We start from the raw sequence: 111,841 nt of genomic DNA on the forward strand, positions 1-111,841 counted from the left end.
CGTGCGCTTGAATATGCGGCAACCCATGATTTGTTGGTGGTATTTCATCCTGATGAGACAAGCCTGTCTGAAGGGGGATGCGCTCATGAAGGTTTGGTGTCAACCATGCATGGCTTGCCAGGTATTCCTGAAGAAGCAGAGACGATTGCGCTGATGCGTGATTTGCTGCTGGTGCAAAAAACCGGTGTGCGTGCGCACTTTGCTCGTTTATCTTGCGCGAAATCGGTCGAGATGATCGCCGATGCCAAAGCGTCAGGTCTTGATGTGACCGCAGACGTCGCCGTGCATAATCTGTTGCTTAATGATCAGGTGTTGAATCGTTTTGATGGCCATTATCATGTTTTGCCGCCATTACGTAGCGATGAAGATCGCTTGACACTGATTGAAGGTATCAAAGCGGGTGTTATTACTGCGATATGTTCTGATCACCAGCCACATGAAAAAATGGCTAAGATCGCACCATTTGCTGCGACAGAGCCTGGTATGGCGAATATTGAAATATTACTGCCATTGGCTATGCAATTGACGGATGAAGGCGACTTAGATTTTCTTACCCTATTAACTTGCCTCACTTCCGGTCCTGCGGCTTGTTTTGGTTTGGAAGCGGGTTCTCTCTCTGTGGGCAGTTTTGCAGACTTTATTTTGTTTGATAGTACGGCACGTTGGACATGGTCTTCTGAGAACCGCAAGACAAAAGGCCACAATTCTCCTTACCTCGGTGAAGAGTTTGTCGGTCGCGTTATGGCGACTTACATCTCGGGCCAACGGGTTTATCAGGTAGTTTGAGTCAATAAGTAAGGCTAAGTAGGGTTTTTCGCTTACTTGGTCTTACTATTCCTTTACTTTTAATATTAGGCCGTTAATCTAGTTTGAATCACGGATTATTTTGGCTTTAGTATTTTATGTCTATCGATTCTTCAAACTCATTGTTCAAGGAACAGCAGACATTACAGTCGCGTGTGGCCTTTCTTGAAAAAGAGCGAGATTTTGTAAAAAAATTATACAGTGACATGCCACAAATGCTGCAGCTACTTGCAAAAGGGGCGCTGTTAAATTCTTTATTGAATTGTTTTAAGCATAAACTGCAATCTCAGTTGCCTAATGCGTATTGTCTTTTTATGGTTTGCGACAAGGACTGTTTACAGTGGCGTTTACAATACAGCGATTCGATCAGTGAGCGTTTGCTGAATTTGAACGGTCAACTGATGAGTATTCCTCAAGCCTTAATTACTTTTGCCGCTAGCCCTTCTTGTCCTAAACGTCATGATGTTGATATTCAAACCGTGTCTGGTTGGAAGCATTGGCAGTCTTTTTTGCATGAGCATGGCTTTACTGATGTGTCTATGGTGAGCGTATCGGACGAACAAGGTTCTATTTATCTCATGTTGGCGTTTCAGCGAGAGAAAAATCGTTTGGAACATGAGCTAATGGTACTGGCGCTAGACGCTTATGAAGCTTGGTTAAGTGCCGTGTTCGAACGAGAAAAAGCCGATCATCTGTTACTGGAGGACAGCCATCAAGATCCCTCTACCGGATTGTTGCGTCGTTATAGTTTCGAAAACAGCTTTGGTATTGTGCTTAAAGACTCTCGTCGCCATTTTCAGCGTGCGGCTTTGTTGTCTATTCTATTGCGCCCTTGCTCTAACGTGAATGAAGCTGAATTAAAAGTCTTAGCGGATGTGATGCGTGATACTGTGCGTGACAATGACCTTATTGCTCACTACGATGAGCATGAACTGGTGATGGGGATCCGTATTCAGCACCTAGAAGACGCAGAAGTGGTGGCGACGAAACTGTTAAAATCGTTAAGTGCTCCTGCTTTTTCAAAAAATCGCCTGATTCGGGGTGGCTTGTCTATTGGTATTGCTTTTTACCCTGAGCATTCGTCATTGGAGTCGCTCTATCAGGCGGCTTCGTTTGCCGCGCATTCATTGAAAAATGTCACCGGATATCGACTCGAGTTCCACGGAGAATGCTATGAGTCCAGCGCAGGTTTTTATACCTTGTAAGACTCAATGACGTCGTCATGTCACTTTTATCTGTCTCTTAAAATAATGATATCATGCTTTCTCTAAGAAGATTTTGACGGTTGTTCAGTGTATTTGGGCTGATGAGTGCAGACAAAAACTGAGCCTATTAAAGGTGAGAGTAAGGAGCATAATCCGATATGTCGATGAAAGTCGAAAGCCCTGAAGTGGCAGACATCAAAGCAAATTTAGCGCAAGTGACAGAGCAAATTGATCAGCTCGTCCAGCAGTCCCGTAGGCCGCAAGGCAGCGTACGCTTATTGGCCGTCAGTAAGACGAAGCCTCTGTCTGCCTTATCGGCGGCTTATGAAGCAGGACAAAGAGCATTTGGTGAAAACTATGTGCAGGAAGCCGTGGAGAAATACCATGCTTTATCGCATTTAACGGATATAGAATGGCACTTTATTGGTCCGATTCAGTCCAATAAATCACGTCTTATTGCTGAAACCATGCATTGGGTGCATTCCATTGACCGTGAGAAAATTGCTCGCCGTTTGAGTGAACAACGCATTGAAGGGTTACCGCCCTTGAATGTGTGTATTCAGGTCAATATTAGTGGCGAAGAAAGCAAAGCTGGCATCGCGTTGTCAGACGTAGATGGTATGGTTGCTTTGATAAAGACTTTGCCAAATTTACGCCTTCGAGGTCTGATGGCCATTCCAGCACCGCAAGAAAGCCATGCGGCGCAATGTGCCGTATACGCGCCATTGGTCGAGGCTTTTGTTGATTTATCAAAATCCGATAGCATGATAGACACCTTGTCGATTGGCATGTCAGGCGACTTAGCCGCAGCGATTGAATCGGGTAGTACCATGGTGCGTGTAGGAACCGCTATTTTTGGTGAGCGCGATTATTCCGCGAAAGCGTAAATGGCACCCGTGTGTATTTTAAATAAACAGGCGATGGTCTGCTTAAATGATGAACAGAGTAGGTATAAAATGACACCAAATATCGCCTTTATCGGCGTGGGAAACATGGCAAGATCGATTTTTAGTGGCATGTTAGCAAGTGGCTATCCTGCCGAAAAAATTATCGGCACTTCTCGAACCGCAGAAAAACGTGATTACTATCACCAGCAGTATGGTATTGCCATGTTGGAAGATAATGATGCGGCTGTGAGTCAAGCGGATGTTGTTGTGTTGTGTGTGAAGCCTGCGCAAATGCAAGATGTGATTGAAGCCTTTTCCGCCTCTGTGCGTGATGATCAATTGTTTGTCTCTGTGGCTGCGGGCATTGAACTCGCGTCATTGGGGCATTGGCTAGGTAAGCCAGTTGCGGTTGTGCGCAGTATGCCAAACACACCGTCACAAATTGGTGCTGGTATGACCGGATTGATTGCGAATGCTCATACAAACGCTGACCAAAAAAATTGGGTGAGTGAGTTGTTTTCCAGCATTGGTCACTCAGTTTGGGTCGAAAACGAAGCGCACATGCACACGGTGACCAGTTTATCGGGCAGTGCTCCAGCGTATTTTTTCCGCTTTATTGAAGCCATGATCAAAAATGCGCAGCAGCAAGGCATGGATGAAAAAACCAGCCGTGAGTTGGCCAGTCGAACCATGTTAGGTGCCGCGCGCATGGTGATAGAACTGGACGAGCCTATTGCTCAGTTACGTCAGAACATCACCTCGCCAAAAGGCACGACAGAGCAGGCCTTGTTATCTTTTGAGGCATCTGATATCGATAAAATTGTGGCCGATGCGATGACAGCTTGCGTTAACCGGTCTAAAGAAATGGCACAAAACTTTTCTGTGAAGAAACCCAATTAAGGACTATAGAAGATGTACTCGGATCCATTTGTTATGCTCGTGAAGGTTATCTGTAACCTTTACTTATTTATTGTATTGTTGCGTTTGGTACTTCAGTTGACCCGTGCGGATTTTTACAATCCGATTAGCCAAGGCATTGTAAAAGCGACGAGCCCAATTGTCCTGCCTTTACGTAAGGTGGTTCCGGCTATTGGGCGTTTGGATACGGCCTCTTTGGTGTTGGCATTAGGCGTGCAGTTGCTGACGGTCTTCTTGGTGGTACTGATTAATGGTGTGGCGATTTCACCAGTCAGTTATGCTATTTTTACCTTAGCGGGCACGTTATACCATTTGTTGGATTTGTATTTTTGGGCCATGCTTATTTCGGTAATTCTCAGTTGGGTAGCACCGACAGCGAATCACCCAGGTGCGTTGCTTGTTGGGCAAATTACGGCGCCTTTATACCGTGCTTGTCAGCGCGTGATTCCGACCTTGGGTGGGTTAGATTTGTCGCCTATTTTTATCTTTTTGGCGATCTCGTTTTTGAAGCAAGTGCTAGCGCCATATAGTATTTAATTTGGTTGGTAGTATTGAGTTTGAGACAATAAAAATACTGGATATTATTCGGTGAATTGAGAACAGGGGCGTATTCCTATATGATGCGACCCCTAAACGGGAATTTGAGCGGACAAAAAAACGTCAGCTGCCCGCTTTCTTCTCCCTTATTAATTTTTTGGATGAAAGCTATGAGTACGATTGCGGTTTATCCGGGGACATTTGACCCTATTACAAACGGCCATACGGATTTGGTTGAACGCGCATCAAAGCTATTTAACAAGGTTATCGTAGCGGTTGCTGCGAGCCCCAAAAAGCGCCCAGCACTGTCCCATGAATTGCGTATTTCATTGGCGAAAAAAGTATTGGGGCATTTGCCTAATGTGGAAGTGGTCGGGTTTGATAACCTACTGACCGAGTTTACGCGTTCCGTAAATGGCAAAGTGGTGATTCGTGGCCTACGTGCTGTGTCAGATTTTGAATATGAATTTCAATTAGCCAATATGAACCGTGCGATTGCCCCGGATGTGGAAAGTATCTTTTTGACACCTTCCGAAAAGCATTCTTATATTTCTTCGACCTTGGTTCGAGAAATTGCGTCTTTAAATGGCGATTTTGGTCAGTTTGTAAATCCAGAAGTAAAACGTGTTCTGCAAGAACACTACCAAACGATTTAACGTCTGTTTTATTTAGTTCTGCTGCTTAGCGCCTGTGCCATTATCGCAGCGGTTTTAGGAGAGAAGAATGTCTCTTATCATTACCGATGAATGCATCAACTGTGATGTGTGTGAACCTGAGTGCCCGAACGAAGCGATTTCTCAGGGAGATGAGATCTATGTGATTGACCCATCCAAATGCACAGAGTGCGTAGGCCATTTTGATGAGCCTCAATGTCAGCAAGTGTGTCCTGTTGACTGTATTCCTTTGGACCCTAATCACAAAGAAACGGAAGAGCAGCTAATGGAGAAATACCTAGTGCTCACAGGTCAGCTATAACCAATAGGGTGTTGCCGCTATCGACACAAATAGTTTTATATTTTTAGCCGGAATATTGTTGCTAGTCAGTATTCTGGCCAGCTCTTTTACGGTACGCGTTGGCTTACCTTTGTTGCTTGTTTTTCTCGGAATGGGGATGTTGGCAGGTGAAGAGGGAATTGGCCAACTGGACTTTGACAACCCAAGCCTCGCCTTTTTTGTGGGCAACCTTGCCCTCGCTGTCATTCTTCTGGATGGCGGTATGCAAACCAAGACCAGCACCTTTCGTGTGGCCCTATGGCCATCCTTATCCCTTGCCACATTAGGCGTGGTTTTTACTACCGCCACGGTAGGCGTCTTTGCGGCGTGGCTGCTGGATGTAAAACTGATTTACGGTTTATTGCTTGGGGCAACGGTCGGCTCGACCGATGCCGCCGCAGTGTTTAGCTTATTGCGCAACAGCGGTGTAAAGCTAAATGAGCGTGTGGGTGGCACATTGGAAATAGAATCCGGTGCCAACGATCCGATGGCGATTCTGCTGGTGGTGATGCTCACGGGGTTGCTGCAAAGTTCTGACCAATTAAGTGTGCTCTCTTTTCTGGGTCAAATGATCCAACAATTTGCCATTGGTGGCGTGTTAGGTCTACTGGGTGGCAAGCTGCTTTTAATGATATTACGCCGTGTGCCCTTAATAGAAGGTTTGTACGCGCTGTTGATTATATCCTTTGGTTTGGCAATTTTTTCCGGTGCAAACATGATCGGCGGCAGTGGTTTTCTTGCCGTTTATTTGGTGGGCTTAACGGTCGGTAACGGTCGCATTAAACAGCTAGATTCTATTTCTCAGGTCATGGATGGTTTGGCGTGGTTGGCACAAGCGGGCATGTTCTTATTGCTTGGTTTGTTGGTTACGCCGTCTAGTTTATTGAGCCATGGGTGGCAGGCGATCACCATTGCGGCATTTTTGATTTTTGTGGCACGTCCTTTGGCGGTGATGACGTGTTTATTGCCGTTTGATTTCCGTTGGTCAGAACGCTTCTATATCAGCTGGGTCGGATTGCGTGGTGCGGTGCCTATTGTATTGGCGCTTTATCCGATTATTGCTGGGCTGTCTAACTCAGAATTACTGTTTGAAATCACCTTCACTGTGGTGCTGATCTCCTTGTTGCTGCAGGGATCGACTGTGCCATTGGTTGCTCGTTGGTTAAAAGTGGTGGTGCCGCCTGCGCCTGCGCCAACGACGCGCTTCTCCTTGATCAATGATGCCGATTCGCACCACTCATTAGAATTGTACGAGTTTTTAGTGCAGACGGAAAAAGTGCGTATTCCGGCTTCGATTGTGCAAAACGTACCCAGTGCAACCGTGTCTACACCGCAGTTGGTATCGCTTGTTCGTGATCAAAAACCCATCGTGGTGAACGCGGATACCGTCTTGCAGCTAGGTGATAGAATTTGGATGCTGTTGCATCCAGAAGATGTGAACGATGTCGCGCAGATTTTTTCTCAGCAAGCGTCTGGCTCTTTCTTACTGCAGAACTTCTTCGGTGAGTTTGCCATTCGTGGGGATGCGCCTCTGATCGACCTCGCAAAAGTCTACGGTGTGCCGCTAGAGGGCATTGCTCCAGAAGACACCGCGGCGGAACTGCTACAGCGTCAATTAGGTAAACATCTGGTGGTGGGGGATAGGGTGCGCTTTGGTAATATTCGCCTAACCATTCGCCAAATGGATGGCAACCAAATTGAGATCATTGGGCTTAAACTGCAAGATAAATCAGCCTAAGCCCAACCTTGATTTACGCCTTAAAGTACTGGCCGATCTCTTCTAGCGAAGGGATCACCTGATCGTCATTGATCAGAATAATCAAGCCTTCGGCTTCTATCGTAGCGAAGGTTTGTGGGTGCGTAACAATATCACCGTTTTTACGCACATAGCCCAATGCTGTACCAATGTCTTTTTGGATGAGCGTGGTGACCACCTCAGCCCAAGTGACACCGCTCAAATGCACATTAAGGCGAATTGTATGATCCCCTTGGTGTCGGAACAAATCTTCCAATACTTGCTCTGTACCAGGCGCAATCAATGAACGTACCAACATTTCAGGGTAAGCGCGAACGGGGCGAATTACGGCTTTTGCGCCTGCTGCTTTGAAGCGAGGACGATTCGAGTCATTAATCGCTTCGGTCATGATAAAAGCTGGTGACTGCAACGCCTTAATACGATGCAGCGCATCAAAGGTAAGACTGTCTGAATCGCTGTCTTGCGTATCTTTGCAAAGTACTATGATGTATTTCGCCTTGTGAGCGCCTGCGGACTCCAGCATGCCATCTTCCAGCGCATCGCCTGTATGGTGAACCACGCCGTGAGACCTAAGCTCGATTGGCAAGCCCTCTGGAAAGGCCGTAGTCAATATTTGTATTGGAATATCTTCAAGTTCTGGGGTGAGGCTTATTTGATTGATCAGAAGCCCCAGATAGCGTTCTGCATCGTATTTAGGGGTATTGATGATAAGTATATGGTTTTGCATGTCATCCCACTTTACACGGCCTTTAATACGCATCTCTTTGCGCATTAGCCGGATTTCAACATAGTCACTGGCGATTTGGGCGAGTAGGGTAATGCCCATCCCGTAAATAAGCACAATGGTAGAGAACTGGCCCCAAAAGGTCACGGCCGAGATATCACCGTAACCCGTTGTGCTGGCAGACGTCATGGTCAGCCAGAAAGCTTGCCACCAATCCAAATCTTCAAAAAAAATCATCGCGATACTGTGTAACGCAATGACCCCCGCCAAAAACAAAAAACGCTTTTTTAAATCGCCCGCTTCGTGCAAATGCACTTTTTTACGAAATTGGCGACGACTGTTCTTTTTCTTTAAAAGCAGCGCAAGAGAATTCATTGTGCCTCTTTGGGTTATTCGCTGGCGGCTGGCATTGCATAACCCAGCTGACGCCAAGATTCATACACCATCACCGCGACAGTATTAGAAAGGTTCAAACTGCGAGAGTTCGCTTGCATCGGCAAACGCAAACGTTGGGCAGGCGGTAACGCTTCAATAAACTCGGCTGGCAAACCGCGTGTTTCAGGGCCAAAGACCAAAACATCGTTTTCAGCAAAGCAAGCTTCACTGTGCGTACGGCTGCCCTTCGTTGTTAACGCGTAGACAGTGCCTATCTCGTTTTGATCAACAAACGCCTGAAAGTCTGGGTAGCGTTTTAGGCGCGTGAACTCATGATAGTCTAAACCTGCTCGGCGTAGCTTCTTGTCGTCTAGGTCAAAGCCAAGAGGTTCGATCAGATGCAAATGAAAGCCGGTGTTGGCACACAATCGAATCACATTGCCCGTATTGGGTGGAATTTCAGGTTGGTAAAGTACAATATGCAGCATAGGTTTATCTCCTTGATATAGGAAGATAATACCAGACCAACGCAAGAAACTAAGTTTTTAATTTTTTTTCAAAAAAACTATTGACCCGTAAAAAGGTTTCTCTATAATACGCCCCACTTGCCCAGATAGCTCAGTCGGTAGAGCAGAGGATTGAAAATCCTCGTGTCGGCGGTTCGATTCCGTCTCTGGGCACCATGATTAAGAGAAAGCCTGCTATTTTTAGCAGGCTTTTTTTTGGTTAAATCGGTTTCTTATTCATAAAAACCGAACTCTTCTTGTTTGCCCAGATAGCTCAGTCGGTAGAGCAGAGGATTGAAAATCCTCGTGTCGGCGGTTCGATTCCGTCTCTGGGCACCATTGTAATATTCCCAACTTTTCCCGAATGCTTACTCTTCATTTTTGCATTCTGACGTATTCGTCATTGAGCATTTTAAAATCCCCAACTCATCTGAAAGTGCTTATTCGAGCTGTCTTTGTGGGCAAATAGAACGCGACACACCCGAGCCGATTAGTTTTTGATCTGCCCCCAAACTCGCACCCAACTCGATTAGCTGGTTAAGTTTTCATCTACTAACATTGAAATCTTGCTTTTTATCTAATAGTATCTGTTCAAGGTTTACTTGCAATTTAGGCCATGTAAACCAAAAACGGGGAGAACATTATGTTTATTAAAGATGGATGGGAAGACCGATAACGCTTCCCTAATGCGGAGTGTTAATGGAACTAACCTTACTACAAACCTATCTAAGCCAGATTGATGTAGATACCTGCATTCTAGCGGCAACCGCCCTTGCGGCATTATACTCAATTCGTAGAAACACCGTTATCAACCGTAGACGTGCTACGGTTGATTTAGTGTTGCATCAAAAAAATGATAACGACCTTAAAGCCGCCAATGACATAGTCAATCCGCTCCTTCGCGCCAAAAGTATTACCAAGTATTCGGATCAAGAGTACAAAAATTCTGATCAAAGAAAGGCTATTCTTACCGTACTTAATAACTATGAGTTCATAGCAACTGGTATTAAAGAAGAGGCTTTTGATTTTAGATTGTATAAGAGGATGCGATACAACATGGTGGTTCGTGATTGGGTGGAGTTTGAGCCTTTTGTCATTGAAATGCGAAAAACCGTGCAACATCCTACGCTATACCAAGAGTTTGAATCCTTAGTCAAAAGACTCAAAAAATCGCCTCTAAAATCAAACAAGAAGCATTAGTAAAACGCTCCTTAGCCTAAGAAAGCTAGCTTCTGCAGTGTGTCGGTTCGTTAGCTAGGAGTGTTGGGGTCAGATCAAGAAACTAGATTTGCATATTTACTTGATTGCACTGAGGATTTGAAGGGCATGCATAACACTGCCCCCTGATAGATTGGTTTTTGATCTGACCCCAAACTCTGAAATTTATAAATGGTTTAATCATTATTATGGATTGCTTTTTAGTAAACCAAGCCTGCCAGATGGTAATAAATAAAGCGCAAACAGCCACGACAACAGTCGCAATGGCGGTAATATCAGAAGTTTGTAGGCCACTCGCTACAGTGGCCGCATCGGTAGTTAAGGGTAAATCCATTTAAACAATCCTTATAAAGTCGAGGTTAAACCGCTTCTCTCTCTAGTGGGTAATCTTTCACAAGTGCGTCGAGAGGAATGTTGAGCCCTTTATTAAGGTTACGAATCATTTTAAGACTGAGGGCTCTTTTTTTATTCAAAACTTCACTTACACGGCTACGTTGGCCGACAAATTCCGTTAGATCAGCATCTTTAAGTCCCATTTGATCCATGCGAAATTTAATTGCTTCAATAGGATCTGGCGCTTCGATAGCGTGATATTTTTCTTCATAAGCTTCCACCAATGTCGCGAGTATCTCTATCTCGTCACCTTCAGGTGTATTTGGTTGAACACCACGAAGGCTACGTATGCGGCGTACGGCAGAAGTTAGATCATCGTCATTTTTAATTGGTTTAATGTTCATCGTTTTTCTCCTTAAAGTGAATCCATATCCACTTTGTCATATTGCTCATGAGTGCCTACAAAAAGTACAAAACAGAGCGAATACGTGTAATCAATCTCTACCGCTAGGCGGTATTTATTCCCATGGATGTTAAAGACAGCTTTGCCATTTTTTAGGATGCTGGCATTCTGATACTGTGACTTAACATCGTGAGGCGTCTTCCAATCCGCGTGCTTGGCCTCGTCATGCCATGCTTTTAAAGGCTGTTCAGAGTCTTGGTATTCTTTCCGCTCCCAGAACTCTCGTAGTGCTTTCTTACTAATGACTCTCATGTAGCCTCTTCTTTATTTCCTTATGCTTCCCATTATGGGAAATATGTTAACATTAATACAATTATTTCCCTTTATGGGAAAAGCACTTTTAAGTGAAAGTTACTATAACTCCATACTTTTGCTAAAATATCCAAAACTTAGGGGAGTTAGCCATGCGAGTCATTTGTCCACACTGTCACAGCAAAGCCCTGATCACGTCGTCGAACGTACTGTGTGAGACAGTGAAAGACCTGTATTGCCAATGTACCAACACCAAAGACTGTGGTGCCAGCTTTGTTTACAAGCTTAGCCATTCCCATGATCTAAACCCACCAAGACAAACTACCGTACAAATTGCCATCGCCCTAATAAAAAGCTTGCCAATCGAAGAAAGGCAGGCTCTGCAGCGCGATGTGTTTGCTAGTTAATGGCGTTCTTTATCGTTTTTATCTAACGCCGCGATGATCTTCCTTTGAGTCGTCAATAAGCTGTATTCCACACACTTCAATAAGCTACCAATCTGTTCACCTGTGACGCCTATATCGTCTTTAATGGCGTGGGCCGCCATCATCCCCAGCTCATCCAACGCATCTATTCCAAACGACATGTGGTGCATTTGGCGCTTTATTTCATCAGAGGTGGTCATGTCCAGATTAACGCGGTCAAAATCCACGTCGCCCACATCAATCGCATTATTTTTTGAATTACCCATGCTGTACTCCTTGCACGTTGTTAAATCCATTATTAGACACGATATGGCTAGGGCGCTGGCGGCTATCACCTTGTATTAACAGGGTTTTAAATCGGGCATGGATCACTTGTCCCATCTCGTTGACCTGGTAATGGAACCAAACAGGGGAGTGGATGATATCCGTCATTAAATTGGGAAGTTGCTGTGTTTGTCGGTCGGATAAACCGCCTAAGTGAAATGTCGTGCCATTGGCTAAGCGAACCAATAAGGATTTTTCATCGTGCAGGTTTACCGCAACGATACGCCCCGTGCTGACTTTTGGAGAGGGTGAAGCGGAAAAGGTGCCGATAGACGACAAAAAGGCGTGGTGGTGCTGTGAACGAACAATAGCGTTATTCATTGGTTTAACTCCTCGTAAGAATTTAAACCACTACTCATGTTTCCACACATGGGTGGTGGCTGCGCGCGGGGGTGGAAAACCAGTTACGAGGAGCTGGCAGGCCGAAGCCTCCCCACGCACAACCACCATAACGCAAGCATTATGGCACAAAAAAACCGCGACGCGGCGGTGATGTGCGTCCTCGTACTTCTAGAGCCTCCAAACTCTAATGTTGGATTTTGCCAACACCCTTAAGCGATAGGATGGTCAGAAAAAGAAGCCAATAACAATGTTTTCAAATAATGACAAACGAAACGCTTTATATAGAAGAGCTTACTGACAGAAAGTTCATTTCAATGTGTGCTTCTGCGTTCAGCTCTTAGGGGGGGGGAGGAATTATTTGGATTGTAGAGCTTTTAGCATTTTTCTATCGTTTGGTAGGGATGAACCCTTAGACGCCATTGTTTGTATTTTGTGCTTTAGGATATCTGTTTCTGATGCGGTTAAATCATAGCTACTTAATAAAATATGAGTGAGTTTTAGCCATATTGCATCGTTTAATAACTTTGTTTTTAAGTTTGGAGTTGATTTTATGTTGCTTATGAGATTGTTTTTATCATTATCCAGAATCAATAAATAATTCAAAAACTCTTCCTCATCGTTTCTGTAAAGTTCTTTAGTTTTATTTTCTATAATTGATTTTTTCTTTTCTAGTATTATGTTTTTAAATCTTACTTTTTTTGTAGATAAGCTATCAGACATTAGGTCTGCTACAAGATTTGGTATGGTTGCCCTTAATATAGATAGGAATGCTTTGAACCTTAGATAAAGCTCTTCCTTCTTACTATCAGGTAAATCTTTAAATGAGTTGTTATTTTCTAATTCTGGAAGCATTAAAGGATATATTATTTTTTCATCACATATAGAAATTTGACATTTAGTTAGAAATACATAACCGTCCATTATAAAATTAAAGTATTCAATTACAGCTAATCTATTCATTATTAAATCACTGTTTCTGAAAACTTTAGACATCAATACTATTTCATTTCTAAACTCTGAAATCATGTTTACTAAACTTCCATTGGAGTCACCAGAGTCATCAGAGTCATCAGAGTTATCTCTAGATTGTATTTTTCCTTTCTGTTGTCTTTCATGTTGTAGAGGTGAGAGTTCATCTTCAATAAGATCGTCTTCATCTCTATTTGCTTTGAAATTTGCAATCGACTCTTTAAAATCTTCTATTTCTGGTGCGATATCTAAAAATGAAATTGTTTCAATTTTTTCGAGATTTATTTTATCAATTTCTGTTCCAAATTTTATTAAAGATAACGAGTTTATTCTATTTTTTCTTTCTAATATCTCATTCCTCATAAAATCTATGGTTTCTGTACTTGAAGGGTTTTGAGATGTGTAGTATTCGATTGTTTTTCCTAGTTTTATATGATTTGTTTTTGAGAAAACAATTTTTTTATTTTTTTTATCCCCTTTTATATTAAAAGCAAGGAAATAATCTAAAAAGCATTCATTGCTGAATTGATATGAGTTGTTTATGTCTTTAGTTAATATTTCACTAATTAAAAGAGGGTCTAAGTAGTTTTGTAGTTCATAACTATTGAAGGTTTGTTTATTGAAATCAATTAACGTTTGGTATAATTCTTCTTGATCTAGTTGTGACTTTCCTTCTTCCAACATTTTTGCAGATATCTGAGAGCATAAATGTTTAAGGTCATTGTACTTTGGTTTGGAAGTAGAGCTATCCATGTCGTGTTTTGATAATAGGATTTCGATGTAGTTTTCTATTATATCTGATTCACTTAGTATGCCTACTAAACTGTTTTTCTTTTCATAAATAGATAAAAGAATAGAATAAACAAAGTAATTGTGTGATAGGTAAGAACTGTCAACTACTTTAAGTAGGTCTTTATATATTTCATTTTCTGACGTGATTGATAATATGTTTGGCCTGCATAAAATTATCTTCCTGATATCGCTTCTTTTAATAGAGTCTAACGTTGCTATACTATATATTTTTTTAGTTTCAATGTTTGTTTGCTGCATTATTTCTGTTGAAAATGAATCGCCACAAGAAATTAAGAATGTATTTTCGATGTTGTTATTTATAAACTTCAATATTGAGTTTTTTGTTTTTTTGTCTGCTTTGTCATAATTATCAATATAAAATATACCGTTACCTGATTTTATAGTTGATTTTAGTTTTGAGTCGAAGGATGTTCCCAAATCTCTTGACTCATATGGTACCAATAGTGAGCTTAATATTTTCCCTTCACTTGCATTACTTATGGTTTTTGCGTCTATATAAAATGATATTTTGTCTATTATTGAGTTTGATTGCCGATCTAAATCGTTTATCCATAAATATTTTAGAATTGCAGTCTTTCCTATTCTTTCTCTTCCGAAAATATAGTTTACATTTTTAATGTTCTTTAACTCTGAAAGAGACTTAATTTCAATTATATTTGTATTTTCAGTGAATTCATTATTTCTAGTGAAGTTCGGCTCTATGAAGATATCTTCGAACTTCTTCTTTTCTATATTTCCGAGATTCGAAATGTGATCTATATTTTCTTCATCTTTAATTTCTTTTGACTTTATTGAAAATTTATTTATGTCAAATATTGTGTTTTCATCAATGCTAAATTTATACTTTCCATCAGGATTTTTGTGGGTTCCCCATTCAGAATAGTTAGGTTCTATATATTTCCTGTAAATAACATCACCATTATCAAAGCTGTTTTGCTTTTCTAATTTTATTATTGAATAGCCGCAATTTTTATTAGAGTAATCAATTGTGGCTGCTTGCAATTTTAATGTTATATCCTCAGAAAAACTTAATGTTACAGTCTGTTGAAATTCGTGCATATGGCCATATAAGAAGGCAGATATATTTTTTTCTATCATGCTTGAAACTTCCGTTTTCTCATCATTACTCAACCAATCTATTGGATGATGTGCTAAGAGTATCTTTTTCTTCTTTGGATTGCAGAATTCTATTGCTTTTTTTAAAATAGATGAGATTCTTAGATTTCCATTATCTTTCTTGTTTTGTGATAGCCATGCGGAGTTAAGAGATATTATTTCTAAATCACCTGAGTTTCTTACATTAAAAAGTTTTCCATATTTTTGAAAATCTTTAGTGTCAAATATTTCTTCAAAGAAAGAGTTGTAGTTTTCAATTCGTTTCCAAACTTGGTGGCTGTTATTTATTTCATCTGAGAATTTCTCAATTTCTTCTTTGTTATATTTGTCTCTAAATGTTTCTTCTAAAAATGAAAGGTTATTTCTTGATATGTCGTGGTTTCCAGGGATAATAAAAAAATTATTGATTTGTAATTTAAATTCGTTTTTTATTTTATCTATTATGATTTTCTTAGCTAGATCATATTCTTCTTTTTTACTTGAATATGTTATGTCTCCAGTAATTATTACTGTATCAATCGTGATTTCTAATCCTCTAATGTCATCTATCATAGAAGATATGCTTTTTTCTAAAAGAGTACTCTCACACCCTTTTCCTGTTTCATTACTTAAGTGAATATCTGAGATATGAAGGATGTTTTTCATTTAGAGAGTCCTTTTCTTTTTCTATTGATTTTTCGATCTAGGTAAAGAACTTTTGGAATGTTGCTGATTCCATCTATTTAAGCTTGCTTGATCTGCATCAAGCCACCTAGTCGCATCTGAAGTTGTTTGCCAATCTTAACCGTATTTATCAGGTTTAAGTCAATAAATTGTTCTCAAATGGTATCAAATATCTTAAGGTCTGTTTTGATCACAAAGAAAATTAATAGGGACATCAAATGGCAAGAAGAAAAATTAAGTTCGATTTCTATCAATGCAAGGTGGCTTCAAGCAATCCGCAACTACCAGTTAGGTCTGATGAAAAATTATCAAAAAATATCACCTTCACAAGTTCCTATACTGTTCTAGCTCTATTTGTGCCTGCAGCTTTTCTTCATCATCGATCTTACGACGAACGATATCAATCAAGTCATCCAGTTCACTTGCAGAGTGATCTCCACACGCCTTATAGCGCCTGATGGCCAATTCCACCGAGCGATGCCAATGTAGTTCTCTTCTTTAATCGCCTTGTCAGCGATCTCACAGCGAATGTCAGACCTGCTTTTCCTTTGCATGCTCGTTCCCTCAATGACCTGCCTCCCAGACTAGCAAGACAATCCGCTATTTGTCAGTAAATAGTCAATAAATGTTTTCAAAGAATGACAAACGAAACATTTGTAAAGATAATGTATAGGAAAGAACTAAGAGGTATAGGCATGGAAGGCGGTACAGTAATCATTGTTATCTTGGGTCTTTTGATCTTTTCAGTATTGTGTTTTAAAAGGGCGTTAACGCTTAAAAAACGACAAGGGGAATGGGTAAAGCCCAAAGAAGACACTGGATACATAGGTGCAGACACGTCGCCGTATATTAAATCAACAATTAAAAAGGAAGAAAAACAACCGAAAACCAAATCTAGAATGACAACCTCAGATAGCAGTAAAAAAGATAAAGGGGAGGTTTGGAGCGGTGTTAAAGAAATTCCTTTCGACTACTTGAACACCAAAGGTATCTCGTCATCTCGAACGCTAATACTCCATAAGCTTTTAATAAGCGAGAAAGGCGTTTTAACCTTTCAGGTGCATTGCCTACAAAGAAATACGACTCGCACTTTTTCTGTTGGCTCAATTACGTCTAATATTCGTTATGACGGCAAATTCATCAATCCATTTGTCTTTATTGAAGAAGAGCTCGATATAATTATTGATGCTAAAAACATCGTAGACAGTTCTCCTAGTCTTTCTGAATCTCCTAAACCAAGTATCGAAATACCGTATATTTATGAACCAGAGTCAATAGAGTTTACATCAAAAGATGTTGAAGCTGAAATACGAAAAGAAATGCTTAAAAAACGATATACCTTTAATAAAATTGAAAGCGAAGATAAAACTGTAATGTGCGACGAACAAGGTTTGAGAATGTATAAAAGCTTTAAAAATGGAAAGCTTAAAAACGCCTTTGTTTAATCTATTTTATAGTTATAATGAAGACTGTTTTAAATGGGTTATAAAAACACGAGATAGGAAAGATGAATACACTACAATAGAAGAAGCGTTTGAAAAATTGTTGTCATATTTTGGATGATTTGTTTTCATTTTTATTTATTAGCTTTTCAGATATTAAGGATATTGATTTATTTGGGAGGTAGATCGGAAAATTCAATATATTTTTATAATAAATAAGGAAGCACGAATTGTTTGAATGGCGGGTCAGATATATTTTAAATTTGTTTTTTACACTAAGTTTAGTGCTTGGCGGTAGAGTTGTATATCTCACTTTGAATAGCGAGAATGTTGATCGTGCCGATCTTATTACCGTTACAAGAACTCCTTTGAGCTTCCAAAAACTGAATAGCCATATTGATGAACTAGAAGCAATGTCAAAAAATATCGATACCTATACCTTAGGAGAAATAAAAGATATTACAAAAAAAACAACTTATTTGTTAAGCCAAGTTAGTATCGAACTTAAAGCACAACATGAATCATGGAGTGATATACAAAATTTATTCGAAGGAGATGCTGAGAAATTCAAAAAACTTAGAATGAATCTTGATAAAGCACAACAGTTAAATAATCAAGAGCTACTTAGAATTAAGAATGTTATGGATCAAGCTAATCATAGAACAATTACTGAAGAATTAAGTGGTACAACTTTATCGTTTATTTTTGGGGTTAGTTCATCAATTGCAGCTACATTTTTGATAAGTTTATTTAAAAGAAGAAAAAGAAAAGTACATAACGATAAAAATCAGTAAAGGCTATTGGTATGGTGGTTGTAATATTTAGGGTAAACTGATTATTATCACCCCAAAAGTTTTTATATCTAGGTGGCTTGGGGTAGAATTTGAGTTTGGGATACCTTATGATTACAATCCATATACATGGACAATGGATTTCTCTAATCCCGGCTATAAGGAAGATAACTAAAATATGATGTTTCTGGTTGAATTTGGACCTAGGATCATAGGCTATGGAACGATATTGTTGGCCTTTGTTCTTAGCTATCGTATGCGCTCGTGGGATCACTTTTTTCTCAGAGTATTTGCCGTCGCAGCATGTGTATATATTGTCTCGGTTTCTCTCACGTTTTCATACGACGGAATGTTGGATTTTTTTGCATCTACCTATGACCTTAATGCAAATGGTATGTTCGAGACAAATGAATATACGCACGAATTAAACGTGATCAACCAGAAAATTGTTCGAGATACGGGCAGAACGTTTTACCCAATTACTGGAATATTTATATCTCTTTTTTTAAGCCTTGTTTTTTTGTCTATTTTTTCGGCATATAAGTATATAAAGCTTAAAGTCATGAAAAAAGATTAAAGCTATAAAAAACCGCTATATGCGTTTTTCAGGTTACTGGCAAACCCCAGCAAAGCCTTGATCACCTCGTCGAACGCATTATGCGAGACTGTGAAATGCTTGTATTGTCAATTTATCAACAACAAAGTCTGTGGCGCCAGTTTTGTTTATAATCTGTATTTTTCACAAGCCAATTAAGCCGCTGATCTGTTCTACATTAACTCGGTTAAATTCCACGTCACCCATTCCGATTTGCTATAGAAGTAAGGCTAAAATTGACGAAACTACTAAATTTAACCGAAGCTGTGGGACGTAGATGTAGCATATGAGCATAGCGACCTTTCCAACATCATGTCATCCAGCTCACTGACAGAGTATTCGTCCCACACCTTATCCGCTTTCTTAACCACTTTGTTAGTGATTTCACAACGAATGCCCGAACTGCGTCCTCTATTTTTCAGTTTAAGTTTCATTTGAATGGCAATTGTATTTCAAATGAAACCTTACTATCATCAAAGTGAAATATTTTCTTTCTATAGTGGTTCTTTCTTTTCTAATAAAAACTCATTGTGAGGAACACGGAAATGCATAATTTGAAGTTGGCGTCGGTAGTGGTTGGGTTGTCTATGGCGAGTTCGGGCTTTGCGGCGACACAAATCGAGTGGTGGCACGCGATGGGTGGTGCGAATGGTGAGAAGGTTGATGAAATGGCGAAGGCCTTCAATGACTCTCAGAGCGACTACGAGGTTAAGCCAGTTTATAAGGGCAACTACACGGAAACCATGACGTCGGCGATTGCGGCGTTCCGCGCTAAGCAACAGCCTGCCATTGTGCAAGTATTTGAAGTGGGTACGGCCAGTATGATGGCGGCCCAAGGCGCGATCTATCCAGTGTATCAGTTGATGAAAGATTCTGGCCAAGCCTTTGACGAAAGTGCCTATCTAAGCGCTGTGACTGGGTATTATTCAAACAGTGAGGGGCAGATGCTTTCTATGCCTTTCAACAGCTCAACGCCTGTTTTGTATTACAACAAAGATTTGTTCAAAAAAGCGGGCATCGATCAAGCGCCTAAAACTTGGCAAGACGTTGAAAGCGTGTCGAAAAAACTGTTAGCGTCTGGGGTCACCTGTGGTTTTACTACGGCGTGGCAATCGTGGGTGCAATTAGAAAACTTAAGTGCGCGTCATAATGTGCCATTTGCCACCTTGGAAAACGGTTTTGGTGGGGTGAAAACCGAGCTTACATTCAATGGCCCGTTGCAAGTGGCGCACATTTCCAAAATGGGTGAATGGCAAAAGAATGGCATTTTTAGCTACTCGGGTCGTACCAATGACGGTGCTGCGAAGTTCTACAGCCAAGAATGTGCCATGTTTACGGAGTCTTCTGCTGGGTTTGCCGGTATTAAACGCAACGCGACTTTTGACTTCGGTGTGACTGAGCTGCCTTACTGGGAAGGCAAGGTAGAACAACCTTCTAATACTATTATCGGTGGTGCGTCTTTGTGGGTACTGCAAGGTCACTCTAAAGAGGAATACAAAGGCGTGGCGTCTTTCCTAAGCTATCTATCCAAAGCCTCTGTGCAAGCGGATTGGCACCAGTTTTCGGGATACTTGCCTATTACTAAAGCGGCCTATGAGTTAACCAAAGAACAAGGCTTCTACGCGGCGAACCCAGGTACCGAAACGGGTGTCATGCAAATGACAACGGGCACGCCTACGGAGAATACCAAAGGCTTGCGTTTGGGTAACTTTGTACAAATCCGTGGCATTATCGACGAAGCGTTAGAGTCTGTGTGGAGTGGTAATGTTGACGCGCAAACAGCACTCAATACGGCCGTTGAACGTGGCAATGCGCAACTTCGCCGTTTTGAAAAGGCGAATAATTAAATAAAAGCCGTGCCCTTGTGTTTTTGCATAAGGGCACTTTTTATTGCTGCAGTGGTTTGTTTTTTTACTGGTTGCTTTCTTTTGTTTGGATTGTCTGATGACGGTTACTTTCCCTCAAAAAGTCCTGCCTTGGCTGTTGCTGCTGCCACAGTTGTTGGTGACGGCGATTTTCTTTCTCTGGCCTGCTGAGCAGGCGCTGGAGCAAGCGTTTTACCAAGAAGACGCGTTTGGTCTGAGTCGTGAATTTATTGGCTTGGAGAATTTTGCCGATTTGTTTACGGATCCCTTGTATTACCAGTCCATGTTAACCACCTTGGTGTTCAGTTTTTCGGTGGCCATTGTGGGGATGTCGTTGGCGCTGTTGTTAGCGGTGATGGCGGATCGAATTATTCGCGGTAAATTGGCCTATCAAACCTTGTTAATTTGGCCTTATGCCGTGGCGCCTGCGTTAGCGGGTGTCTTGTGGTGGATTTTATTTGACCCCAGCATGGGGCCGATTGCTCTGTGGCTGAAAGCGGCAGGGGTGAATTGGAACCATTATTTAGATGGCAACCAAGCCATGATATTGGTGGTGATTGCGTCTACTTGGAAGCAAATCAGCTATAACTTTTTATTTTTCTTAGCAGGTTTGCAAGCGGTGCCTCGCTCACTTATTGAAGCGGCGGCGATTGACGGTGCCAGTCCCTTTAAGCGCTTTTGGACCATTGTCTTTCCGCTGTTGTCGCCGACGACCTTTTTCTTGTTGGTTGTTAACCTTGTGTATGCCTTTTTTGAAACCTTCGGGGTGATTGATGCGACCACCAAAGGCGGTCCTGGGCAAAGCACGACCACTTTAGTTTATAAAGTGTTTGATGATGGTTTTGTCGGTTTGGATTTGGGGGGATCGGCAGCGCAATCGGTTGTGCTGATGGCGATTGTTGGTTTGATGACGGTGATTCAGTTTCGTTTTATTGAGCGTAAGGTGCAGTACTCATGATCGAGAATCGACCTTGGTTAACCTTTGCTAGTCATGCCACGCTATTGATAGGGATTGCTTTGGTGGCTTTGCCTGTTTGGATGGCACTGGTGGCATCAACGCATCCGGCGTCTGCGTTTGGTGTTGGACACATTCCTTTATGGTTCGGTGATGCTGGCGCAGAAACATGGGGCACCGTGTTGTTCGAAAAAGCGGGCAACGGTGTGGATACGCCAGTTTGGTTTATGATGCTGAACTCCTTGATTATGGCGCTGGGCATTACTTTCGGCAAAATTGCCATTTCATTGTTGTCGGCTTATGCGATTGTGTTCTTTCGCTTTCCGTTTCGTAATCTGTGTTTTTGGATCATTTTCATGACCTTAATGCTGCCGGTTGAAGTGCGGATTGTGCCGACGTATGAGGTGGTGGCAAATTTGGATCTGCTCAATAGCTATACGGGTTTAACCCTGCCATTGATCGCCAGTGCAACGGCAACTTTTTTGTTTCGTCAGTGTTTCCTGAGCGTTCCGGGGGAGCTGGTAGAAGCGGCGCGAATGGACGGAGCGGGGCCGTGGCGGTTCTTTTTTGACATCTTGTTGCCATTGTCTCGCACCAATATTGCGGCCTTGTTTGTGATCTTGTTTATTTACGGTTGGAATCAATATCTATGGCCTTTGTTGATCACCACAGACGACGCTTATTACACCTTGGTGATGAGTATTAAGCGCATGTTGTCGGTGACCGATGGTGATATCGCATGGAACCAAATTATGGCCACCACCTTATTAGCGATGTTGCCACCGGTTGCGGTGGTGATTGGCATGCAGAAGCTGTTTGTTAAAGGCTTAGTGGATTCGGAGAAGTAGTAATGACGGACGTTATTTTAGAGAAAGTAGGCAAGACATACCCGAATGGTTATCACGCGATTCCAAGCGTGGATTTATCGATTGAAGAAGGCGAGTTTATTGTGTTGGTTGGCCCATCAGGCTGCGGTAAATCGACCTTATTGCGTATGGTGGCAGGCTTGGAAAGCATTTCTACGGGCGAGCTGCGCATTCGTGGCGAGCGCATGAATGATAAGGAACCTGCTGAGCGAGACATCGCCATGGTGTTTCAGAATTACGCTTTATATCCGCATATGACCGTCTACGACAACATGGCTTACGGTTTAAAAAACCGTGGTATGCCAAAAGCACAAATTGCCGAAAAGGTCAGTGATGTGGCGACCATGTTAGGGTTGACGGAGTTATTGCAACGCAAACCGCGTCAGTTATCTGGTGGTCAGCGCCAACGTGTTGCTATGGGGCGCGCCATGGTGCGAGACCCGAAAGTGTTTTTGTTTGATGAGCCCTTGTCTAATCTAGACGCTAAATTGCGGGTGCAGATGCGTGTCGAGATTCGTCAGTTGCAACGCAAGTTAGGCACGACAACCTTATACGTGACCCATGATCAGGTGGAAGCCATGACCTTGGCAGATCGTTTGGTGGTATTGAATAAGGGGAAAGCGGAACAGATTGGCACGCCAATGGATTTATACAATAAACCGGCCACGCCATTCGTTGCGGCGTTTATTGGTTCGCCGTCGATGAATTTGATCAATGCGAATCTGACAGAGCAAGGCGTTAAAATCTCTGAGGCGTTGACCTTGCCGCTTTCTCATGCGTTTCGTGGGGGTATTGTTTGGGGGATTCGTCCAGAGCATTTAGAGGTCAGTGACGAGCAAAATGCCGATTTCGCTTTGCGTATCCAAGCGGTAGAATCTTTGGGAGCCGAGACGTTAATTCACGGTAAATTGGAAACGGAGTCCGGTCATGGCGAGCCCTTAGTAGTGCGTTTGTCTGGCCCGCATTTACCCGATATTAATAGTCTCATGTGGTTAAGGGCGCCAGTATCACATTGGCATTTATTTGACGCAAACACGCAACAACGATTGTGAGAGCAGCATGGAAAATGAAAAGCGCGATATTCTGAAAACAAAGGTAATGGGTCATCGTGGTGCGGCGTTATTGGCACCGGAAAATACCTTGGCGTCGATTCGAGCGGCCGCTGAAGCGGGCGCCACTTGGGTGGAAATTGATGTGTATCTGATCGCCGAAGGGGGATTGGTTATTTTCCATGATGACACGCTGGATCGTTGTACCAATGGGTCGGGGGTGACTCGTGAAGCTCGTCCGACGGATGTGGCGGCATTGGATGCGGGGGCTTGGTTTTCTGATGCGTTTGTGGGCGAAAAAGTGCCTACTCTGTTGGAAGCATTGGAATGCATTCAGTCGTTGGGTCTTGGCTTGAACCTTGAGATTAAGCATGACAGTGCGGATGTGGAAAATATTGTGCCTGCGGTGATGGCGATGTTGCGCGATTATTGGCAAGACAATGACAAGCTGATGATTTCCAGCTTCAATCTCGCGGCATTAGACATGTGTTATGAGATTGATGAGCAGCGTCATCTTGCGCCTTTGTATGAAGACATTCCAGAGGACTGGCAGGCGCAGCTTGAGAGTATTGAAGCGTACAGTTTGAATTGTGATTATTCACGATTGACGGAAGCCCAAGCGCGGGCAGTAAAAGCCGCGGGTTATAAATTGTTGTGTTATACCGCCAATGATCCAAAAAAAGTGACAGCCCATTGGGAGTGGGGTATGGACGCCATCATTACGGACGATCCGACGCAGTTCGCTGCTTTGCTGACGAAATAATATAAGGGTGCCGTGTGGGGTTAAATGAGCGACAAAACCAGATCTTAAATTGGGTACAGCAAGAAGATACTTTGCTGGTAGAAGACATGGTGACACGCTTTAACGTGTCTTCTCAGACCATTCGCAAAGACATTAATCAGTTGGCGGAGCGTCATCTTGTGCGTCGTACTCATGGTGGGATTGCGCCTGTGTCTAGTACGGAAAATTTGCCGTTTGATCATCGTCAGTTTCTGAACAGCGATGCGAAAGAGGCGATTGCGACGAAGGTCGCTCAGATGATCCCAGACGGCGCTTCGGTGTTTTTAGGTATTGGCACCACGGTAGAATATGTGGCGAAGGCTTTGGTGTCTCATCATGATTTACAGGTTTTCACCAATAACTTAACTGTGGCGGGTATATTGGGACATTACCCTGATATTCGTGTGCGAGTTTTAGCGGGCAAATTACGCCATCGTCACCATGATTTGGTGGGCGAAGAGACCCTGTCTGGGCTGCGCCAGTATTATTTTGATTATGGCGTCTTGGGCTGTGGTGGCATGGACGAAGAGCAAGGCATATTGGATTTTGACCCTGAAGAAGCCGCCGTGAGTCGTGTTTTGGTTGAGCAAAGTCGCCACTGTTTGTTGGTCGCGGATCAGCACAAATGGGGCCGTAAAGCCATGGCGCGCGTACAACCGTTTGCAGCGATAGATTGGTTGTTTAGTGATGCGCTCACCGACTCGCAAACCCAATTACTCACCTCTCATGGTGTTCAAATTCAACTCTGTTCTTAGGGTAATTATGTCGATATCTGCGGTTTCTGCGCTTTCTCTTACTGATCTTGAGCCTAGTACCTGCCAAGATCTACGATTTATTTTAACGGATTTTGACGACACACTGACGTGGGAAGGTCAGTTGCCAGTGGCGACGCTACAAGCTTTGGCGCAATTGGAAGCCGAAGGGATTAAGGTGATTCCCGTTACGGGGGGGTGTGCTGGGTGGTCGGATATGATTGCTCGAGCGCTCCCTGTTGATGGCGTGATTACGGAAGGTGGTGCCTGTTTTATTGGCAGAACCGCAGACCGTCATTTGACCTATTCCTTCTGGCGTGATGAATCGGAAATGCGTGCCGAGCAAGCTCACATATTGACTCAGGTTGAGTCGGTGTTAAGGCAATTTCCCCGTTTACGTTTGGCGCGTGATCAGGCGTACCGTCTCACGGATGTGGCGATCGATTATGCGCAAGACGTTAAACCTCCTGCCGTTGCAGACAAAGATGCGTGTTTGGCAGCGCTCATTGCCATGGGGCTAAACGCAAAAGCCAGCTCAATACACATTAATGTGTGCTCGCAAGGTTACGATAAGTTTTCTATGGCGCAACGCGTACTGCGTGATGTGTATGGGCTGAGTGACGCGCAACAACAAGAGCAAGTCTTGTATGTGGGGGATGCCCCCAACGATGAAAGCATGTTTGCGCGCTTTCCATTAAGCGTGGGGGTAGCGAACATAGTTCAGCATTTACCTATAATGCGTCATCGACCTCGTTATCAGACGACGCAACCTGGCGGTTTGGGCTTTGCGGAGTTAGCGAATTTTGTATTATTGGCACGACAAGCGTAAGCCCTTGCTTGTCGTGTGTTTAGATGACTTTCTTGTTCACTTTTATCTTATTAAAGAGTGACACCACACCAACGGCAATGCTTCCTAGAATCAAACCAACGAATAAGCTGATGCCTGTGTTGATCAAGCTGGTTAGTACCGGAATGTGCGCCATTTCACCGGATATCGCCATATCAGCAAGGTGATGCAAGGTTGGTAAACCATGAACGAAAATACCGCCGCCCACTAAAAACATCGCGATGGTGCCGACAATGGAGAGCAGTCGGATTAACATGGGGGCGCCTTTTAATATCACCAGACCAAGTCGTTTAACCAAGGCTTTGCTTGATTGCGTTAAATACAAGCCAATGTCATCAAGGCGCACAATCAGCCCGACTAATAAATATACGCCGACGGTGACAACCAAAGCGATTAGGCTGACGACCATGGTTTGGGTCAACAAACTTTGTCCCGCTACGGAGCCAAGGGCGATGACAATGATTTCGGCGGATAATACAAAGTCGGTTCGAATCGCGCCTTTTACTTTGCTTTTTTCTAGTGCTAGCAGTTCTGTGGCTGAGTTGGCTTGTTTGAGGTGGTTTCTCAGTGTCTCTTTTTCGTCGTGGTGGTTCTTGAAGAGATGAAGCACTTTTTCGACACCTTCAAAACACAGATACAAACCGCCTGCCATTAACAACGGTTGGATTAGCCAAGGGATAAAGGCGCTTATAGCGAGTGCCAACGGCACGAGAATCAGTTTGTTTATGAAAGAGCCTTTGGCGACGGCCCAAACCACGGGCAATTCACGGTCGGCTTTCACGCCCGACACTTGTTCAGCGTTTAATGCAAGATCGTCCCCCAAGACGCCAGCGGTTTTTTTCGCCGCCACTTTGGAAAAAACCGCGACATCGTCCAGCAGTGTGGTTATGTCATCAAGCAATGCTAATAGACCAGTTGCCATGCTTTTCTCTCTTATCGTGAGGGGTTAATCACACGCGCCAAGGCGTTTTGATATGGTGTTGGCGGCATTTTTTACTTGGTTTTTCATGGCCTCATAGACCTCATCGCTGGTTCGAAAAGCCGGAGCGGTGACACTGATCGCCGCGACGGCTTCATGGCGCGAGTTGAAAATAGGCGCCGCTGCGCATTTTATGCCCATCTCATGTTCTTCTAAGTCGAGGGAAATGCCCTGCTCTCTGATCTGGGCCAAGTTGGCTTTTAGGGCATCCGGAGTGGTTAGGGTATGCTCTGTATGGCGGAAAAAGGCTTGATGTTCGATGACGGCTTGTTGTTTGTCATCGGGTAAAAAAGCCAACATGGCTTTACCAACACCCGTGCAGTAGACGGGGCCTTTTTTTCCGACCGCAGAATAAAGTCGTAAGCTCTTAGGGCTTTCCAGTTTATCGATATAAATAACCTCTGCGCCGTCTAAAACCGCAAGGTGAATGGTTTCTTGGGTGCTGGACCACAGTTCTCGCATGGGGGCGGCGGCTACGTCTCGAATGTCTAAGTTTGCCCAGGTGCGGTGGGCAAGTGCAAGCAATCCATAGCCAGGATAATAGGCTTGTTTGTGTTCATCAAAACGCACCAAGCCATGCTCAAGCAGGGTATTTAGTTGGCGATGAGCGGTGGCTTTAGGCAGTTCAGAAAGTTCGACCAATTCGGCAAATCGCAGTGGTACTGGAGAGGTGCAAACGTGGTTCAGCATGGTGAGTGCTTTGCTTAGAGATGACCCAGAATTTTTGGTTTCCATGGCGCTTCCTGAAAGTAATACGTGCTATTGTTTTAATGACGTTTTGCATGGCGAGCATTTTAGCATTGTGTATCATGGGAAGATAACATCAAGCCAATTTTAAACGTTTTCTAACGCTTGCTGGCGACTATTTTGATTTGTATGAGGTTTATATGACAAGCTCTTTACGTATTTGGCGTCGTATGGTGATGCCAGATCCTGTTCGTGTTCATCGTTATCAGAGTTTGCCGGAACAAGGGCCAAAAGTGTTGTTTTTTAGTGGCGGCTCAGCATTAAACAAAATTAGTCGCGTATTTAAGGAGTACACGCACCATTCCATTCATCTTGTGACGCCGTTTGATTCGGGTGGCAGCTCTGCGCGATTACGTGCTGAGTTTGATATTCCGGCCGTTGGGGATTTGCGTAGTCGTTTGATGGCATTGGCGGATGAAACCGTCATGGGGCAACCAGAAGTGTACAATTTGTTTACTCATCGGCTTCCTCAGCAAGCGGAGTTGTCCGTATTAAGAGCTCAGCTACAGCAATTGGTTGCGGGAGAGCATTCGTTGATTGAGTGCATTCCTAATCCCATGAAAGCTTTAATTCAAATGCATTTGGCCGTGACTCAAGCACGTATTCATCATGATTTTGATTTACGTGGGGCCAGTATTGGCAATCTGATTATGGCGGGTGGGTATTTGAATAATCAGCAACAGTTAGACCCGATTGTCTTTTTATTCTCGCGCCTCGTAAAAGCGTTAGGTGAGGTGAAAACCACCCTTGATGCCAGTTTGCATTTGGGCGTTGAACTCGATAACGGGGATGTTGTTTTAGGTCAGCATAAGATTACCGGCAAAGAAACGCACTCATTACCGAGTCCGATAAAGCGAATTTGGTTAAATAAGGGGCTGCGTAATATCGTGCCGACGAATCGTTATATTGCGGATGACCGCAAAGACGCCATTGAGGGGGCTGATTTGATTTGTTATCCCCCCGGCAGTTTTTACAGCAGCTTGCTGGCGAATCTTTTGCCAGAGGGCGTTGGCCGTGCGATTCGTCAGAATGCTAATCCAAAAGTATATTTACCTAATTTGGGTATGGACCCAGAGCAGCAAGGCTTGTCGTTAATGGAAAGAGTGAAGCGCTTGATAGAAACCGTGTGTGCGGATGATCAATCCGTCGCGTATTTCTCCGCTTTAGATTATCTGTTACTTGACGATAAATATGATTATGGCGACGTTGATGTTGATGCTTTAATGGCGATGAATGTCACTGTGATCAAAACCCCATTAATAATGGACAAACTGCATAAGTACGATGAGCGTTTAGTGACGAAAGCCTTATTATCGTTTGTTTAGTTCGCACTGTAATTTGATAAAAAGGTCTAGATTATAGTAAAGCAAGGGGAATTAACTGCATTTATGTTGATTTTGGTTACGTGAAATAACATTTTTGTGGTTTTAGAAACGACACTTTAGGTGTCATAGTATGCACCAGTGACACTTATCAAAAAGAGAAGGGTAATGAGTACACGAGTACTGATTTGTGATGATTCAAAAATTGCGCGTAAGCAATTAACAAGAGTGTTACCAGCGGATTGGGATATTGATGTTGACTATGCAGAGCATGGGGAAGAAGCGCTAAATAAAATATCGGCTTCCACGTTTGATATTTTATTTCTGGATCTCAATATGCCAGTGAAAGATGGCTATGAGACGCTTGAAGCACTGCAATCTTTTGAGTCATCTCCGGCTGTGATTGTGGTGTCGGGAGACATTCAGCCGAAAGCGATACAGCGCGTAAAAGAGATGGGCGCTGTGGCCTTTCATAAAAAGCCTGCGTCAGCGGAAGAGTTGCGGACGTTGTTGATTTCATTGGGGCTGTTCTCTGATGATGCGGCTGATCGTAATTTGGATCAATCCACTACGGTTATTGAGGAAAAGACGGCTGCAGAGCAATTTACTCTTAATGAGTGCTTGCAGGAAATTTCGAATATTGCCATGGGACGTGCTGCGAGTGTCTTGGCCGATATGCTGAATGTTTTTGTCAAATTGCCGGTTCCTCGAGTTAACATCTTAGAGGTCAGTGAGCTGCAAATGGCGCTGGATTATAGCGTCAAAGACGACAGTTGTTCGGCTGTTTCTCAAGGGTTTGTGGGTTCTGGAATTGCGTTTGAAACCTTACTGATTTTTAGCGATTCGAGCTTTCCAGATATGGCAAAGCTGCTCAGTATGACAGAAGTCATCGATTCAGTGGTCGAAGTTGAGCTGCTGATGGACGTATCGTCTGTATTGGTTGGTCCATTTATTGATGCATTTGGTAAGCAGTTGAATATCGATTTTAGCCATAGTCATCCAGCCTTATTTGCGCAACATGCGAAGGTGGCGGATTTAGTGAACATCAAAAAAGCCAAATGGAAACGTACGCTGGTGGTTGAGATTGTTTACGAAGTAGAAAATTATCAAATTAGTTGTGACTTGATGATGCTGTTTACTGAGGATTCTGTATCGGTATTGGAAAATTTGCTGTCCTATTTGGTTGAGGAAGATTAGACAAATGAGCAGTAACGCAGAAGATATTATGGAACTGCATTGGCTATTCGATATGCTTCAGCATATCGATGTGGGCTTGGTGGTTTTAAACGACAAATATGAAATCAAGCTCTGGAATAGTTTCATAGAAAATCACAGTGGGGTGAGTTCTTCTATTGCCAAAGGGCAGTCTTTATTTAATATTTTTCCGACGATTAATAGTAATTGGTTGCAGCAAAAATTAGACAATGTGATTGCGTTAAGAACGTCCATTTTTATTTCGTGGGAACAACGTCCCCATCTTTTTCCTTTTAAAAGCTATCGTCCTATTACTGGGATAGCAGAAAAGATGTATCAGAATGTTGCTCTACGACCGATTACCAATGCGGATGGTACGGTAAAGTACGTTTGCATGGTGGTTTATGATGTGACAGATGTCGCGACGAATAAGGAATCACTCTCTAATGCCAATCGTAAGTTAGACTATTTAAGTAAAACAGATCCACTGACATCGCTGCATAATCGCGGCAATCTGGATAAAGTCTTGAGCAATGCTTTTGATGCCTTTAAACAGCGTGGTGGCTCTCATGCTTTGGTGATGGCCGACATAGATCACTTTAAACAGGTCAATGATCAATATGGTCACCCCGTTGGGGATCAAGTGTTGCAAGCGGTCGCTAAGGTGCTTTCTTCTGGTGCCAGAAAAACGGATTTTGTTGGCCGTTATGGTGGTGAAGAATTCGTTATTGTGTTGCCTAATACAGACGCCGCTGGCGCGCTTTTTTTCTGTGAAACCGTGCGTAAGAAAATTGCTGAGATCAAAGTAAAAGTCGCTGATACTACTGTCTCTGTGACGATAAGTTTCGGTATATCAGAAGCGTCTCTGTCTGATAAAGATGTGCATGATTGGTTAAGTCGTTCCGATGAAGCGTTATACAAAGCAAAAGAGAGTGGCCGAAATCGATCTGTTGTAAGTGGCGTTTAGTGGTTTCTAATAAAATTAAGAAAAGGTTACCTAATGCGTAAAATACGTTCCCTATGTTATGTCATACTCTTGTTGTCTAGTACGCTTCATGCGCAGTCTATACCAGAGATGGCGCCTGATGCTGAGCTGCCAGAAAATATGCTCGCGCTGTTGTCCAATAATAGGTTAATCAAATTTAATGTGGCGCACCCAGATACGATCATAAGTCGTGTGTCATTGCAGGGGATTAAAACCCCAGATGAGCGTATTATTGGTATCGATTATCGTGTTGCCTATGGTGTCTTGTATGCCGTCTCCAATACCGGTCAGGTGTACACTGTTAATACAGACTCAGGTCAGATGACAGCGATAGGTGAGCCTGCGCAACAGCTTGTTTTGGATGGAACCTTGTATGGCGTAGATTTTAACCCAGCAGCAGACCGTATTCGTGTCGTCACGAATGCTGCTGTAAACAGTAGGATGCACCCTGAAACGGGTCTTTACGTGGACAATAATCCCGACTTAGCCGGTGTACAGCTTGACGCGTCGTTGCAATATAGCCTTGGTGATGTGTCGTATGGTGTCGCACCGCATTTGGTTGCTGCAGCCTATACTTACAACACAAAAAACAGCAAGTTGACGACGAATTTTGCGATTGATGCGGTACAAGGTGCTTTGGTTACGCAAGGCACGCGAGAGACCGATGTGAACCAAGTGTCCCCTAATACAGGCCGACTTTACACGGTTGGTAAATTAGCGACAGGGCCTGTGGAAGATGCACATTTTGATATTGCTGATGTGACCAATGCGGCGTATGTGGCATTGAGAGCTCAAGAGCATTCCTCCTATACCTTATATAAGATCAGCTTGGATGATGCGCAGCTGATGAAAATCGGAGAGATCGCCTCAGGCCAATCTATAGTAGGCATTGCCATTGAACCTTAATCGTATTTTTTTATTCTGTCTGGCGGCTATCGGTGGGCTATGGTTACCCTCTGCTTGGGCACATACTGTATCCGTTACCTTAACGTCGCCAGATGGCAAGCCGCTGGATCATAGCGCGGTGTTTTTTGAGCCTCTCTCGTTCAAAGCAAAAGCGGTCAGTAAAGATTTACCCGCGGTAGTGATTGCTCAAAAAAGACAAATGTTTTTGCCCGCTGTGACGGTGCTGCAAGCTGGGACTCGAGTTGAATTCCCTAATCTTGATACGGTTCGTCACCACGTTTACTCATTTTCCGAGGCAAAAACATTTGATATCAAACTCTATCTTGGACGTGCGCCGTCCAGTGAATTGTTTGATCGGTCGGGTGTGGTGGCATTGGGATGTAATATTCATGACACCATGATCGCTTGGATAGTGGTGGTTGATACCCCTTATTTTGCATTAACCGATAAGGCTGGTAGCGTTACTCTGGATCTGCCTGCTGGGGATTATCATTTGAAGGTGTGGGACCGAAGACAACTGGATGCCCCAAATGATGGGCAACGGATCACGGTAGCGGGTGATCAGACATTTGCTGTGTCCACTGAGGTGCTGGATTTTGATCCCTATGCAGACGTCACAGGGCAATCTGTTGAGGATATGCAAGCCCCATAGTCTCATAGCGCAAGATCGCCGATGTAGGGAAAGACATCGGCCTTTGACGCGAACAGCGATATAAGTTCACACATCTCTCTTTATTACTCATTATACCTTGGTTGTGGCGTACAGTGACTGTAAGGTATTTTTTGCTTTTTCTCCGAGTAGGCACATGCCTTCTGGATCAATTAGGATTCGGCCATTCATCGCTTCTCGTCCGAGTAGCATTCTGTAGCCCATACTATCGCGATTGGTGAGTGTCACCTCTGCTTCCCATGTTTTACCGCCAAGAGAAAGAGGGACGCGAATGACTGGGCGTTTTTCTTTGTCTCCACTGGAGCTTTTTATGACGCGCTGGTCAATGAGAGGCGCCTCACAATGCACGGTGACTTTGCGGTTCTTTTGTAATGGATGCACATCAAATCTTACCCAGTGCTCATCTTCACGCGTAAAGCGGACAATGTTGATTGCGTGCATGGAAGAGGTTTTCGCACCCGAATCAACTCGTGCTTTGATCGCTGGAATATCAAGAGAAGGAAATGCGCACCACTCGTCGCAACCAATGATCATTTTTGGTTCGTTTTGTTGATTCATAAAGAAGATATTACCTTTTAAAATGAAAACAGAAGCTGGTTCGGAACGTGTTTGTCGTTGCTGTGTTTTATAACGTAAAACTCAGACTAGGTTAAGTCTTTATTCGGTTATCTGCTTTGTTGAATTGTCGATATAAACTCAAGCTATTGTAATCATGCTATCTGCAGCTAATATGGGCGTACGAAATTATTTTGACGGAGTTGTAGATGAATGGCCGACTGATGAGAGAGCTTGAAGAGTTGGGAGGCGAAATACGCCCAGCGAGCTTAAAAAAATGCGATGAAATTGTCATTGAACAACCAGGCTTTAGTGCGACCATCGCATTATGGGGCGGGCATTTAGAAAGCTTTATTCCAGCGGGTCAAGAAGATCTGTTGTTCCAATCTGACAACCCTGGCGGTGAAGGGCGCTTTGGTCGTCGACATTTTGGTGTGCCTGTCTGTTGGCCTTGGTTTGGTGCTCATGAGACGCAAAATGATTATCCTGCTCATGGCTTGGCGCGATATTTTCGTTGGGAATTTATTGAAGCAGGTCGTTTTAAGAATGGTGATGTCAAAATTGTGATACGTTTGGCTTCGGAAGAGCATCCTTTAATTGAAGAAATGTGGCCTTTGGCGTTTGAGTTGCGTCAGGTGTTTCGCTTTTCCAGCAAGGGCTTTCGGATCAACTTTTCGTCAGCCAATTTGTCTGATAAGCCGATGCCAATTAGTGAAGCTTTGCATACTTATTTTCATGTATCGGATAATCAAACTGCGCAGGTCCATGGTCTAGATCAAGTGAGCTATGTCGATAAATTTGATAATGGCAGTCAGAAAGTACAGCAAGGTGTCATTACGCCATGTGATCATATGGACAGAGTTTACACATCGGCGCCAGAGGTGTGTGAAATACTGGATATGGGTCTACAACGAAAATTGGTGATTCACACAGAAGGCAGTCACAGTACTGTACTGTGGAATCCAGGTGCAGAGCTCGCAAAGCAGCGCACGGATATGGAAGACGAGGACTATCGTCGCTTTGTTTGTGTCGAAGCCGCGAATGCACTCAGTGATGCCTACGTGATTCCTCCTGGAGGCATTCATCAATTAAAGCTCAAAGTAAAACATAAAGCTTTAGTGACGGCATAAGCAGCGTTATTGAACACGTTTTTGCCAAGACAACAAAAGGCCCACGAGAGTTACCTCTTGTGGGCCTTTTGTTTATCGACTTGTTTTCAAATCGAACTCTAGTCGATATTGTATTCCATGATCAGCGGTGCGTGATCAGAAAAACGCTGACCTTTATAAATGGTGCCGCCTTGGATTAAGTTTTTGATGCCAGGAGTGGTAATTTGATAATCCAAACGACCCCCTTCGTCTAGTTTCCATGCGCGTTCATAATCAGGCCACCAAGTATACTGCTTGTCCTGTTTATTCACTTGACGGAAGGCGTCAATGTATTCCATTTCATTGAATATTTCGTTTATCCACTTACGCTCTTCTGGCAAGAAACCAGAATTGCGTTGATTAACAAACCAACTGCTTACATCAATAGGAGAGCGCGCAACGTTAGCGGTTCCGCAGAAAATAAACTCTCGGCGTTTACGGCGGGTTTTAATCAGGTGATTTTTAAAACCTTCCATAAAGCGATATTTGTGCTCTTGTAATGACTCTTCGTGATTTGAGCCGTGAGGCGTCAAAAAAGCACCAATACTGACTTTATCGAAGTCAGCCTGAATGAAGCGTCCTTCGAAGTCGCATTCAGGAAAGCCCATGCCTGTCATGATGGCTTTGGGCATGGTCTTACAATAGATAGCAACGCCTGCTTGTTCAGGATTTTCCATCGAGTCAAAAAAATACGTATTGAACTCTGGCGGAAAGAAAACACTGTCATTTAGACTGCGTTCATCTGCTTGTATGTCTTGCAGACACACAACATCTGGGTTCTGACGAACCATCCATTCAAAAAAGCCGCGGTCTGCTGCTTGTCTTATACCATTTACATTAAGGCTGATGACCTTCATTTCTGGTCCCTACAATTCCTAGCCGTGTGTTATATTAGCACCTATCCAATGTTGGCATGGCTTCGCTCGTTCTTGGCGGCGCTTTGTTGTGTACTATTTTATCTTTCTGGAGTTGGCATGAAACCTTACCAAAGAGACTTTATTGAATTCGCTATTGAACAAAACGTGTTGCGCTTTGGCGAATTTACGCTTAAATCAGGCCGCGTAAGCCCCTACTTTTTTAATGCAGGCTTATTTAGTTCTGGCCAAGCACTAGCTAAGTTAGGACGCTTTTACGCAACCTCATTAATGGAAGCAAATGTTCCATTTGATGTTCTGTTCGGTCCTGCCTATAAAGGCATTCCGTTGGCAACCACAACTGCGGTTGCCCTCTATGACCATCATAATGTAGACACACCATACGTTTTCAACCGTAAAGAAGCAAAAACTCACGGTGAAGGCGGTTCTCTTGTAGGTGCTCCGTTAGCGGGTAACGTCATGATCATTGATGACGTTATCACTGCAGGGACCGCCATTCGAGAAGTCATGGCAATCATCCAACAAGCTAATGCGCTTCCAGCGGGTGTTCTTATCGCCTTAGATCGTCAGGAACGAGGCCAAGGTGAGTTGTCTGCTATCCAAGAAGTCGAACGTGACTTCGGTATGCCCGTCATAAGTATCGTCTCGTTAAACGACATTATGACGTATTTGGCAGAACAGGATGCCCCAGAATTCGCTAAGCACCTTGATGCGGTAAAAGCGTATCGTTTGCAATACGGCATTTAATGCAAAAAATGATGCTATAAAAGCTAGGTATGAGGTTTTGCCTCAGACCCTAGCGGTTTAGCATCAAATTTTGTGCCAAAGCTGTCCATTGTTCTTGCCAAATTTCCATTGGCTTTACTTTAAACCCGCTACGCACGTAGTGGCGTATCTTGCCTTCGATAATAGCGATTAGAAAATTTGCACAGGGAGCAACGCCCATTGCTGGTCGCAATCCTTGTTTTAAATCGGCTTCACGCATTACCTGTTTCAGCTGAGTTTCAATGCGATCAAAAACTTGCGCAATACGGACGCGTAATCGTTCTGTTTCGCCCGCTAATGCATCGGCTGTGAGTAAACGGCACATGCCTGGGTTTTGCTCAGCAAATCCGAGTACCAGCGTCATGATCATTTCGATACGAGAGACCACATTGCTTTCTTCTTGGATAATACGAGTAATGCGCGTAAAAAGCGTTTCTTCAATAAACTCGATTAAGCCTTCAAACATTTTGGCTTTGCTTGGGAAATGGCGATATAAGGCCGCTTCCGATACGCCAACTTGCTTAGCTAACGCCGCCGTTGTGATACGCGCTCCAGGGCTACTTTCTAGCATCTGAGCGAGTGCCTGCAATATTTCAGTGCGACGATCGTGTTTCTTATTGCTCATTTGTCGTATCCAATTACTAACAATATTGTCAATTCATCACATTAACAACAGTGAAGACCTATTCACCCACTTTCGTGTTGGATATGAGTGTACCCACACCAGTATCGGTAAAAATTTCTAATAAAGTGGCATGAGGTACTCGTCCATCGATAATGTGAGCGCTTGTTACCCCTGAATTAACAGCCGATAGCGCGCAACTAATCTTAGGCAACATACCACCATAAATCGTGCCGTCAGCAATGAGGGCATCAACTTGAGCGGTGCTTAGCCCAGTTAGCACATTGCCTTGCTTGTCTTGTACACCTGAAATATTGGTCAGTAGCATGAGCTTTTCTGCGCCAACCGCTTCCGCTACTTTGCCTGCGACGAGATCCGCATTGATGTTGTAAGAATTACCTTCATCATCTACACCAATTGGTGCAATAACTGGGATCAAGTCGCTGTTTTCAAAAAACTTTAAGAAGCTGGTGTCAACACTGGCGACTTCGCCAACATGGCCGATGTCTACCTGTTCCGGTGTTGTCATGCCTTCCGCTTGGTGTTTTACGAACAGCTTTTTCGCTTTGATAAAACGACTGTCTTTACCTGTGATGCCGATGGCTTTACCGCCCGCTTCACAAATTAAGTTAACGATTTCTTTGTTTACTTGGCCACCTAGTACCATTTCAACCACATCCATGGTTGCTGTGTCAGTGACACGCATACCGTTGATGAATTTGGATTCGATATTCAGTTTAGCCAGCATATCGCCAATTTGTGGGCCGCCACCGTGAACCACGATTGGATTAATGCCGATGGCTTTCATCAAAACGATGTCTCTTGCAAAACCAGCTTGTAGGGTTTCATCTGTCATGGCATTGCCGCCGTATTTAATAACCAGCGTTTTACCAGCAAAGCGTTGAATGTAAGGAAGCGATTCGCTTAAAACCTTAGCAACATCTAAAGCAGATTCACGAGAAAAAGCCACGTTTTACGTACTCCTGTAAACAAAAATGGGTCGCATAAAAAAACAGACTGTATCAATAAAAAACACTTCTATTCTTTACTATATTATCCGGTTGCTGTGGCAAAACGATGACAGTCAAGGCTGACAACGAGTGTAAGCAACCACTTATGGTTAAAATAATAACGTGATCTTGGCGGATTAACTATAGAAATTTGTATGAAACTTACGAAGTTTGGGCTTATGAAAGTAAATTTCAGTTGTACTGAAAAAGATGGGTGAATGAATGTGGTAACAGAGGCTAAAAAGATGAAATATTCTCACCTTTTTAGCCGCTTTTTTGCTTATTTTGTGCCTGTATGACCAAAGCCGCCTTCGCCGCGTTCGGTGTTATTAGAGAACGAATCTACAAAATCCAAATCAACTTTTACAATGGGCTGAAACAGTAATTGGGCGATTCTGTCTCCTGGATTTACGGTGAAAGGTTCTTGCCCATCATTGTGAATAAGAATGCCGAGTTCTCCATGATAATCTGAGTCAATGACTCCTGGATGCGCTCTTACGCCATGCTTTAGTGCTAACCCTGATCGAGAGGCAATGATTGCCACAATGTTAGGGTCTTTCATATTAAACGCTAAGCCAGAAGGAAAAAGATGACGTCCACCGCTTTCAATGATAACTGATTCCGTTATACATGCCCTTAAATCTAAGGCGGCAGATCCTGGCGTCGCGTATTTTGGAAGTTCAATTGAGTCACCAAGTAAAGGATTAACTATTCTGGCTTCTATCTGTCTGTGCATAAATGTGACCTCATTTATAACTGTGATACCTTATGAATTCCGCAAATATACCATGTTCGCTATTCTTTGGTGTGCAGGTGAGTTTATTTTTTGCGTAGTTTGGCTGATTGCAAGGCCTTTATTAGGGAAAGCATGAGAATGTAGGGAGTCAACTTGTGATATTGAATAGCAATTTAAAGGCATGTGGAGTGAGTGTTTTTCCTAGTGTTGAGCTAGGAAAAGAAAAAGTGTCCGTTGATTTATCTGTGGGTGTTCTATACCAACGAAGTGGGGATACCGATTGGCTAGAAATAAAGAAATCTGTTGTATTGCAACCGAGTAGTTGCGTCATTATTGAAACTCAGGAAAGTATATCTATGCCGAATAATGTATTTGGTATGCTTTCGACCAAAGGAAGTATTGGCGGGAAAGGTATCATAACGGCTAATACCAAGTTGGATCCTTTGTTTGTCGGTAAGCTAAGAATCCCCGTTTTTAATGTCAGCGGTCGTAAGGTTGAATTGCAAGTTGGGCAAGCGTTTTGCTCTATGTCGTTTTGGCGAACCGAGGCGCCAATAGTTGGAATGGAAACTCGTACAGCAATAAAAACTCAACCAAAAACCGAAAATTGGTTGAAAGATTTCTGGGGAAGGTACTCAGCTCAGATTTTAACCGGCGCTTTTTCAATTTTTGGCTCTATTATCGCGGCTATAATGACAGTGACATTGGGGGGATAATGCTTTTAACAAGAAATGCTTTGCAGGCTTTAGTGACGGCGGGTTTGGCTGTTAATAAAAATAATGCTGTGCAGGTTGACGTATCTTCTATTTGCCTGCGGTTAGATAATCAATTTACCGTGTATGATCCTTATGAGGGGGAGCCTTTTATTCCTCCAAAAGCAATGCCTAGCACAATGAAAACCATTGCTCAAAATGATTTTTTTATCTTGCCTCCGGGAGGCAGTGTTCTGGCTTGTACGGAAGAGTATATTGCTATGCCAAATGATAAATTTGGTTTAGTTCAAACAAAAGGCTCTATTGCTAGAGGGTTTATCTCTGTTCATATGAGTGATGGGCAAGTGGATCCTGGCTACAAAGGAAAAGTAACGTTAGAGATCGTAAACATGAGTTCGTTTTATTACAAACTTGTACCGGGAATGCCAATTGCGTCTTTATTTATTATTAATACAGACGAAAGTGTAGAACCTTATGATGGTCGCTATCAGTCTTCCAGTGGCCCTACTGCTATGAAGTAGAAGGTCCTAGGGTGTACTCGTTGATAAATTCAACCAGTACACTCGCTAGCCGGCTTTTTGCGGCTTTATCTGGCGACCACGTTTGGTCTTTGGTGATCACAGTGACTTGGTTCTCGTCTTGATTAAAACCAATGTCGGCACGAGATACGTCATTGGCGATGATAATATCCAAACCTTTGCGTTCGAGTTTGCTTTTCGCGTATTCGATCACGTTTTGCGTTTCTGCCGCGAAGCCGACGATGGTTTTTGCGCGTTTTTGTTGGGCAAGTGTGGCGATGATGTCTGGATTTTTAACGAGCGTTAGGGTGACTTCATCTGTGTCGGATTGTTTTTTCATTTTCTGATCACAGGCTGTTTTCATTTTAAAGTCGGCCACCGCTGCGGCGCCAATGAAAACATCTGCTTGATTATTCATGCTTTGCTGACAAGCCGCTAGCATGTCATCGGCGCTTTTCACCAAAATGAGGTTCGCACCCGATGGTGCTGTTATTTGTACTGGTCCACTGACTAAGGTGACCTTGGCACCACGAGCTATTGCGGCCGTGGCGAGGGCATAACCCATCTTGCCTGAGCTGTGATTGCTGATAAAACGAACGGGGTCGATGGCTTCCATGGTGGGGCCAGCGGTGATCACCCAATGTTGGCCGGATAAATCTTGTGTTATTGAATCGTTTTCGAAGTGAGCGGTAACCGCATTGAAAATATCGCTCGGTTCGCTCATGCGCCCAGGGCCAATGTCACCGCAAGCTTGTGCCCCATCAGCTGGGCCAATATTGAGCACACCGCGTTCGGTAAGAAGCTTGGTATTGGCTTGCGTGGCAGGATGACGCCACATGGCTTGGTTCATGGCCGGCGCCAGTAATACGGGCGATTCGGTGGCTAGGCACAAGGTACTTAACAAGTCGTTTGCCATGCCTTGAGCGTAGCGCGCCATGAAGTCAGCAGAGGCGGGTGCAATGACAATTAAATCCGCCCATTTTGCCAGTTCTATGTGTCCCATTCCCGCTTCGGCATTTGGGTCTAATAAGGTGCTGCGTACTGGGTGACCAGAAATCGCTTGCAGCGTCATTTCGGTGACAAAGGCTTTTGCGCCATCGGTTAAAACGACTTGAACCTCGGCGCCCGCCTTGGTGAGCAAACGAATCAGTTCGATGCTTTTATAAGCGGCAATGCCACCGGTAATGCCTAATAAAATGCGTTTTTGAGCGAGATTTGACATAAAAAACTTCTCAATTCGTGCTGTGGTCGATAAAGTGAGTAAATAGGCAGGACGCCAGTCTCATTGACATTAAATGCAAGATTAACATGGATCAAGGAGTAGATCATGAGTATTAAACATTGGCCTGAACAAGAAAGACCCAGAGAAAAGCTTATTCATCAAGGGGCGAGTGCGCTGAGTGATTCCGAATTGCTGGCGATATTTCTTCGAACTGGCACGCAAGGCATCAGCGCGGTGGAACTGGCCCGTCAAGTGTTGTCCCAATTTGGCGGTTTGCGTGCGCTTATGTCGGCCAGTCGCGAAGAATTTTGCCAAGGCTTTGGTCTTGGTGATGCAAAATACACCCAACTACAAGCCGTGTTAGAAATGTCCAAACGACATTTACAAGAACAACTGATGCGCGAAACCGTGTTTACCAGCGCGGAACACGTCCGAACTTACCTTTCTTCTCAACTACGCCATTCCCAGCGAGAAATATTCGCGGTGCTCTTCTTAGATACTCAGCACAGGTTAATCCGCTATCAAGAGCTCTTTATGGGCACCATAGATGCCGCGGCGGTTTATCCGCGTGAAGTCGTTAAAGCCGCACTGCAATTCAATGCTGCTGCGGTCATTCTGGCTCACAATCACCCAAGCGGCGTGGCAGAGCCCAGTCAGGCGGACATCAGCATTACCGAAAGAATTAAACGTGCGTTGGATCTAGTCGATGTGCGATTGCTTGATCACTTTGTAGTGGGCGATGGCTCGCCTGTGTCCTTGGCCGAGAGAGGGTTGGTGTAGCTTGTATTTTGATATAGGATAAAGTTCTTATTTGGTTACTTTGATAGTTAATTATTAGTTAAAGTGACTATTTAGGGATTTTGTTTGATTTTATTTGACGACATTTTAGAAAGGTTCTAAATTTAGGACATAAGAGGTGATTTAATCTCACAATGTAACCATATTGGAACCTTGTATGACTATTGAAAAATCTTCGGCTGCTCTTTCTGAGGAGCTTGGAGAGCGTTTAAAGCAAGCTAGGTTGAATCTGAACCTGACTCAGTCCGAGGTCGCGGCACTTGCTGGTGTTGCTCGCAAAACGGTTTTAAATGCCGAAAAAGGTAAAGTGCAATTAGAAGTGTTTGTGGCAATCATGATTGCATTGAATTTAACGGATCAATTGAATTTATTTCTGCCAAAACAAGAAATATCACCATTGCAACTGGCTAAGCTAGAGGGCAAAAAACGACAGCGAGCGTCTGGGCAGCATCGGGAGAGTGATGGAGGAAAATTAGGATGGTGATGGAAGTTGTTAAGGTTTCCTATCTAGGTCACGACGTTGGCGCCGTGAGTTTTGATAGTGATAAAGGCATTGGAGCTTTTGAATATACAGCAAGCTTTATAAAAAAAGGGATAGAGCTTTCCCCTCTTAAAATGCCGTTATCCAGACGGATTTTTAGTTTTCCTGAACTTGATTTTAATACCTTTAAAGGTTTACCTGGATTAATTGCAGACTCTCTCCCCGATAATTTTGGTAACTCAGTTCTTAATGCTTGGGTGGCAAGTCAAGGTAAGTCTCCTAATGACATTTCTCCTCTACAACGGCTTCAATACACTGGGAAAAGAGGTATGGGGGCTCTGGAGTATTCACCCGCTACAAAGCTGCGTAGCCTGAATGCATCGCAACAAGTTGAAATTCAATCTCTTGTTTCAATTGCGCAAGAAATTTTAGACTCTCGTGGTGTATTTGAGGTAGAGCTTAATAAGGATGGACGAGAAGAAAGAGAAGCAATGTTGTCGTTACTCTCTGTTGGTATGAGTGCTGGCGGAGCAAGGCCTAAGGCGGTATTGGCATTTAATAAAGACTTTACTCAAGTTCGCTCCGGACAAACGACCGTTCCTGAAGGTTTTACGCATTACCTAATGAAATTTGATGGTGTAAATGAACACAATCAGAACCAAGAGACATTTGGGGATCCCTTAGGTTACGGAGCTATGGAATTTGTTTATTATTTGATGGCCGAAAGTTGTGGTATTGAAATGATGCCCTGTAGGTTGCTTGAAGAAGGTGGCAGGCGGCACTTTATAACGCAGCGATTTGATCGCGTAAGTAATACCAAAGTCCATGTCCAGACTCTCAATGGGTTGGCCCATGTTGACTACAATAAACCAGGCTCATTTTCCTATGCAGAAATATTCAGTGTGGCTCGGCAATTAAAGCTGCCTGCAACGGATGCCCAGCAGATATTAAAGCGCATGGCATTTAACATCATTGCTAGAAACCATGATGATCATGCCAAGAATTTTGCTTTTATTCTGAAAAATGATAAGTGGTCGTTAGCACCAGCCTACGATTTAGCCTATAGCTACAAACCCGGAAGTAAATGGGTCAGTAGTCATTGGATGAGTTTGAATGGGAAAAGAGATGGCTTTACTAGAGCGGATTTTTATAGCTTACAGAAGCTGAGTCCTTTATTCAGTAAGCGCAAAATCGATAACGTCATTGATGAAACGATTGAGTGCGTATCTCAATGGCGATCTTTAGCCCAAGAGTGGAATGTACCTCGGTCTCTTAGAGAGGAAATCCAATCTAACTTAAGACTTAGCCTTTAGATTATGTGAACTGATCATTTTTTTAACAAAAGAATTGCTCAATGGGTTGGGTTATGGGAAAATGCGCGCCGCTATATCCTCGGTATGGGATTTTTTTGATTCATAAGGAATCATGCTCCGCCTGAGGAAGTGAAACACTTCCAATAATCTTTCTGGATAGCAAAAGGTATTTAATTATGTCTCGCGTATGTCAAGTTACTGGGAAGCGTCCTGTTACAGGTAACAACGTTTCTCACTCAAAACGCCGCACTAAGCGTCGTTTTCTTCCAAACCTTCACTGGCACCGTTTTTGGGTCGAAGGTGAAAACCGCTATGTACGTTTGCGTGTATCTTCTAAAGGTATGCGTATTATCGATAAAAAAGGTATTGAATCAGTTCTTGCTGAAATTCGTGCCAACGGCGAAAAAGTATAAGGATCTGAATCATGGCTTCTAAAGGCGCTCGCGATCTAATTCGCATGGTATCTTCTGCTGGTACTGGTCACTTTTACACAACTGACAAGAACAAGCGTAATACTCCTGACAAACTTGAAATGAAAAAGTATGACCCAGTAGTACGTAAGCATGTTATGTACAAAGAAGCGAAAATTAAATAATTTTCTTTCTTTGTCAAAAGGAACCGACTCATTGAGTCGGTTTTTTTGTATCTAGCATATAGTAGTAGAAGCAAGTTGTTCATCTGGTCAGTTTTTTGCTGTATCTACTTGCTGCACTTTTTTCGTTTACTCAGTATTGTCTGTGTCTCGCATTGAGGTCAACCATGCCGGAATTACCAGAAGTAGAAACCACATTACGTGGCATTGAGTCTAAGTTAATAGGACGCACTCTTGCGAGAGTGGATATTCGTCAGCCTAAATTACGCTGGTTGATAACGCCTGAGCTAAGCTCTGAGATGGTAGGAGACGAAATCACTCATCTATCTCGTCGTGGCAAATACATTGGTATTCATACTGCAAAAGGTACCTTGATTGTTCATCTTGGTATGTCTGGAAGCTTGTATTTTGTGCCAGCCGAGACGCCGCCGATGTTTCATGATCATGTGGATTTTTGCTTTGCCGACGATGATGTATGGTTGCGGTACACGGACCCTCGTCGCTTTGGTGCCATTTTGTGGACAACAGCGGATTGGAACGAGCACGAATTGATCAAGCATCTTGGGCCAGAGCCTCTGTCTGATCTGTTTAATGTTGATATGCTGTTTGCCCGTGCAAAGGGCCGTAAAGTCCCCATCAAAACCTTTATTATGGACAGTAAAGTCGTGGTGGGGGTGGGAAATATTTATGCCAATGAGGCCTTGTTTAAAGCGGGTATTCGTCCTGATCGTTTGGCGGGTAAGATCAGTAAAGCGCGTTTGGCGCGTTTGGTCGAATGCATTAAAGTGGTGCTGGCGGCTGCCATTAAACAGGGCGGCACTACCTTAAAAGACTTTGTTGGTGGGGATGGTAAGCCGGGTTATTTTAAACAGGAGTTGGCGGTTTACGGCCGAGCGGATAAGCCTTGTTTAGTCTGTGGCGCTCCCCTCAAAGAGATTCGTCAGGCCCAGCGTAGTACGGTATTTTGCGCTAATTGCCAATCTTGACCGTTTGTTTAAATTGGGCATGAGAATTGCTAATGGCTATTGTTGCATACATCGTCTTTCAATAAATGGCTTTGTGATGGGCAGTATAGGTAAAAATGTTGCTTAAATTGTGCAGATTACATTGCGGTATTCTGCTAATGGGTTTATTTTTGACCAGTTAGGCAAGGTTAAGAGTTGCCTAGATTAGATTACATACATAAGAGGAATTGGAATGAAAGCTGTCTTTCTTGCGTCAGCAACGGCGCTGGCCATCTCATCAAGCATGGCTCACGCGGCAACAGAACCTGCAGTGGTTTACGATCAAGCAGGTAAATACGATAAATCTTTTAACGAAGGCGTCTACAACGGCGTTAAAAAATACTCGGAAGATACGGGCATTCAAGTTCGTGAATTTGAACCGAAAAACGAAGCTCAAGTAGAGCAAGGTTTACGCCGTCTTGCTAAGCGTGGTTATTCTCCAATCGTAACGGTTGGTTTTAACATGACGTCTGCGGTCGAGAAAGTAGCGAAAGACTTTCCAGAAATTAATTTCACCATCATTGATGGTGTGATTGATCTACCAAACGTGCAATCAGTTGTTTTTAAAGAGCACGAAGGCTCGTTCTTGGTCGGTGCTCTTGCTTCTATGGCATCAAAAACAGATACCGTAGGTTTTGTTGGCGGTATGGACATTCCTCTAATCCGTAAGTTTGGTTGTGGTTATGAGCAAGGCGTGAAGTACGCGTCTCCTAGCGCGACCGTTTTGCAGAACATGACGGGTTCCACTGGTGCAGCGTTTAATGATCCAACAAAAGGCTCTGAGCTCGCTAAGAGCCAGTTCTCTCAAGGTGCTGATGTTGTGTTTGCTGCCGCCGGCGGAACCGGTATTGGTGTATATCAAGCGGCGAAAGACGAAGGTAAATTGGCGATTGGTGTTGATTCAAACCAAAACCATATTCAACCAGGCACTATGTTAACCTCCATGGTAAAACGAGTGGACGAAGCCGCTTATAAAACTTACAAAGATGCCGCAGCGGGTACTTGGAAACCAGGTATGGTTGTTCTCGGTTTGGCTGAGGGCGGTGTGGATTGGGCTCAGGACGAGAATAATGCCAACTTGATTACCGCTGACATGAAGTCAAAAATCAGTGACATTCGCGCTAAGATTATCAGTGGTGACATTAAAGTTCACGATTACATGTCTGATAATACTTGTAACTACTAAGTTGCATGAAAAAACAGTTGCCTGCTTTGAGTGGGCAACTGTTTTTTTTACCTTAGCATTTTTACTCATAAGCAGATGAATTCCTTTTAGATATGACGAATAAAACCATGCCATACGCAATTGAATTGCGAGACATTAGTAAACGTTTTGGTGCCGTTCAGGCCAATAAAGACATTTGCTTACAAGTTCCAGCAGGTACGATTCACGGTATTATTGGTGAGAACGGCGCTGGTAAATCCACTTTGATGAGTATTATCTATGGCTTTTATGAAGCCGATACGGGTTATATTGAAGTCGATGGCAAGCGTGTGGATATTCGCAGTTCTCAAGACGCCATTAATGCAGGCATAGGTATGGTGCATCAGCATTTTATGTTGGTTGAGAACTTTAGTGTTCTTGAGAACGTGATGTTAGGCGCTGAAGGTGGCGCGCTATTAAAGGGCGGAGTAGCTGCGGCAAGAGTCGAACTGCAGCGTCTCGCGAAAGAATACAGTCTCGACATTGATGTCGATGCCATTGTTGAAGAATTGCCGGTTGGTTTGCAGCAGCGTGTTGAAATTTTGAAAGCCCTTTACCGTGGCGCACGCATTTTGATTTTAGATGAGCCAACGGGCGTATTAACACCACAAGAAGCGGATCACTTGTTCCGTATTTTGAAAGCCCTAAAAGATCAGGGCGTTACGGTTTTGCTGATCACTCATAAGCTGCGTGAAATCATGGCTTCCACTGACAATGTGTCGGTGATGCGCCAAGGTGAAATGGTGTCTCATCGTGAAACTATCCATACCAGTAAGGAAGAGCTTGCTGAGCTTATGGTGGGTAAGAAAGTGCGTTTAACGGTCGATAAAGAAGACGCTCAGCCAAGTGAAGTCTTGCTGTCGGCGCAGAATTTATCTCAGTTCGATAGCCAAGGTGTAAAACGCCTTAAAAATGTCAGTTTAGCGTTACGCGCAGGGGAAATATTAGGGATTGCGGGCGTGTCAGGGAATGGACAAAGTGAGCTGCTGAGCGTGTTGTCTGGCATTACGCCGATGGATGAGGGTGAAATTCATTTCGCGGGTCAGGTAATCAATGCGAAAGCTCCGAAAAATGCGGCACAGATGCGCGATCTCAAAATGGCTCATGTGCCCGAAGATCGCCACAAAATGGGCTTGGTAACGGGCTTTGAAGCTTATGAAGCCGCCATACTAGGCTATCATAATTCGCCAGTTTATAACGGCAAAGTGTTGATGAATCGCAAAGCCATGTTGGATGAATGCAATGCCCGTATGGCGGCTTGGGATGTTCGTCCACCGAATCCTTATCTGAAAACAGCGAATTTTTCTGGTGGTAATCAGCAAAAAATCGTTATCGCCCGTGAAGTAGAACAAAACCCAGATGTGTTGTTGATTGGTCAGCCGACACGAGGTGTTGACATCGGGGCAATCGAAAATATTCACGAACAAATTGTTAAACTACGTGATGCAGGCAAAGCCATTTTGTTAGTGTCCGTTGAATTGGATGAAATTATGGCACTGAGTGATCGCATCATTGTGATGTTTGATGGCGCGGTTGTGGGTGAACTTGATGCAAAAGACGCCGACGAACGCACCCTTGGTTTAATGATGGCAAATGCCCATTACAAAGAACAAGAAGGCGAACAGCAAGAAGGGGTATCGGCATGAGTCAGGCAAAAGTTCCGACTTGGGTAAATATTGCCCTTATTCCTATCTTAAATATTTTGCTGGCATTTTTGGTTTCAGGTTTGGTCATTCTCGCCATTGGTGAAAACCCAATTGAAGCCGCAGGTTACTTAATTTACGGTGCGTTGGGGTATAACGAAGGTATTGGTTATACCTTGTATTACGCTACGAATCTCATCTTTACTGGCCTTGCGGTATCGGTTGCCTTTAAGGGCGGATTGTTCAATATTGGTGGTGAGGGTCAAGCCTATATTGGTGGTTTAGGGGTGGGTTTGATCTGTTTGTCTCTTGATCATACTATGCCGTTTTATGTGATTGCGCCGTTAGCGGTGATTGGTGCCGCGGTGTTTGGGGCTGCTTGGGCCTATATTCCTGCGTATTTACAGGCACGTCGCGGCAGTCACATCGTTATTACTACGATCATGTTTAACTTTATTGCGTCTTCGCTGATGGTTTATCTCATCGTCAACTGGTTAAAAGAAGACGGTCGTATGGCGCCAAACAGCCGGACGTTTGAAGAAAGTGCTTGGTTGCCTTATTTGCACGAACTCTTTTCGCCGTTGGGCATTGATATTGGTGACTCGCCATTGAACCTTGCTTTTATTTGGGCGCTTTTGTGTTGTGTATTTGTATGGGGATTGATTTGGCATACGCGTTGGGGCTATCAACTGCGTACATTAGGAACGAATCCAACCGCAGCGCGTTATGCGGGCATTGATACGGCAAAAGTTACCATTTGGGCGATGTTGATTTCGGGCGGTTTGGCTGGCTTCGTGGGTCTTAACGAAATCATGGGGGTAAATCATAATCTATTGCTTAACTTTACGGCGGGTTATGGTTTTGCTGGTATTGCGGTGGCCTTGATGGGACGTAATCACCCTATTGGTATTATTATCGCAGCAATTTTGTTTGGCGCTTTATATCAAGGCGGTGCTGAATTAAATTTTGAAGTTCCAACGATTACGCGTGATATAGTCGTTGTTATTCAAGGTTTAGTGATTCTATTCTCTGGTGCGCTTGAACATATGTTCAAAGATCGTATCGAAGGCTTTTTTATTCGCAGAGCGGTCGCGTAGGGGAAAACTATGTTTGAAACATTGATACTTATGTTAGACGCAACGATGCGCGTTTCTACACCGCTGATTTTTGCCGCGCTGGCAGGATTGTATTCAGAGCGAGCGGGCATTGTTGATATCGGTCTAGAAGGTAAAATTCTTGGTAGTGCGTTTGCGGCGGCTGCAGGGGCTGCAGTGTTTGGTTCAGCTTGGATCGGTTTGTGTTTTGGCATATTGGCCTCTGTTAGCTTGGCTATGATTCATGGCTTTGCTTGTATTACTCATCGTGGCGACCATATTGTGTCGGGTGTGGCGATTAATACCATCGTAGCGGGTTTGACGGTGACCTTGTCTATGCACTGGTTTGGGATGGGAGGGCAAACCCCCGCATTATCTGGAGACGCACGTTTCCTAGACATCACTTTTCCTTTTGCCGACGCTTTACAAGATGTACCTGTAATTGGTGCGATTTATTCAAATCTGCTCAGTGGTCATAACATCTTGGTTTACTTAGCGTTTGCTATGGTACCTGTTACTTATTGGGTGGTTTATAAGACGCGTTTCGGTTTGCGTTTGCGTGCCGTAGGAGAGAATCCTCATGCGGTGGATACGGCGGGGATTTCGGTGTCTTTTATTCGTTATCGTGCTTTGATTATTTGTGGCATTTTGTGTGGCCTTGCCGGTGCGTATTTGTCGACTGCCCACAATGCAGGTTTCTTAAAGGACATGAGTGCGGGTAAAGGTTATATGGCTTTAGCCGCGCTGATCTTCGGTAAATGGCGTCCAGTTCCTGTGCTGTTGGCGTGTTTGTTATTTGGTTTCTTAGATGCCGTTGCTGTGCGTATGCAGGGTGTTGAAATTCCAGGTATTGGACAAGTGCCTGTTCAGGCGATAGAGGTATTGCCTTACGTGTTAACTGTCTTGTTACTTGCGGGTTTCATTGGTAAAGCCATAGGACCAAAAGCAATAGGTCGACCCTATGTCAAAGAGCGGGCTTGATATGTCTAATATGAAATACCGCGACGCTCTGTTTGATCTGGCAAACAATGCCATGAGTAAGGCCTATGTGCCTTACTCTCGTTTTCCCGTTGGTGCGGCAATTTTGACTAAGACCGGTAAATTATATGCTGGCTGTAATGTTGAAAATGCGGCTTACCCAGAGGGTACTTGCGCAGAAGCGGGTGCGATTGCGGCGATGGTGCTTGATGGTGAAACGCAGATTCAAGACATTTATGTGATTGGCAAAGGGGAAGAATTGGTGACGCCATGTGGCGGTTGTCGTCAGAAAATTCGTGAGTTCTCTTCTGTGGATACTAAAATCCATATTTGTGGTGCAGAAGGCGTGAGGAAATCCCTCACTATGAATGAATTATTGCCTTTTTCATTTGGCCCAGAAAATCTGGAACAGGCCAGCTAGTGTTCAATCGTTATTTTAAAAACCACCTTCGGGTGGTTTTTTCGTTTTAGGCAGTTTTATGGCTGGAAAGCCAGCGGGCGAGCATAGGACCAGCAATGAGTACCAATAAAAAGCGCGCTACCTGCATGGCCATTACAAAAGACACGTCAGCATGGGTGGACGCTGCAATAATGGCAACGGAATCGGCACCGCCTGGACTGGTGGCGAGGAAAGCCGTGAGAGGATCGATATCCGCAAAAATAATCAAAAGCATGGCCAGGCAAGCGTTGATCACAATCAGCGCAATGATGGCACCTAGTACGTGTGGAAACACATGCCATGCGTGTTGCAAGGCTTGACGAGTGAAGCGAAAGCCAATTGACCAACCCAATACCGCAAAACTGATGGCCAAGCACCAGTTAGGTAACACAATGGGCAGAATGCCAGTAAACTTAATGATTAAGCCAACCGTTAACGCAATCAACATGGGACCACTGGGTAAGCGTAATATCACACCAGCCACGCAGGCTGCTAAAATAATAGTTAAGGTGATGCCAAAGGCCGACCATGATGACACGCCTAGCCAATCTACGGGCTCGATAGCCAAATTATCCACATGAAACACGCTGGCGACGACGGTGGCTGCAATGGCGCAACAGGCCACGCGCAAATACTGCATAAAGGCGACCAGTCGCATATCTGCGCCATAGGATTCCGACATGATGGTCATTGCCGATGCCGCACCGGGAGACGAGCCCCAAATGGCTGTGGTACCAGGCAATAAGCCAGTGCGGCTTAGCAACCAACCTAAAAAACTAGACGCAACAATAGTCGAAACCGTGCCAATTAAAAACAAGGGCCATTCTAGAGCAATTTTTGCAAACACGGTTAATGGTAAGCTGTTCGCTATCATCATGCCTAAAACGCCTTGTGCCATTAAAAACATGGGTTTTGGTAGCTTCATGCCTGCACCGCTGGTGGCTAAAATAATGGCGGTAATCATTGGGCCAAGCAGTAATGCAGCCGGTAGTCGAAAGAGTTCGAATATCACTACCAACACAAACGAGGCAAGGAGCAATACCGTGAGTCGCCATGGCGCTGTCCAACGAGAAGGGGTGGTGATAAGCGATAAAATAGGTGAAGGCATATTAGTCATCAAAAAAGCGTGGTTTTTAATGGCGCAAAGCATACCTTAAATGAGAGGGTATTATTGGTGTCTCTGGTTATGTTAACCATACTCTCAGTTTATGTTGGTCAGTTTGGCCTAGAAAAAGCAACATACCGCTACAATCTGACAAGATGCTGACCAAGGTTTTATTGCGTTTGAGTTTGTTGAGGGGCGCTATCTGTTATCATGGTGTTTAAAGTACGTGTTTGTTTGATAGTGAAAGCAAAGGTAAAGCAACTTAAAGGGAACGAAAAAACGATGCGAATCATCAGTATCTTGTGTTGGGCAATCTTGTCTCTTGTGTTGACTGCGTGCGCAAGTGGCCCAATCAGTCGCTCCGATTCAGTCGGATTTGAAGAAAGCGGTAAAGCCAGTTACTACGCTATGAAGTACCAAGGACGTAAAACCGCCAGTGGCGAGTTATTTGATCAAAAAGCCATGACCGCCGCCCATAAGCGATTGCCATTTGGCTCTAAAGTCAAAGTCACTAATGTTGATAATGGCAAAAGCGTCGTCGTGCGAGTCAATGACCGTGGGCCCTTTGTTCGAGGTCGCATTATTGATTTGAGCAAATCGGCTTTTCAGCGCATCGGTAATACTAGGGATGGTGTGATTGAAGTTGAGATTGAGGTGTTGCCCTAAGACGACGCCTGACATTTTTCTAGCAGGGCGGGCGTCAGTTTAATACTGGCGATGACCTGGCCAATATCCTCTGGATCGCGTTGGATTGTGAACCCTAAATGGCGACAGAATTCTATCATGCGTTTGTTTTCTGCCAAGACAATGCCTTTCATCACGCGAATGCCTTTGTCGGCGGCGACTTGCATAAGTCGTCGCATCAGATAAGACGCTAAGCCTAAACCTTGGAATGCATCTCCTAACACCACGGCAAACTCGCAGCTTTGATCATCAAAGTTGTCGATATAGCGCGCAGTACCGATGAGTAAATCCTGTCCATCCCGTTGAATGACTGCGAGTAAGGCCATTTCACGATCGTAATCAATGTGGGAAAGGCTGGCGAGCATGCGAGGGGTTAATTCTTCGATGTTGGAGATAAAACGAAAATAGCGTGTTTCATGGGACATGCTGCGGACAAAATCGGCCAAAATACCAGAATCTCTGGGTAAAACGGGCCTAACGGTAGCGATCTCATCGTTTTTTAATACTCGTTCCGATACCCATTGCCTTGGGTAGGGGTGAATTGCAAGATGCTCGTACCGACGCCAATTTTTGCAAATACGAAGGTTGGCCGTGACGTCAGCGTAAACGCTGCCACTGTCGTGTAGTCGTACATCAGCGAGCTCTAAGCTTTCGATTTCGGGTAATTCACACACCATGGTGGATAAGTTGCGCAATAAACTCTCCAGTTCGAAGGATTCTTCGCCGGGAAAGGCCCGTTGGATTAAATCTTTTGCCAAAATGGTGTTTAGCGGTGGCAAGGCGACCGCTTCGGCTTGTTTGTGTTGTTGTGCGCCTTCTAGTGATAAACCAATGGCGGGGCCAAATACGGTATCTTGAAAAACACGTAAATGAATAGGAGCAGATAACTGATTTGACGCTTGGCGACGAGTAATTAAGCGAATATGAAACAGTTCAAAAATGTCTCGTAATGCATCCGCATGGGGTGTTTTCTCTCCTTGTTTAAACAACTGATTGAGGGTCTTTGTTGCCTCGGATACATCGATTTTAAAACGAAATGCATGGCTATCGGGGGACTGTTTCGCGAGCAATTGGTTGCGCTGGAACTGTACCAAAAATTGGAAGCCTTCAATGGCGGTTTCAGGCGTTCTAAAGGTGGGAATACCTGCTTCGTTAATGCGTGTGCGCATGTTGGTCATGCCGCCACCGCCAAGCAAACAGACCATGACAAGTTTTTTCTGTGTTCGATGTAGCTTAATGATGAGATCGTAGAGGGAATCAATGTCGATCAGTGCGGTGGGGCTGAGTGTCAGTAAAACCGCGCCACACTCATCATTTTGTAAGGCATTCGCTGCGAGATCAATAAACAGGTCTGTTGCGCAGCTTGCCCAAACGGTAGTGACCGAGCCAATACCACCGCGGCCAGCCATGATGGATTCCAATTTATCGTGCAGTTCGCCTTGTGGCGTAAGCAGATCAATGCCCAGTTCCATCGCTCGTTGTGCGGCCAGTTCTCCAGGACCTGCACCGTTCCCGATAATCAATAGCGAGCCTTCTTTGACTCGACGGGCATTCGTCATAACGGATGCGGCGGCGATTAAATCATTCAAACGCCGACCTCGCACTGCACCGGTTCGACTGAGTGCGGCGTCGAGCACTCGCTCATCGGCACCGACGGAATGTTCGGTGACAACGGCAACGGGTTTGCTTCGTCCTGTGGCGCGTAGGCTGCTGAGGAAACGTGTCGGGCTGCCAATTTTTTGCAGATACATCAAGATCGCCTGACTGTCGAAATCATTGGATAAATAATCCAAGACTTGCGATGGCATTACATCAACTGGTGTGCCCATGGAAACCACTTGGGAAAATCCAATGCCTTGCCACGTCGCCCAGTCCACCAGTGCGCTGGCAACGGTGCCAGATTGCGACATTAAGGCCAAACGCCCCGATAGCGGCTGAGTTAAACCAAGCCAAGCAAACACGCCTTGCTTTGGACGACAAATGCCAAAGCTGTTCGGGCCAAGCAAACGTACATTGTGTTTGCGTAACGCAGCGACCAGTGATGCTTGGCTGTCTTCTGTCCAAGACAGCATTAATAAAGAGCCAATCCCCGCTGCACCACAGGCGGCAATAATGTCTTCCATAGAGGGTGAGGTTTCGTTGGCAGCATAAGCACCTACTAATACCGCAAGATCTGGGCTTTTTGGTAACTCGCTGAGGGTTGCGAAAAGCGGAAAAGCGAATTCGGCTGCTGGCTGCACACCAACCAAGCTGACAGGGCAAGATTTTGTTGCGTGAGAGAGGGAGGTCAAAAGAGCCAGCATCAGCGGATCGCTCGCATCGTCGCCAGTGAGCACCACCATAGACTTGGGGGCAAGTAGTGATTGTAATACGTGTTGGCTCACCTGATCGTCTCCAGAAACTCAATGTACATCTTATGACAGTAGCACAGTCTTTATCCATCGCAATGATAGACCATGGTAGGATAGATTGTTTTGGTGTTTTTATGGTTTGATGCAAGACATAATCATGGCAAATAAAGAAAAATAATAATGTAGAGACACTCAATGACAACGGCTTACATCACACACACTTATTGCGACAAACACAACATGGGAGAAGATCATCCTGAGTCTCCATTGCGCCTCGGTGCGATTCAAAATCGGCTGATCATGGGACAGTTGATGGACTTTCTCCGTCGCTTAGAGTCTGACCCAGCAACGCGTGATCAGCTAGTGCTTGCCCATGACAAAGACTATGTGGATTCGATTTTTGCTCGTTCGCCAGCAGAAGGACATGTGGCGTTAGAGCCAGAGACCCTGATGATGCCACACACGCTCGATGCCGCACTGTATGCTGCCGGTTCGGTGATCAAAGCGGTTGATTTAGTTATGACAGGCGAGATGGAGAATGCCTTTTGTGCGATTCGTCCACCGGGACATCATGCAGAATACGATAAAGCCATGGGGTTTTGCCTGTTCAATAATATCGCCGTGGGTACTCGTTATGCCATCGAACAATACGGTTTAGAGCGCGTGGCGATTGTGGACTTTGATGTGCATCACGGCAACGGCACCGAAGATATTTTCAAAGCCGATCCCAAAGTACTTTATGCCTCCAGCTATCAACATCCGTTTTATCCTTACAGCGATCCTGGCGCTTCACACGATAATATTTTGCACATGCCATTGGCTGCGGGTTCTGGAAGCGATGCTTTCAAAGCCATTATCACTGAACAGCTGTCGCCAGCGCTTGATGCCTTCAAACCACAACTTATTATGATTTCCGCAGGCTTTGATGCTCATAAAGAAGACCCTATGGGGCAACTTAGACTAAGCGAGTCTGATTTTACTTGGATTACCGACCTTTTGATGGATGCAGCGGATCGCCATTGTGGTGGAAGAATTGTCTCGGTACTAGAAGGCGGCTACAACATAGATGCACTAGGACGCGCCGCGTTTTGTCATATCAAAAGCTTAATGAGGCTTTAGGGCTGACTCAAAAGCGCGTTGCCAATCTGATAACGGAATTCGGATAGATTTCGAAGCTTATACGGTGCTAAATCAAACTTTTCATGCTCAAACTCGTTGGCATGGGGTACGGCAATTGCTTTAATGCCGGCCGCTAGTGCCGCTTTTATACCGCCGAGTGAATCTTCAAAAGCAATACACTGATGCGCTTCAATACCAAGTTTTTCCAGTGTTAGCTGGTAAACATCAGGAGCGGGTTTGCCTTTGGATACTTCCTCTGCTGAGCTGTAAGCCATAAAATAGTCCGCAATATTAAGGCGCTGTAACACGCTAGGAATGATGCCTTTTGGTGAGTTAGTAGCAAGGCCAATTTTTACTTTGGCTTGCTGTAGTGAGTCGAGTAGATCATGAACGCCTTGCATGGCTTGCCCTTGAGTCTCGATCAAATATTTGACTCGCTCAACGACACTGTTTTCGACTTCCTCAAGAGAGGCATCTTGCCAAGGTTGTTTTGCATACCAAAACTCAGTCACTTCTCGCGTTGTCATTGCTGCGGTAAGTGCGGTTAGATCTTCCGTCAATTCTACACCGACAGACGAAAATACCTCGTGTTCCGCTTGTTTCCAAAATGGCTCGGAATCAATCAGTAATCCATCCATGTCAAAAATAACGGCTTGCATAATCGTCTGAGGCTCTTGTGGTTAGGGCGAATTAAACCCTGTTGGTTTCCCAATTCAATAACACAGGTTGTTGTGCATCATGGGCGAAGAAGTATCCTGCTTTGGGGGTGACGTATAAGGTTTGGCCTTTCTCGAAGCAGTTCTTATCGAACGCTTTATGAGGCAGATCGATTTCCCAGACGTCGTTGCTTTGCCAGTCGATCGGAGTGAGTTCTAGGCGAACTTCGGCGCCAATTGGGTTGATGGCAATCAAGCGTAATGGCAAGTTGGCTTGCGTGGTTGGTTCTTTTGAGACAAAGAACTCGTGAGAGCGAATATAGAGCTGGCCGTCTTTCTGTTCTGCGCCATTTGGCAGGACAATATTAGCCTGCTGATTATGCCATCTGCCGTTGTTCATTTTGCCGTCAAAGACATTGGCGTTGCCAAGGAAGTCGAACACAAATCGGCTGTTGGGGGACGCGTAAAGCGCACCGGGTTGATCGATTTGTTCTATGTGGCCGTTACTCATGACGACAACACGATCAGACAGTTCCAAGGCTTCTTCTTGGTCATGGGTCACAAATACGCTGGTGAATCCAAGCTCATCATGTAAGCCGCGCAACCAACGACGCAGCTCTTTGCGTACTTTGGCATCCAAGGCGCCAAAAGGCTCGTCTAGTAGTAAGACCTCTGGTTGCGTTGCCAAAGCGCGCGCTAAAGCAATACGTTGCTTCTGCCCCCCAGAGAGCTGCGATGGAAAACGAGTAGCAAGGTGTTCAAGCTGTACCATTTCCAATAAATGCATGACGCGGGTTTTGATTTCAGTCGGGCTTGGGCGTTCTTTTCGCGGCAAGACTTCTAGTCCAAACGCCACATTGTCAGCCACTGTCATGTGGCGGAATAGGGCGTAGTTTTGGAACACAAAGCCCACGCGACGATCACGGACGTGCAAGTTGGTTACGTCTCTATCACCAAATTGAATACGGCCCGTATCCGCGCCTTCAAGCCCTGCGATAATGCGTAATAGGGTGGTTTTTCCTGAACCAGACGGACCAAGCAAACCAATCATTTCACCTTCGTTAATATCCAATGACAAAGGGGACAAGGCTTGAAAGTGGCCAAATTTTTTGGAGATATTTTCAATAAGGATGCTCATGCTGTTGTCTTTTTCTCTTTATCGGATTCAAGTTTTATACTGCGTTCCAGACGCCATTCAATGAAGGCTTTCAGCAGCAAGGTGAGTAAAGCAAGCATGGCCAGTAACGATGCACTGGCAAAGGCCGCCGCGGCTTGATAGTCCTCGTATTGTGCTTGCACTAATAAGGGCAAGGTGTTGGTTTCACCGCGAATATTGCCAGAGACAACCGACACAGCGCCAAATTCACCGACCGCACGAGCATTGGTCAAAATGACCCCATAAATTAACGCCCACTTAATGTTAGGGAGCGTGACTCGGCGAAATAATTGCCAGCCTGAAGCGCCTAAAATGACAGCGGCTTCTTCGTCTTCCCGACCTTGTTGTTGCATCAAAGGGATTAATTCACGGGCGACAAAAGGACAGGTGACAAAAATAGTCACCATGACAATACCTGGCCACGCAAACATCAGCTGAATATCATGATCGTAAAGCCAAGATCCAATCCAACCGTTGTTGCCATATAGCAAAAGGTAAAGCAGGCCAGCGACAACAGGCGACACAGCAAAGGGGATATCCATCAGCGTCATCAACAATTTTCGGCCGGGGAATTCAAAACGGGTGACCGCCCATGCCAGCATGACACCGAATACTAGGTTAATAGGTACGGTAAGTGCGGCAACCAGCAGTGTTAAACCTATGGCGTGTAAGGTATCGGCTTCAAGCAAACTGCTAAAATAATGCGCGATCCCTTCCACGAAAGCTTGTTGAAAAATACTGATTAATGGCACGACCAATAAAATCGCAGTCAAAAACAGCGTTAGGCCGATGAGCAACCATTTTACCCAAGGCTTGTCGCCCACTCTAAGTTGGCTAGATGTGTTTTTTGAAGATGACATAATATTTTTCCTAACTGCGTCCATGAAGACGACGCAAATAGCGTGCTTGCCACACATTAATGGCAAACAACAGAATCAGCGATGCCATTAAAACAACGGACGCAATGGCACTGGCCGCTGGGAAGTCGAATTCTTGTAAACTGACGAAAATCATCAGTGAGGTGATTTCGCTAACATAAGGCATGTTGCCCGCGATAAAAATGACCGCGCCAAACTCCCCCAGACTGCGTGTGAATGATAGGGCAATGCCTGTCATTAGGGCTGGCCATAAAGCGGGGAAGATGACTCGACGAAACACCGACCAATCGGACGCACCCAAGGTCATTCCTGCTTCTTCCTCTTCGGGGGATAACTCCTCTAAAACTGGCTGAACAGTTCGAACTACGAAAGGAATACTGGTAAAGGCCATGGCAAGCACAATGCCCCAAGGCGTGTAGGCGATCTTAATCCCGATACTTTCAAGTATGTCACCGTACCAGCCATTTTGAGAGTATAACGTGGCGAGTGTGATACCCGCCACGGCGGTTGGTAATGCAAAGGGTAAATCGACCAAGGCATCTAAAATTCGGCGTCCTGGGAAGTCATAACGGACTAAAACCCAAGCGAGTAACAGACCAAAAAAACCATTAAAAATAGACGCCAAAGCCGCTGCCCATAGGGTGACTTTATAACTGGCTACCACGCGCTCATCCGTGATTACCTGCCAATATCTGTCCCAGCCCATATCAACTGACTGCATCACGAGTCCCGCCATGGGTAACAGGAGAATCAAACTAATGAACAGCAGAGATGTGCCTAAACTTAGACTCAGTCCCGGTAAGACGCGTTTATGACGAGGTCGCGTGTCGGCCGCGCTTAAATGTGTTGCCATGTCTTATGGTCTCAATAACAGTGTTTCAATGAAGGCGCTAGTCACTCTAGAGACAGAAAAGCCGGACACGCAAGCGTATCCGGCTAGTTTGTTATCTATTCTGATATTAGCGACGCTGAAGTTGGTCTAGTTTACCACCATTTGCAAAGATGTCTTTAGTTGCTTGTGGCCAGCCACCTGCAATATTTTCAACGGTCAACAAGTCCACTTCAGGGAAGGTAGCAGAGAATTCTTTTTTCACGACATCATTGTGTACGCGATAGTTAAAACCCGCCAGCAAGCGTTGTGATTCTTCGCTGTACAAGTAGCTTAGGTATTCACGAGAAACGTCTTCTGTACCATTCTTTTTCACGTTTTTCTCAACTACGGCGACGGGAAACTCAGCTAAGATCGACGTTTTTGGTACAACCACTTCGTAGTTATCGGCACCATATTGATTACGGATATTGTTTACTTCTGATTCGAAGGTAATCAATACATCACCGATACCACGCTCAACGAAAGTGGTTGTCGCACCACGACCACCAGTGTCAAACACAGAGACATTTTTCAGGAAAGTACTTAGAAAATCATCCACTTTCGCTTCGTTGTCTTTGCCGAAAGTTTTTTGTGCGTACCCCTGAGCCGCTAGAAAAGTATAGCGACCGTTGCCAGAGGTTTTAGGATTGGGGAACACCAATGCCACATCTTTTGCCGCTAAATCGCCCCAGTTTTGGATGTTTTTAGGGTTGCCCTTACGAACAAGGAAGGCAATGGTTGAATAGTAAGGTGAACTTGCGTTAGGGAACTGTTCTTTCCAATCCGCTGGAATCAAATTGCCTTTATCATGCAAAACCTGAACGTCGGTGACTTGGTTGAAGGTTACGACATCGGCAGACAAACCATTCATGATGGCATTGGCTTGTTTTGAAGAACCCGCGTGCGACTGCTTGATCTCAATGGTTTTGCCGGTTTTTTCTAACCAATGTTGCTCGAATGTTGGGTTGTAAGCGGCGAACAATTCACGGGCAATGTCATAAGACGTGTTCAGAATAGTCTGATCTGCTGCCGACGCTTGTACGGCGCCGCTCAGTAGTAAGGTACCAATAATAGATTTTAAAAAGCGTGGCTTAGATTTCATAGTGACCTCATCTGGGAAGCTTAAAATTTCATTAAGTAAGAGGTTACTTAAAAGATTTGGTTATTACAATGTCTATAAATAAATCTTTTTGGAATATAGATAGGGCGTTTTTTGTTACACACTGCCTTCTTTAATACACCGCCAGAATGCACTCTGATGTTTCTTATGTGGTGCGGGTGATGGATTGCAACCAATCCATAAAGACGGTTAAACGTTTAGTGGGTTGTCTACGTGATGGATACAGTAAAGACACTGGCATTGGCTCTGCTTCAAACTCACTTAATATCGGAATAAGTAGGCCTTTTTTAATAAAGCTTTCCGCTCCAATCATCGGGATTTGAGCAATGCCAAGGCCGGATAAGCACGCTTCTAAATAAGCATCAGTGCCATTCACGGCAAGACTGCTTGGCATAGATTGCTGTCTTACTTTGCCGTTATCCATGTACTCAAATTGAGCGCTAAGATTGCCCAATGAAGGGGAGTACTCAATCAGCTTGTGATTCGCTAATTCTGCAATTGTCTGAGGAATGCCAAATTTTTTTATATAGCTTGGGGAAACGCAGTTTAGGCTACGGTATTGCGTTAAAGGTCGAGCGATAAGGCTACTATCATCAAGGCTACCTACTCGAATGACGCAATCAATGCCTTCTTTAATCATGTCTACTCGATAATCCGCGCTGCTTATTTTTAGACGGATATTTGGGTACTTTTCGATAAAGTCGGCCAAATTTGGAATGACAACTGTGGCCGCAAAACGGCTTGGCATATCGACTCTGAGGATGCCTCGTACATCATTTGGATTACGTTGGAACTGACTTCCTAAAGCATCCAGTTCAGCCAGTAGGGTTTGGCATTGTGGCAAGTAGACTTCACCGTCTTGCGTTAACGTGACACTGCGCGTACTGCGATGGAAAAGCCGCGTGCCTAATTCACTTTCAAGTCCTTGTATAGCATTGGATATGCTTGATTTAGGAAGGCCAAGAGCGTCTGCCGCCTTAGTGAAACTGCCGAATTGGGCAACTAACACAAAGCGCTGCATTGCCTCAAACTTATCCATCATTTGCTCCTTTGTTTGTTTAATCCGAACAATGTTATCACTTTTGGTGCGTTTATATGGATTAAAAAAGCACCTACTCTGTGTTTGTGATTCGATAATCGAACAAATAAACAACAAACAACGAGGAATAGAGCATGACAAAGTTAGCGATTATTACTGGTGCGAGCCGCGGGTTGGGAAAAAACAGCGCCTTAGCATTGGCAGATAAGGGTATCGATGTACTGTTTACCTACCATCAAAATAAAACTGCGGCTGAGGACGTGGTTGACGCCATTCAGCAAAAAGGCCAAAAAGCCTTTGCCATTCAGCTTGATACACGAGATGTGGGAGCGTTTGAGGCTTTTAGTAGTCAATTAGGCGTCATACTAGAGCGCGAATTTGGGCGTTCGGATGTGGATTATTTACTTAATAACGCTGGCACAGGAGTACATGCCAGCTTAGAAAGCACCACCTATGATGAGCTAGAAGACATGTTGGCGATTCATGTGAAAGGTCCGTTCTTTTTAACTCAGACGTTATTGCCCTTCATGAAAAATGGCGGTCACATTGTCAATATTTCTTCTGGATTGGCTCGCTTTAGTTTGCCAGGGTCTGGTGCTTATGCTATGGCCAAAGGCGCGGTTGAAGTCATGACACGTTACATGGCAAAAGAGTTTGCAAGTCGCCAGATCCGTGTGAATACCTTGGCGCCGGGAGCGATTGCAACCGATTTTCGTGGTGGCAATGTACGAGATAACCAGCAAATGAATCAAATGGTATCGTCTATCACAGCACTTGGTCGCGTTGGTGAAGCCGATGACATTGGTAACGCGGTTGCCATGTTGTTGAGTGAAAACAGCGGTTGGATTACAGGCCAACGTATTGAAGCGTCTGGCGGCATGTTTCTATAACTAGACACTGCCTGTTTTTTCGATCACCAAAATGCGCACCTCTGTAATGGTGGGGTGTGCAAGATGCTTGGTGACGTTTTCTTGGTTAAGGAAGGGAGCAGACTCCGAGGTGTGTAGAACATTCTCACTGGTTAATTAATTTTTATCTAATACCTTATGGGTTATGAATTAATAAAAAGCCAGCGGAATATATTTACTGAATTAATGTTGATCTTAATCTCCGTTTCATGCGTATAAAAGCTCATGCACAAAATGCACCAAGATATTTCCATATCATGTACCTTCCACGATGCTAACGCCATCAGATACCAGTTTTAAGGCCAATAATGTCAACTTCGCTAGAAAGCACTGAAAAAATTGATTTATTTATTTACCGTTTTTTGTTGTTACAAATCCCAGTGCTGCTAATAAGTGGTAACGTTGGTGCTGGGTTATTGACCTTTTCTTTAGTGAGTTCTGGCGTGCTCTTTATTGCGACACAAGCCTCTTATAGCCTCTTTAAAGGCCGAACATCCTTCTCTGTATTGGCTGGTATCTTGATGATGCTGTTTTCTTCAGCACTCATCCAGAGTCAACTGGGAATGATTGAAATGCATTTCCATATTTTTGCTTCTATTGTTGTGTTTTTGGTGTATCAAGATTGGAAACCGATTATTGCAGCACTGTTAACAACGGCGATGTACCACATTGGCTTCATGTCTTTGCAAATGCAAGGTGTGATGATCGGTGATATACCGATTATGGCCTTTGCTGGTAGCCATGGTGTTTGGGTCATGTTGGTACATTGTGCCTTTGCCATCGCTCAGTCTGGCTTATTGATTTATATGGCGTTTTTGATGAAAAAAGAATCTTTTGCTAATGTTAAAATTGCCAATGCGATTGAACATATTTCTCACAACAATGATTTGTCTGTTCGATTGGCTAACCCAGATTCTACGGCAGAAAAGTCTTTTAACGCTTTGCTAGATAAACTAGTAGGCATATTCATCGACTATCAAGGTATTGCTAATAAGTTGGCTTCGACAAGTCGGGAGATGAATATTATAAGTGAAGAAGCCGCTGGGCGTGTCGTTTATGGCAGTACCCTTGCTCAAAGCGCTATGGCGCTGACAGAAGGTGTTTCTTTGTCAATGCAATCCATTACTCAGCGCAGCGGTGAGTCTGCAGATCTGGTCACTGATTTGGAAAAAGGAATTTTGAGCGACAGTCAGCAAACGTTGGCTATCATGAATGACATGCAGCTTTTATCTAACAATACCTTGGCCGCTTCTGAATCACTGAACTTACTAACGGTTGATGTGGAATCCATCACCAAGTTGTTGAGTTCGATCAGAAGCATTTCGGAGCAAACCAATTTGTTGGCGTTAAATGCCGCCATTGAAGCCGCAAGAGCGGGCGAAACAGGCCGAGGGTTTGCTGTTGTAGCCGACGAAGTCAGAACGCTGGCACAAAGGTCGAGCGACTCCACCAATGAAATAGAGAAGGTGCTTGTTAATCTGAACATGAGTGTGAAACGCACCGTACACTCAATGGAATCGAGTAAGCAAACCACATCGACCAGTGTTGAACACGCTCAAGCTATATCCAACGCTTTATTGGAACGATCCAAAGCAGTGGGAAATGTGGCCCGAGCGAGTAAGATCATCGCAAAAGAATCGGTAGAACAAGAAAAAGTTATTGCCTTGATCAATGAAAAAATTAAAGACAATGAAAAATCCATCAGGATGCTATCTGATTTAATGGGCGGTCTACAGCAAAGCTGCGATGCAATCACGGATGTCTCAAAAAATTACGAGACCAAGGCTTATTTTTTTAAAACGGCCTAGCGTCTAAAGCATAGACAGAGAGATCCCCTAGTGTAAAAGCACCGCCAGTCGGTGCTTTTTGTGACTGGTTATTGAGGCAGCAGTAGTCGTGTGTGTTCTGCATGTTGTTATTGGATTAAATTTGCTTTGCATGTGTGCTTGTCGCTAAACACTGCCTTCTTTCTCAATCACCAGAATACGGGCTTCACCAATTGGGTGTGCGACGTGTTCTGTGCCAATGGTCGCATAGAAAATATCACCTACCGTCATCAGTTGAATATGTTCTTTTCCATCGACTCGATAATGCATATTCACCTCGCCATCTAACACCACAAACACTTCTTCACCATTATTTATGTGCCATTTGTACGGCTGATTCGTCCAATGCAACCGAGTTGTCACACCGTTCATATTGGCAATGTCCAACGCGCCCCAGGCGCGGTCGGCAGTGAAGTCTTTGGCTTTGATGAATGTCATGGTTTTATTCCGAAAATGATTGAGACAACACAAAGCTAGAATGCCATAGTGGTGAAGACAAGATGTCGATATTGCTTAGGTTAAAATGGCGGTAATAAAAGTCAAAATATGGGCTGAGTGCGTCAAAGTGTTTGAATGGTTAGATAATTGGGGAGAGGCTTCTAGTAAATATCTCTGTCATTGGTTGATAGTCACATTCTAAACATCCACGAATGTTAGACTCAATCCATTGATCTTTTGAGATGTCTTTAAAGCTTAAATTGTAGCCGCAATGGATAGCCAGATGTTCAAACAGTAGGCGCTGTGTTCTTCCGTTCCCTTCTCGGAATGGGTGAACCATATTCAATTCAATATACAATTCCGCCATTTCTTGGCAAAAATCATCGAAACCTAAGTGTTCAAAAAAGTCTTTTTTTCTCAATTGGTCAAATAACTTGTTAGCTTCTTTTTTAATAAACTCAGGCTGGCAAAAACGGGTATCTTGCTTTGAAATCGCAATATTTCGTATTTTTCCTGCCCACTCATATAAATCTCCGAAGAGTTTTTCGTGCAGAAGACAAAGATAGGGGAAGTCGTAGGGGGCGGGTTTAAAGTCAATATCAGCAAGCGCTAGGGTAGATAGCTGGTTTTCCATATCGCTTAACTCAACAGAGTCTTTAATACCAAGTTTATTGATTAAGGTACTGGAGTCAGAATAAGTATACGGGTCCTGGCCAACACCGTATTTATCTACCATTGGATTAACCTAAGTATTTCTTTAAAAGTTGTTCTTTTTTTACCTTTCTTTCTGATGCGCTGAGAGAAAGTAAGGATTTGTCTACAGAATAGCCCTCTAAACGCATGCTTTCGACGAAGTTATCGCCTTTTTTGCTTGTGTAGGCTTGCTGTTTAGAAGTCAATGATAGCGTTGGTTTGTGTCTCATGTTGATTCCCTTAGCGAGTATGCTAGTCAAGTATAACCTAGTCTATTACAGGCTTCTATTCCTGATCTTGGTTGAAAAGGGAGAATTGATAGAGTTAGTGCCTAGATAATGCCTGGTAGAATTCCGAGTTATCTTGAATTATTGCCAGCACTTTGGCCGCCAAACCTGTAGGGTTACGACGTCGGCTTTCCCAGCTTTTAATCGTATCTATGCTGCTACCAAGGGCTTTGGCAAATTCTGCTTGAGATACTTGCAGACTATCGCGAATAGACTTAACGTCAGCGATCTCAAAGCGAGTAATACGAGAGGCTGCTTTACGGCCTTGGTGTATTTCTACCGCTTCTTCTAAAGAAGGTTTTAATTCGTTGAAAAGAGTCATAGGGTTTCTCTAAGTAAACTTCATTGGTGTACATTGTACTCTTTTATGTTTGTTTTCAAAGCCTAAACGTTAGATAAGTCGATCTTGTATGGCTAAAAAAGTCAGTATGAATTGCCTGAACGCGCTATTAGGCGCTACTCTTGTTTCACCTTCATTATTCACAAGGATGTCACAGAGTGCTCTCCTTTCTCATTCGTTTTGTTTTTATCAGTTTTCTATTTTCCTCTGCGGCTGTTTTCTCGGCAGATAATGTCTCCATCTCAACAGAGTCAAGTGCTTCAAACATTGCGCCACAACCCATATCGAACTCCCAACTACCCGAATGGTTTTACCGAGAGTTAACGTCAATTCGCAAAGACGTTAGCGTGCTCGATGCAACTGGCGCAACGAAAGAACAAATTCAAGAGCTGAAAGAACGGATTGGAAAAATCGAAGTTCGTCTTGAAGAATCTCAAAAGTACACAGAAGATAAACTGATTGATCAAAGTGCGCGCATTGGCGACATTGCCGAATCTAATACGTTCTCCATCACTTTATTCGCTGTGATTGCGGGTGTGTTAGGGACCTTGATTGCGGTAATTACGATTATAAATAGCTGGAAGGCAAACCGTGAAGCGGTTGCGAATGCCGAAAAAGCAGCGAGTGAAAAACTGGATACATGGACGAAGGAAAAAGAAACGGATCTTACGGAAAAGTTTAATCAAAAGTTAGCGGAGCTGAGTGAACGCCACGAGAAAGAGTTTCAGATAATCCGTGACAATGCCGAAGAGCAAGCCTTTGATAACGATATCAATGAAGCCTATGTGTTGGCAGGTAAAGATCGTATTGATGATGCAATGAGTCGCATTAATAATGTTATGAGACGAGTTGAAAATAGTGACTTAAGCAAGCACCAAAGAGTTCATGCAAAAGCGCTATATTATAAAGGACTTATTTATTATGTTGATAATCAGTTCGAAAATGAAATCAAAGCTTATGACGATTTAGTTAACAGATTCAAAGACACTCAGAAGCCCGATATACAAGGGCTGGTCGTGAGAGCATTGATTAATAAAGGAGCTACCTTAGGCCAGCTGAATCGTTTAGACGAGGCTGTGATAATTATTGACAGCTTGCTGGAACGATTTAAAGACAGTGCAGAAGCTGATATTCAAGTGTTGCTTGCGAACGCTCTCATTAATAAAGGAGTGATGTTAGAAAAATTGAATCGTTTAGATGAGGCTGTGATCATTATTGACAGCTTGCTGAAACGATTTAAAGATAGCACAGAGATGGATATTCAAGTGTTACTTGCTAATGCTCTCGTGAATAAAGGAGCGATATTAGGCAAATTGGGTCGGCCAGATGAGGAGGTGGCCGTGTATGATTACTTGCTAGAAAAGTTCAAAGGCAGCAAAGAGTTGGAGTTACAGGAGCAAGTTGCAAAAGCACTGTATAACAAAGGTAGTACGTTGAGCCAATTGCATTGCTTAGAAGAAGCAGTTGAGGTTTATAGTGCATTGTTGGAACGATTCAAAGACAGTGCCGAAGCAGTAATACAAGAACAGGTCGCAAAGGCACTTATGAATAAAGGAGTTGTTTTAGGTCAATTGAATTGTTTAGAAGAGGCTATTGAAGTGTATAGCAAATTGTTTGAACGATTTATGGGGAGTGACGAAGTCACGACACAAGAACATGTCGCGAAAGCACTGATAAACAAGGGAGTTATGTTAGGGAAATTGAACCGTTCAGAAGAAGCTGTTGCGGTGTATGACTTGTTGTTTGAAGGCTTCAAAGACTGCCGTGAAATAGCATTACAAGTGTTGATCGCGCAAGCACTTATAAACAAAGGCGTGAGGCTAGGTCAAATGAACTGTCCAGAAGACGAAATATTGGTGTATGACAAATTGCTTGAACGATTCAAAGAAAGCGATGACCTAGGACTACAAGCGCTGGCCACTACAGCACTTATGAACAAAGGGGTGAAGTTAAAACAATTGAATCGTTTAGAAGAGGCGATAGTGGTGTATGACTCCTTGCTCGATAGATTCAAAAACAGTGATGCCGCCGCGATACAAGAGCTGATAGCTACCGTATTTATTGATAAAGGATTTACGTTAGGCAAATTGAATCGTTTTAAAGAAGCTATTGCGATGTATGACGCATTGCTGGAACGATTCAAAGATAATGAAGAAGCCGTTATACAAAGACAAGTAGTGACTGCTTTATGTAATAAAGCAGAGCTGGTAATTGCAGTAAATAGCAAAGAGCAGGCGACAAAAGCCATTCAGGAAGCCATTATTTTTACCAAGGGTGGTTATAAATTACATCGAGCCATTCTAGAAATACTGAATTTTATGGTTGAAGAGTCAACAGTGGGTGATGTATTTAGGAGCATAGAAAATATCCCTGAAGGAGAAGTATTAGTATGGGGTTTTGATGATATTCGTTCGCTTATTGAAAAGCTCGAATCCCCTCAAAAAGAACAAGTCGAGGCTTTTGTTCGTTTCTTTGAAGATCACCACGACAAAGTTAAGCTAAAAGAAGAGCTGGATCAGATTCCTCATATTTAGCTGTAATGCTTAAACATCATGCGACATCTTGTGTGGTGTTAAGTTGAGCTCAAATCCACAAGCATGGGCGTATTTTAGTAGCGTCGCCCAGCTTGGGTTGGCGTTGCCGCGCTCTAATCGACTGATATTACTTTTTTGTGTGTGCATGCGTTTTGCGAGTTGTTCTTGGGTTAGTCCGGCTTGGGCGCGCATCGAGAGCAGTTGATCAATGAACGCGAATTCATTTTCAAGTCGTTCATATTCCGCACGAACCTCTGTGTTGCTCAATGCCCGTTGTTTTAAGTGTTGTAGACTCATCAGTTTTTCCTCTCTTGTTATCTTAAATGATAACCTCCATTTCAATTTTTATCACTCTATGCTGTTGCTTAAAAAAACAAAATGAAATACTGTACTAGTACGTGAATACATAACTGTTTATCAAATAGAAGTGCCTATGAAAGATTTGATCCAGTTTCTTACCGAAGTAGACGATGAATTGGTGTTGGAGAAGCGTTTAAAAGTACTGCTGACACCGAATGAAATTAGTGAAATGGTCAGTCGTTTGAAGATCATTGCCTTGTTAGACGAAGGCGTGCCGCAGCGAGACATTGCGAAACAATTAGGTGTGGGTATTGCCACTGTGACCCGTGGTTCCCGAGCATTGAAGGAATTAAAAGAGATATGAATTCATACAATAAAAAGCCGCAGCGCATCACGCTGCCGCGTAAACCTAAGTACATCACTATCAGTTCAGCCTGCGATTTTTTTGACTTGTTTAAAAAGGTTGAGAAGCGTTTTGATCACTGTTTTATGTTGGAATCCCTTGGTGAAGAGAGCTTCATTTCCCGCCATTCGATCATTGGCTTTGACCCCGAAAAATTGATCTGGGCCGAAGGCAAGCAGCTGTTTATCCAAGAACGTGACGGCACCACGGAATCGTTTGAATCCGACAATCCGTATTATTTGCTGCGTGATATCGTGCCGCAGAATATTTTGTCGCGTGGTTTTGCGGGTGGTTTAACGGGTTATATCGGTTACGACAGCATGAACTATTTCGAGCCGACCTTGGATTTGCAATCGAGTGACATGTTCGACGCGTTTCGTTTTGGTTTGTACAAAGACGGTCTGATTTTGGACAAGATGACAGGCGAAGTTTTTTACTTCTACTATGAAGACGAGTCTGGTGATGCAAACCGTGTGGACTTGGTGAACGCCATGATGGCAGAACCAACGCCTGCAAATGGTCCCTTTGTGGTCACGCCAGCGGGTGAGTCCATGAGCAAAGCGGATCATGCGAATGCAGTCGCTAAGGTGAAGCAAGACATCATTGAGGGTAAGATCTTCCAGTGCGAAGTGGGATTTAAAAAATGGTTCGATATGGAAGGCGACACCATTAATTTGTACGAGCAATTGCGTGAAGTGAATCCATCGCCGCAAATGTATTACATCAAGTTTGGTGAGCAAAAAGTCATCGGCGCGAGTCCTGAGTTGTTGTTCCGTGTGCGCCAAGGGGAAATGGAAACCTTCCCATTAGCAGGCACGGCGAAGCGTGGTAAAGACGCGGCAGAAGACACCGCCTTTGCGCGAGCTTTGTTGAACGATCCGAAAGAAATCGCCGAACACAATATGATTGTTGATCTACATCGTAACGACATCGGCCGTGTGGCGCGCTTCGGCACAGTAAAAGTTCGTAGCTTGATGGACATTAAACGCTTTAGTCATGTTCAGCACATTTCCAGCGAGATTGTCGGCATCATGGCGGAAGATCACGACATGTTCTCTGCCTTGGCGAGCAACTTCCCTGCGGGAACCTTGACTGGCGCGCCAAAAATCGAAGCCATGAAGATCATCGACGATTTGGAAAACGATGGTCGTGGGCCATACGGTGGTGCGGTTGGACAGTTCTCTTTTAACGGCGATTGTATGTTTGCGATTCCGATTCGTACTGTGTTTGCCAAGGGCAACAAAGCCTATGTGCAAACCTGTGGTGGTAATGTATATGACTCAAACGCCGAAGACGAATACGAAGAAATCCAACGTAAATTTGCTGGTACCAAACGTGTACTGGACAGTTTCGCGCCAGCCAACACACAAGACAAAGCGTAAGGGAGGCCGACATGAAAGTGTATATTATCGACAATTACGATTCCTTCACTTACAACCTGTATCAGTTTATTGGTGAAGTATTAGAAACCGAAAAAAGCCGTGGCGAAATCGACGCCTTTGAGGTGATTGTTAAACGCAATGATGAAGTGACATTAGATGACATTCGTGCCGCCGCGCCAGATCGTATTATTATTTCTCCAGGGCCAGGTTCTCCAGACGACAAGGCGTACTTTGGTGTGTGTGCGGACGTGATTTTAGAATTCGGCAAAAGTATTCCACTGCTGGGGGTTTGCTTGGGAATGCAGGGGATTTGTCATGTATTTGGCGGCAAAGTCGTTAAAGCCCCCCTGCCAATGCACGGGAAAACTAGCCCGATTACCCACAATGGCGAAGGCATCTTCCACGACATTCCAGACCAGCTAGAAGTCATGCGTTACCACTCATTGATTGCCGAAGCAGAAAGCTTTCCAGATGTGTTGGAAGTAACGGCTTCTGTTGGCGATTTAAAAGCAGCCGACTTCAAAGACATTGCCACGATTCATAAAGGCGGAAAGTTTGAGCTGATGGGCGTTCGACACAAAGAATACCCAATCCAAGGCATTCAGTTTCACCCAGAATCCTTCGCAACTGAAGGTGGCAAAGACCTGATCAAAAACTTCTTGTTTCAGGTTTGATTGTCTTTTAACAAGTTTTCTAGTTGAGGGATTTCATCATGGATATCGTTTATACTGACATCGTATAAACATCATTTTTATCGAAGGAAGAGTTATGCTAACTCAAATCCATATTGAGAATTTTAAGAGCTATAGAAAGCAGTCCTTATATTTAGCGCCTCTTACTTTGATGATTGGTGCTAATGCTTCTGGTAAAAGTAATGCTCTTGAGGCATTTCGTTTTCTCTGCTGGTTAAGTCAGGGACAAAAACTATCCGTTTTGAAACATCAAGTTAGTGAGTCAGAGCAAATATTGCGTGGGCAAGTGCGAGACTTGGGGTATTTGGGCTCTCAATCTTTCAAGCTAGGGTGTTCTACTGATGATGTAGATTGGGATCATTTTGAGACAGAAATAAGCCTTCGTGATGGTGAATTGCATATTTCGCAAGAAATGATTACTTCATCTAAGGAAAATTTCCCACTCTATAAGGTTGAGCAGGCTTCCTCTGGATTAGGAACAGATGTCCGTGTGGCTTATAATAATTTTGCTCGTGGAGGGAGGAAGCCTCAAGTTAGTTGCACTGATCAAATCGCTATTTTAAACCAGCTTGCCAGTTCTGCAATGTTTGAATCAGGTCATAAGAAAGCACGTGAAGTAATACCAAAAGCCACAAATAAGTTTGAGCGGCTTTTAGCTGACACTTTGTTTTTAGACCCTGTTCCATCACTTATGCGCGGAGATAGCTATCCAGAAAAGCGTTTAAGAGGCGATTGTGCTAATTTATCTGGTGTTCTTTATAGTCTGTGGCAAGACTCTGAGTCAAAGCCAATTGTAATTGATTTTATTCGTAGTTTGCCTGAGCAAGATGTTAGGACATTGTCGTTTATTGATGATCGAAGAGGTCGATTTTCTCTTCAGCTAGTTGAAAACTTTGGAAATGAAGAACGAGAATGGTCGGTTGAATTATTGTCAGATGGTACTTTGCGTGTGTTGGCTATAGCTGCTGCACTTTTGTCGGCACCTGAAGGCTCAACGGTTGTTATCGAAGAGGTCGATAATGGTGTTCATCCGTCTAGAGCAAAGCAATTATTAGAAACAATGCGTCAGCAAGCTGCTCTTAGGGGAGTTAGACTTTTGCTTTCTACGCATAACCCAGCGTTGATGGATTCACTTCCTGATGCCGCGCTAGGGGATGTTGTTTTTTGCTATCGGAGTCCTGAAACGGGAGAGAGTAAATTAGTAAGACTTTCTGATTTACAAGATTATCCGGGATTGGTATCACAAGGTCCTCTGGGGGAGCTCGTGACTAATGGTGTGGTTGATCGATTTGTAAAGTCACCAACATCGCTAGATCAAAAGAAAAAAAATGCGCTTGATTGGCTAAATAGAATGCAAGGTGATATTGCATGAGTTGTATTTGCCTTATTGATACTAGTATTTTTTTGAATTTATTAAATGTTACCAATAGAAATCAAGAAGCAGAGTCTGTTGCTGAAGATTTTAGGTTGTATGTTGAAAATGATGCCACCTTTATTTTACCTATGGCGACAATTATAGAAACTGGGAATCATATTGCGCAAAATGGTGACGGTAGAACTCGTAGAGATACTGCTTTCCGGTTTTGTGAAGCAGTTAAAGGCGCTTTTGAAGGGAATGCTCCTTACCAACCAAGTGAGTTCCCTAATGCTAAAGAAATATTATCTTGGTTGGGGCAATTTCCAGATTGTGCTGGTAAAAATAAGTCACCTCAAAAGATAGGGGAGGGAACAAGTTTCGGTGACTTAAGTATTATTGAAGAGTACAAAAAATGTGTAGTTCGTTTTGCTATGAGTGAAGTGTTTATCTGGTCACTAGATACTGATTTACAGCAATTCCATCATAATCTGAACTGAGTTGTTAGAGACTGTAGCTAATTTCTCTCTATTTTATATTCAAGAATTTTTTATTTTTCACTATCATAAGCAGCAATCACAGCTATCTAAGAGGTGATTAAACAGGCGTCATGGGATTCCATGACATAAGGCCGCCCAGATATTTTGCAAGCGGCGATTCGATCTTATGTTGAGTTATTTGGGCATGGTGTTGTGATCGCAAGAGCGGGTATTAAAAGTCGAACCAGTGCTTACCGGTCTTTAAAGCCTGAAACCAAGCCCAACTTTGCCACCTTGGTACAACTTGCTCATGCAGTGATTGAAATTGCCAAAGAGCAAGTTGGGGAATCGTTGCCTAAGTCGGTTACTGTTTAACTATAAATTCTTATTTCTAGCACGAATTTCTGCTTTAAAATCTTCCATCTGAGCATTGGCTTCTTCGTTCGACACAAATACAGCAAGGCCGTTTTCCATATTCTCGAAAGCGGTGTTTATTTGCTGTGTTAACCAAGTATCGTGAGATATTGGGTCATCTCTCTTATCCGCTTCAAATGTCATTTTAGATGTCATTGTTTACTCCTTAATTTTTAATCCATTGCCAGCCACGACCAAGCCATTCGTAGAAGGCGCGTTGGCTTTTGTAGGCGGCGTTGGCGTCGATTTGCCAGTCGCTCTTTTCTGAGCCTAAGTATAGCGCCGGCGCTGGGATGATGTTGATGCCGGCTTGTTCGAAGAAGATAGACGCACGTTTCAGATGTGAGGCTTCCGTTACCAAGGCGGCATTTTTCCCTTCTAAATAAGGTTTCATGCTATTGGCTTCCTCTTCAGTGTCTTTGGCGAGGGGAAACGCTTTGATTTTGTCTGGTTTAACGCCTAATTCTATGGCGGCTCGGCGCATGACTTCTGCGTGGGGTTCGGTCATTTCACCCGAATAGCCAGACACAAATAATTGTGCGTTTGGGTTGGCTTTTAAAATACGTAACCCTTCTTCGAGGCGGAATAGGGCACTGTTGCCTAGCTGCATAATTTCAGGTGTGTTACTGAGGTCTTTGTGCCCACTGCCAAGGACAATCACCACATCCACGGGTTGTTGAATATCAAACACAGGGAAGTCATGTTCTACCGTAGCGATGAGTTTATCCGCCACCGGGCTCCAGCTGGTCAAGCCTAATAAAAGTATGGCGCAGAATAGGAGTAGCTTGGCGAACTTCGGGCATTTCTTCATCAAGAAAAACGCTAGTAACATCGCCAGTAAAGTGAGGGGAATAGGCATCAGCATCATGCCGATGATTTTTTTGATATAAAAAAGAACAATGCCCACAGTGCTATCTCTTTAATCGTGTCGTTTTAGAATGCTGAGATGATAAAGGAGTATGGTTTTGTCTTAAAGCGTATAGGGTTTTATTAAGTTTGTTTTTCAGGTTGTTTTGTCGGTATTATTTTGCAGATCAGGTTTTTAACGTAAGGACACAAGATGTTTTCCATTTGCCCTGCCGATTTTCCACAAGACAATGACAATGTATTGGCTATCTTTCGTGAGTATATTGCGTCGGCGCCAGTTAGCTTGGACTATCAGCAAAATGAACAAGAGTTTGTTGCCTTAGACGGTAAATACTCGCTTCCCAATGGTGTGGTGTTACTTATCTGGAAAGATAATGAGGTTGTCGGCTGTGGCGCCTTTCGTCGAGTTGATGCGAAAGTTTGCGAAATGAAGCGAGTCTATATTCGTCCAACTGAACGTGGTCATCGTTTGGGCGAGAAATTAGTCACTGAGCTTATGTCTTGTGCCAAGGAAAATGGCTATCAGCACATGTGTCTTGATGTTTTGGCGGATTTTGATACGGCACGACGTTTGTACGTCCGTCTGGGTTTTGAGCCTTGTGATCCGGTAAGTTATAACCCGATTCTGGGAACGCATTTTTTAGGGTGTGATTTGTGATGAAAACAGCAAGACCATTATCAACAGAACCTTTATCCATTAAGGCAATGCCACAAGACACCCTATGGTGGTTGCCTCGTCATGAAGAAAAATTAGCTGAAAAGAGTGCCATGAAACGAGTGGATTTGGTGTTTCTTGGGGATTCCATCACGCAAGCTTGGGAGAAAGAAGGTGCGGATGTTTGGCAGACTTTTTATCAACCAAGGAACGCGCTGAATTTGGGGTTTAATGGCGATAAGACGGAGAATGTTTTGTGGCGTCTGGCTCATGGGGAAGTTGATAACATTGCGCCTAAGTTATTGGTTTTATTGATTGGAACAAATAATGCGGGACATCGCATGGACAAGGCCGAAGATACGGCGTTAGGGGTTAAAGAAATATTGTCGGTGTTGGCCGAAAAATTACCGAAGACCAAGGTATTGCTGCTGGCCATTTTCCCTCGTAGCGCGAAACCAACGCAAAAGCTTCGTAAGTTGAATGACGAAGTGAACCAGATCATTTGCACTTATGCGGATGATAAAAGGGTGTTTTTTCGTGATATAAATTCTGTTTTTTTAGACAAAGATGGCTGCTTAACCAGTGATGTGATGAATGACTTTTTACACCCTAATGCTAGCCAGTATCAGGTTTTTGCTGAGGCGATAGAGCCTTATATCCTTCAATGGATGGCGACTGACTAATCGAATGTTTCTTGTGGATCGTTAAGCTCACTAAGTAGTAATACTGAGTGTTCTGCGTAGTTTCCGCTTTTTTATTCGGTATTCTTACGAATTGTTTACACTTTTCATTCGCGTGATTATCTGTCCTGCTCGATCTTAAAAAAAACAATAAGACCACAGGACGATAAAACCGATGAAATCTTTAAAACTTACCACGTTGGTTGCGGCGACGGCCGTTACACTTAGCGCTTTTTCTTTGCCTGCGGTGGCAGCGGAAAAAGTGTACAAACTTACCATGGCTGAAACTTGGGCCTCTAACTTCCCTATCTTTGGTGATGCGCCAAGAAACATGGCACGCATCGCTGATGAGATGTCAGGCGGCCGTTTAAAGATCACTATAGATTCCGCCAACAAACACAAAGCCCCTTTGGGTGTGTTTGATATGGTGCGTTCTGGTCAGTATGACATGGGCCATTCTGCGTCTTACTACTGGAAAGGTAAGGTGCCAAATACTCTTTACTTTACTACTATGCCATTTGGCATGATTACCCCTGAGCAGTACGGTTGGTTCTATTATGGCGGCGGTATGGATTTGATGCAGAAGGTGTATCAACCGTTTGGCTTGCTGTCTTTTCCTGGTGGTAATACAGGTAACCAAATGGGCGGCTGGTTCCAAAAAGAGATCAACAGCGTTGACGACCTTAAAGGTTTAAAAATGCGTATCCCAGGCTTCGCGGGTGAAGTCATGGCGAAGTTGGGTGCTAGTCCGACTAATATTGCGGTCGGAGAGCTTTATACCGCTTTAGAGCGTCGTACCATCGATGCCCTAGAGTGGGTAGGACCGTCGTTGGATATGGATCTTGGTTTCCATAAAATCGCGCCTTATTACTACACGGGTTGGCATGAGCCAGCAACAGAACTGCAATTTTTGATTAACGAACGTTCTTGGAAAAAATTACCCGACGATCTTCGTGAAATCTTACGTACTTCTATGAAGCTCGCTTCTTACGATATGTACATTCAGTCTTATCATGAAAGTGCTGAGAACTGGTCTAAGATGTCAACGGAATATCCAGACGTGCAAATCAAAACCTTTCCAAAAGAAGTACTCCAAGCGATGAAGAATGCCAACCAAGAGTTGCTTGAAGAAGCGGCTGCAAAAGACCCGTTGGCTAAGGAAATTTTGGACTCTCAAGCGGCTTACCTGAAAAAAGCTCGCGTTTGGACCAATATCTCTGATCGTGCCTACCTAGACAGTATTGACAGTTTAGCGGACTAAAACCTCCCAGCATGGCGAATACGAACCCTTCGCCATGCTTTTTTCTTGAAGCAACTTTTGCAACATGCCACAAGCATACCGATTCTGCAGAACTTGCTAGGAGTTTGTTATGTTTTTGATCAGTCTAGAACGAGGTATTACTCGTTTTTCTAACTTCCTTGGCGTGCTATCAACCCTGTTGTTTATCGCCTTGCTGTTTAATGTTTTTTATGACGTGTTGATGCGCTATGCCTTCAATAATGTGTCGATTGGGATGCAAGAGTTGGAGTGGCACCTGTATGCAGCCATTTTCTTATTGGGGATTCCCTACGGTATTCAACACGGCGGTCATGTGCGTGTGGATTTGATCTATGAAAACTTGTCGATCCGTGGCAAAGCCTGGATTGACCTATTTGGTTGCGTATTTTTTCTTATTCCTTTTGCCTTGTTGGTTGGTTATTACGGCGTGGGTTTTGCCCATGAGGCTTATGCGCTTGGTGAGACCAGTGGTGATCCCGGTGGGTTGCCTTATCGTTGGATTATTAAAGCAGTGATTCCGTTTGCCTTTTTTTCTATGGCAATCAGTGGCTTGGGTATGATTATTCGCTGCATTAATGTGTTGCGTGGTGTCAGTGAAGAAGGCTTCTCACATCCGCCGATTCAACATTGATTCTTGTCACCATTTTAAGCTTGTAGGTTATTTATGATTGGAATAATCATGTTTTTTGTTGCCCTAGTAATGTTGTTACTAGGCTTCCCTGTCGCCTTTACTTTTGGCGGTATCGCTTTAATTTTCGGTGTTTTTGCCGAAGGCTTTGACATGTTTGCCTTTATGCCGTTTCGCATTCAGAGCTACATGGAAAACACGGTAATGATGGCGGTGCCTTTGTTTGTTTTCATGGGCATTGTGTTACAGAAAACTCAATTGGCAGAACAACTGTTAGAAGCCATGGGCAAACTGTTTGGCGGCGTGCGTGGTGGTTTGGCGATATCCACCGTGTTGGTAGGCGCTTTGCTCGCGGCGTCTACGGGTGTGGTTGGGGCCAGCGTGGTGGCCATGGGATTGATTTCTTTGCCCGTGATGCTGAAGTACAACTACAGTAAATCCTTGGCATGTGGGACGATTTGCGCATCAGGGACGCTAGGACAAATTATCCCCCCTTCGATTATTTTGATTATTTTAGGCGATGTTATTCGTATCCCGGTTGGGGATTTATTCCAAGCGGCATTGTTACCCGGTATGGTGCTGATTGGCTGTTATATCGTGTATATATTGGTTCTTACTTTTTTAAAGCCTGAACTAGCGCCCGCCATGCCACAAGAATTGGATGGTGAAACTCGCGCACAACAAATTCGCAGTGCGTTGAAAGCCATTATTCCGCCATTGGCTTTAGTCTTAATCGTCTTGGGATCTATTTTTACGGGCATTGCAACACCCACAGAGTCATCTGCGTTGGGTGGTGTGGGTGCCATTATTTTGGCGCTATTTTACCGTCAATTTAGTTGGAAAATGCTCTATGACAGCGGATTGGAAACGGTCAAAGTGACCGCCATGGTGTTTGCCATTTTGATGGGGGCGACGGCTTTTTCGATGGCCTTTAGTTATACCGGCGGTGATGCGATTGTAGAAGAAGTGTTGCTTAATCTACCTGGCGAAAAATGGGGCTTTATTATCTTAGCGATGATCGCCATTTTGATCTTGGGCTTCTTTATCGACTTTGTTGAGATTGCTTTTATTATTGTACCGATCTTGGTGCCTGTTGCGGAAGCATTGGGAATCAACATGGTGTGGTTCGCGATCTTGATTGCGATGAATTTGCAGACCTCTTTTTTAACACCGCCCTTTGGGTTCAGCTTATTCTACTTAAAAGGCGTGGCGCCGAAGTCGGTACGTACGATGCATATTTACAAAGGTGTCACCCCGTTTATTTTGATCCAGATCTTAGTTTTAATCAGTATTATGATCTTTCCTGAATGGTATGGGATGAACTAATTCCTTTTTTATTATGTAATAGAGAAAAGCGGATAAGCGTCCGCTTTTCTCGTGTACGCCGTTTTATTCGGTGGCCTTACAATAATAAAAAAAGGTCTTTTTAGATGAGATTAAAAAGTAAGATTATCTTGCTTGCTGTCGCACCATTAATGGTCGCCACGACAATTATTACTTATTTAGGTTTTCAATCCGCCCGTGATTTGGCCGAGCAAGAGCTGGCCATTTATGAGTTCAACTTGGTAGACGCCAAGAAACAAGCGTTAAAAAACCATGTCAATATTGCGATGTCGGCAATTCTTCCTATATTAAAAGACGATCAGTTAGACGACGCTGAAGCGCAGTATCAGGTGAAAAAAATTTTAGCCGGATTAAGTTATGAAGACGATGGCTATTTTTTCGCTTACGAAATGTCTGGTGTGAATCTAGTCCATCCAACACAGCCAGATTTTGTGGGTAAAAATCTGTGGAATTTTCAGGATCGCACGGGGAATTATCTGATTCAGGGCTTAATCCGCGCTGCTCAAGCCGGCGGCGGATACCATAGGTATATTTGGGAAAAACCTCCGCTGATGAAGCAAGAAGACAAATTAGGCTATGTGGTCGCCATTGATCGTTGGGATTGGATAATGGGCACAGGCTTGTATTTGGATGATATTTACGCTGAGCTTGCTAAAACAAAAAGCATCATGAATGACAATATTCAGCGCAGCTTTTTTACCGTGATTGAAGTGGTTGTGGTAACGGTTGTGCTGGTCATATTGCTGGGTCTTGCGATTAATCTTCATGAACATAAATTAGCCGATTCTAGATTAAAAGAGTTAGCGCAGCGCTTTATGCGTTTGCAAGTCAATGAAAGGCGAGGTTTTTCTCGTGAGCTGCATGATGGTATTAATCAGTTATTAGTCAGCTGTAAGTTTCGTATTGAGTTGGCAGAAAATAAATTAAAACGGGATCATGAAAAAGAAGTGATTCATCAGGAGTTATCCAAAGCAGGGGACTTGATTAATCAAACCATCAGTGAAGTGCGACAAATTTCACATAATTTACGACCAACGCTGTTGGATGATCTAGGCTTAGACACTGCCCTAAGAGCCTTGGTTGATCAATTCATGGAGCGTACCAGAATAAAAGTAGCGTATCGTTTTGAGGTGGTATCAAACATACCCGATGAGATTGAGATTACCATTTATCGTTTGACTCAAGAAGCGTTAACCAATATTGAAAAACATGCTCAAGCAAAAAATATCACCTTACATGTCTGGCAGTCTTATCGACATCTTGGTTTTGAATGTCTGGATGATGGCTGTGGTTTTTCGCAGAAAAGCGTTTTATCTTCTGGTATCGGCTTGATCAATATGCGAGAAAGACTGGAGCTGATTGGCGGCGATTTTACATTAGAGTCCCAGCGTGGCAAAGGCACAAAAGTGCAGGCACTATTGCCCTTGGAACAAGGATTTTAATCGCTTAGAGAAGAGTGACCATAATGATAAAAAATATTCGTGTACTGTTGGTTGATGATCATATGTTGGTGCTGGATGGTCTTCAAGCGCGTTTGGAGTTAGAAGGCAACATTGACATTATTGGGACGGCATCAAATGGTTTGGAAGCGCTTGAAAAAGCCAAAGACACACAGCCAGATTTGGTGTTAATGGATGTATCTATGCCGGTTTTAAATGGCTTAGAAGCCACCAAGCGTTTTAAAGCGGAACAACCCCATGTCAAAATACTGATGCTCAGTATGCACAATGATAAAGAGTATATTTTGTCATTGATTCAATCTGGTGCGAATGGTTATGTACTAAAGGATGTGTCTTCGGAAGAGCTAGTACAGGCGATTAATACTGTGTATCAAGGGGGAACTTACTTTAGCTCTGGGGCGTCTGATTCGCTGTTTTCACAAGTTGTCCCCAGTCCATTTTGCGAAGAATTGAGTAAGCGGGAAATGGCGGTCTTAAAGGCCCTTGCGATCGGTTTGTCTAATAAAGAAATTGCTCTGTCGCTGAATATCAGTGTGAGAACCGTCGAAACGCATAGGCAAAATATTAAAAACAAACTGAATATCCACACATCCGCTGGTCTGGTTAAATACGCGCTTGCTCATCAGTTAATTGATTAGGTGTGTTTGCCAAGAACGACCGATAGGGAATGATTTCCTAGAGTGTAAGCCTTTCTTGGCATAACAGGGTACAGTGGTGGAACGGCAACCGTGTCGTGGGCTTTTTTATAAGCTTTTTCTGACAAATGGAGTCCTGTATGCGCACTGTATTCTTCCCCTTCACCGCTTTTTGTCTGCTGTTGTCGTTATTTTTTTCCCCTCTTTATGCCGCAAACGATTGGTATCGACCGCCTGTTGGTGCCACTTGGCATTGGCAACTGGATGGTGAGGTGAACGAATCCTATGATGTGGCGATATACGACATTGATTTATTTGATTCGTCAGTTGAGCTGATTCAACGCCTACAAGCGTCTGATAAAAAGGTGATTTGTTATTTTTCTGCTGGATCTTATGAAGATTGGCGACCAGACGCTGCGGATTTTGCCGAGCAAGACTTAGGTAAAACGCTGAAAGGTTGGGACGATGAGCGCTGGTTGGACATTCGATCTAGTCAAGTGCGTAATGTGATGGTTCGTCGCCTTAATTTGGCCGCTGAAAAGGGATGTGATGGTGTGGAACCTGACAATGTGGACAGCTATCGTACTAATACAGGCTTTTCTTTTCGTGCCAATGATCAACTAGACTATAATCGATTTTTGGCGACACAAGCTCATCAATTAGGCTTAGGGATTGGTTTGAAGAATAATCCAGATCAGGCTCGTACCTTGAGCAGTGACTTTGATTTTGCGGTGACAGAACAATGCTTTGAATATTCCGAGTGCCGTGCTTATTCAGGCTTTATTCAAGCTGGAAAGCCCGTTCTAAACGCTGAATACCGTAGGATTTATGTGGACGATGAGTCAGAACGTAGCAAGATGTGTAAGCAATCTAATCGCTTAGCATTCAGCACTCTGGTTTTACCCAAAACGTTAGATGACCAATTCCGCCTAAGTTGTGAGCCGTAATTGTATATTGATAGGAAGACGAAATGATGCCTTCTACGCATCCGCTTTTCTGGCGGGATTCTGCTTTACCTTTTGTGGAGCTTCGCCAAGTATTGGACGGAAGAAAAGTCAGCTATGCGCCACATTCTCATCAAGAATGGTCCATTGGTGCCATTCTTGATGGACGGAGTGAATTTCTTTGTGCCGACCGTTTGTACGCGGTTGAGCAGGGGGCTTTGGTCATGATGAACCCAGATGTGGTGCATGCCTGTAACCCTCGTCAGGACTCTCCTTGGGCTTATTACATGATGCATTTAGATAAGGATTGGTTGGCGGCCTTACTGTTTTCTCATGGCATAAGACAGACACAGGATTGGCAAAATACCGTTGGCGATACCTTGTTATCCGCTCAGACATATCAAGCGTTTGTGGACGTATGTAATGATTTAATAGCAACGGATCTTGCTTCTGTTGAAAAGAGGCAAAGGTTGGAAGCCGTGCTGGTGGATGTGTTTATTCAGTTAAAATCTGATAATAGCGAATCGATTACCGCTTTGCCGACCAATAACTTGTATCAAGTCGCACATTATTTGCATCAATACTGTTTACAAGATACCTCGATTGAGCAAATCAGTACTGAATTTGGCTTCAGTACTGGCTATTTAGTGCGTGCGTTTAAGCGTCATTTTAATATGACACCCCATGCTTATCGTTTGAATCGTCGTATCCAACTGGGTCAGCAGGCCCTAAAGCAAGGTCAATCCATCGCAGACGTGGCTCAGACCATTGGCTTTAGCGATCAAGCTCACTTTCAGCGCGTATTTAAACAACGCGTGGCGGCAACACCAGACCAGTATCGGCGCTCGGTTTCTTCTTAAATTTAAACCCCCTAGTTATAAGGATGGTAATTACAAATGATGTTTCTGGTTGAATTTGGACCTAGGATCATAGGTTATGGAACGATATTGTTGGCTTTGGTTGTTAGCTATCGGATGCGAGCGTGGAATCACTTTTTTCTCAGAGTCTTTGCCGTCGCAGCCTGTGTATATATTGTCTCGGTCTTTCTCGTGTTTTCATACGACGGAATGTTGGATTTTTTTGCATCTACCTATGACCTTAATGCAAATGGTATGTTCGAGAAAAATGAATATACGCATGAATTAAATGTGATCATCCAGAAAATTGTTCAAGATACGGGCAGAACGTTTTACCCAATTACTGGAATATTTTACTCTCTTTTTTTCAGTGTTCTTTTTTTAACTTTTTTTTCAGTATTCCGATATATAAAATCGCTTATAGTGAAGGCTGGAAAGCTATAACTGATTCGCTCAGGTGGTTAGTTTTGTTTATCAGAGAAGGATTAGCACACAACTACCTGCCAGTAATATCACCAAGGTTTTGTTCATTAAGCGCATTTTGCTGGGGCTTTGAAAATATTGTCCGAGTATTTTCCCAATCCACACCCAAATTCCCAAAGACAGCCAGCAAATTGGCAAATACAGGCTTGCAAAGATGATCATCTCTGTCGCTTCCGCATTGGGAGTATAGGCCGCGATGCCGGACAGTGAAGCCAGCCATGCTTTTGGATTAAGCCATTGCATAATGGCCCCTGTCATAAAACTGGGGGCTTTGTGGTATTTTTCGGAGTGGAGTTCGCCATTATCGGTGAAGAGCTGATAACTCAAGTAGAGTAGGAACGCGATACCTGACCATTGTAGCACTTGCGTGATCCAGCTTAATTGGACAATGACGTAATGCAGACCAAAGCCAATCAGTAAAAATAAAACAATAAAGCCGAGCGTCGCCCCTGTAACAAAAATAAGCCCCGTTTTGGTCCCATACCGAGCGCTGCTACTCAGCGAAAGTAAATTTACTGGTCCTGGGGACAAAGAGGCTGCCAAGGCAAACAAAGACATAGAAGCAATTAACGAGAGCGTCATACAGGTTTCCTAGAAAGAGAATAAACAGACGCTCACTGTCGTTTTTTAGGCCTTGTGTGTATTGAACAAAATTGATCTTTTAAGAATTGTTTGGCAATGGCATGTTGTTAGCAGCAAAGGCAGAGTATGATTTTGCCAAATTACTTTATTTCATCAGGGGTCATCATGATTCGACATGTATTGTTTATAAAATTTCAGGCTGATGCGAGCGCAGAAGCCATCTCAACCTGCTTCAATAATTTTGAGTCGATTAAAGACAAAATTAGCGGTATTGAGTCGGTTGAATGGGGGACGAATGTAAGCAAAGAAGGGCGCAATAAAGATTTTACCCATTGCGTGTTTATGAGCTTTGTAGATGACGCCGCTCTAGAGCATTACATTCCGCATCCAGAGCACGAGGCGCTAAAAGCACAGTTAGGACCGATTTTAGAAGACATTATCGTTTTCGATTACGCCATATAGTTGCGTTTTAATATCGCGGAATCAGAACGATAAAACCCGCCTAAGCTTCCTTGAGGCGGGTTTTATATTAGTTATGATGCTTATTTGGCTAATTGAGCCAGTAGTTTTTCAGCGACTAATTCCGAACTTGCAGGGTTTTGACCTGTGATCATCAAGCCATCTTGGACGGCGAAAGGTGTCCAATCCGCGGTATTTTTGTAGTCTGCACCGCGTTTTTTTAGCTCGTCTTCCAAAAGGAAGGGCACAACTTCTGTTAATTGTACCGCCGCTTCTTCACTGTTGGTGAACCCCGTGACGGTTTTGCCTTTGATAAAGTATTCACCTTTTGCATCTTTGATGTTCAAGAAAGCACTTGGAGCGTGACATACCGATGAAATCGGTTTGTTCGCTGCAATGAAGCTTTCGATCAAGGCAATGGATTCTTCGTTTTCAGTCAGATCCCAAAGTGGGCCATGGCCGCCAGGATAGAAGATGGCATCAAAATCATCTTGTTTCATGTCGCTCAATTTGACGGTATTAGCAATCACGTCTTGCGCCGCTTGGTCTTTATAGAAGCGTTCGGTTGCTTCTGTTTGTGCATCTGGCACTGTGCTGTTTGGGTCAATAGGTGCTTGGCCACCTTTTGGTGTCGCGACTGTCACTTTAGCACCAGCATCCAGAAATGCGTAATAAGGTGCGGCGAATTCTTCTACCCAAAAGCCCGTTTTGTGGCCAGTATCGCCCAGATCTGAATGGGAAGTTAGAACGACGAGAATTTTTTTGTTGCTCATAAGAGACTCCTGAATGTTGGAATGAGTTGTTTAATTAACGTGTGATTAGTCTATCCAATTTATCTAATAAGCATAATGAGAAGGTTTTTGACTTCATTGATCTAATAATTGATACAATTGGTGTCGTCTTTGTTGTCTATAGAAAAAGAGTCCTCACGATGGAAATCTCGTTTGAGCAATTAAAAAGTATGGTGGTGTTTGCCCAAGTCGTGGAGCAAGGCAGTTTAACGGCTGCGGCAAAATTCATGGGGATTTCCCGCGGTGTGGTGAGTTATCACCTGAAAAAGTTAGAAGAGCAACTGGGCGTAAAACTGCTGAATCGTACCACGCGTTCTTTGTCATTAACTGAAACGGGCGAAGCCTATTACCAGCGTTGTCGAGCGATTGCCTTTCAGGCTCATGAAGCGAACTTACAAATAGAAAAGGCCAAACAAGAGCCTGAAGGGAAGCTGAAGATCTCTTGTCCAGTGAATTTGGGGTTACAGGTGATTGTGCCAGCGCTGAATGAGTTTCGACGACTTTACCCATTAATTGAACTAAATGTGTCGCTGAGTGACGAAGTCGTTAACATCATGAAAGACGGTATTGATTTGGCGATTCGCGGTGCGCCCCTACTAGACTCTGGACTTCAAGCCAGTAAGTTAAAAACTTTTGAAACTTGCTTATGTGGTTCGCCAGAGTATTTTCGTCGTCGTGGCAAGCCAACACAGCCGGAAGAACTTTATGATCATGATTGGGTCGTCTATACACCAGCAGCGAACACAGTGCATCTTAGTCAGGGTTCCAAGTCGTTTAGCTTGTCCGTGCGTGGCGCGGTGAGCACCAACAATGCAGCCGCTAGAACCATTTTTTTAGAAGGCGGCAATGGCATTGGACGAATTCCCATGTACGACGCATTACCTCGTATCGCTAACGGCAGTCTGGAGCGAATTTTACCAGATTATAAATGTACAGGAATTGACGTGTATGCCGTTTTTCCACCGGGCACCGCAGAGTCTAAAAAGCTTCGCTTGCTGTTAGATTTTATGAAAACTTCGTTTGCTCGGTTCTAATGTGAAAATGGGTTTTGTAACAAGTCTTGGATGGCAATGTTAAAAGCTGTGATGTTTTTTAGGGATTTGTGTGGGTACAGGATCTTCTGGCCCTTTTTGATTATCATATTATGACTAAGGATTGAGTTTTATATGAGAAGGAAAATTTTTTGAATGATAGGAACCTCTTGTGCTTATAAAACACAAATTAATGCTGAATACGACTTTGCTTGTTGTGGCGCTGGTCGCCATGTTGGGACTTTTTTACAACACCCAGAGCAGTCTTGAAAAACTAACGTATGCCAAGAGCCTAGTCTCGCAACAGGAAGTGGACATGCTGACGTTGCGTCGTAACGAAAAAGACTTCCTTGCCCGTCTTGATCTGTCTTATGAGACAAAATTTAACGAGACAATGACGTCTCTTCTTGACGATCAAGTTTTGCTTGAAAATGTGATGAACGAGTTCGACATCGAGACAAATATTCTGCGGGAACTCATGGTGTATTTTAAAGAATACCAAACGAGCTTTACGTCGGTCGTGTCGGCTTCTGAAACGCTTGGGTTAACACCAGAGACAGGGCTACAAGGACAATTACGCAGAGCAGTACACAATATAGAAAGTGAATTGTCTGCGTTAAATCAGGATGCATTATTAGTTACTATGTTGCAACTTCGTCGCCATGAAAAGGACTTTATGTTGCGCCAAGATCCTAAGTACATCACCACGTTTAATCAAACCTTAGACCGATTAGAAAGTGACTTGCAAACAGCTTCACTGCCTGAGGACAAAGTCTCGTTACTGGTATCGCTTGCTGAACAATATCGTCAGGGTTTTAACCAATACGCAGACGGGAAAAAAGCATTAGGTTTGAACAGTCAAGAAGGTAAGTTGTTGGCGATGCGTGAATCCATTCATAGAACGGAGACTGCACTTGATACTTTAGCGTCACAATTAACCGCTGTTATTCAGGCAAAAGCCTCTTTTGCGATGATGATCACGACTATTTTGTGTGGCGTTATTATTGTGCTCGGCGTGCTTGTTGCTTGGGTCATTAACCGGACGATTAATTCAGCATTGAGCACCATCCAAGTGACGATGCGAGAGATTCAAACGACACACAATTTAAGCTTGCGTGTGGATTTACCGGCGAAAGACGAAATTGGCTTAGTTGCTGCCAGCATCAATGACATGTTGGCTGATTTTAGTCATGTTATTGCCAATGCCAATCACACGGTGAAAGAGATGAATGCAACCACCATTCAGTTGTCTCAAAACGCGGCAAGAACATCGGACGATGCGCAGAAGCAACGAGCGGAAACAGATCTCGTAGCGGTATCGGTCACCGAAATGGTTGGCACTGTAGAAGACATCTCACGTAATATGGAAATGGCGGCATCGAAGGCTCTATTGACTCAAGAAGGTGCGATTGAAGGGCAGTCAAAAGTGAACTCTGCGATTGATCGTATACGTCAGCTTTCAGACAGATTGGAAGGCTCTGTCGAAACGGTTGGTGCGTTAGCGAAAGAAAGTGAGAGTATTGGCACGGTATTAAATGTGATTCAAGGCATTGCTGAGCAGACGAATTTGCTGGCACTGAATGCGGCAATTGAGGCAGCACGAGCGGGTGAGCAAGGACGTGGTTTTGCGGTTGTGGCCGATGAAGTCAGGGCGTTAGCCAGTAGAACCCATTCTGCGACAGAAGAAATTTCTGAGATTATTGTGACCTTGCAAGGCCGCACAAAAGGCATTGTTACTTTAATGGAAGATTGTCGCCAAGATGGTATTTTAAGCCGTGACGAAGCAGCGACCACGGGAGTTGTTCTAAAACAGATCATTCTTGATGTACAAGAAATATCGTCTATGGCGAGTGCTGTTTCAACAGCCATTGAACAGCAGACGATTGCGGCTAATGAGATCAGTAAAAACGTCGATACAATTCGAGAAATTACGGAAGATACGACGGAGTCAGTGGCGTTAAATTCGAAAGCCAGTCAGTCAATTGCTGCACAAGCGGAATCTCTAAATCGCAGTATTTCCACTTTTAAGGTATAGCGTTCTCTATACATGGTGTAGTTCCTTGTGAGTAGGAGGATTTAGGTCCTCCAGCCAACCTAACAGGATCAACTATTAGGTTGGCTGGAGGACACCGATTAAATCGAAAATCGCTGTACGCTTACTATTAAACTTTGAGCGATCTCTTTTAGGTGGTGAGCGGCGTTGGAAACTTCATGTACGGCTTCGCTATTCGATCTGTTGAGCTGAGCGCTTTCCTCGACGCTTTGTGCAACCTCATTGCTTGCTTTACTTTGCTCGGCTAGGATCATTGCGATCTGATCCAGTGAGTCTAAAACTTGTCTGGTGCTGTCCTCTATTTCACGCATGGCAACACCGGTTGCATCAACACCATCTATGATAGGCTGCATTTGACTGGCACTGTTCTCCATTACGGCTATTGCGAGTTTAGTATCACTTTGAATGGTGTTGATTGTGTTGGATATTTCAGCGGTTGATTGACCTGTTTTTTCTGCCAAGGTGCGTACTTCATCGGCAACAACCGCGAATCCTCTTCCAGTTTCACCTGCCCTAGCGGCTTCGATTGCCGCATTGAGTGCCAGTAAATTGGTTTGGTCTGCAATTTCTTGGATGACACCAATTACGCTGTATATTTTATCCGATTGAGACCCTAGTTTATGAATAGATTGGGTTGCTTCTTGAATCGATTGGGCAATTTTTTTGATATCAGTGATGTTTTTTTGCAATTGCTTTGCGCCATTAGAGGAGGCATCACGAGCATTACTGGAAAGCTGGTGAGCTTCATCGGCACTGCCTGATACCTGACTAATACCATAGGTTAGCTCCTCTACAGAAGCGGAAATGGTGGTTGAGGTATCGCTTTGTTGCGTACTACTGACTGCAACTTGGTGCGATGAGGCGGCTAATTGTTGAGAAGACGTCACTAGGGAGTGGCTGGCATCTCGGATTTGTTCTATCACTTCTCTAAGTGCGAACTGCATTTTATGCATTTGGGCGAGCAAGCTGGTCTGATCGTCGGATTTTAACTGTATGCTTGTGGTTAAGTTACCTTCTGAAATGCTTTTGACAATGTTTGCTGCATAAGCAGGATCACCGCCAAGCTGGCTCATGACATGACGATTAATCCAAAGGGCTAAGACAATAATCAGTAATACAATGACAGCACAGATGATGATAGACCGGTTTAATGCCGTATGGCTTGTCTCATCCAGAAAGCTTAATTGTTCTGCTATCAAGGTGCTGTATTGCTTTTCAGAGGTGTCGACGAGTGTGTCCATGGCCGCCAAGGCTGGACGGTCTATGCCTTTAACCATGCGGTCTATTTTTTGTCCTGCCGCACTGTCTTTGGGGTCAAATGCATCTAATGCGATTTGGTATTGGTCGCTGAGTTGTGTGTGTAATGTTGCCAATGCGTCTAAATTATTCGTATTAACATTCAGTGTCTGCATGAGTGCTTTAGCAACGTCAAAATCATGGCTGACGTCAGCCCGATGTTGTTTAAATTCCGCTTTGTATTTTTCATAACTCAGCGGATCGTTGCCTCTAATTAAGGTATCTTTAAAGGCTTTAACTTGTAAAAGCAGATTCATTTTTGCGTTTTCAATGGCCAAAAGGTTGCTGCTCTGTAATTGGATAGTTTCGAGGTTATTGTGGGTGGTTTGACCACTGGAAGAAATGGTGAGGACACCGCTTACTCCAATTAAAGCGGAACCTAGTATGGCGATAGTGGCAAATAGCCAAAGTCTGGCTGCGGTTGTGACATTGAGTATCATGGCAAATATCCTTATATCTTGTGGCTAGGCTTTATTATTAAGCTAAGGTAAAAGTGTAGCTCAAGGATTTATTTTGTTTTGTCATTTGCATGTTTGAAAATAAATATTTTATTTATAGCAGTGGGCAGTATTAGACTAAAAAAGCAGATAAAGTGTGCTTACGAAATAATTGATTTACCATTGATATTTTATGGGTGTGATACCAAGGGGATGTTATGTTGTATCGATTAGTGTTTTGTGTCTTGTTTAGCTGTTTTGTCTCGTTTGCGATGGCAGAGCAAAGCGTTGGAGTGGATGAAAAGACGCTCGCGAAAACCGTCGTTGAATTAGAGCGTAGCGTGGCCATTCTGCAGTTATCTACGGCCTCATTGGGGGATTATCAGTCTCTTGCTACTAAGATGGCTCACGTGAATGCACTGGAATACCGAGTGAATTTCCTTGGTAACCTGACGTTCTTATTGTTCATGAGTTTAGTCGTTTTCTTTTTCAGATTGCGCCATCAGCAAAAGCGATTATTAGCGCTTGAGCAACGAGAGAGAGAAAAGAACCATCAACAAGAAAGCAAAGACGTGAATTAAGCGTATATCCACAAGGAGTGAGTCATGCCTAACCCCATTGTGTTGATCATTATAGATATGCAACAAGGCATGTCTTGGCCGCAAGCGGGTGTGCGTAACAACCCTAATGCAGAGCATCACATCGCGGAATTGCTTGCCCACTGGCGAGCAAATCATGCGCCTATTGTTCATGTTCGTCATTTATCGACTGAGCCTGGTTCGTTATTTTGGCCTGAGCAAGATGGGGTACTGTTTCAAGATGCGTTTCAACCGCTGCTCGATGAGAAGGTCATTGAGAAGTCGGTGCCTGATGCTTTTACTCATACGAACCTTGAAGCTTGGCTGCAAGAACAAGATGTTCAGGCTTTAGTTGTGGTTGGTGTCAGTACCAATAATTCAGTCGAGTCGACAGTGAGAAGCGCAGGAAACTTGGGCTTTAAAACTTATGTGGTGGGCAGTGCCTGCTTTGCCTTTGAAAAAGACGATTTTTTTGGTCAGTCACGAAGTGCCGATGAAGTGCATGCTATGTCATTGGCAAATCTACATGGTGAATACGCCACCGTAATCAGCCAAGACGAAGCCTTTGCATTACTGCTTTAAATAGCAGGCTAAAGGATGCCTATCAGTGGAATCTTATTTTTTTATTCCACTACACACATGGGCGTTTTGGCGATTGGATCTAAGTGGATTTGTGCGTTCAACGAAAAAACATCTTTCAGCAGAGACTCTGTGAGTACGGACTCAGGTGAGCCTTGAGTGACGATTTTCCCTTGCTTCATAACGATGAGATGGTCGCAATAGCGCGCCGCTTGGTTGATATCATGAAGCACTGTGATGATGGTTTTGCCCTGTAAATTCAATTTACGCAATAAGTGCATGAGTTCCACTTGATGACTCAAATCCATGTAGGTTGTTGGTTCATCAAGTAATAAATACGGAGTATCCTGCGCCAAGGTCATTGCCAACCAAACGCGTTGGCGTTGCCCACCAGACAGTTCACTGACCAGTTGCTCGGCAAGCTCAGTAACGCCAGTTTGCTGCATCATTTTATCTATGATGTGCTGATCTGCATTGGATATACGTCCCCAAAATCCCGTGTATGGGCTGCGTCCATAAGCGACTAAGTCTTTTACCTTGATGCCTTCTGGAATGGGTTGCGTTTGTGGCAGTAAAGCTAACTGTTGCGCCAATTTTTTTGACGCCATCTGGTGGATGTTTTTTCCTTGCCAATGAATTTGGCCTTCTATAGGGGAAAGAATACGTGCCATGGCTTTGAGTAAGGTGGATTTGCCGCAGCCGTTTGGACCCAGTAAAGCAATGATCTTGCCTTCAGGAATACTCAAATCAACCTGTTTGACGATGGCTTTTCCATGGTAGCCAACGGATACGTTATGTGTGCTAAGAGACATGGATTATTTCGTCCTAAAGAGTAACCAAAGAAAATACGGGGCACCGATAATGGCTGTCATAATACCAGCGGGCAATTCAATCGGTGGGTCGATTGTTCGGGCCACGAGATCGGCGAGCAGCAGCAAAATGGCACCCACTAACATAGTGGAGGGCAAAAGCAATTGATGGCGTCCACCCACTAACTTTCTCGTCAAATGAGGAGCGACTAAGCCTAAAAAACCGATAGGGCCACAAATTGCAACGCATGAGGCGGTGAGTCCAACGGCAATGGCGAGTGAGAGCAAACGCAATGTGCTCGCTTTGACACCAAGACTAATGGCACTGTCATCACCAAGATGAATAAGATTGAGCGGTTTTGCCAACCAAAGTGCACAGGGAATGAGTAGTAGCCAAGGCAATAACATGGCAAGTTGATTCCAACCGCGTCCCCATAAACTCCCCGTTAGCCACAGTAATGCGTTGTTTATTTCTAAGGGTTTAACCAGCATGAGGAAATCGATACAGCTGGCATATAATGCGGCTAATGCGACCCCCGTAATGGCCAGTTTTATCGTGCTGCTATGTTGACCACATAACCACCAAAGCATCAGCGCAGCGATTAAGCTGCCACACAACGCCACGGTCGGCAGCCAGTCAATGTCAGCATTGGGGAAAAAGGTCATATAAAATACAGCTGCCAATCCCGCACCATGACTGACCCCCAGAACATCTGGTGAGGCTAATGGGTTGCGAATTACACCTTGTACTAAGGCTCCTGCCAGCGCCATCATTGCGCCTACTAACATCGCAAGAATGGTGCGAGGAAAACGGTATTCATGAACTGTGAAGTAGTTGGCGTTACCGACCTGAAACCCTTCTATGACCTGTTTAAAGGGAAGCGACACCGCGCCAAACATGAGGTTTGCGATCAGCAATGCTACTAAGGTAAGTAATAAAATTGGCAGTGAGCGCGTCTCCATCACAAGGTCCTCTTGCGGACGAGATAGATGAAAAACGGCGCACCGATGAGCGCCAAAATTGCGCCTGCTGGCGTTTCTGCTGGATAAATAATAGCTCGACTGACGGTATCTGATAAAACCACTAGGCAAGCGCCGAGTATCATGGCAATAGGCAAAAATTTGCGATGATCTTGCCCTGTCAGCATTCGTGCCATATGCGGGACCAGTAAGCCGACAAAGCCAATCGCACCGACGCTGCTGATGGCGCTGCCAACTAACAATAAGACCAAAAAGCTGCCGCCTAGTTTGACCCACATGAGAGACACACCAAGATTTTTCGCATTGTCATCGCCCAGCTGCAAAAGATTAAGCGTCGGCGAAATCAGCATAGCCCCAACTAAGCCTATTAGACAAACAGGCCATAACGCGTCGAAGGTTTGCCATCTGGCATCAGTCAAACTGCCCGCTAGCCAGGTAAGTACGCCTGCGGCTTGATCTTCCGCGATGATGATGACCGCCTTGGTTAAAGCGGCACACAACGCTGAAATAGCGACACCGGCTAGCACCAATCGGCCGTGTTCATTACCACTGCGCCATGCGCTGCCCAACAGCATAACAAAAGCCCACGCAACGCCACCGCCAATCATAGCCGCAACCGATGTGCCGAGCAGGCCAAACCAAGGGGCTAGGCTGGACACTGTCGCCATGCCCAGCGCAGCGCCTGCATTGATACCTAATACAGAGGGAGAGGCGAGGGGATTTTGCGTTAAACCTTGCATGATAACGCCCGCTGCTGCGAGGTTGGCGCCCACCATGATGCCGATTAATACTCTGGGAAAGCGTAAATCGTGAACAATATGTTGAGCAATGCTGTCTTCATTCATGTTGTACAAAGCGTGAAGCGCGTCTAACGGCGTCACGGTAATGACTGACCAGCTGAACAAGCTGATCCATCCGCAGACCAGCAAAAACAGCAGCAATATTACGCATTGTCCAATAAAAGGCAGACGTGTAAAAATCATTGATTTGCGCTAAAGACACGGATGAGATCTTGCCCCATGGTTTCTGCAGAAATAATGCCGCGGCAGCGAGACCAAGTATTGGGATTGACGGAATAAATATGATGATTTTTGGCTGCTTTTAACACAGACCAAAGCGGCTCTTTTTTCCACTTATCGATAATACTTGGCGTAACGTAATTGCCAACAATAAAGTAGTCAGGATTCACCGCAAGGAACTGCTCCAAGCTGGTTTGACGGTAAGCATCATCGCTTCTGCCTGTGTTGGCATTTTTTAAGCCTAAGGCTCGAATGACGCCGCCAGCATAAGAATCGGCAGTATGCAAAAACAGTGCGTCATCCCGCGCTACGCCAAATTGCACTTCTTTCCCCGTTGGTAGCTGCTGGGCAAAGTCTGACATGACTTGGGCGTGTTTCTTTAAGCGTGCTTGCATTTCTTGGTCTTTGCCAATGGCTTTGCCAATAATAGCGGTGGCTTGAAGGTTTTCTTCATAGGTGGCACGACGTGAAGGCAAAATTAAAGTGGGTGCGATTTTTTGTAAGTCAGCATACACCCCTTCATGACGTGAAATATCGGCAATGATGAGATCCGGTTTTAGGGCTGAAATGGTTTCAAGGCTGGGCTGAGAGCGGGTACCAACGGATGTCCAAGCGCCTATTTCATCACGAATTTCTTTTAAAATACGGTCTGGGTCTTTGTCATCGGCAATGCCCACGGGGCTGACGCCAACCGCCGCCAGCGCATCGACAAAGGAAAGCTCTAATACGACGATGCGTTGTGGTATGTAATCCAGACTAAAAGTACCTTTACTGTCTTCTACACTATTGTTAACCGCGTTTTCAGCGGCAGCCAAAGCGGTTGTAGAGAAAGAAAAACACAGAACGAGAACAGAGAGAGTAATGGATAAAACGCGCTTCATAGTACAGCCTAATAGGAGAATAAAAAACGCAATAATGATAACACTTATCAATTATATTTGAAGTGTTTTATCCTAAACCCTGACCATGATGGCGAATGTTCACTTTTGTTTGAGCGGCTGACACGAACGAGGTCTTTGCTTTTTATTGATTTAACCGTAGGCTAAATTAAATACTTTCTCCGGCTTCGAGCTGGAAGGGCAAATTAATGACTCGCTGAGAGACCGGGTTGCCTTGTAAACGTGATAATAAATGTTCGGCGGCGAGGCGTCCCATTTCTTCTCGAGGGGTGACCACCGTGGCCAGTAAGGGCACCATGGCACGCGAAATATCATGGCCGTGAAATCCTGCAATGCCTATGTCTTGTGGCACCTTAATCCCTGCTTTTTGGCAGGCATAGAGTGCACCAATGGCCAAATCGTCGTTGGTACAAAAAATACCGTCAGTGTCGGGTTGTTGCTGTAAGGCGTCTTTTAAAAACTTCGCCCCTAATGTGAAAGAGGAGGCGCTGTTGGTTTTTAAGCACAAAGGCGTTAAACCGTTGTCGAGCATGGCGCTCTCGTAACCTTTAATTTTGAAGAGGGTACGTTGGTCCATACGGGCAGCAAAATAGACGATCTTTTGTCGGCCTCGCTGGATCATGAATTCGGTCATGGCGTACGCTGCCGCTTGGTTGTCTATACCGATGGCTTGTTCAATGGGCGGAGACACCGAGTCCATGATTTCGATGACAGGTATGCCTGCAACCGAGAGCATTTTTCTGACGCGCTCGGTGTGGTAACTTTCAGAAATGATTAGACCATCCACACCGTAAGATAATAGGGTGGCGATACGCGATTCCTCTGCTTCTTTGCTGTACCCATAGTGGGCCAGCATGGTTTGATAACCTGCGGGCTCCAGTATTGATTCAATGCCGCGGATGACTTCAGCGAACACCTGGTTTGTCAATGAGGGCAGCAGCACGCCAATCGCATGACTTTTTGATTTGGATAGAATATCGGGAGCTCGATTCGGTATGTAGCCTAGGTTTTCTAATGCGTCAGCGATTTTGGTTTGTAATGGCACAGAGACTTGATCGGGATTTCTAAGAAAACGACTCACCGTCATTTTGGTGACACCAACCAAATCTGCCACGTCTTGTAAGGTGGGGCGCTTATTTTTCGTATTAGAGCTTTTCATACCGGTGACGTATCCATGTTTTGTTACACGTAACATTATCATAAGCCATTCATGGCTAGAAACAAAAAGTAGCGGTTAGCGAGGCATTATATTAATGACAACAATATTCATACCGAGAGTGAGTGTTTACTTTTATGTCGAAAGAAGCACAATACTGGATTGTGCTTCTTATTTTGGTTTAATTTTTCGTTAAAAGTGTTAGGGCTTCTTTTAGCACGGCATCCGCTTCTTGAGATATATCGATCACAAAAGCTTCGTCTTCGGTTGGCTCAATCAAGGTGGCAAACTGACTTTCGAGCATGCCTCGACCATTGAAATAATGGCCGTTGCGTTTTTGATGACGCTGCCAAATGGTATCAATGTCGCCTTTTAGATAAATCATGGTGACATCGTCTAAGCCATTTCGCAGCATGGCTCTGTATTCTGGTTTTAAACCTGAGCAGGCCACCACAGCGGCTGGCGTATTGATTAGCAAGGTGTTTAAGGTTGCTAACCAGTCTTTACGATCGTCGTCGGTAAGCGGTGTTCCTTGACGCATTTTGTCCACATTGGCTTGGCTATGAAAATCATCGCCATCAAAAAATGGATAACCAAGTTGGTCGGCGATATTTTTGCCTATCAAAGATTTACCTGAGCCTGATACGCCTAATACTACAATTCTTTTTGTCATCGTCTGGTTTCCTCATCGCCTTGCTGTTACCAGCAAGGCTGTGTCGTTCAAAAAGCCGTATTGAACGGCATGGTCACAATGGGTTATTTCCACCAAAGGGCCAGCTCAGGGAAGAATATGACCAAGGCAAGTACCGCGATCTGCATTCCGATGAAGGGCAATAAAGAGCTGAAAATTTCACCGAGACTGATGTCTTTGGGCGCAACAGATTTAAGATAAAAGGCCGCTGGACCAAAAGGTGGCGATAGGAAAGAAACCTGCATATTGAGACAGAAAACCACACCAAACCAGATCGGGTCTAAGCCAAGACCAGTAATAATGGGGACGAAGATCGGCATGGTTAATAACGCAACACCGACCCAGTCTAAGAACATGCCCAATACCAACAAAATAATCATCATGATCATGATGGTGCCCATGACGCTGCCACCACTTAATGACAAGATGATTTCTTCAACGAAATCGATGCCGCCCATTAAGTTATAAACACCCACCAAGGCGGTTGCGCCTATACCAATCCAGATGATCATGCCACAGGTGCTCATGGTGGCTTTAGCACTGTCTTTCAGCATCGCGAAATTCAATTCGCCGCGAATCGCCGCGCTAATAAGGATACCAACAACACCCAATGCAGAGGCTTCGGTCACCGAAGCGACGCCTGTGTAAATGCTGCCCAATACCATCATGACGGTGAGTAAGGGAAATAGCAGCGCTTTGAAATAATTGATGTCTTCGTCTGCAGCGAGCTCTTCAGCTGTAGGCAATGGGGCGTATTCTGGATGGATACGACACAAAATCAGCACGTATGCCATGTAAGCAAAGGCTAGAATGAAAGCCGGTAAAAAAGCGGCTTTAAACAAGTCGCCAATCGAAACACTGGCGGTTAAACCATAAATAATTAAGACAATACTGGGCGGTAACATGGTACCCAAGGCACCACCCGCACAGGTTGTACCGATAGCCAGTTTGCGGTTATAGCCAAGGCGTAGCATTTGCGGTAAAGCTAAAATACCCAATAAAACGGTTTCGCCACCAATCACACCCGACATAGACGCTAAAACCACAGCAACCAATAACGTTTGTATTGCCACGCCACCGCGGAGTTTACGACCAAAGACCTTCATGGCGTCGAATAAATCGCGAGCAATGCCGGATCGATCTAATAACGCCGCCATTAAGACGAACATGGGGACGGCCAGGAAAACATAGTCGCCAACAAAACTGTATAAACGGCTGGTAATCAGAGGTAAGGCACCCACACCGAACCAACCAATCGCAAAAACCAGTGCAACCAAAGCGGTAACGAAGGCCAATTGCATGCCTGTTAGCAGCAATAAAATCATAGAGCCAAGCATGAGTAGGCTGCCGTAGCCTATTCCTATTGCGGACAAATCAAACATCTTTACGTTTCCTTAAGCCGTTTAATTCTTGTATGAGGTGCAAGGAAAACTGCACAAACATGATGCACAAGGTGGCGAAAACCATGCCTTTTACCAAAGCAGGGAAAACAGGGTCCCAAGCGGATCCAGAGGTTTCCAAACGTAGATCACCTAATGGCGTAAACCAAGAGTCTTGTACCATTTGATAAGCGGCCCAACTCAGTAGTCCAGAAAACAATAACCCCATGATGTGATGAAAAACATTCAACCAACGACGTGTGGTGTCAGAAACAAGGTCGTAAATCAGTACGACTCGAACGTGCTTGTTGATTGATAGGGCATAAATGCCGCCATAAATAAACAATACACCACCGAGAAAAGAGGCTGTTTCATGTACCCACATAGTGGGAGCATTGAACACATAGCGCATCAATACTTCATAGAAAGAGATGGCTACGGTAAAAAGAAACAATAGACTTATGCTGTTACCAAAAGTGAAAATCACCTTATCTAGCGCATTTCTAGGGCGTTCTGAGCTATCAGGCGTCTCTGGATGAATTTCGTTTTTCATGATCATAATCCAATGAAAATCAGGCGTCGAAGCAATCTACAATTGCTGGACGCCTGTTTGCTGGTTTAAAAGGTTTGTCTCAGATTAGAGGAGATCATTCTCTTCTAGGTATTTTGTAATAGAGTCATACACTTTCTGTGCGTTAGCAGAACCTTTGGCAAATTCAGCCCACTGAGTACGAGCAATCTCACGGAATTTTTTACGCTCTTCTGCAGACCAATCATGAATTGTAATGTTTGGATCCGCTTTCGCCGCTTTGACTGCTGCTTGGTCAGCAATACGCAACTGTGTTGTCATGTCTTCAGAGAAGTCACGAACTGAAACGGTTAGAATTGCTTGGATATCAGCTGGCAATGCGTCCCATTTTTTCTTATTCATCGAAATGTCGATCAAGGGTAAAGAATGGAAACCTGGTTGAACGGGGTGTGTCGCGATGTCATTCATACCGGCTTTTTGGTTGGTAGAAAAAACCGTGTAGTCGGCCGCGTCGATAACACCTTTGCTTAGGCCTGTGAATACTTCAGAACCTGGTAAGTTTACTGGTGCGGCACCCGCCGCAGCGAATACTCGCTGCACCAAACCTTCAGGCGCGCGAAGTTTTAAGCCCTTCAAATCCGCCACACTGTCTAGTGGAACACGAGACACTAAAGACTCAACGCCTGTTGTGGAGCCACCGATGAATTTTACACCGTATGGTGCGTAAAGCTCATTCATCAGCTCATAACCGCCACCGTAGTTAACATACTGTAGGAGTTGTTGAGTGTTTGACCAGGCGCCGACTGTGTTACCAATTAGACCAAAGGCTGGATCTTTACCAGAGAAGAATTCCGTTGCCGTAATCTGGCCATCTAAGATGCCCATTTTAATGCCGTCTAATGTTTCGGTGTGTTTGAAAATACTACCAACGGGTAACAAATCAATTTGCACACGACCGCCTGTCATTGTCTCAACGCGTTGAGTCCATTCTTTTTGAACTTGGAAGTTTTTATCACCCGCTGGATCAGAGGATTGAAACTTAAATTTATAATCCGCAGCAATAGCAGAGGTAGAAAGGACGCCAGCCATAGCGGCAGTCAGTAAGGTGGTGCTGAATTTATTCATGGTATTGCTTCCTATTGTTTTTTTTCTAAGAACCGTTTGTAGGAAAGTGCTTTGATTTTCGGTATATGTTACCGGTAACTAAGTGGTGATGTTACCGATAACATTTCAGCTTCGTCAAGCCTTTGTCTGGAGAATTTTGCACTTAATTTTCAGATTGTTGATTTTGAAAGATATTTTTTTGAGGGAACTTGAGTGCGATAAACCAAAACTTTTGTCCCGTGAGTTGGGCAAATAGGGCACAAGGTTACAAAATGTTACTCCTTTCTTTTCTATATCAAGTTAATGTTTAGAGTATTTTTTATTTAATAAGTGAAGGAAATTTTGGCATGGCCCGTTGGGGATTGCGTGGTAAGTCGCTGTTTGCTTTGGCGAGCACTTGCCTTTTTGCATTGTTAATTATTGCGGTTATTGGTTGGTCTTTTGTACAAAAAGGGCAGGAATTGTCTGCCACAAATTATGCGAACAGTTTTACGCAGTTAAACTATCAGCGCATATTAACACCGGTATCAAGAGAAGTGGCTTTGGCCGAACGTTTTGCCAATTCAACGGTTGTAAAGGCTTGGTTGAAGCGCTCTGATGATCCTTTGCTGGGCAGCGCTTGGCTTGAAGAGACGCAGGGGTATCTCGATGCGTTCCAAAATCATGCTATGTTCATTGTGAATGATGCGACAGGACAATACTATTTTGCGGATCAAGACAACCGCTTATCTCTTACACCAAAATACGCGCTAAGCGCCCAAAATAGTGCGGACAGTTGGTACTTTTCAACACGTCAGACGACAGTTCCTTTTGATATTAACGTCAACTATGATGAAGTATTAAATGTCATGAAGGTCTGGATTAATGTACCTGTGCGTGACCAAGGACAATTTATAGGCTTGGCGGGAACGGGCTTTTCGTTAGATGTCTTTGTGGCGCAATTTCTTGAAAACCAAGTACAAGGGGTAACCCCGTTTATTATTAACGCCGATGGAGTGATCGAAATTCACCCCAATGAAATGCTGGTCGCTAACAATGTGCAGACGAATCGTTCTGTAAAAAGCTCTATCTATGCGTTGCTAGACAACGAGGCATCTAAAAAAAGCGTAAAAGCCGCTTTAGCCAATGCCCGAAGCAGCGGGGCAAATGTCGTGACAGTGAGTGTTCAGCAAGGTGGACATAAGCAACTCATGTCTTTTGTGTATTTTCCCCTATTGGACTGGTTTGTGGTCACTAATGTCGATTTGGCTAATGTGAGCATTTTTGACTCCAGCCTCGTGTTACCCGCGGTGAGTGTGTTTGTGTTGTTGTTAATACTGCTGCTGATCGTTTTTGGTTTTGCGGTAGAACGCCTATTAATTGCGCCCATTCGTCAGTTGCAACAGTCAGCGAAAACCATTGCCAGTGGCTCCTACGAGGTGTCATTTAACGTGGGGGGAAACGATGAAATTGGCGACTTGAGTCAAACCTTTAATAAAATGGCTCAGCAAGTTCGTAATCACACTCAGGAATTAGAGGAAAGGGTACAGGAAAGAACCGCAGAGCTGGAAGAAAGCCATGAGAAAATAATGGCAGCCCAGCGCAAAATAGGCGCCTCGATTGATTATGCGAGTTTGATTCAGAAATCCATTTTGCCTGATCGCCAGATGCGCCATTTTTTAGGTGATGATCACAGTGTCATTTGGCGGCCCAGAGATGTGGTGGGGGGGGATTTTTATGTCTTTCATTCCACTGATGAAGGCTTCTTATTGGGAATAGTCGATTGTGCAGGACATGGCGTCCCAGGTGCCTTAATGACCATGTTAGTCAGAGCCGCGATTGATTATTCTATTGTTCGCGTCGGTATTGCAGATCCAGCCGCGTTATTAAAGCTGATTGATGAAACATTGCGCTCCATGTTAAATGAAGAGATCAGTGCCAATAAGGTCGCTACCAATGCCGATGTTGGTCTAGTTTTTGTCCCGAAAAACGGTGATTTTATACGTTTCTCTGGCGCTAAAATTGCTCTATATGGCAGTAATGGTATGGACTTTGTGAAGTATAATGCGGGCCGTCGTGCTTTGGGTGACCGTCGTCAAGGTGAGTATGAAAATGCCGATTTGCCTATGTCTGGTTGGACATACTACATGGCAACCGATGGCTTTTTAGATCAATCGGGTGGGGAGAAAAATTTTGGGTTTGGTAATCAACGTTTTGAAACCTTGATCAAAGACAATGCGGCTTTGTCATTAAAAGAGCAAGCTGAATCTTTTGAATCTGCTTTAGATCAATACATGGGAGAGCAGCCACAAAGAGACGATATTACATTGCTGCTTTTTCGATTTGACGTCAACAACACACATTGATAAGGGGAGGTGAGATGAGTTCGCCGGATTTATATGGGTTAAGAGAACGCTTTGAAAAGGACAATATTTTATTGTGTTTTAATGGTCCTATTTCTCGCAGTTTGATTGAAGAAATTGGTAATGCGCTAAAAAATTATTTGAAGTCAGAACAGTTATCACCCGCATCCGCCTTAGATGTGTTTGCAGCCTACATTGAGTTGACGCAAAATATTCGTCATTACGCCACTTCATCGCAATTACCAGGGGCGGACACGGCAACCGTGATTGTTAGTCATTACGATGGTTGCTACCGTGTTGCCGCTGGGAATATTGTCCGTGTAACCGATGGAGAAGCCTTGGTAGAACGAGTAGCAGCTCTTGCGAAAATGGATAAAGTGGCGTTGAAAGCGGCGTATAAAGCGCAACTTCGTCAACCTCGTGAAGAGGGCGCTGTGACTGGCGCAGGATTGGGTTTGATTGATATGGCGCGAAAATCATCAAAACCTATGGAGGCATCATTGAAGGACATTGGCGATGAAACGGCTTATTTTAGTCTAAGTATACAAATTTGAGAAAATGATAATGCATGATTTAGTGATAGAAGGGACGGTTTCTTCTCCTAGCATAAAAGGCGATTGGCAAAAGGGAACGCTCTATATGGAAGGCGACTCTTATCCGGAGAATTCTTATGAGCTTTATAGCTCAATGGTGGCTTGGGTAATGGACTACTTGAAAGAAACCGCGTCACCACTGACGCTGGAATTGACCTTGTTGTATCTCAACACCAGCAGTATTAAGGTGATGATGGACATCTTTGATGAAATGGAAGACGCCTTCCAAAAAGGTCGTCAAGTCGCGGTCAACTGGTACTTTGATGCAGAAAACGAACGCGTCGCTGAGTTGGCTGAAGAGTTCAAAGAAGACTGTACGTTTCCCTTTAATATCATAGGCAAATAAATGAAGACCGATTTCACCGAGCTTGAAAAAACCATTCATGACATTTTAGCTGTGCCTGAATATCGGGATCATCCTGCCAGTAAGGCGTTAAAGCAGCTATGGGAAATTAATCAAGATCAGTGGGATCGTATGGATCGTTTAACTCGCTTGTCTGATTCGTATCAAGACATGATGATTCAACGAGAAAGAAGCCTCAGTGAACGTTTTGATAAACATCTACGCCAATTAGAAAAAATGACCCGAATATCGGATCGTTATCAGCGTAGTTTAAGACAGCTTAATATTGAATTAGAGAAAACGTCACTGATTGATCCTCTGACCGAACTGCCTAATCGACGCATGATGATGAAGCGTTTATCTCAAGCCTTTGATGAGCAGCAGGAGGACGAATCGTCAAAAGGTGTTCGTATTGAGGATCTCGCTGTCGCGATGATTGATATTGACTACTTTAAAAAAGTAAACGACGAGTTTGGCCATCAAGTAGGCGATGATGTGCTGATTGCACTGGGAAAATTAATGCAAAGAGTCATGGATGGTTTTGGTGTGATTGGGCGTTGGGGAGGCGAAGAATTTTTGGTGATTTTGCCCTGTCACAATGTAAAAGACGCTTCCATTTTGATGGAGTCTCTGCGCTCTAAAGTCGATGCGTATTCAATCAATGTTGAGGGCAACATTGTTTCGACCAGTGTCAGTATTGGAGTGTCAAGCTACCAGGAACACGACACCATGGACTCTTTGCTGTCGAGAGCAGACAATGCCTTATATTTGGCGAAATCACAGGGTCGAAATAGCGTGATACTCGGTTAGCTAATTTTCTTATCTCAAGTTACGGCTTGTTCAAGGCTCGCTATTGTTCGTCTTTTTAGACATTGGTCTAAGAAGGGTTTTGTTGTCTATGATAAAAGCGCACACTCTTTTACAGTCAATAAAACGAGAATAATAAAATGGCCGCCATAGATATCCCTGAAGTACATAAATTCATTGAATCCATTCCGCCTTTTTCTAGCCTAAGTTTGCTTGAACGTAAGCACCTACTGACGGGGGTGGCAATGTTATACGTACGTCAGGGACAGACGCTTACGCTAAAAGGTGAAGCGGCAACCGTGCATTTGATCCGTCGAGGTGCCTGTGAAATCCGCACTCCAAAAGGTGGGTTGGTGGATCAAATTGCCGATGGTGAGTGTTTTGGTGTGTCCAGTGTGTTGGCGCAAAATCCTGACGGTTTGCAGGTGGTCGCGATGGAGGACAGTCTTGTTTATCGTTTTGAAAAAACACACTTCATGGAAACGCTGGAAAAAAGCGAAGCCTTTGGACTGTTTTTTGAACACACAAGGCACAATCGATTGCGCAAATTATCTCGTCGTCAACGTAACGAACTTGCCTCGCCTGCTCTGCAATTATCCACTCCTGTGACCCATATTATGACCCGCCAACTTATTTTGGCTTCTCCTGAGGAAAGCGTGCAAACCATTGCCATGCGCATGACCGAAGCACGAGTGAGTTCTATTTTGGTGGTCGAAGAGGGGCGGTTATTGGGTATTGTGACCGATCGAGATTTGCGCTCTCGTATTTTGGCTTTAGGTGGCTCGGCCGACACCTTAGTAAAAGATGTGATGACAAGGCAGCCTGTTCGCTTAACGCCTGACGCGTTAGTGATGCAGGCGCAAACGCTTATGAGTGAAAGTAATATTCACCATTTGCCTATCGTGGATGACGAGCAACGGGCTGTAGGTATGTTGACGGCAGCAGATTTATTGCGCCATCAAGAGCTAAGCCCCCTTTTATTGATCAATCAAATTCATCGTCAACAATCCATCGACAGCCTGGCCAATGTATGTAAACAATGGCCAACTTTGATTATTAACTTAATTGTCACCGACATGAAGCCTGCCGATGTGGGGAAAGTATTAGCGACGGTGAGTGATAATCTGACGCGGCGTGTGATTGAGCTAGCATTGGAGACAGTTGGCCCAGCGCCCATGGCCTTCCAGTTTTTAGTATTTGGTTCACAGGCCCGCCGAGATCAATCGTTGGGCAGTGACCAAGATAATGGTTTGATGTTAGAGCGTGAGCCAACGACAGAAGAAAGTCAGTATTTTGCTGAATTATCCGAGTGTATTTGCCAAGGGCTCGCCCTTTGCGGTATTCGTCTTTGCCCCGGTAACATCATGGCGAGCAATCCTGAATGGCGCAAAACAGAAGCGGGGTGGCGGCAGGTGTTTTCGGCCTGGATCAAAAGCGGCGCGCCGAGCGCCTTACTTCACGCCAGCATCTTTTTTGATATCCGTTGTGTGTATGGAAGGGAAGCTCCTGTTGATGATTTAATTGCCGCGATGCAACGAGACGTGAGCAAAAACAGCGCCTTTCTGGCAACGTTGACGCGCACCGCGTTGGTGACTAAACCGCCATTGGGCTTTTTTCGTCACTTTTTATTAGAATCCTCCGGTGAGCACAAACACCAGCTTGATCTTAAGCATCAGGGATTAGCGCTCATTAACGACTTAGCCCGTTTGTACGGTTTGTCTTGTCAGACCTATCGAGTAGCGACATTGGATCGCATCGAACAGGCGATTAGAGAGAAACTCATCAGTGTGGACACTGCACGAAACCTTATCGACGCATGGGACAAATTAAACGGTTTACGATTAGAGGCGCAAAGTCGACATTGGCAAGCGACAGGAAAAGCCAGCGCCTATTTAGATCCTAAGGACTTAAGCTCCTTGGAACGCAAACACCTCAAAACGACGTTCAGTATCATTAGCGATGTGCAAGATGTGGCACAACAGCGTTTTTTAAGAGGGTACAGCTAGATGCCATTAAGCTGCCTACAAAAAATAAAAGCGTGGCATATATCACGTCAAGCGATGCAACGCGCTTGGACTGAGTGGAATTACTTGGTATTGGATGTTGAAACCTCTGGCTTGGACCCAAAACAAGACCATATCGTTAGCTTTGGTTGGGTGTGCATTCACAAGGGGGTAATTGAATTAGATACAGCACGGCATATTGTGTTGGATAGTGCGCCAATTGGCGACAATGTTGGCATTCATATGATTACGGACTCCGATGTTCAGCAACAGGGTAAAAAACAAGAAAGCGTGTTGCGTTACTTACGGCATCTACTCCGGGAACGTGTTTTAGTCATGCACCACGCGCCAATAGAACTGGGCTTTTTAAAACACGCCTGGCAAAGCGAGGCTTTACCGGCATTTTCTGCCAGCTGGCTCGATACGCTTGCGATAGAACGCACCAAAGCCAATCGATCTCAACAGCCTATTCAAGATGGTGGCTTTCGCCTTGGTGCTTGTCGAGAACGCTACGGCTTACCAGAATACCAAGGCCACGACGCCCTAACCGACGCCTTAGCCACCGCAGAATTATTACTTGCACAAATCGCCTATCAAGGCAAAGACTGCCGACTGCATGACTTAAACCAAATGGGTGGTGGGCGCGTGAGGTTCTTGTAACCCCCAGTCTTCCTTGGGCTCGGTAGCAAGAACTTTTGGGGTTTCCGACCAATGTATCAGGCTCATTTCCCCTGCAGCAGATTCTGTTAATGCTGTGCAGTGTTCGACCCAATCTCCATCGTTGCAATAGAGAACATCGTCTTTGATTCTGAACGAGGCAAAGTGAATATGGCCGCAGATGTAGCCATCGACTTTATGGTTTCTGGCAGATTTGAGGGCAGCGGTTTCAAAACGATCAATGAATTCTTTGGCTTTGCTAATATGACTTTTTAAATAACCTGCCAGTGACCAATAAGGTAAGCCGATAAGTCGTCTTACGCCGTTTATCCATTGATTCAGCGACAACATGAGACCATGCGCTTTATCGCCTATGGCGAGCATGAGAGGGCTGATTTTTACCATTTGATCGAATTCGTCACCGTGACTGACATAGAAGGTACGACCGTTAGCGGTTTTGTGGCGTGCGTTGAGTTTTATCTCGACTCCTGAAAGTGTCTGACCGGCAAATTGGCGGAAAAACGCATCATGGTTGCCCGGAATATAAATGACTCTGGTGCCGGACTTTGCCATGGCAAGAATGCGTTCGACCACCTGATGATGCGTATCGACAAAGTAGGCTTTAGAGCGCATTTCTTGTAGGTCGATAATGTCTCCAACCAAATACAAGGTATCGGTTTTGATGCTTTGCAAAAAATCCAATAAATGCGCAGCTTGGCAGGCTTTGGTTCCCAAATGCACGTCAGATATGAACACGGATCGAAATGTGGTCTGCATAAAAACGCCTCCTTTATGGTTCATTTTAAGGGTAAAGCGTTTTTGTGACAGAGTTATGAGGGCTTTGTGACAGTTAGGTCACATTATCCTATTGCGGTTATTTGTGTGAGATAAGGTTGCAGATAAATACAGTTGCCCCCTTGTTGTTTGGCCGATTTTTTGGCTTGAGCAGCCAGCTCTGCGACTTGATGATGGTTGCCGCATTGCTGTGGATTGGGGTGAACGACACCGATTGCTAAGCTCAAAATAGGGTGAAAAAGTACTTCACCATGGCGATTTTTTGTCCAAACACCGCCTTCTTGAAGTGTGTCAGTGGTATAAAATTCTCGTACTTTTTGTTCAAACGCAAGGAGAATTGACTCACATTGAAGGCGCCAATCTTCATCGCCAAAAATCACCACAAAATCGTCACCACCAATATGGCCGATGAAATTATTGTCAGGGGTAACCCACTCTTTAATCAAAGAACCAACCAGTTGAATAACCGCGTCGCCTTTTGAGTAGCCAAAGAAGTCATTAAACGGTTTGAAATCATTCAGGTCAAAATACGCCACATAGAAATTGTCATTTGCGGCTAAACGCCGACTGACTTCTCTATGAATGGGGACATTGCCGGGCAACAGTGTGAGTGGATTGGAATAGGTTGCGTTTTGTATTTTTAGTTCGGTAATCCGTTTTAGTAGATCTCTAAGATGCCCTGTACCAATAAATTTGCCTTCTTTTACGACAATAATTTCGTTGTTGAGTCGATCGGCCTCTTGATCAGTGATTAAGGTCGACACACTGGAAAGACTCACATCACTTTCTACGATCAGTGCGTCTTTGCTGAGCAAATTGGTGACGGATTTATGTTCGTACAGTGCTCGACCATAGGGTGTTGAAAACAGTTCATGCAATTGGTTGCGATGTACGACTCCAAGTGGCTCTTGCTGATCGTTTAAGATAGGGATAGCAACGAGGTCTGGTTGTTTTTTGAAACATTGTGACGCGTCTTCTAAAAGACAATCCTCATGCAGTGTTGGTGTTGGCCGACATAAAGTTTGTACGGTCTCGGTATGATCAATATGAAACTGAGAACGTCTTTGAGCCTGTTTGACCAAATAGGGGTGTGTTGAAAAAGCGGGGTTTTCCGTAGGCCGTCCCAGAAAATAACCTTGTCCCAAGGTAACGCCAATTTCAATCAGTTGATCGAGTTCTTGTTGGGTTTCTATGCCTTCAGCGATAAGGATGCAGTTTAGTCGTTGCGCGATGGTCAGGATGGACCGAACAAATTCACGTTTGATCTCGTCTTTGTCGATGCCTTTAATAAAGTGTTTATCGACTTTGACGATGTCCGGCTGTAATTCAGACCAGAGTTGCAAGCCGGAGTAGCCAACGCCTAAATCATCAATGGCGACTTGGAACCCCATTTTACGATAATGGTCAACGCTGCTGCGTGGTAAACCATTATGATCATATGGATGCTGTTCGGACAGCTCAATCACGATGTCTTTTTGATCCAATCCTAAGTCTTTTAAAATGGCCAGCGTCATACCTGACTGATGATTAGGTGAGGCTAAGAGAGAGGCACTGACATTTAAAAAGAGACGGCCTTTTAGTGCTAACTTGGCAAATTTTGAGAGCGCTTTTTCTCGACAAAGTAGCTCTAATTTATGGAGCTTTCCTTGCTGCTGAGCCACTGTGAATAATGGATCAGGAGAGAACAGTGTGGAATTCATTGGTCCACGAGACAGGGCTTCGTGCCCGTATATTTCACCATTTGCTAAATCGTAAATAGGCTGGAAATAGGGTGTGATTAATCCATTTGAAAGGATTTTCTCAAGTAGAGCATGGTCGTCAATTTGGCTCATTTCGTCTCAAAACTGTCTTGGTTAAAGAAGTATCTAAGAACGAATTTTATGTCATATTTATGACGTTTTGATGACTAAAAAAGCTGGGGATGGGGGAGTTTGAAGAAGGCGTTTTGCAGTGATAACCCTGTTACCGGATCGATTTGTTATTCTTGCCGTTCGATCATCGGAAACATGGGGTACGGTCTGCCATTCCGTTATTTGTTTCGACAGCGGCTGTTGATTTTGTCTTTTTCAGACAAGCCACAACGGCAGCGAAAAGGGCAAATAACGTAGATGTAGAGACTTAGTGCTGTGGTTGCGCTGATGTTTTTACGGTGCGATTTGCAGTTAGTTTTACAAACAAAGCTTTTACGCTTGCGCTGGCTTTTTTGATTGCTGCAGCATAATAAGCACGGCGTAATTCGTAAGCTTTTTCTACATAGTAATCTGTATCAAGGTTACCGAATGTGTCGTATTTCATATCGTTTTTCATGGTTATGCTCCTAAAAAGTTCAGTCATATTTGACAGTTGTTATTTTAGGTTTTGACCAATCATTCAGCAAACGATCAATTTTCAGCTAATAGGTTAGAAAAATTCATCATATCGTTGGTTGGTTACTTAATGCTCTGAATTTTCCAGGAGGAAGGCCGGTCGAGCGTTTAAAAAAACGTGAGAAGTAACCTGGATCCTTGAAGCCTAAATCGTAGCTTATTTCTTCCACTGAACGCACGGTATAAATAAGGCTACGCTTAGCTTCCAGCAAAATACGATCATGAATCAGGTCGAGCACACTTTGATTGAAATTCGTCTTGCTGAGTCTGTTTAAGCGGCTGGTGGAAGTGCCTAAAGCATGTGCATACTGATCACTGGTCCAATGTTCGCGATAGTGCTTTTCGATCAGCTCTTTTAGCAACTGTGCATGACTGCCTTCGGTTTTGTTTGTGCTTCCAGTCGTACCGTTTGCATATTGACGGTAGAGCAACAGTAAAATGGCCTTAATCAGATATTCACTCATCAACGCGCGTCCTTCACGAATGAATGCCGACTCATTCTCGAGTTGCTGAATCAGTGGCCAAAGCTCAGAAAATACATTGCGATGATCATTAAAATCAATGTAGCACGCTTGGCTGAGCAAGGGTTGGATGAATTTAGCCGCTTTTTCTTGATAAGCATCTTCAAGTAAGGGTTCTGCGATGCTAATGACTCGGCCATCGGTATCGGGTGCGAAGCGAAAACCATGAACGACTCCAGCCGGTACAATAATGGCCCAAGCGCCTTGCAGTTTGTATTGCTGCTCGTCTAGCTGAACCTTGGCTTCCCCGGATTTTAAAATAAGAATTTGAAACAGTTGTGCATGCCGATGAGGGTTTATTTTCCAGCCAAGGTTGCCGCTGCGCGATTCAATGTCCTCAATATGGAAAAATTCTGGGTCATTAATCCAACTGGACTCACCATAAAGTCCAAAGTGTGGAATATTGGATACTCGTGACATGAGGAAATAATCTCTTGTTAATACGGTAAAAAAAGACAAAATAATCGGATATATAGCGACTTTTATAAGCCAAAAACGCGAAGAAGTCATTTTTTATTGGGATGTACGTTTTGTCTCTTAAAATTAAAAATGATCAAAAAGTACAATTTTTTGATCATAAATCACCTAACGAAATCGCGCTGAATCTTTCATTATTGATAGCACTAGACGAGGAAACTTACCCCTTGTCGAAAAATAACAATAAATTGGAGAGCATTATGAAAACACAAGTGGCGATTATTGGTGCAGGCCCATCTGGCTTGTTGCTAGGTCAATTGTTAGCAAAACAAGGCATTGATAACGTTATTATTGAGCGCGCTTCAGGCGAGTACATTCTGGGACGTATCCGTGCAGGTGTGCTTGAACAAGGTATGACGGATTTGTTGCGTGAAGCCGGTGTTGGTGAGCGCATGGATCGAGAAGGCCAAATCCATACCGGTGTTGAGTTAGCCTTCAACAATAAGCGCGTGCAGATCGAGTTAGAAAAACTCACGGGCGGCAGTACGGTGATGGTGTACGGTCAAACAGAGGTGACTCGCGATTTGATGGAGGCTCGTCAGAAAGCGGGTTTAACCACGTATTATGAATCCAGCAATGTGGTTTTGCACGACGTAAAAACGGATACCCCTTATGTGACGTTTGAGCAGAATGGTGAACAACATAGGCTCGACTGTGATTACATAGCGGGGTGTGATGGTTTTCACGGCGTTTCACGTCAGACTATTCCAGAATCGTCTCGTAAAGAGTTTGAACGTGTCTATCCATTTGGTTGGTTAGGTGTGCTGTCTGATACGCCTCCGGTTAATCATGAACTCATTTATTGCAAAACAGACCGTGGTTTTGCCATGACCAGCATGCGCTCGGCAACGCGTTCTCGTTATTACCTTCAGGTTCCGCTTACAGACAAAGTGGAAGATTGGAGCGATGATGATTTCTGGACAGAGTTAAAACGTCGTCTCCCTGATGACGTGGCTGCAAAGCTAATCACAGGTCCTAGTATCGAGAAAAGTATTGCCCCATTGCGTTCTTTTGTTTGCGAACCAATGCAATACGGAAATTTGTTTTTGGTCGGTGACGCGGCGCACATCGTGCCACCAACCGGCGCTAAAGGGCTGAACTTAGCGGCATCCGACGTAGCGACATTGAATAAAGTGATGAAGCGAGTGTACAAAGACGGTGACAAAGATTGTATCTCTCAATACTCAGACATATGTTTGCGTCGTGTTTGGCACGGAGAACGTTTCTCTTGGTGGATGACAAGCATGTTGCATGATTTTGGTCAGGGTGATGTGCATGACACGGATGCGGCTACCTATGAGAAGTTTATGAGTTCTGAGTTGAACTTTTACACGGACACAGAAGCGGGCCGTCGTATTATTGCGATGCAATACGTCGGTTTGCCTTATGAAGATCTGGCTTGATGCATAAAGTAGGCGAGTAACAAACGGTAGCGGCCTTGTAAGATCGATCATGGCCGCTACTGTTCGTCTTTTTAAAGACTCTGGCTTGGCGTACTTAGCCGCAGCATTTTTTGTATTTCTTGTTACTCCCACATGAACACGGGTCATTACGTTGTGGGGTTTTCTCAGCCATCTGAGGTGTTGGTTTGTTAAGCACGACGTCTAAAGCTGAAATGTCTTCT

General features: G+C 44.1%; 121 protein-coding genes and 2 tRNA genes (2 of these 123 running past the window's edge). 73 read left to right on the plus strand and 50 right to left on the minus strand.

Annotated features, from left to right (window positions below):
• The 8 genes from DKT73_RS04800 to DKT73_RS04835 all read left to right on the plus strand — a co-directional run.
• Positions 1 to 786: the 3' portion of a dihydroorotase gene (locus DKT73_RS04800; protein WP_111637438.1), read on the plus strand. The gene continues 492 nt to the left of window position 1, outside the view; 786 of the gene's 1,278 nt are visible here — the last part of the coding sequence; its start codon lies beyond the left edge, outside the window; its stop codon occupies positions 784 to 786.
• A gap of 116 nt (positions 787 to 902) precedes the next feature.
• A complete protein-coding gene (locus tag DKT73_RS04805; protein ID WP_198666542.1) occupies positions 903 to 2,009 on the plus strand; it encodes a GGDEF domain-containing protein in 1,107 nt (368 codons plus the stop codon).
• Positions 2,010 to 2,167: 158 nt separating this feature from the next.
• Positions 2,168 to 2,896, plus strand: a complete 729-nt coding sequence (locus tag DKT73_RS04810; protein ID WP_269814500.1) for a YggS family pyridoxal phosphate-dependent enzyme — start codon at positions 2,168 to 2,170, stop codon at positions 2,894 to 2,896.
• A 69-nt stretch (positions 2,897 to 2,965) separates the two neighbouring features.
• Positions 2,966 to 3,796, plus strand: a complete 831-nt coding sequence (proC, locus tag DKT73_RS04815) for a pyrroline-5-carboxylate reductase (RefSeq protein ID WP_111637634.1) — start codon at positions 2,966 to 2,968, stop codon at positions 3,794 to 3,796.
• A gap of 12 nt (positions 3,797 to 3,808) precedes the next feature.
• The gene (locus DKT73_RS04820; RefSeq protein ID WP_111637439.1) at positions 3,809 to 4,351 is read left to right on the plus strand and encodes a YggT family protein; all 543 of its coding nucleotides are present in this window, start codon (positions 3,809 to 3,811) and stop codon (positions 4,349 to 4,351) included.
• Between the two features lie 170 nt (positions 4,352 to 4,521).
• The gene (gene coaD, locus DKT73_RS04825) at positions 4,522 to 5,007 is read left to right on the plus strand and encodes a pantetheine-phosphate adenylyltransferase (RefSeq protein ID WP_111637440.1); all 486 of its coding nucleotides are present in this window, start codon (positions 4,522 to 4,524) and stop codon (positions 5,005 to 5,007) included.
• A gap of 67 nt (positions 5,008 to 5,074) precedes the next feature.
• Entirely contained in the window at positions 5,075 to 5,326 is a 252-nt protein-coding gene (locus DKT73_RS04830; RefSeq protein WP_111608331.1) for a YfhL family 4Fe-4S dicluster ferredoxin, read from the plus strand.
• A 19-nt stretch (positions 5,327 to 5,345) separates the two neighbouring features.
• Positions 5,346 to 7,082: a potassium/proton antiporter gene (locus tag DKT73_RS04835; protein ID WP_111637441.1), complete on the plus strand. Its 1,737-nt coding sequence runs from the start codon at positions 5,346 to 5,348 to the stop codon at positions 7,080 to 7,082.
• A gap of 13 nt (positions 7,083 to 7,095) precedes the next feature.
• On the opposite strand, the gene DKT73_RS04840 is transcribed toward DKT73_RS04835, so the two are convergent.
• Together DKT73_RS04840 and trmL are read right to left on the minus strand one after the other, a co-directional pair.
• Positions 7,096 to 8,199 (minus strand): ion channel, encoded by a 1,104-nt coding sequence (locus DKT73_RS04840; RefSeq protein WP_111637442.1) that lies wholly within the window; start codon positions 8,197 to 8,199, stop codon positions 7,096 to 7,098.
• Positions 8,200 to 8,213: 14 nt separating this feature from the next.
• Positions 8,214 to 8,687: a tRNA (uridine(34)/cytosine(34)/5-carboxymethylaminomethyluridine(34)-2'-O)-methyltransferase TrmL gene (trmL, locus tag DKT73_RS04845; protein ID WP_111637443.1), complete on the minus strand. Its 474-nt coding sequence runs from the start codon at positions 8,685 to 8,687 to the stop codon at positions 8,214 to 8,216.
• A 119-nt stretch (positions 8,688 to 8,806) separates the two neighbouring features.
• Here trmL and DKT73_RS04850 point away from each other — a divergent pair.
• From DKT73_RS04850 to DKT73_RS04860, 3 genes are all read left to right on the plus strand, one after another.
• Positions 8,807 to 8,882: transfer RNA gene (locus DKT73_RS04850), tRNA-Phe, on the plus strand.
• A gap of 86 nt (positions 8,883 to 8,968) precedes the next feature.
• Positions 8,969 to 9,044: transfer RNA gene (locus tag DKT73_RS04855), tRNA-Phe, on the plus strand.
• A 360-nt stretch (positions 9,045 to 9,404) separates the two neighbouring features.
• Positions 9,405 to 9,905, plus strand: a complete 501-nt coding sequence (locus DKT73_RS04860) for a DUF4760 domain-containing protein (RefSeq protein WP_111637444.1) — start codon at positions 9,405 to 9,407, stop codon at positions 9,903 to 9,905.
• 82 nt (positions 9,906 to 9,987) lie between these two features.
• Here the strand turns inward: DKT73_RS04860 and DKT73_RS04865 are convergent, their stop codons facing one another.
• Genes DKT73_RS04865 through DKT73_RS04875 form a run of 3 tightly spaced genes read right to left on the minus strand, consistent with a single transcriptional unit; the run spans position 9,988 to position 10,971 of the window.
• Positions 9,988 to 10,257: a hypothetical protein gene (locus DKT73_RS04865; RefSeq protein ID WP_111637445.1), complete on the minus strand. Its 270-nt coding sequence runs from the start codon at positions 10,255 to 10,257 to the stop codon at positions 9,988 to 9,990.
• A 25-nt stretch (positions 10,258 to 10,282) separates the two neighbouring features.
• The gene (locus DKT73_RS04870; protein ID WP_111637446.1) at positions 10,283 to 10,660 is read right to left on the minus strand and encodes a helix-turn-helix domain-containing protein; all 378 of its coding nucleotides are present in this window, start codon (positions 10,658 to 10,660) and stop codon (positions 10,283 to 10,285) included.
• A gap of 11 nt (positions 10,661 to 10,671) precedes the next feature.
• Positions 10,672 to 10,971 (minus strand): type II toxin-antitoxin system HigB family toxin, encoded by a 300-nt coding sequence (locus tag DKT73_RS04875; protein WP_111637447.1) that lies wholly within the window; start codon positions 10,969 to 10,971, stop codon positions 10,672 to 10,674.
• 152 nt (positions 10,972 to 11,123) lie between these two features.
• Between DKT73_RS04875 and DKT73_RS04880 the strand changes: the two genes are divergently transcribed.
• Positions 11,124 to 11,378, plus strand: coding sequence for an ogr/Delta-like zinc finger family protein (locus DKT73_RS04880; protein WP_111637448.1), 255 nt, complete (start codon positions 11,124 to 11,126; stop codon positions 11,376 to 11,378).
• Here DKT73_RS04880 and DKT73_RS04885 read toward each other — a convergent pair.
• From DKT73_RS04885 to DKT73_RS20020, 4 genes are all read right to left on the minus strand, one after another.
• Positions 11,375 to 11,662, minus strand: coding sequence for a hypothetical protein (locus tag DKT73_RS04885; protein WP_111637449.1), 288 nt, complete (start codon positions 11,660 to 11,662; stop codon positions 11,375 to 11,377). The genes DKT73_RS04880 and DKT73_RS04885 overlap by 4 nt on opposite strands.
• The gene (locus DKT73_RS04890; protein WP_111637450.1) at positions 11,655 to 12,041 is read right to left on the minus strand and encodes a hypothetical protein; all 387 of its coding nucleotides are present in this window, start codon (positions 12,039 to 12,041) and stop codon (positions 11,655 to 11,657) included. The genes DKT73_RS04885 and DKT73_RS04890 overlap by 8 nt, the downstream gene beginning before the upstream one ends.
• Positions 12,042 to 12,416: 375 nt before the next feature.
• On the minus strand, positions 12,417 to 15,605 hold the full coding sequence (locus DKT73_RS04895; protein ID WP_111637451.1) for a metallophosphoesterase: 3,189 nt from the start codon (positions 15,603 to 15,605) through the stop codon (positions 12,417 to 12,419).
• Between the two features lie 342 nt (positions 15,606 to 15,947).
• Entirely contained in the window at positions 15,948 to 16,094 is a 147-nt protein-coding gene (locus DKT73_RS20020) for a hypothetical protein (protein ID WP_157959154.1), read from the minus strand.
• 224 nt (positions 16,095 to 16,318) lie between these two features.
• On the opposite strand from DKT73_RS20020, the gene DKT73_RS04900 reads away from it, so the two are divergent.
• Both DKT73_RS04900 and DKT73_RS04905 read left to right on the plus strand, forming a co-directional pair.
• The gene (locus tag DKT73_RS04900; RefSeq protein ID WP_111637452.1) at positions 16,319 to 17,068 is read left to right on the plus strand and encodes a hypothetical protein; all 750 of its coding nucleotides are present in this window, start codon (positions 16,319 to 16,321) and stop codon (positions 17,066 to 17,068) included.
• Positions 17,069 to 17,295: 227 nt separating this feature from the next.
• Positions 17,296 to 17,859 carry a hypothetical protein gene (locus DKT73_RS04905; RefSeq protein ID WP_111637453.1) on the plus strand — a complete coding sequence of 188 codons (564 nt, stop codon included), beginning with the start codon at positions 17,296 to 17,298 and terminating at the stop codon, positions 17,857 to 17,859.
• 846 nt (positions 17,860 to 18,705) lie between these two features.
• On the opposite strand, the gene DKT73_RS20140 is transcribed toward DKT73_RS04905, so the two are convergent.
• Positions 18,706 to 18,885 carry a hypothetical protein gene (locus DKT73_RS20140; protein WP_198666544.1) on the minus strand — a complete coding sequence of 60 codons (180 nt, stop codon included), beginning with the start codon at positions 18,883 to 18,885 and terminating at the stop codon, positions 18,706 to 18,708.
• 111 nt (positions 18,886 to 18,996) lie between these two features.
• Between DKT73_RS20140 and ugpB the strand changes: the two genes are divergently transcribed.
• The 7 genes from ugpB to DKT73_RS04945 all read left to right on the plus strand — a co-directional run bounded on the left by ugpB (position 18,997) and on the right by DKT73_RS04945 (position 25,548).
• The gene (gene ugpB / locus DKT73_RS04915) at positions 18,997 to 20,298 is read left to right on the plus strand and encodes a sn-glycerol-3-phosphate ABC transporter substrate-binding protein UgpB (RefSeq protein WP_111637455.1); all 1,302 of its coding nucleotides are present in this window, start codon (positions 18,997 to 18,999) and stop codon (positions 20,296 to 20,298) included.
• 97 nt (positions 20,299 to 20,395) lie between these two features.
• Positions 20,396 to 21,274: a sn-glycerol-3-phosphate ABC transporter permease UgpA gene (gene ugpA, locus DKT73_RS04920; protein ID WP_111637456.1), complete on the plus strand. Its 879-nt coding sequence runs from the start codon at positions 20,396 to 20,398 to the stop codon at positions 21,272 to 21,274.
• Positions 21,271 to 22,119 (plus strand): sn-glycerol-3-phosphate ABC transporter permease UgpE, encoded by an 849-nt coding sequence (gene ugpE, locus DKT73_RS04925; RefSeq protein WP_111637457.1) that lies wholly within the window; start codon positions 21,271 to 21,273, stop codon positions 22,117 to 22,119. Before ugpA ends, ugpE begins: the two co-directional genes overlap by 4 nt.
• A gap of 2 nt (positions 22,120 to 22,121) precedes the next feature.
• Entirely contained in the window at positions 22,122 to 23,189 is a 1,068-nt protein-coding gene (locus DKT73_RS04930) for a sn-glycerol-3-phosphate import ATP-binding protein UgpC (protein ID WP_111637458.1), read from the plus strand.
• A 7-nt stretch (positions 23,190 to 23,196) separates the two neighbouring features.
• Positions 23,197 to 23,949, plus strand: coding sequence for a glycerophosphoryl diester phosphodiesterase (locus tag DKT73_RS04935; RefSeq protein WP_111637459.1), 753 nt, complete (start codon positions 23,197 to 23,199; stop codon positions 23,947 to 23,949).
• 14 nt (positions 23,950 to 23,963) lie between these two features.
• Positions 23,964 to 24,722: a DeoR/GlpR family DNA-binding transcription regulator gene (locus tag DKT73_RS04940; RefSeq protein WP_111637460.1), complete on the plus strand. Its 759-nt coding sequence runs from the start codon at positions 23,964 to 23,966 to the stop codon at positions 24,720 to 24,722.
• A 7-nt stretch (positions 24,723 to 24,729) separates the two neighbouring features.
• Positions 24,730 to 25,548, plus strand: a complete 819-nt coding sequence (locus DKT73_RS04945; protein ID WP_111637461.1) for an HAD family hydrolase — start codon at positions 24,730 to 24,732, stop codon at positions 25,546 to 25,548.
• Between the two features lie 19 nt (positions 25,549 to 25,567).
• On the opposite strand, the gene DKT73_RS04950 is transcribed toward DKT73_RS04945, so the two are convergent.
• Both DKT73_RS04950 and DKT73_RS04955 read right to left on the minus strand, forming a co-directional pair.
• A complete protein-coding gene (locus DKT73_RS04950; RefSeq protein ID WP_111637462.1) occupies positions 25,568 to 26,488 on the minus strand; it encodes a DUF808 domain-containing protein in 921 nt (306 codons plus the stop codon).
• Between the two features lie 24 nt (positions 26,489 to 26,512).
• Entirely contained in the window at positions 26,513 to 27,280 is a 768-nt protein-coding gene (locus DKT73_RS04955; RefSeq protein WP_111637463.1) for an IclR family transcriptional regulator, read from the minus strand.
• A gap of 152 nt (positions 27,281 to 27,432) precedes the next feature.
• Here DKT73_RS04955 and DKT73_RS04960 point away from each other — a divergent pair, with 152 nt between their 5' ends.
• The 5 genes from DKT73_RS04960 to DKT73_RS04980 all read left to right on the plus strand — a co-directional run bounded on the left by DKT73_RS04960 (position 27,433) and on the right by DKT73_RS04980 (position 32,351).
• Entirely contained in the window at positions 27,433 to 28,617 is a 1,185-nt protein-coding gene (locus DKT73_RS04960) for a GAK system CofD-like protein (RefSeq protein ID WP_111637464.1), read from the plus strand.
• 165 nt (positions 28,618 to 28,782) lie between these two features.
• Positions 28,783 to 29,811, plus strand: coding sequence for a response regulator (locus tag DKT73_RS04965; RefSeq protein WP_111637465.1), 1,029 nt, complete (start codon positions 28,783 to 28,785; stop codon positions 29,809 to 29,811).
• 4 nt (positions 29,812 to 29,815) lie between these two features.
• A complete protein-coding gene (locus DKT73_RS04970; RefSeq protein WP_111637466.1) occupies positions 29,816 to 30,775 on the plus strand; it encodes a GGDEF domain-containing protein in 960 nt (319 codons plus the stop codon).
• 33 nt (positions 30,776 to 30,808) lie between these two features.
• Entirely contained in the window at positions 30,809 to 31,699 is an 891-nt protein-coding gene (locus tag DKT73_RS04975) for a DUF4394 domain-containing protein (protein ID WP_111637467.1), read from the plus strand.
• Positions 31,689 to 32,351, plus strand: a complete 663-nt coding sequence (locus DKT73_RS04980) for a methylamine utilization protein (RefSeq protein ID WP_111637468.1) — start codon at positions 31,689 to 31,691, stop codon at positions 32,349 to 32,351. The genes DKT73_RS04975 and DKT73_RS04980 overlap by 11 nt, the downstream gene beginning before the upstream one ends.
• Positions 32,352 to 32,441: 90 nt before the next feature.
• Here DKT73_RS04980 and DKT73_RS04985 read toward each other — a convergent pair whose 3' ends face one another.
• Entirely contained in the window at positions 32,442 to 32,927 is a 486-nt protein-coding gene (locus tag DKT73_RS04985) for an ATP-dependent zinc protease family protein (protein WP_111637469.1), read from the minus strand.
• A gap of 206 nt (positions 32,928 to 33,133) precedes the next feature.
• Between DKT73_RS04985 and DKT73_RS04990 the strand changes: the two genes are divergently transcribed.
• Positions 33,134 to 34,054 (plus strand): D-hexose-6-phosphate mutarotase, encoded by a 921-nt coding sequence (locus tag DKT73_RS04990; protein ID WP_111637470.1) that lies wholly within the window; start codon positions 33,134 to 33,136, stop codon positions 34,052 to 34,054.
• A 98-nt stretch (positions 34,055 to 34,152) separates the two neighbouring features.
• Here DKT73_RS04990 and DKT73_RS04995 read toward each other — a convergent pair whose 3' ends face one another.
• The gene (locus DKT73_RS04995) at positions 34,153 to 34,929 is read right to left on the minus strand and encodes an exodeoxyribonuclease III (protein ID WP_111637471.1); all 777 of its coding nucleotides are present in this window, start codon (positions 34,927 to 34,929) and stop codon (positions 34,153 to 34,155) included.
• Between the two features lie 117 nt (positions 34,930 to 35,046).
• Between DKT73_RS04995 and pyrE the strand changes: the two genes are divergently transcribed.
• The gene (gene pyrE / locus DKT73_RS05000; protein ID WP_111637472.1) at positions 35,047 to 35,694 is read left to right on the plus strand and encodes an orotate phosphoribosyltransferase; all 648 of its coding nucleotides are present in this window, start codon (positions 35,047 to 35,049) and stop codon (positions 35,692 to 35,694) included.
• A 49-nt stretch (positions 35,695 to 35,743) separates the two neighbouring features.
• On the opposite strand, the gene slmA is transcribed toward pyrE, so the two are convergent.
• The 3 genes from slmA to dut form a co-directional block, all read right to left on the minus strand.
• On the minus strand, positions 35,744 to 36,337 hold the full coding sequence (gene slmA, locus DKT73_RS05005; protein ID WP_111637473.1) for a nucleoid occlusion factor SlmA: 594 nt from the start codon (positions 36,335 to 36,337) through the stop codon (positions 35,744 to 35,746).
• A gap of 58 nt (positions 36,338 to 36,395) precedes the next feature.
• Positions 36,396 to 37,304 carry an acetylglutamate kinase gene (gene argB, locus DKT73_RS05010; protein ID WP_111637474.1) on the minus strand — a complete coding sequence of 303 codons (909 nt, stop codon included), beginning with the start codon at positions 37,302 to 37,304 and terminating at the stop codon, positions 36,396 to 36,398.
• A 320-nt stretch (positions 37,305 to 37,624) separates the two neighbouring features.
• The gene (gene dut / locus DKT73_RS05015; RefSeq protein WP_111637475.1) at positions 37,625 to 38,080 is read right to left on the minus strand and encodes a dUTP diphosphatase; all 456 of its coding nucleotides are present in this window, start codon (positions 38,078 to 38,080) and stop codon (positions 37,625 to 37,627) included.
• Positions 38,081 to 38,268: 188 nt separating this feature from the next.
• Between dut and DKT73_RS05020 the strand changes: the two genes are divergently transcribed.
• Both DKT73_RS05020 and dcd read left to right on the plus strand, forming a co-directional pair.
• Positions 38,269 to 38,796: a dCTP deaminase domain-containing protein gene (locus DKT73_RS05020; RefSeq protein ID WP_157959155.1), complete on the plus strand. Its 528-nt coding sequence runs from the start codon at positions 38,269 to 38,271 to the stop codon at positions 38,794 to 38,796.
• Positions 38,796 to 39,314 (plus strand): dCTP deaminase, encoded by a 519-nt coding sequence (gene dcd / locus DKT73_RS05025; RefSeq protein ID WP_111637477.1) that lies wholly within the window; start codon positions 38,796 to 38,798, stop codon positions 39,312 to 39,314. The genes DKT73_RS05020 and dcd overlap by 1 nt, the downstream gene beginning before the upstream one ends.
• On the opposite strand, the gene coaBC is transcribed toward dcd, so the two are convergent.
• A complete protein-coding gene (gene coaBC / locus DKT73_RS05030; protein WP_111637478.1) occupies positions 39,304 to 40,533 on the minus strand; it encodes a bifunctional phosphopantothenoylcysteine decarboxylase/phosphopantothenate--cysteine ligase CoaBC in 1,230 nt (409 codons plus the stop codon). The genes dcd and coaBC overlap by 11 nt on opposite strands.
• A 105-nt stretch (positions 40,534 to 40,638) precedes the next feature.
• Between coaBC and radC the strand changes: the two genes are divergently transcribed.
• The 11 genes from radC to DKT73_RS05085 all read left to right on the plus strand — a co-directional run bounded on the left by radC (position 40,639) and on the right by DKT73_RS05085 (position 50,061).
• Positions 40,639 to 41,313: a RadC family protein gene (gene radC, locus DKT73_RS05035; RefSeq protein WP_111637479.1), complete on the plus strand. Its 675-nt coding sequence runs from the start codon at positions 40,639 to 40,641 to the stop codon at positions 41,311 to 41,313.
• A 175-nt stretch (positions 41,314 to 41,488) separates the two neighbouring features.
• The gene (locus DKT73_RS05040) at positions 41,489 to 41,815 is read left to right on the plus strand and encodes a helix-turn-helix transcriptional regulator (protein WP_111637480.1); all 327 of its coding nucleotides are present in this window, start codon (positions 41,489 to 41,491) and stop codon (positions 41,813 to 41,815) included.
• On the plus strand, positions 41,809 to 43,125 hold the full coding sequence (locus DKT73_RS05045; protein ID WP_111637481.1) for a type II toxin-antitoxin system HipA family toxin: 1,317 nt from the start codon (positions 41,809 to 41,811) through the stop codon (positions 43,123 to 43,125). Before DKT73_RS05040 ends, DKT73_RS05045 begins: the two co-directional genes overlap by 7 nt.
• Positions 43,126 to 43,301: 176 nt before the next feature.
• Positions 43,302 to 43,538: a 50S ribosomal protein L28 gene (gene rpmB / locus DKT73_RS05050; RefSeq protein WP_111637482.1), complete on the plus strand. Its 237-nt coding sequence runs from the start codon at positions 43,302 to 43,304 to the stop codon at positions 43,536 to 43,538.
• A gap of 11 nt (positions 43,539 to 43,549) precedes the next feature.
• Positions 43,550 to 43,720, plus strand: coding sequence for a 50S ribosomal protein L33 (rpmG, locus tag DKT73_RS05055; protein ID WP_111637483.1), 171 nt, complete (start codon positions 43,550 to 43,552; stop codon positions 43,718 to 43,720).
• 164 nt (positions 43,721 to 43,884) lie between these two features.
• On the plus strand, positions 43,885 to 44,703 hold the full coding sequence (gene mutM, locus DKT73_RS05060; protein ID WP_111637484.1) for a bifunctional DNA-formamidopyrimidine glycosylase/DNA-(apurinic or apyrimidinic site) lyase: 819 nt from the start codon (positions 43,885 to 43,887) through the stop codon (positions 44,701 to 44,703).
• Between the two features lie 211 nt (positions 44,704 to 44,914).
• Positions 44,915 to 45,907 carry a BMP family lipoprotein gene (locus DKT73_RS05065; protein WP_111637485.1) on the plus strand — a complete coding sequence of 331 codons (993 nt, stop codon included), beginning with the start codon at positions 44,915 to 44,917 and terminating at the stop codon, positions 45,905 to 45,907.
• A gap of 92 nt (positions 45,908 to 45,999) precedes the next feature.
• Positions 46,000 to 47,571 carry an ABC transporter ATP-binding protein gene (locus DKT73_RS05070; protein ID WP_111637486.1) on the plus strand — a complete coding sequence of 524 codons (1,572 nt, stop codon included), beginning with the start codon at positions 46,000 to 46,002 and terminating at the stop codon, positions 47,569 to 47,571.
• Positions 47,568 to 48,665: an ABC transporter permease gene (locus tag DKT73_RS05075; RefSeq protein ID WP_111637487.1), complete on the plus strand. Its 1,098-nt coding sequence runs from the start codon at positions 47,568 to 47,570 to the stop codon at positions 48,663 to 48,665. The genes DKT73_RS05070 and DKT73_RS05075 overlap by 4 nt, the downstream gene beginning before the upstream one ends.
• Before the next feature lie 9 nt (positions 48,666 to 48,674).
• A complete protein-coding gene (locus tag DKT73_RS05080) occupies positions 48,675 to 49,643 on the plus strand; it encodes an ABC transporter permease (protein ID WP_111637488.1) in 969 nt (322 codons plus the stop codon).
• 1 nt (position 49,644) lies between these two features.
• Entirely contained in the window at positions 49,645 to 50,061 is a 417-nt protein-coding gene (locus DKT73_RS05085) for a cytidine deaminase (RefSeq protein WP_198666545.1), read from the plus strand.
• Between the two features lie 46 nt (positions 50,062 to 50,107).
• Here DKT73_RS05085 and DKT73_RS05090 read toward each other — a convergent pair whose 3' ends face one another.
• Positions 50,108 to 51,187: an AbrB family protein gene (locus DKT73_RS05090; protein ID WP_111637636.1), complete on the minus strand. Its 1,080-nt coding sequence runs from the start codon at positions 51,185 to 51,187 to the stop codon at positions 50,108 to 50,110.
• A 279-nt stretch (positions 51,188 to 51,466) separates the two neighbouring features.
• Here DKT73_RS05090 and DKT73_RS05095 point away from each other — a divergent pair, with 279 nt between their 5' ends.
• Entirely contained in the window at positions 51,467 to 51,850 is a 384-nt protein-coding gene (locus tag DKT73_RS05095) for a septal ring lytic transglycosylase RlpA family protein (RefSeq protein ID WP_111637637.1), read from the plus strand.
• Here DKT73_RS05095 and DKT73_RS05100 read toward each other — a convergent pair.
• Positions 51,847 to 54,252 carry a bifunctional acetate--CoA ligase family protein/GNAT family N-acetyltransferase gene (locus tag DKT73_RS05100; RefSeq protein WP_111637489.1) on the minus strand — a complete coding sequence of 802 codons (2,406 nt, stop codon included), beginning with the start codon at positions 54,250 to 54,252 and terminating at the stop codon, positions 51,847 to 51,849. The two genes, DKT73_RS05095 and DKT73_RS05100, sit on opposite strands and share 4 nt — an antisense overlap.
• A gap of 162 nt (positions 54,253 to 54,414) precedes the next feature.
• Here DKT73_RS05100 and DKT73_RS05105 point away from each other — a divergent pair, with 162 nt between their 5' ends.
• Positions 54,415 to 55,338, plus strand: coding sequence for a histone deacetylase family protein (locus DKT73_RS05105; protein ID WP_111637490.1), 924 nt, complete (start codon positions 54,415 to 54,417; stop codon positions 55,336 to 55,338).
• On the opposite strand, the gene hxpB is transcribed toward DKT73_RS05105, so the two are convergent.
• The 6 genes from hxpB to DKT73_RS05135 all read right to left on the minus strand — a co-directional run bounded on the left by hxpB (position 55,335) and on the right by DKT73_RS05135 (position 61,061).
• The gene (hxpB, locus tag DKT73_RS05110) at positions 55,335 to 55,997 is read right to left on the minus strand and encodes a hexitol phosphatase HxpB (protein ID WP_111637491.1); all 663 of its coding nucleotides are present in this window, start codon (positions 55,995 to 55,997) and stop codon (positions 55,335 to 55,337) included. The two genes, DKT73_RS05105 and hxpB, sit on opposite strands and share 4 nt — an antisense overlap.
• Before the next feature lie 31 nt (positions 55,998 to 56,028).
• The gene (locus DKT73_RS05115) at positions 56,029 to 57,132 is read right to left on the minus strand and encodes a sulfate/molybdate ABC transporter ATP-binding protein (RefSeq protein ID WP_111637492.1); all 1,104 of its coding nucleotides are present in this window, start codon (positions 57,130 to 57,132) and stop codon (positions 56,029 to 56,031) included.
• Positions 57,129 to 58,010, minus strand: a complete 882-nt coding sequence (gene cysW, locus DKT73_RS05120) for a sulfate ABC transporter permease subunit CysW (protein WP_111637493.1) — start codon at positions 58,008 to 58,010, stop codon at positions 57,129 to 57,131. The genes DKT73_RS05115 and cysW overlap by 4 nt, the downstream gene beginning before the upstream one ends.
• Before the next feature lie 10 nt (positions 58,011 to 58,020).
• Positions 58,021 to 58,881 (minus strand): sulfate/thiosulfate ABC transporter permease CysT, encoded by an 861-nt coding sequence (gene cysT, locus DKT73_RS05125; protein WP_111637494.1) that lies wholly within the window; start codon positions 58,879 to 58,881, stop codon positions 58,021 to 58,023.
• A 106-nt stretch (positions 58,882 to 58,987) separates the two neighbouring features.
• A complete protein-coding gene (gene cysP / locus DKT73_RS05130; protein WP_111637495.1) occupies positions 58,988 to 60,001 on the minus strand; it encodes a thiosulfate ABC transporter substrate-binding protein CysP in 1,014 nt (337 codons plus the stop codon).
• 163 nt (positions 60,002 to 60,164) lie between these two features.
• Positions 60,165 to 61,061, minus strand: a complete 897-nt coding sequence (locus tag DKT73_RS05135) for a LysR family transcriptional regulator (RefSeq protein ID WP_198666546.1) — start codon at positions 61,059 to 61,061, stop codon at positions 60,165 to 60,167.
• 131 nt (positions 61,062 to 61,192) lie between these two features.
• Here DKT73_RS05135 and DKT73_RS05140 point away from each other — a divergent pair, with 131 nt between their 5' ends.
• Together DKT73_RS05140 and DKT73_RS05145 are read left to right on the plus strand one after the other, a co-directional pair.
• A complete protein-coding gene (locus DKT73_RS05140) occupies positions 61,193 to 61,948 on the plus strand; it encodes an SDR family NAD(P)-dependent oxidoreductase (RefSeq protein ID WP_111637497.1) in 756 nt (251 codons plus the stop codon).
• A gap of 326 nt (positions 61,949 to 62,274) precedes the next feature.
• The gene (locus tag DKT73_RS05145) at positions 62,275 to 63,774 is read left to right on the plus strand and encodes a methyl-accepting chemotaxis protein (RefSeq protein ID WP_111637498.1); all 1,500 of its coding nucleotides are present in this window, start codon (positions 62,275 to 62,277) and stop codon (positions 63,772 to 63,774) included.
• 144 nt (positions 63,775 to 63,918) lie between these two features.
• On the opposite strand, the gene DKT73_RS05150 is transcribed toward DKT73_RS05145, so the two are convergent.
• From DKT73_RS05150 to nadS, 4 genes are all read right to left on the minus strand, one after another.
• Positions 63,919 to 64,230: a cupin domain-containing protein gene (locus DKT73_RS05150; protein ID WP_111637499.1), complete on the minus strand. Its 312-nt coding sequence runs from the start codon at positions 64,228 to 64,230 to the stop codon at positions 63,919 to 63,921.
• A 139-nt stretch (positions 64,231 to 64,369) separates the two neighbouring features.
• Positions 64,370 to 64,966 (minus strand): putative adenosine monophosphate-protein transferase Fic, encoded by a 597-nt coding sequence (locus DKT73_RS05155; protein ID WP_111637500.1) that lies wholly within the window; start codon positions 64,964 to 64,966, stop codon positions 64,370 to 64,372.
• Between the two features lie 4 nt (positions 64,967 to 64,970).
• On the minus strand, positions 64,971 to 65,153 hold the full coding sequence (locus DKT73_RS05160; RefSeq protein WP_110574996.1) for a YhfG family protein: 183 nt from the start codon (positions 65,151 to 65,153) through the stop codon (positions 64,971 to 64,973).
• 94 nt (positions 65,154 to 65,247) lie between these two features.
• Entirely contained in the window at positions 65,248 to 65,532 is a 285-nt protein-coding gene (gene nadS, locus DKT73_RS05165; protein ID WP_111637501.1) for a NadS family protein, read from the minus strand.
• A gap of 365 nt (positions 65,533 to 65,897) precedes the next feature.
• Here nadS and DKT73_RS05170 point away from each other — a divergent pair, with 365 nt between their 5' ends.
• Positions 65,898 to 68,084, plus strand: a complete 2,187-nt coding sequence (locus DKT73_RS05170) for a hypothetical protein (protein WP_157959156.1) — start codon at positions 65,898 to 65,900, stop codon at positions 68,082 to 68,084.
• A gap of 9 nt (positions 68,085 to 68,093) precedes the next feature.
• Here DKT73_RS05170 and DKT73_RS05175 read toward each other — a convergent pair whose 3' ends face one another.
• Positions 68,094 to 68,381: a type II toxin-antitoxin system RelB family anti-toxin gene (locus DKT73_RS05175; RefSeq protein ID WP_111637503.1), complete on the minus strand. Its 288-nt coding sequence runs from the start codon at positions 68,379 to 68,381 to the stop codon at positions 68,094 to 68,096.
• 136 nt (positions 68,382 to 68,517) lie between these two features.
• Here DKT73_RS05175 and DKT73_RS05180 point away from each other — a divergent pair, with 136 nt between their 5' ends.
• From DKT73_RS05180 to DKT73_RS05205, 6 genes are all read left to right on the plus strand, one after another.
• The gene (locus DKT73_RS05180; protein ID WP_111637504.1) at positions 68,518 to 68,748 is read left to right on the plus strand and encodes a Trp family transcriptional regulator; all 231 of its coding nucleotides are present in this window, start codon (positions 68,518 to 68,520) and stop codon (positions 68,746 to 68,748) included.
• Positions 68,745 to 70,169, plus strand: coding sequence for an anthranilate synthase component I family protein (locus DKT73_RS05185; protein WP_111637505.1), 1,425 nt, complete (start codon positions 68,745 to 68,747; stop codon positions 70,167 to 70,169). Before DKT73_RS05180 ends, DKT73_RS05185 begins: the two co-directional genes overlap by 4 nt.
• Positions 70,170 to 70,180: 11 nt before the next feature.
• Positions 70,181 to 70,843: an anthranilate synthase component II gene (locus tag DKT73_RS05190; protein ID WP_111637506.1), complete on the plus strand. Its 663-nt coding sequence runs from the start codon at positions 70,181 to 70,183 to the stop codon at positions 70,841 to 70,843.
• A 94-nt stretch (positions 70,844 to 70,937) separates the two neighbouring features.
• Positions 70,938 to 72,233, plus strand: coding sequence for an AAA family ATPase (locus tag DKT73_RS05195; protein WP_111637507.1), 1,296 nt, complete (start codon positions 70,938 to 70,940; stop codon positions 72,231 to 72,233).
• Entirely contained in the window at positions 72,230 to 72,715 is a 486-nt protein-coding gene (locus DKT73_RS05200) for a type II toxin-antitoxin system VapC family toxin (RefSeq protein ID WP_111637508.1), read from the plus strand. Before DKT73_RS05195 ends, DKT73_RS05200 begins: the two co-directional genes overlap by 4 nt.
• Positions 72,716 to 72,859: 144 nt before the next feature.
• Positions 72,860 to 73,069: a hypothetical protein gene (locus DKT73_RS05205; RefSeq protein WP_232827787.1), complete on the plus strand. Its 210-nt coding sequence runs from the start codon at positions 72,860 to 72,862 to the stop codon at positions 73,067 to 73,069.
• Here the strand turns inward: DKT73_RS05205 and DKT73_RS05210 are convergent, their stop codons facing one another.
• Both DKT73_RS05210 and DKT73_RS05215 read right to left on the minus strand, forming a co-directional pair.
• Positions 73,070 to 73,264, minus strand: a complete 195-nt coding sequence (locus tag DKT73_RS05210; RefSeq protein WP_111637509.1) for a hypothetical protein — start codon at positions 73,262 to 73,264, stop codon at positions 73,070 to 73,072.
• Between the two features lie 10 nt (positions 73,265 to 73,274).
• Positions 73,275 to 74,015, minus strand: a complete 741-nt coding sequence (locus DKT73_RS05215) for an ElyC/SanA/YdcF family protein (RefSeq protein WP_232827788.1) — start codon at positions 74,013 to 74,015, stop codon at positions 73,275 to 73,277.
• Between the two features lie 153 nt (positions 74,016 to 74,168).
• On the opposite strand from DKT73_RS05215, the gene DKT73_RS05220 reads away from it, so the two are divergent.
• The 9 genes from DKT73_RS05220 (at position 74,169) to DKT73_RS05260 (ending at position 82,460) form a co-directional block, all read left to right on the plus strand.
• Positions 74,169 to 74,633 carry a GNAT family N-acetyltransferase gene (locus DKT73_RS05220; RefSeq protein ID WP_111637510.1) on the plus strand — a complete coding sequence of 155 codons (465 nt, stop codon included), beginning with the start codon at positions 74,169 to 74,171 and terminating at the stop codon, positions 74,631 to 74,633.
• On the plus strand, positions 74,633 to 75,313 hold the full coding sequence (locus DKT73_RS05225) for a GDSL-type esterase/lipase family protein (protein WP_111637511.1): 681 nt from the start codon (positions 74,633 to 74,635) through the stop codon (positions 75,311 to 75,313). The genes DKT73_RS05220 and DKT73_RS05225 overlap by 1 nt, the downstream gene beginning before the upstream one ends.
• A 172-nt stretch (positions 75,314 to 75,485) precedes the next feature.
• Positions 75,486 to 76,571 carry a TRAP transporter substrate-binding protein gene (locus DKT73_RS05230; RefSeq protein WP_111637512.1) on the plus strand — a complete coding sequence of 362 codons (1,086 nt, stop codon included), beginning with the start codon at positions 75,486 to 75,488 and terminating at the stop codon, positions 76,569 to 76,571.
• Between the two features lie 109 nt (positions 76,572 to 76,680).
• Entirely contained in the window at positions 76,681 to 77,220 is a 540-nt protein-coding gene (locus tag DKT73_RS05235) for a TRAP transporter small permease subunit (RefSeq protein WP_111637513.1), read from the plus strand.
• Positions 77,221 to 77,253: 33 nt separating this feature from the next.
• On the plus strand, positions 77,254 to 78,543 hold the full coding sequence (locus DKT73_RS05240) for a TRAP transporter large permease (protein ID WP_111637514.1): 1,290 nt from the start codon (positions 77,254 to 77,256) through the stop codon (positions 78,541 to 78,543).
• Between the two features lie 104 nt (positions 78,544 to 78,647).
• A complete protein-coding gene (locus tag DKT73_RS05245) occupies positions 78,648 to 80,003 on the plus strand; it encodes a cache domain-containing protein (RefSeq protein ID WP_111637515.1) in 1,356 nt (451 codons plus the stop codon).
• Positions 80,004 to 80,026: 23 nt separating this feature from the next.
• Complete coding sequence (locus tag DKT73_RS05250; RefSeq protein ID WP_111637516.1) at positions 80,027 to 80,659, plus strand: response regulator transcription factor; 633 nt, start codon at positions 80,027 to 80,029, stop codon at positions 80,657 to 80,659.
• 137 nt (positions 80,660 to 80,796) lie between these two features.
• Positions 80,797 to 81,603 (plus strand): endo alpha-1,4 polygalactosaminidase, encoded by an 807-nt coding sequence (locus DKT73_RS05255; protein ID WP_111637517.1) that lies wholly within the window; start codon positions 80,797 to 80,799, stop codon positions 81,601 to 81,603.
• A 23-nt stretch (positions 81,604 to 81,626) separates the two neighbouring features.
• Positions 81,627 to 82,460, plus strand: a complete 834-nt coding sequence (locus DKT73_RS05260) for an AraC family transcriptional regulator (RefSeq protein ID WP_111637518.1) — start codon at positions 81,627 to 81,629, stop codon at positions 82,458 to 82,460.
• Between the two features lie 471 nt (positions 82,461 to 82,931).
• Here DKT73_RS05260 and DKT73_RS05270 read toward each other — a convergent pair whose 3' ends face one another.
• Complete coding sequence (locus DKT73_RS05270) at positions 82,932 to 83,522, minus strand: LysE family translocator (protein ID WP_111637520.1); 591 nt, start codon at positions 83,520 to 83,522, stop codon at positions 82,932 to 82,934.
• Positions 83,523 to 83,687: 165 nt separating this feature from the next.
• On the opposite strand from DKT73_RS05270, the gene DKT73_RS05275 reads away from it, so the two are divergent.
• Positions 83,688 to 83,984 carry a Dabb family protein gene (locus DKT73_RS05275; protein WP_111637639.1) on the plus strand — a complete coding sequence of 99 codons (297 nt, stop codon included), beginning with the start codon at positions 83,688 to 83,690 and terminating at the stop codon, positions 83,982 to 83,984.
• Positions 83,985 to 84,064: 80 nt separating this feature from the next.
• Here the strand turns inward: DKT73_RS05275 and DKT73_RS05280 are convergent, their stop codons facing one another.
• A complete protein-coding gene (locus DKT73_RS05280) occupies positions 84,065 to 84,754 on the minus strand; it encodes a type 1 glutamine amidotransferase domain-containing protein (RefSeq protein WP_111637521.1) in 690 nt (229 codons plus the stop codon).
• Positions 84,755 to 84,912: 158 nt separating this feature from the next.
• Between DKT73_RS05280 and DKT73_RS05285 the strand changes: the two genes are divergently transcribed.
• Together DKT73_RS05285 and DKT73_RS05290 are read left to right on the plus strand one after the other, a co-directional pair.
• The gene (locus tag DKT73_RS05285) at positions 84,913 to 85,806 is read left to right on the plus strand and encodes a LysR family transcriptional regulator (RefSeq protein ID WP_111606693.1); all 894 of its coding nucleotides are present in this window, start codon (positions 84,913 to 84,915) and stop codon (positions 85,804 to 85,806) included.
• Between the two features lie 169 nt (positions 85,807 to 85,975).
• Positions 85,976 to 87,838: a methyl-accepting chemotaxis protein gene (locus DKT73_RS05290; RefSeq protein ID WP_157959157.1), complete on the plus strand. Its 1,863-nt coding sequence runs from the start codon at positions 85,976 to 85,978 to the stop codon at positions 87,836 to 87,838.
• 98 nt (positions 87,839 to 87,936) lie between these two features.
• Here DKT73_RS05290 and DKT73_RS05295 read toward each other — a convergent pair whose 3' ends face one another.
• Positions 87,937 to 89,592, minus strand: a complete 1,656-nt coding sequence (locus DKT73_RS05295) for a methyl-accepting chemotaxis protein (RefSeq protein ID WP_111637523.1) — start codon at positions 89,590 to 89,592, stop codon at positions 87,937 to 87,939.
• Positions 89,593 to 89,807: 215 nt separating this feature from the next.
• Between DKT73_RS05295 and DKT73_RS05300 the strand changes: the two genes are divergently transcribed.
• Positions 89,808 to 90,170: a hypothetical protein gene (locus DKT73_RS05300; RefSeq protein ID WP_111637524.1), complete on the plus strand. Its 363-nt coding sequence runs from the start codon at positions 89,808 to 89,810 to the stop codon at positions 90,168 to 90,170.
• 24 nt (positions 90,171 to 90,194) lie between these two features.
• Entirely contained in the window at positions 90,195 to 90,749 is a 555-nt protein-coding gene (locus tag DKT73_RS05305; RefSeq protein ID WP_111637525.1) for a cysteine hydrolase family protein, read from the plus strand.
• Positions 90,750 to 90,790: 41 nt separating this feature from the next.
• Here the strand turns inward: DKT73_RS05305 and fecE are convergent, their stop codons facing one another.
• The 9 genes from fecE to DKT73_RS05350 form a co-directional block, all read right to left on the minus strand.
• The gene (gene fecE / locus DKT73_RS05310; protein WP_111637526.1) at positions 90,791 to 91,558 is read right to left on the minus strand and encodes a Fe(3+) dicitrate ABC transporter ATP-binding protein FecE; all 768 of its coding nucleotides are present in this window, start codon (positions 91,556 to 91,558) and stop codon (positions 90,791 to 90,793) included.
• A 3-nt stretch (positions 91,559 to 91,561) separates the two neighbouring features.
• Positions 91,562 to 92,518 carry a Fe(3+) dicitrate ABC transporter permease subunit FecD gene (fecD, locus tag DKT73_RS05315; protein ID WP_111637527.1) on the minus strand — a complete coding sequence of 319 codons (957 nt, stop codon included), beginning with the start codon at positions 92,516 to 92,518 and terminating at the stop codon, positions 91,562 to 91,564.
• Entirely contained in the window at positions 92,518 to 93,519 is a 1,002-nt protein-coding gene (locus DKT73_RS05320) for an iron chelate uptake ABC transporter family permease subunit (protein ID WP_111637528.1), read from the minus strand. The genes fecD and DKT73_RS05320 overlap by 1 nt, the downstream gene beginning before the upstream one ends.
• The gene (locus DKT73_RS05325) at positions 93,516 to 94,436 is read right to left on the minus strand and encodes a Fe(3+) dicitrate ABC transporter substrate-binding protein (RefSeq protein WP_111637529.1); all 921 of its coding nucleotides are present in this window, start codon (positions 94,434 to 94,436) and stop codon (positions 93,516 to 93,518) included. The genes DKT73_RS05320 and DKT73_RS05325 overlap by 4 nt, the downstream gene beginning before the upstream one ends.
• A 166-nt stretch (positions 94,437 to 94,602) precedes the next feature.
• Positions 94,603 to 95,613 (minus strand): gluconate operon transcriptional repressor GntR, encoded by a 1,011-nt coding sequence (gene gntR / locus DKT73_RS05330; protein ID WP_232827789.1) that lies wholly within the window; start codon positions 95,611 to 95,613, stop codon positions 94,603 to 94,605.
• Between the two features lie 178 nt (positions 95,614 to 95,791).
• Positions 95,792 to 96,283, minus strand: coding sequence for a gluconokinase (locus DKT73_RS05335; protein ID WP_111637531.1), 492 nt, complete (start codon positions 96,281 to 96,283; stop codon positions 95,792 to 95,794).
• A gap of 83 nt (positions 96,284 to 96,366) precedes the next feature.
• On the minus strand, positions 96,367 to 97,683 hold the full coding sequence (locus DKT73_RS05340) for a TRAP transporter large permease (RefSeq protein ID WP_111637532.1): 1,317 nt from the start codon (positions 97,681 to 97,683) through the stop codon (positions 96,367 to 96,369).
• A complete protein-coding gene (locus DKT73_RS05345) occupies positions 97,676 to 98,233 on the minus strand; it encodes a TRAP transporter small permease subunit (RefSeq protein WP_232827790.1) in 558 nt (185 codons plus the stop codon). The genes DKT73_RS05340 and DKT73_RS05345 overlap by 8 nt, the downstream gene beginning before the upstream one ends.
• Before the next feature lie 84 nt (positions 98,234 to 98,317).
• Positions 98,318 to 99,334 (minus strand): TRAP transporter substrate-binding protein, encoded by a 1,017-nt coding sequence (locus DKT73_RS05350; RefSeq protein WP_111637534.1) that lies wholly within the window; start codon positions 99,332 to 99,334, stop codon positions 98,318 to 98,320.
• A 326-nt stretch (positions 99,335 to 99,660) separates the two neighbouring features.
• Here DKT73_RS05350 and siaA point away from each other — a divergent pair, with 326 nt between their 5' ends.
• The 6 genes from siaA (at position 99,661) to DKT73_RS05380 (ending at position 106,061) form a co-directional block, all read left to right on the plus strand.
• On the plus strand, positions 99,661 to 101,658 hold the full coding sequence (gene siaA / locus DKT73_RS05355) for a biofilm regulation protein phosphatase SiaA (RefSeq protein ID WP_111637535.1): 1,998 nt from the start codon (positions 99,661 to 99,663) through the stop codon (positions 101,656 to 101,658).
• A 14-nt stretch (positions 101,659 to 101,672) separates the two neighbouring features.
• Positions 101,673 to 102,209, plus strand: coding sequence for a biofilm regulation protein kinase SiaB (gene siaB, locus DKT73_RS05360; protein ID WP_111637536.1), 537 nt, complete (start codon positions 101,673 to 101,675; stop codon positions 102,207 to 102,209).
• A 10-nt stretch (positions 102,210 to 102,219) separates the two neighbouring features.
• Entirely contained in the window at positions 102,220 to 102,594 is a 375-nt protein-coding gene (gene siaC / locus DKT73_RS05365; RefSeq protein ID WP_111637537.1) for a biofilm regulation phosphoprotein SiaC, read from the plus strand.
• Positions 102,595 to 103,401, plus strand: coding sequence for a diguanylate cyclase (locus DKT73_RS05370; protein WP_111637538.1), 807 nt, complete (start codon positions 102,595 to 102,597; stop codon positions 103,399 to 103,401).
• 137 nt (positions 103,402 to 103,538) lie between these two features.
• Positions 103,539 to 105,404: a DUF294 nucleotidyltransferase-like domain-containing protein gene (locus DKT73_RS05375; RefSeq protein WP_111637539.1), complete on the plus strand. Its 1,866-nt coding sequence runs from the start codon at positions 103,539 to 103,541 to the stop codon at positions 105,402 to 105,404.
• Positions 105,405 to 106,061, plus strand: coding sequence for a 3'-5' exonuclease (locus tag DKT73_RS05380; protein ID WP_111637540.1), 657 nt, complete (start codon positions 105,405 to 105,407; stop codon positions 106,059 to 106,061). It abuts the gene before it with no gap.
• Here the strand turns inward: DKT73_RS05380 and DKT73_RS05385 are convergent.
• From DKT73_RS05385 to DKT73_RS05400, 4 genes are all read right to left on the minus strand, one after another.
• A complete protein-coding gene (locus tag DKT73_RS05385) occupies positions 106,023 to 106,835 on the minus strand; it encodes a UDP-2,3-diacylglucosamine diphosphatase (protein WP_111637541.1) in 813 nt (270 codons plus the stop codon). The genes DKT73_RS05380 and DKT73_RS05385 overlap by 39 nt on opposite strands.
• Positions 106,836 to 106,918: 83 nt before the next feature.
• Complete coding sequence (locus DKT73_RS05390; protein ID WP_111637542.1) at positions 106,919 to 108,685, minus strand: GGDEF domain-containing protein; 1,767 nt, start codon at positions 108,683 to 108,685, stop codon at positions 106,919 to 106,921.
• 286 nt (positions 108,686 to 108,971) lie between these two features.
• Complete coding sequence (locus DKT73_RS05395) at positions 108,972 to 109,160, minus strand: RSP_7527 family protein (protein ID WP_111637543.1); 189 nt, start codon at positions 109,158 to 109,160, stop codon at positions 108,972 to 108,974.
• A gap of 106 nt (positions 109,161 to 109,266) precedes the next feature.
• Positions 109,267 to 110,160 (minus strand): helix-turn-helix domain-containing protein, encoded by an 894-nt coding sequence (locus DKT73_RS05400; RefSeq protein WP_111637640.1) that lies wholly within the window; start codon positions 110,158 to 110,160, stop codon positions 109,267 to 109,269.
• A 257-nt stretch (positions 110,161 to 110,417) separates the two neighbouring features.
• On the opposite strand from DKT73_RS05400, the gene pobA reads away from it, so the two are divergent.
• Positions 110,418 to 111,620 (plus strand): 4-hydroxybenzoate 3-monooxygenase, encoded by a 1,203-nt coding sequence (gene pobA, locus DKT73_RS05405; RefSeq protein ID WP_111637641.1) that lies wholly within the window; start codon positions 110,418 to 110,420, stop codon positions 111,618 to 111,620.
• A 94-nt stretch (positions 111,621 to 111,714) separates the two neighbouring features.
• On the opposite strand, the gene DKT73_RS05410 is transcribed toward pobA, so the two are convergent.
• On the minus strand, positions 111,715 to 111,841 hold the 3' portion of the coding sequence (locus DKT73_RS05410; RefSeq protein ID WP_111637544.1) for a PBPRA1643 family SWIM/SEC-C metal-binding motif protein. Its footprint extends 206 nt past the window's final position; only the last 127 of its 333 coding nucleotides appear in the window; its start codon lies off the right edge, out of view — the gene reads right to left on this strand; the stop codon is at positions 111,715 to 111,717.

Source organism: Marinomonas shanghaiensis (assembly GCF_003259175.1).
Lineage (GTDB): Bacteria > Pseudomonadota > Gammaproteobacteria > Pseudomonadales > Marinomonadaceae > Marinomonas > Marinomonas shanghaiensis.

Excerpts from the sequence above, each read along its gene's own strand:
- DKT73_RS04805 (WP_198666542.1), top strand. The coding sequence starts at position 903 with ATGTCTATCGATTCTTCAAACTCATTGTTCAAGGAACAGCAGACATTA.
- DKT73_RS04810 (WP_269814500.1), top strand. The coding sequence starts at position 2,168 with ATGTCGATGAAAGTCGAAAGCCCTGAAGTGGCAGACATCAAAGCAAAT.
- proC (WP_111637634.1), top strand. The coding sequence starts at position 2,966 with ATGACACCAAATATCGCCTTTATCGGCGTGGGAAACATGGCAAGATCG.
- DKT73_RS04820 (WP_111637439.1), top strand. The coding sequence starts at position 3,809 with ATGTACTCGGATCCATTTGTTATGCTCGTGAAGGTTATCTGTAACCTT.
- coaD (WP_111637440.1), top strand. The coding sequence starts at position 4,522 with ATGAGTACGATTGCGGTTTATCCGGGGACATTTGACCCTATTACAAAC.
- DKT73_RS04830 (WP_111608331.1), top strand. The coding sequence starts at position 5,075 with ATGTCTCTTATCATTACCGATGAATGCATCAACTGTGATGTGTGTGAA.
- DKT73_RS04840 (WP_111637442.1), bottom strand. The coding sequence starts at position 8,199 with ATGAATTCTCTTGCGCTGCTTTTAAAGAAAAAGAACAGTCGTCGCCAA.
- trmL (WP_111637443.1), bottom strand. The coding sequence starts at position 8,687 with ATGCTGCATATTGTACTTTACCAACCTGAAATTCCACCCAATACGGGC.
- DKT73_RS04860 (WP_111637444.1), top strand. The coding sequence starts at position 9,405 with ATGGAACTAACCTTACTACAAACCTATCTAAGCCAGATTGATGTAGAT.
- DKT73_RS04865 (WP_111637445.1), bottom strand. The coding sequence starts at position 10,257 with ATGGATTTACCCTTAACTACCGATGCGGCCACTGTAGCGAGTGGCCTA.
- DKT73_RS04870 (WP_111637446.1), bottom strand. The coding sequence starts at position 10,660 with ATGAACATTAAACCAATTAAAAATGACGATGATCTAACTTCTGCCGTA.
- DKT73_RS04875 (WP_111637447.1), bottom strand. The coding sequence starts at position 10,971 with ATGAGAGTCATTAGTAAGAAAGCACTACGAGAGTTCTGGGAGCGGAAA.
- DKT73_RS04880 (WP_111637448.1), top strand. The coding sequence starts at position 11,124 with ATGCGAGTCATTTGTCCACACTGTCACAGCAAAGCCCTGATCACGTCG.
- DKT73_RS04885 (WP_111637449.1), bottom strand. The coding sequence starts at position 11,662 with ATGGGTAATTCAAAAAATAATGCGATTGATGTGGGCGACGTGGATTTT.
- DKT73_RS04890 (WP_111637450.1), bottom strand. The coding sequence starts at position 12,041 with ATGAATAACGCTATTGTTCGTTCACAGCACCACCACGCCTTTTTGTCG.
- DKT73_RS04895 (WP_111637451.1), bottom strand. The coding sequence starts at position 15,605 with ATGAAAAACATCCTTCATATCTCAGATATTCACTTAAGTAATGAAACA.
- DKT73_RS04900 (WP_111637452.1), top strand. The coding sequence starts at position 16,319 with ATGGAAGGCGGTACAGTAATCATTGTTATCTTGGGTCTTTTGATCTTT.
- DKT73_RS20140 (WP_198666544.1), bottom strand. The coding sequence starts at position 18,885 with ATGAAACTTAAACTGAAAAATAGAGGACGCAGTTCGGGCATTCGTTGT.
- ugpB (WP_111637455.1), top strand. The coding sequence starts at position 18,997 with ATGCATAATTTGAAGTTGGCGTCGGTAGTGGTTGGGTTGTCTATGGCG.
- ugpA (WP_111637456.1), top strand. The coding sequence starts at position 20,396 with ATGACGGTTACTTTCCCTCAAAAAGTCCTGCCTTGGCTGTTGCTGCTG.
- ugpE (WP_111637457.1), top strand. The coding sequence starts at position 21,271 with ATGATCGAGAATCGACCTTGGTTAACCTTTGCTAGTCATGCCACGCTA.
- DKT73_RS04930 (WP_111637458.1), top strand. The coding sequence starts at position 22,122 with ATGACGGACGTTATTTTAGAGAAAGTAGGCAAGACATACCCGAATGGT.
- DKT73_RS04935 (WP_111637459.1), top strand. The coding sequence starts at position 23,197 with ATGGAAAATGAAAAGCGCGATATTCTGAAAACAAAGGTAATGGGTCAT.
- DKT73_RS04945 (WP_111637461.1), top strand. The coding sequence starts at position 24,730 with ATGTCGATATCTGCGGTTTCTGCGCTTTCTCTTACTGATCTTGAGCCT.
- DKT73_RS04950 (WP_111637462.1), bottom strand. The coding sequence starts at position 26,488 with ATGGCAACTGGTCTATTAGCATTGCTTGATGACATAACCACACTGCTG.
- DKT73_RS04955 (WP_111637463.1), bottom strand. The coding sequence starts at position 27,280 with ATGGAAACCAAAAATTCTGGGTCATCTCTAAGCAAAGCACTCACCATG.
- DKT73_RS04960 (WP_111637464.1), top strand. The coding sequence starts at position 27,433 with ATGACAAGCTCTTTACGTATTTGGCGTCGTATGGTGATGCCAGATCCT.
- DKT73_RS04965 (WP_111637465.1), top strand. The coding sequence starts at position 28,783 with ATGAGTACACGAGTACTGATTTGTGATGATTCAAAAATTGCGCGTAAG.
- DKT73_RS04970 (WP_111637466.1), top strand. The coding sequence starts at position 29,816 with ATGAGCAGTAACGCAGAAGATATTATGGAACTGCATTGGCTATTCGAT.
- DKT73_RS04975 (WP_111637467.1), top strand. The coding sequence starts at position 30,809 with ATGCGTAAAATACGTTCCCTATGTTATGTCATACTCTTGTTGTCTAGT.
- DKT73_RS04985 (WP_111637469.1), bottom strand. The coding sequence starts at position 32,927 with ATGAATCAACAAAACGAACCAAAAATGATCATTGGTTGCGACGAGTGG.
- DKT73_RS04990 (WP_111637470.1), top strand. The coding sequence starts at position 33,134 with ATGAATGGCCGACTGATGAGAGAGCTTGAAGAGTTGGGAGGCGAAATA.
- DKT73_RS04995 (WP_111637471.1), bottom strand. The coding sequence starts at position 34,929 with ATGAAGGTCATCAGCCTTAATGTAAATGGTATAAGACAAGCAGCAGAC.
- pyrE (WP_111637472.1), top strand. The coding sequence starts at position 35,047 with ATGAAACCTTACCAAAGAGACTTTATTGAATTCGCTATTGAACAAAAC.
- slmA (WP_111637473.1), bottom strand. The coding sequence starts at position 36,337 with ATGAGCAATAAGAAACACGATCGTCGCACTGAAATATTGCAGGCACTC.
- dut (WP_111637475.1), bottom strand. The coding sequence starts at position 38,080 with ATGCACAGACAGATAGAAGCCAGAATAGTTAATCCTTTACTTGGTGAC.
- dcd (WP_111637477.1), top strand. The coding sequence starts at position 38,796 with ATGCTTTTAACAAGAAATGCTTTGCAGGCTTTAGTGACGGCGGGTTTG.
- coaBC (WP_111637478.1), bottom strand. The coding sequence starts at position 40,533 with ATGTCAAATCTCGCTCAAAAACGCATTTTATTAGGCATTACCGGTGGC.
- radC (WP_111637479.1), top strand. The coding sequence starts at position 40,639 with ATGAGTATTAAACATTGGCCTGAACAAGAAAGACCCAGAGAAAAGCTT.
- DKT73_RS05040 (WP_111637480.1), top strand. The coding sequence starts at position 41,489 with ATGACTATTGAAAAATCTTCGGCTGCTCTTTCTGAGGAGCTTGGAGAG.
- DKT73_RS05045 (WP_111637481.1), top strand. The coding sequence starts at position 41,809 with ATGGTGATGGAAGTTGTTAAGGTTTCCTATCTAGGTCACGACGTTGGC.
- rpmB (WP_111637482.1), top strand. The coding sequence starts at position 43,302 with ATGTCTCGCGTATGTCAAGTTACTGGGAAGCGTCCTGTTACAGGTAAC.
- rpmG (WP_111637483.1), top strand. The coding sequence starts at position 43,550 with ATGGCTTCTAAAGGCGCTCGCGATCTAATTCGCATGGTATCTTCTGCT.
- mutM (WP_111637484.1), top strand. The coding sequence starts at position 43,885 with ATGCCGGAATTACCAGAAGTAGAAACCACATTACGTGGCATTGAGTCT.
- DKT73_RS05065 (WP_111637485.1), top strand. The coding sequence starts at position 44,915 with ATGAAAGCTGTCTTTCTTGCGTCAGCAACGGCGCTGGCCATCTCATCA.
- DKT73_RS05070 (WP_111637486.1), top strand. The coding sequence starts at position 46,000 with ATGACGAATAAAACCATGCCATACGCAATTGAATTGCGAGACATTAGT.
- DKT73_RS05075 (WP_111637487.1), top strand. The coding sequence starts at position 47,568 with ATGAGTCAGGCAAAAGTTCCGACTTGGGTAAATATTGCCCTTATTCCT.
- DKT73_RS05080 (WP_111637488.1), top strand. The coding sequence starts at position 48,675 with ATGTTTGAAACATTGATACTTATGTTAGACGCAACGATGCGCGTTTCT.
- DKT73_RS05085 (WP_198666545.1), top strand. The coding sequence starts at position 49,645 with ATGTCTAATATGAAATACCGCGACGCTCTGTTTGATCTGGCAAACAAT.
- DKT73_RS05090 (WP_111637636.1), bottom strand. The coding sequence starts at position 51,187 with ATGCCTTCACCTATTTTATCGCTTATCACCACCCCTTCTCGTTGGACA.
- DKT73_RS05095 (WP_111637637.1), top strand. The coding sequence starts at position 51,467 with ATGCGAATCATCAGTATCTTGTGTTGGGCAATCTTGTCTCTTGTGTTG.
- DKT73_RS05105 (WP_111637490.1), top strand. The coding sequence starts at position 54,415 with ATGACAACGGCTTACATCACACACACTTATTGCGACAAACACAACATG.
- hxpB (WP_111637491.1), bottom strand. The coding sequence starts at position 55,997 with ATGCAAGCCGTTATTTTTGACATGGATGGATTACTGATTGATTCCGAG.
- DKT73_RS05115 (WP_111637492.1), bottom strand. The coding sequence starts at position 57,132 with ATGAGCATCCTTATTGAAAATATCTCCAAAAAATTTGGCCACTTTCAA.
- cysW (WP_111637493.1), bottom strand. The coding sequence starts at position 58,010 with ATGTCATCTTCAAAAAACACATCTAGCCAACTTAGAGTGGGCGACAAG.
- cysT (WP_111637494.1), bottom strand. The coding sequence starts at position 58,881 with ATGGCAACACATTTAAGCGCGGCCGACACGCGACCTCGTCATAAACGC.
- cysP (WP_111637495.1), bottom strand. The coding sequence starts at position 60,001 with ATGAAATCTAAGCCACGCTTTTTAAAATCTATTATTGGTACCTTACTA.
- DKT73_RS05135 (WP_198666546.1), bottom strand. The coding sequence starts at position 61,061 with ATGATGGATAAGTTTGAGGCAATGCAGCGCTTTGTGTTAGTTGCCCAA.
- DKT73_RS05140 (WP_111637497.1), top strand. The coding sequence starts at position 61,193 with ATGACAAAGTTAGCGATTATTACTGGTGCGAGCCGCGGGTTGGGAAAA.
- DKT73_RS05145 (WP_111637498.1), top strand. The coding sequence starts at position 62,275 with ATGTCAACTTCGCTAGAAAGCACTGAAAAAATTGATTTATTTATTTAC.
- DKT73_RS05150 (WP_111637499.1), bottom strand. The coding sequence starts at position 64,230 with ATGACATTCATCAAAGCCAAAGACTTCACTGCCGACCGCGCCTGGGGC.
- DKT73_RS05155 (WP_111637500.1), bottom strand. The coding sequence starts at position 64,966 with ATGGTAGATAAATACGGTGTTGGCCAGGACCCGTATACTTATTCTGAC.
- DKT73_RS05160 (WP_110574996.1), bottom strand. The coding sequence starts at position 65,153 with ATGAGACACAAACCAACGCTATCATTGACTTCTAAACAGCAAGCCTAC.
- nadS (WP_111637501.1), bottom strand. The coding sequence starts at position 65,532 with ATGACTCTTTTCAACGAATTAAAACCTTCTTTAGAAGAAGCGGTAGAA.
- DKT73_RS05175 (WP_111637503.1), bottom strand. The coding sequence starts at position 68,381 with ATGAGTCTACAACACTTAAAACAACGGGCATTGAGCAACACAGAGGTT.
- DKT73_RS05180 (WP_111637504.1), top strand. The coding sequence starts at position 68,518 with ATGAAAGATTTGATCCAGTTTCTTACCGAAGTAGACGATGAATTGGTG.
- DKT73_RS05185 (WP_111637505.1), top strand. The coding sequence starts at position 68,745 with ATGAATTCATACAATAAAAAGCCGCAGCGCATCACGCTGCCGCGTAAA.
- DKT73_RS05190 (WP_111637506.1), top strand. The coding sequence starts at position 70,181 with ATGAAAGTGTATATTATCGACAATTACGATTCCTTCACTTACAACCTG.
- DKT73_RS05195 (WP_111637507.1), top strand. The coding sequence starts at position 70,938 with ATGCTAACTCAAATCCATATTGAGAATTTTAAGAGCTATAGAAAGCAG.
- DKT73_RS05200 (WP_111637508.1), top strand. The coding sequence starts at position 72,230 with ATGAGTTGTATTTGCCTTATTGATACTAGTATTTTTTTGAATTTATTA.
- DKT73_RS05210 (WP_111637509.1), bottom strand. The coding sequence starts at position 73,264 with ATGACATCTAAAATGACATTTGAAGCGGATAAGAGAGATGACCCAATA.
- DKT73_RS05220 (WP_111637510.1), top strand. The coding sequence starts at position 74,169 with ATGTTTTCCATTTGCCCTGCCGATTTTCCACAAGACAATGACAATGTA.
- DKT73_RS05225 (WP_111637511.1), top strand. The coding sequence starts at position 74,633 with ATGAAAACAGCAAGACCATTATCAACAGAACCTTTATCCATTAAGGCA.
- DKT73_RS05230 (WP_111637512.1), top strand. The coding sequence starts at position 75,486 with ATGAAATCTTTAAAACTTACCACGTTGGTTGCGGCGACGGCCGTTACA.
- DKT73_RS05235 (WP_111637513.1), top strand. The coding sequence starts at position 76,681 with ATGTTTTTGATCAGTCTAGAACGAGGTATTACTCGTTTTTCTAACTTC.
- DKT73_RS05240 (WP_111637514.1), top strand. The coding sequence starts at position 77,254 with ATGATTGGAATAATCATGTTTTTTGTTGCCCTAGTAATGTTGTTACTA.
- DKT73_RS05245 (WP_111637515.1), top strand. The coding sequence starts at position 78,648 with ATGAGATTAAAAAGTAAGATTATCTTGCTTGCTGTCGCACCATTAATG.
- DKT73_RS05250 (WP_111637516.1), top strand. The coding sequence starts at position 80,027 with ATGATAAAAAATATTCGTGTACTGTTGGTTGATGATCATATGTTGGTG.
- DKT73_RS05255 (WP_111637517.1), top strand. The coding sequence starts at position 80,797 with ATGCGCACTGTATTCTTCCCCTTCACCGCTTTTTGTCTGCTGTTGTCG.
- DKT73_RS05260 (WP_111637518.1), top strand. The coding sequence starts at position 81,627 with ATGATGCCTTCTACGCATCCGCTTTTCTGGCGGGATTCTGCTTTACCT.
- DKT73_RS05270 (WP_111637520.1), bottom strand. The coding sequence starts at position 83,522 with ATGACGCTCTCGTTAATTGCTTCTATGTCTTTGTTTGCCTTGGCAGCC.
- DKT73_RS05275 (WP_111637639.1), top strand. The coding sequence starts at position 83,688 with ATGATTCGACATGTATTGTTTATAAAATTTCAGGCTGATGCGAGCGCA.
- DKT73_RS05280 (WP_111637521.1), bottom strand. The coding sequence starts at position 84,754 with ATGAGCAACAAAAAAATTCTCGTCGTTCTAACTTCCCATTCAGATCTG.
- DKT73_RS05285 (WP_111606693.1), top strand. The coding sequence starts at position 84,913 with ATGGAAATCTCGTTTGAGCAATTAAAAAGTATGGTGGTGTTTGCCCAA.
- DKT73_RS05295 (WP_111637523.1), bottom strand. The coding sequence starts at position 89,592 with ATGATACTCAATGTCACAACCGCAGCCAGACTTTGGCTATTTGCCACT.
- DKT73_RS05300 (WP_111637524.1), top strand. The coding sequence starts at position 89,808 with ATGTTGTATCGATTAGTGTTTTGTGTCTTGTTTAGCTGTTTTGTCTCG.
- DKT73_RS05305 (WP_111637525.1), top strand. The coding sequence starts at position 90,195 with ATGCCTAACCCCATTGTGTTGATCATTATAGATATGCAACAAGGCATG.
- fecE (WP_111637526.1), bottom strand. The coding sequence starts at position 91,558 with ATGTCTCTTAGCACACATAACGTATCCGTTGGCTACCATGGAAAAGCC.
- fecD (WP_111637527.1), bottom strand. The coding sequence starts at position 92,518 with ATGGAGACGCGCTCACTGCCAATTTTATTACTTACCTTAGTAGCATTG.
- DKT73_RS05320 (WP_111637528.1), bottom strand. The coding sequence starts at position 93,519 with ATGATTTTTACACGTCTGCCTTTTATTGGACAATGCGTAATATTGCTG.
- DKT73_RS05325 (WP_111637529.1), bottom strand. The coding sequence starts at position 94,436 with ATGAAGCGCGTTTTATCCATTACTCTCTCTGTTCTCGTTCTGTGTTTT.
- gntR (WP_232827789.1), bottom strand. The coding sequence starts at position 95,613 with ATGAAAAGCTCTAATACGAAAAATAAGCGCCCCACCTTACAAGACGTG.
- DKT73_RS05335 (WP_111637531.1), bottom strand. The coding sequence starts at position 96,283 with ATGACAAAAAGAATTGTAGTATTAGGCGTATCAGGCTCAGGTAAATCT.
- DKT73_RS05340 (WP_111637532.1), bottom strand. The coding sequence starts at position 97,683 with ATGTTTGATTTGTCCGCAATAGGAATAGGCTACGGCAGCCTACTCATG.
- DKT73_RS05345 (WP_232827790.1), bottom strand. The coding sequence starts at position 98,233 with ATGAAAAACGAAATTCATCCAGAGACGCCTGATAGCTCAGAACGCCCT.
- DKT73_RS05350 (WP_111637534.1), bottom strand. The coding sequence starts at position 99,334 with ATGAATAAATTCAGCACCACCTTACTGACTGCCGCTATGGCTGGCGTC.
- siaA (WP_111637535.1), top strand. The coding sequence starts at position 99,661 with ATGGCCCGTTGGGGATTGCGTGGTAAGTCGCTGTTTGCTTTGGCGAGC.
- siaB (WP_111637536.1), top strand. The coding sequence starts at position 101,673 with ATGAGTTCGCCGGATTTATATGGGTTAAGAGAACGCTTTGAAAAGGAC.
- siaC (WP_111637537.1), top strand. The coding sequence starts at position 102,220 with ATGCATGATTTAGTGATAGAAGGGACGGTTTCTTCTCCTAGCATAAAA.
- DKT73_RS05370 (WP_111637538.1), top strand. The coding sequence starts at position 102,595 with ATGAAGACCGATTTCACCGAGCTTGAAAAAACCATTCATGACATTTTA.
- DKT73_RS05375 (WP_111637539.1), top strand. The coding sequence starts at position 103,539 with ATGGCCGCCATAGATATCCCTGAAGTACATAAATTCATTGAATCCATT.
- DKT73_RS05380 (WP_111637540.1), top strand. The coding sequence starts at position 105,405 with ATGCCATTAAGCTGCCTACAAAAAATAAAAGCGTGGCATATATCACGT.
- DKT73_RS05385 (WP_111637541.1), bottom strand. The coding sequence starts at position 106,835 with ATGCAGACCACATTTCGATCCGTGTTCATATCTGACGTGCATTTGGGA.
- DKT73_RS05390 (WP_111637542.1), bottom strand. The coding sequence starts at position 108,685 with ATGAGCCAAATTGACGACCATGCTCTACTTGAGAAAATCCTTTCAAAT.
- DKT73_RS05395 (WP_111637543.1), bottom strand. The coding sequence starts at position 109,160 with ATGAAAAACGATATGAAATACGACACATTCGGTAACCTTGATACAGAT.
- DKT73_RS05400 (WP_111637640.1), bottom strand. The coding sequence starts at position 110,160 with ATGTCACGAGTATCCAATATTCCACACTTTGGACTTTATGGTGAGTCC.
- pobA (WP_111637641.1), top strand. The coding sequence starts at position 110,418 with ATGAAAACACAAGTGGCGATTATTGGTGCAGGCCCATCTGGCTTGTTG.